The following is an 86,384-nucleotide window of genomic DNA, read 5'->3' on the forward strand; positions in this document are numbered from 1 at the left end:
TCTGCGGTCGGTTGCTTCGGTGTGGGGGTACGCCGCTGGCCGGCACCCGGGGTGTCGGGTGCCGGCCAGCGGTTTTCTGTTCCCCCTGTGGAGGAATGTCTTCGGTTGTTGTCTGACCGTGGTGGGGGTCAGCTGGTCCAGTGCTGGGCGACGAGGTCGGCGGCCTGCTGTTCCCACTGGGCGTAGTGGTCGGGGTAGGCCGACACCTGCACCGTCTGCGCGGCCTCGGTCAGGGCCATGTCCTGCCAGCCGTCGACCTGCTTCAACCCCTTGAGGAAGGCGAGGGTCGAGTATTCGGGGTCGGTGATCTGCTCCACGGTGCCCCAGCCCGACGACGGGCGCTGCTGGAACAGGCCCTGCGAGTCGTGGTCGTTGCGGTCACCGAGGTGACCCAGGTTCTCCAGCTTCGACTCCTGCAGGGCGGTGGCGATCGACACGACCGCGGCCCGCTCGTCCATGCCGGCCTTCTTCGTCGCGGCGATGATCGCCTTGACGTTGGCGATCTGCTCGTCGTTCAACTCGATCGTCGACTGGTTGGCCGGGGCGCCGTGCGGCAGCAGCTTGCCCATGTCCGGCTTGTCGGCCTGGACGGCGGCGATGGGGGTGATCGGGGTGGGCTCGTTGCTGGTGGTGCCGTGGTTGAGGGGGCCGGCGGCGAGTCCGGCGGCGGCGGTGAGGCCGGCGATGCCGAGGATGCTCTTGCGCAGCATGGTGTTCATCGGGGGCTCCTTCGCGTCGGGGGTGGCCCCGCCCGCCGTCGAAAGGGGGGTGGCGGGTGAGGCCGGGCGCGGTCGAGCGCCAGAAGACAGCGGAAAACAATCGGCTCCCGGGGCGGGGCCGGGCGTTCAGGGTTTCCGGGGCTCTGCCGGAGGCGCGGTGCGGGGGCACATCGCGCGCCGGGACCATGTTCAACGACCGGCCGGGGCGGGTCATTCCCGCATCCGCCGGGCCACGCCGGGGTGCCGGGGTGGGTACTACTTGGTCAGCCACCGTATTCAACGCCGGCCGTCGGCCGATGATTCCGCCCGATCACCCGCCACCGACCATCGAAAACCGGACACCGCGCCCATCCGGTACCTTCCGTCACCAGATCTCCGGCCCGGGCATCGCGGGCCGGGTCGGTGGCGAATGTGGTTCCAGGTGATCTGTCGGGGAGTCCCGTACCGCCCCGACGGGTGCGGGGCGAGGGCCTAGGGTTGTGCGGGTGGCGACACTTCTGCTCCTGCGGCATGGACGCACCACCGCAAACGCCGACGGTGGCCTCGCCGGTCGGCAGCCCGTCGAGCTGGACGAGACCGGCCGCGCCCAGGCCACCGCAGTTGGTGAACGCTTACGTCTGGTGCCGTTGACGGCCGTGGTTACCAGCCCGTTGATCCGGTGCCGGCAGACCCTGGACCTGGCGTTGCCCGAGGCGTCGCCGGTGGTGGACGACGGTCTGATCGAGTGCGGGTACGGCAGTTGGGAGGGGCAGCCACTGAAGAAGCTGGCCAAGGAGCCGCTCTGGCCGGTGGTGCAGCAGCACCCCAGCGCGGCCGTCTTCCCCGGTGGCGAGGCGATGGCGCAGATGGCGACCCGAGCGGTTGCGGCGGTACGCGCCTGGGACGCCCGACTGAGTGCCGAACACGGTCCCGAGGCGGTCTGGCTGGCCTGTAGCCACGGCGATGTGATCAAGGCCATCGTCGCCGACGCGCTCGGCGTACACCTGGATCTTTTTCAGCGGATCGTGGTGGACCCAGCGTCGGTGACCGCGATCCGCTACACCCCTTTGCGGCCCTTCCTGGTACGCCTCAACGATGTCGGCGGTGACCTGGCCGGCCTGGTGCCGCCGCCGGGTAAGCGGCGTCGGCGGGCCCGCCGGCCAGCGGACTCGGACGCCGCGGTCGGCGGTGGCGCGGGGTCGTCCCGGTGAGCCGCCCGGCTCCGTGTTCCGTGGCGGCGGGATCTGCTCGCACCGCGGGCGGGATACGCGGCGTCGGCGGCGTCGCTATTCGGGTCGGTGGGGTGCGCGCTGCGCGGGGCCGCCGGATAGGGTCGTGGGTATGACCCACCAGGTGCACGCCTTCGAGCCGCCGGAGCGGTTCGTCGCCGGGACCGTCGGGCCGCCGGGGGAGCGCACGTTCTTCCTTCAGGCGCGCGGCGGTGGCCGGCTGGTCAGCGTCGCGCTGGAGAAGGTCCAGGTCTCCCTGCTTGCCGAGAAGCTGGAGGAACTGCTCACCGAGGCCCAGCGTCGGTTCGGTGTGGAACTGCCCGAGGCTGCTGCCGTTCCGGGCGGTGACAACGACCCGCTGGAGACGCCGGTGGACGAGGAGTTCCGGGTAGGCACGCTGGGCCTGGCCTTCGACGCGGACACCGCGACCGTGGTGATCGAGGCGATCGCGGTCGGCGAGGCGGAGACCGAGATCGAGCTTGGCGAGTCGGAGGAGGAGGACGACCCCGACGATGTCGAGCCCGACGAAGACCTCGACCGGCTCCGGGTCCGGCTGACCCCTGAAGCGACCCGCGCGTTCATCGAGCGGGCCCGGCGTGTGGTCAACGCCGGCCGGCCGCCCTGCCCGCTCTGCGGTCAGCCCCTCGACCCGGCTGGCCATCTCTGCCCTCGGAACAACGGCTACCACCGGTGACCTCGTCCGGCGTGGCTCCCCGGCAGGACGGGGGTGCCGCGCTGCGCCTGTTGCGTGACGGTGAGCTGACCGTCGAAGGGCGGCTCGTCGATGCCTCCAACACCACCCTGCGTGGCGTGCTGACCCTGGACGGGGCGTCGGCGCGGTGCGTGTACAAGCCGGTGCGCGGCGAGCGGCCGCTGTGGGATTTTCCGGACGGCACCCTCGCCGGGCGTGAGGTGGCTGCCTTCCTCGTCTCCGCCGCTACCGGTTGGGATCTGGTGCCGCCGACGGTGCTGCGGGACGGGCCGTTCGGGCCCGGCTCCTGCCAACTGTGGATCGACGAGCCGCCCGACGCCGAGCCGCTCGTGGGTTTCGTGCCGGCCGACTCGGTGCCACCGCGCTGGTTCCCGATCGCGGCCGCCCGCGACGACGACGGCACCCCGTACGCGCTGGCCCACGCGGACGATCCGCGGCTGGCCCGTCTCGCGGTGCTCGACGCGGTGATCAACAATGCCGACCGCAAGGGTGGCCACGTCCTGGTCGGTCCGGACGACCGGATTCACGGGGTCGACCACGGGGTGAGCTTCCACGTGGAGGAGAAGCTGCGCACGGTGCTCTGGGGGTGGGCTGGCCGGTCGTTGCCGGCCGACGCGGTCGACATGCTCGGCCGCCTGTCCCGTCAGCTCGCCGGCCCGCTCGGCGAGGAACTGGCCGAGCACCTCACCCTCGGTGAGATCGCCGAGCTGACCGCCCGGGTCGACCGGCTGTGCGAGAGTGGTCGCTTTCCGCAGCCGTCCCAGGACTGGCCGGCGGTGCCCTGGCCGCCGATTTGAGCCTGTCGCGTTGATCACTCTCGGGCCGGCGTGACGTCGCCCAACGGCTGGCTAGGCTGACGGTCATGGAGTCTTGGGTGGGGCACGAGGTGCCGCGGCTGCCGGGCCGGAGCGAGACGTTGCGGTTGTTCGACTCGGCGCGGGAGGGTGTGCAGCCGAGCGACCCGGAGCGCACCGCCACCATGTACGTCTGCGGCATCACCCCGTACGACGCCACCCACCTCGGGCACGCTGCCACCATGATCACCTTCGACCTGGTGCAGCGGATGTGGCGTGACGCCGGCCACGAGGTTCGGTACGTACAGAACGTCACCGACATCGACGACCCGTTGCTGGAACGGGCCGAACGCGACCGGGAGGACTGGAAGGTCCTGGCGATGCGGGAGACGGCGCTGTTCCGGGAGGACATGGAGGCGTTGCGGATCATCCCGCCGGCCCACTACGTCGGCGCGGTGGAGTCGATCCCGGATATCGCCGAGAAGGTGTTGGTGCTGCTCAAGGACGGTGCCGCGTACCGCCTCGACGACGGCACCGGCGACGTCTACTTCGACATCTCGGCCGCACCGAGCTTCGGCTACGAGTCCAACCTCTCCCGCGCGGAGATGCTGGAGATCTTCCCCGAGCGCGGCGGCGACCCGGACCGCGCCGGCAAGCGCGACCCGCTTGATCCGCTGCTCTGGCGCGGCGCCCGGGACGGCGAGCCGTCCTGGCCGGGCGGAGACCTCGGCCCGGGCCGGCCGGGCTGGCACATCGAGTGCGCGGTGATCGCCCTCGGCCTGCTCGGCTCCACCATCGACGTGCAGGGTGGTGGCAACGACCTGCTCTTTCCGCATCATGAGTGCTCCGCCGCGCACGCCGAGCGGTTGACCGGAGCAGCACCGTTCGCCAACCATTACGTGCACGCCGGCATGATCGGGCTGGACGGCGAGAAGATGTCCAAGTCCCGGGGCAACCTGGTCTTCGTCTCCCGGCTGCGGGCCGACCGGGTGGATCCGATGGCGGTCCGGCTGGCCCTGCTCGCCGGTCACTACCGAGCCGACCGGTCCTGGACCGACGACCTGCTCACCGCCGCCCAGGAGCGGCTGGGCCGTTGGCGGCGGGCCGCCGCCGCGACCGCTGGGCCGTCCGGGTCGGCGTTCCTGGCCGGCGTACGCGAACGACTCGCCGACGATCTCGACACCCCCGGTGCCCTGCGGCTGGCCGACGAGTGGGCCGAGCGGACCCTAGCCGGTGCCAGTGCCAGTGCCGGTGCCGGTGCCGGTGCCGGTGCCAGTGCCAGTGCCGGTGCCGGTGCCGGTGCCGGTGCCAGTGCCGGTGCCGGTGCCGGTGCCGACGCCGGTGCCGACGACGACCCGGCCGCGCCGCGCCTCTTCGCCGACACCGTCGACGCCCTGCTCGGCATCCGCCTCTGACCCGAGCCGGCAACGTCTTCGGTCCCGCGCCGTGCCCCCTCCCGCGCTGGCCCTCCCGCGCTGGCCCTCCTTCCGCGTTGTGCCCCCTCCCACGCTGGGCCCTCCCGCGCTGGCCGTCCTTCCGCGTTGTGCCCCCTCCCGCCCGAGCGGACAACATCCCCGATGTTGCTGTCTCGGACGCCCGTCAGGGGGCAACATCGCCGATGTTGCTGCCTCGGACGCCGCAGGACAGCGTCCCCGATCCTGTTCTTGTGGGCACCCTGCCCGGACGCCTTGAGACAGCAACTTCCCCGACGTTGCTGTGTCGCCTGCCCGTGAGGGGGACTACTTCGCCGATGTTGCTGCTTGCTGTTCCCCGTCGGGGTGAGGTCCCCATGGGAGGCGGACGTGGGGTGGTGGGGGCGGGTCAGCCGAGGACGAGGCCGAGGTCGGGGTCCGGCTCGGCGGTGGGAGCGGGGATCTGGTACTCCTCGGTCAGCGTGGTGACCGGGCCCGGCCAGGTGGCCTGGGCGACCTCGATCGGTTTGCGCTGCGGGTCGTACGCCACGTGCAGCAGATGCAGCACCGGGGTGTCCGGCCGGATCTGGAGGGTCTCCGACTCCTCGCGGCTGGGTTGGCGGGCGGTGATGGTGTCGGTGGCGGTCGCGTACCGGCGGCCGGTGGCCTCCTCGGCCTCCTGGTAGAGCGGGCGGCCGAACGCCTCGGCGCGTTCCAGTGTGGTGCCGGCGGTGTCGGCGGGCAGGAACCAGGAGGCGCCCACCTCCACAGGAGAATCCTCGGTGCGGACGAGGTGGCGGCGGCAGAGCAGCTCGGTGCCGTCGGGTACGCCGAACGCATCGGCCACCTCGGGCGGCGCGGGGGAGCGGCCGACGGAGACGAGCTGCTGGCGATATCGGGCCGCCAGGTCGGTGTGGTAGCCGCGGAAGCCGCCGTAGCGGCCCCGGGAGAGCCGGTTGAGTCGCCGCCGGGTGCCCCGCACGTACGTACCGGAACCGGGTTTGGTGATCAGGATGCCCTCGACCCGCAGCTGGTCGACGGCGCGTTGCACGGTCTGCTTGGCCACCCCGAACATCTCGGCGATGGCCGGGATGGACGGCAGCCGTTCGCCGGGCGCCCAGTCGCCGCGCCGGATCTGGATCTTGAGCTGCGCGGCGATCTGCCGGTGCGGGAACTCGGCCGCCCCCGGGTTGATCTGCATCCCCGCCTCCTCATTTCAGCTAGGTTCCTAGGATGCCGTACAGGGCGTGTGCGCCGCCACCCCGACACACACGACGAGACCCCGGGCCGACGAACGACCCGGGGTCTCGAAAGCGGAACGAGGGGAGCGGGTTACCAGGAACCGGCGGTGGGGCCGGCAGATCCGCCCCGGCGGCGCAGGTACTTCTCGAACTCCTGGGCGATCTCGTCGCCCGTCAACGGGGTGATGCCGGCGTCACCGACGCGTTCCTCCAGCTCGCGGACGTACTCGCCCAGCTCGGCGTCCTGCTCGGCGGCGCTGCGTACCCGCTGCTCCCACTCGGCGGCCTCCTCGGCCAGGTCGGCCATGGGTACCGGCAGGTCCAGCACCTCTTCGACCCGGTGCAGCAGAGCGAGGGTGGCCTTCGGGCAGGGCGGGTTGTTGGCGTAGTGCGGCACGTGGACCCAGAAGGAGACGGCGTCGACCTCGGCCCGGGTGCAGGCGTCGTGCAGCACGCCCACGATGCCGGTCGGCCCGTCGTACCGGGTCGGGGTGAGCTGGTAGCGGCGCGCGGCGTCGGCGTCGGAGGCGCTGCCGCTGATCGGCAGCGGCCGGGTGTACGGCACGTCGGCCAGCAGAGCCCCGAGGAGCACCACCCGCTCGACCTCCAGGCTGTGGCAGATTTCCAGCACCTGCTCACAGAAGGTCCGCCACCGCATGCTCGGCTCGATGCCGCGGATCAGCACCACGTCCCGCTCGGTGCCGGCGGGGCTGGCGACCGTGAACCGGGTGGTCGGCCATTCCACCCGGCGGGTGGCGCCGTCGGACATGGCAATGGTGGGCCGGCTGACCTGGAAGTCGTAGAAGTCCTCCGGGTCCAGCTCGGTGACGGGTCGGGCCTCCCACACCTGCTCCAGGTGCTCGACCGCCGCGGTGGATGCGTCCGCCGCGTCGTTCCACCCCTCGAAGGCGCAGATGGCGACCGGGGACCGCAGCACCGGCAGCCCGTCGAACTCGGTCACGCCGTCACCTCCTGCTCGTCACCGGCGGTCCGGGAGGCGGTCCCGGTCGTCCGCCCACGGTGCGTGGCGGTGTCGCTGTAGTCCTTCACGTCAGTCAGCCTACGTGCCAGGCCCGGACCCGGCCCGTCGGCCGCGCCGGATGGGGCGGGCGTCGACACCGGCGTAGGACCGTGCGGGTACCGGGCTGGCAGGGCACGTCTCGGGCAATGCGTGCCAAAGCGGGCAGGGTGATCCCGATGACACAATGTGGGATCGGACGGCACGCAGGGGTGCGGGCCTGGCCCGCCGCACTAACCTGAGGTCGTGCGGATTTCGTTGCTCGATGCGCTGGCAGACCGGATCCTCGTCACCGATGGGGCGATGGGCACGATGCTGCAGGCTGCGGACCTGACCCTGGACGACTTCGACGGTCTGGAGGGGTGCAACGAGATTCTCAACGTCACCCGCCCGGACGTCGTACGTGGGGTGCACGAGGCGTACCTGGCGGCGGGCGCGGACTGCGTGGAGACGAACACCTTCGGCGCGAACCTGCCCAACCTCGCCGAGTACGACATCGCCGGCCGGATCTGGGAGCTGTCCGAGGTGGGGGCGCGGCTGGCTCGGGAGGCCGCCGACGCGTACTCGACCCCGGAGCGGCCCCGCTGGGTGCTCGGTTCGATCGGTCCGGGTACGAAGCTGCCGACCCTCGGCCACGCCTCGTACGCCAGCCTCCGCGACGCGTACCAGCAGAACGCCGGCGGGCTGATCGCTGGCGGCGCGGACGCGTTGATCGTCGAGACCTGCCAGGACCTGCTCCAGGTCAAGGCGGCGGTGGTCGGGTCCAAGCGGGCGATGGCCGAGGCGGGCCGTACGGTGCCGATCATCTGTCACGTGGCGGTCGAGACCACCGGCACCATGCTGCTGGGCAGCGAGATCGGCGCGGCGCTGACCGCCATCGAGCCGCTCGGGGTGGACCTCATCGGGTTGAACTGCTCGACCGGGCCGGCCGAGATGGGCGAGCACCTGCGCTACCTGGCACAGCATTCCCGCATCCCCGTGTCGGTGATGCCCAACGCGGGTCTGCCGGTGCTCACCCCGGACGGGGCGTACTTCCCGTTGGGCCCGGACGACATGGCCGACGCGCTGGAACGGTTCGTCGCCGACTACGGCGTCGCGCTGGTGGGTGGCTGCTGCGGCACGACTCCCGAGCACATCCGGGTGCTCGCCGAGCGGCTGCGCGACGTGCGGCCGGTGGCCCGCGAGCCGCGTACCGATCCGGGGGTCTCCTCGATCTACCACCACGTGCCGTTCGCGCAGGACGCCAGCGTGCTGATGGTAGGAGAGCGGACCAACGCCAACGGCTCCAAGGCGTTCCGGGAGGCGATGCTCGCCGCCGACTGGCAGTCCTGCGTGGAGATTGCCCGGAGCCAGGCCCGCGACGGCTCGCACCTGCTGGACCTCTGCGTCGACTACGTCGGCCGGGACGGCACCACCGACATGCGCGAGCTGGCCGGCCGGTTCGCCACCGCCTCCACGTTGCCCATCATGCTGGACTCGACCGAGCCGGCGGTGATCGAGGCCGGCCTGGAGAAGCTCGGCGGCCGGTGCGTGGTCAACTCGGTCAACTTCGAGGACGGCGACGGCCCGGAGTCCCGGTACGCGCGGGTGATGCCGGTGGTCGCCGAGCACGGCGCCGCCGTGGTCGCGCTGCTCATCGACGAGGAGGGCCAGGCCCGTACGGCGGAGTGGAAGGTACGGGTTGCCGGGCGGCTGATCGAGGACCTCACCGGTCGGTGGGGGATGCACCGCTCGGACATCCTCATCGACGCGCTGACCTTCCCGATCGCCACCGGTCAGGAAGAGACCCGCCGCGACGGCATCGAGACCATCGAGGCGATCCGGGAGATCGCCCGGCGCTGGCCCGGGGTGAACTTCACACTGGGCGTCTCGAACGTCTCGTTCGGACTCAACCCGGCGGCCCGGCAGGTGCTCAACTCGGTCTTCCTGCACGAATGCGTGCAGGCCGGGCTCACCTCGGCGATCGTGCACGCCAGCAAGATCCTGCCGATGTCGAAGATCCCCGACGAGCAGCGCGAGATCGCCCTCGATCTGGTCTACGACCGGCGGCGCGAGGGCTACGACCCGGTGCAGCGGTTCATCGAGATCTTCGAAGGCGTGGACGCCGCCTCGGCGCGCGCCACCCGGGCCGAGGAGTTGGCGGCCCTGCCGCTCAACGAGCGGCTCAAGCGGCGGATCATCGATGGCGAGCGCAACGGCCTGGAGGCCGATCTCGAGGCGGCGATGGCGGCCGGCACCGCCCCGCTGCTGATCATCAACGACATTCTGCTGGACGGCATGAAGGTCGTCGGTGAGCTGTTCGGCTCCGGTCAGATGCAGCTGCCGTTCGTGTTGCAGTCGGCCGAGGTGATGAAGACCGCGGTGGCGTACCTCGAACCGCACATGGAGAAGGCCGACGACGGCGGCAAGGGCCGCATCGTGCTCGCGACCGTCAAGGGCGACGTGCACGACATCGGCAAGAACCTGGTCGACATCATCCTGTCGAACAACGGCTACGAGGTGGTGAACATCGGCATCAAGCAGCCGATCTCCGCCATCCTCGACGCCGCCGAGCAGCACCGCGCCGACGCCATCGGCATGTCGGGCCTGCTGGTCAAGAGCACCGTCATCATGAAGGAGAACCTGGTCGAGATGGCCTCGCGCGGGGTCGCGGAGCGCTGGCCGGTCCTGCTCGGTGGCGCGGCGTTGACCCGGGCGTACGTCGAGGACGACCTGCGGTCGATGTTCCCCGGCCAGGTGCACTACGCCCGCGACGCCTTCGAGGGGCTGTCCCTGATGGACCGGCTGATGGCCGCCAAGCGCGGCGGCGCCCCGGTGGTGGACGCCGAGCGGGAGGCGGCTCTGGCGGCCCGCCGGGCCCGCCGGGAACGGCAGCGCGCGGTGGTCGCCGAGTCGCTGCCGGAGCTGCACGACACCTCGGTACGCTCCGACGTCGCGGTCGACGTGCCGGTGCCGGTCGCACCGTTCCACGGCACCCGGGTGGTCAAGGGGGTGCCGCTGGCCGACTACGCGGCGCTGCTGGACGAGCGGGCCACCTTCATGGGCCAGTGGGGGCTGCGCGGTGCGCGCGGCGGAAAGGGCCCGTCGTACGAGGAGCTGGTGGAGACCGAGGGCCGGCCGAGGCTGCGCTACTGGCTGGACCGGCTGATCGCCGACCAGGTGTTGGAGGCGGCCGTGGTGTACGGCTACTTCCCGGCGTACTCGGAGGGCAACGACCTGGTCGTCCTGGACGAGAACGGGCACGCCGAGCGGGCCCGGTTCACCTTCCCCCGGCAGCGGCAGGAGCGGCGGCTCTGCCTTGCCGACTTCTTCCGCCCGCGCGGCGAGGACCTGGACGTGGTCGCGTTGCAGCTGGTCACCGTCGGCCAGCCGGCCAGCGAGTACGCGGCGAAGCTGTTCGCCCGCAACGAGTACCGCGACTACCTGGAGGTGCACGGACTGTCGGTGCAGCTCACCGAGGCCCTCGCCGAGTACTGGCACAAGCGGGTCCGGGCCGAGCTGAAGCTGCCCGACGGCCGTACCGTCGCCGACGACGACCCGGGCGACCTGGCCGGCCTGCTGCGCACCGACTACCGGGGCTGCCGGTACGCGTTCGGCTACCCGGCCTGCCCCGACCTGGAGGACCGGGCGAAGATCGTGGAGCTGCTCGGCGCCGAGCGGATCGGCGTGCAGTTGTCGGAGGAGTTCCAGCTGATGCCGGAGCAGGCCACCGACGCCATCGTCGTCCACCACCCCGAGGCCAGCTACTTCAACGCCAAATGACGACCGCAGGCACTCTGACCTGCGGCGGAGCGCCCGGATTGGCCGTGATTCGCATGATCATGCCGTCTCCCGGCCGCCCGGGGTCTCCGGGTCGTCCGCGAAGGCGTGGTCGATCGCGCGGCGGGTGCGGTCCTCGCTGGCCGGCAGCAGGTGGGTGTAGATCCGGAGGGTGAAGCCGGGGGCGGAGTGCCCGAGGTAGGCCGAGAGCACCTTCACGCTTTCGCCGGCGTCGAGCAGGACCGAGGCGTAGGTGTGCAGGAGCACGTGCATGCCGTTGTGTCGGTTGTCGGGAACGCCGGTCGCACGGATGGCGCGCTTCCAGACGCCCGAGTTGAAGGCCGTGCGGCTCAACGCCATTCCGGCCGGGGTCGTGAGGCAGAGCGGCACGGTCCGGGCTCGCCGGTCGAGGTGCCCCATGGGAGGGTGACGTCGACCGGCGGGTACTGCTTCGCGTGCTCTGCGAGCCGGCGCGACACCGACTCAGGCAACGGAACATCCCGGACCTTGCCGCCCTTGGGCGGGGCGAAGATCAGGCGGCCCCGCACGAGCTTCACCTGACGAGTGACGTGCAGGATGGGCCGGGCAGGGTCGACGTCGTCCGGACTGACGCCGAAGATTTCACCCTGCCGGAGGCCGCAGCCGGCGCCCAGGTCGACGGTGATCCGGTAGCGCTCGGCGACGGCGGCCCGGAAGCGGGCGCGTAGGTCGTTCGGCCAGGGAACCACTTTCGGCGCTTGGTACTTCGGTGGCCGAATCGTCTTGACCGCGAACGGGTTGCTGACCTGCCGAGCGCGGACGACGGTCAGGTGACGTCACTTGAGAATATGGTCCGATAACAGATCGGGACATATGTCCGCCAACTGATGTGCGACAAGTTGAAGGCGCTAATCTGTAGCAGAGGTTCCGCCATCCTAGAGGTCGGGAAACTGCATATACTCGAAAGATGGGAGCGACTGATAGTTGCCTTGGTGGTCGTCCGGGTGGTTCCAGGTCGCAACCAAGTCGATAATGTAGAGAAAGGCCGACCGGGTCACCTGTAGCGCGAGGATGGTGGAATCAACCAAGTCAAAGAGTCCGACTCTGCTACGGGAGTCGGGAGTGACGCCGGTTGCATTCATGAAAGCTGCATGTACGATCCTGTGTGTTCCTGCGTTGCGCAGATCCTGCGAGGCGGCGTAGAGACCATCTTTGTCCATGTCGAAAGCCAACTCCGATAGAGCGAATGCAGGAAGGGCTCTCGCCGGACGCTTGATCAGACTCTCCCGCACTGACCCGTCCTTGTTAGTCCAGAACTTCCGAAACGACACGCGGTCAGGGCGGTCGCCGACGTTGAGATACTCATTCACGACCACGGCGGTCTTGTCTAGGACGTCCAGTGCGGATCGCTGGGCTAGCAGGAGTTTGGAGTACTGGGTTCCATACAGGGAGTGGTCCAGCGTTTCGATGTAGTATCCCGAGTCATCGTCTTTCTGCTCGGGGCCCTCTGCGACTTGGACGATCCCGTCGAACGCCAGTCTTCGGGAAACAAGAAAGTCGGATTTCAAGACATTCATTTCGGCCAGAATCGGCGGCATCACATCCGCAGCCGTGTTGCCATATAGGACCTCGATTACCGCCCCGTCCCAGTGCGGATCGTCCGTCCCGAGTCCCTCGACAGCAGGGGACAGGGCCAAGCGATGCACGGCAACCCAATGTCGATAGTCGTCATCGCTATCAGCAAGTCCATGAGATAGGTGACCATCGCTTTCAGTCAGGTTGAGCGCGTCCCACCGGTCAGCTGTACCTTCGCCGGCGAAACTCAGCGTACCCTCACGCAGCGATTTTGCCATCGTGACGTATTTGTCGTAAACGGCAGCCATGTGGCCTAGCTGGCCTGTTCCATTTTTGATCCGGGAGTACAGTAACTGAGCTAGGTTGCCGGCCGCGTTGCCATTTCTTGGATCCTCCTCTAAGGCCCGAAGGTAGAAGTCATAAGCCTCGGCCCAGCGGCCAGAGTGGTCGAGGCTGTTCGCCAGGTTGCAATACGCCGCCGATCGTGTGTGCGGATCCGCTGATGGAGATGATGCGGCCTCGAAGTACAGACTCCGAGCTTCGCGGAGGTGGAGGCGATGCGCCAAGCGGTTCTCGATCAGGCTAGGAACCCAGGCATCATGACTGGCCTGTTTAGGCAGTCCCTCGTCACACTCGGCGACGATTGCATTGGCGGCATTGTAGATGCATTGGAAGCGCAGTGGTTCATCTGGCCCTGTCTCGGCCAGCGCCTGTTCTGCAAGGTCCCTTCCCCGCTTAAGCAGTGTAGCGTCGTGCAGATCGAATGCGGAATTCAGCAGGACCGAGGAGCACATGAAGCGGATTGCTGCCGCTTCCTTGGAAGTTAAATTTGCGGACTCGACTTCCGCTGCAATCGACAGAATGGTGGTCGCTGCTTCGACAGCGGCGACCGAACGGTCGCCTGTCTGGAGGACCAACTCATACAGGCGCAGGTACTCCGCCGAGAATTCCATGCCCTTAGCCTAGAGGGAGGCATCGAACGTAGCGAGCGTTTTTAGCCTCGTTACGGTAACAGCGGCCGTTTCAAGCGGTGACCCAAAGGTCAGGGTGTCCCAGGAGGGAGCGATAGCCGTACACGACAAGCAGGCGCGAAGGCGGCTGAGCGCGTACTGCATTTAGCTATTTCCCAGTGGCTCCGGGGAAACAGTGTGATCCGACAGCTGAGGTGCGACGTAGCTCTGCCAGGTGATGTGCGACGGGTGGTCTAGGAAACTGAGGTAGCGATCCGCGGTCGCTGGCCTTTGATGCTACGGACTGGCTGGGTGGTCGTGCGGCGGATGACCTTGGTGTCGCCGTCGGTGAGTTCGATGGCCAGGGTCGTTTCGGAGACGGTCACGGTGACGGTCTGATGGCGGTGGAGTCGGCCGAGGGCGACTTTCTGGCCGGCGACCATGATGATGCCGCTGTTGGAAGCTCGCCGTTGCACTCGGACGGGTTCGATCGAGGGTCGTGGTGGTGGGCCGGCTGGGCGGGTGCCGCGGAGGCGTTTCATCTGTTCGGGGCGTAGTGGGTTGGGGCGGGTGCGCAGTAGTTCGCGGGTGTCGAGGTCGTAGAACATGAGGGTGGTCGGTTCGATGCGGATGCCGACGCGGCGGCCGGCGAGGATCTCTGCGGCCAGGATGATGTGTTGGCCCAGGGAGACGCCGCCGCCTCGGTTGACGCAGCGTTCGACCTCGATGGCGTCGCCGTCCTCGATCGGGGGCAGAGGCGACGGGCCGGCCGGGACGGCGCCCTGGCGGGTGAGGGTGGCCAGGTCGTTGACGCTCAGGTGAGAGCGGACGGTTTTGATCCGGATGCCGGCGATGAGGACGTGGATCAGGTCGCAGTCGGCCCAGATCCGGGCGACCATGCCGGCCCGGTGGGTGCCCATCCAGAACTGGCGTTGGCAGACCATCAGGTTGCCCGACGCCGGGACGACCCGGTCGAACTCCACCGGCCCGCCCGGCTGCACTGGCGGCTGGACCTGGACTGGCTCAGGGGCGGTCGACGGCTGCTGGACCGGGATGGCGGGGACGGGGTCCAGGGTGGGTGGCAGCCATAGGTCGACCAGTGCCCGCTGCTGGGCTCCGACCGGCTGGAACCGGTCAGCCGGGGTGACCGGCGTTCTCGGGTCGAGGGCCTGGTGGGGTCGGTCGGTGTTGTAGTGCAGGACGTAAGCGTCCACCGCGGCTTGGGCTTCTTGCAGGCTGGTGAACGCGTCTGCGGTGTCGAGGAAGTCGGGGCGAACGGTGCCGTGGAACCGTTCGACCTTGCCGTTCTGGTTCGGTGAGGCGGGTGCGGTGAGCCGATGCGTGATGCCGTTGTGGCGGCAGATCTTGTCGAACAGCACCTCACCCGTGCGGGGCCGGTACTTGCCGAACCGGTCGGTGAACTGCTTGCCGTTGTCGGTGATGATCTCCTCCGGGACCCCGAACCGGGCCAGGGCCTCCGCCAGGGCCAGACACACCGCCCGGCCGGTGGCTCTCTCGACCACCTTGGCGATCACGCAGTACCGGGAGTGGTCGTCGACGGCGGTGACGAGCTTCGCCTCCCGCAACACACCGGTGGCGGGGTTGACCAGCTGCACCCCACCGACGATGTCCATCTGCCACAACTGCATCGCAGCAGGCCGTTCCCACCGCTTATACGAGTCCTTCGGCCGTTTCCGAGGCCGGACCCGCAACAGACCCTGCCGCTGCAGAATCCGATCGATCGTCCGCTCCGACGGCACCGCCAGATCCGCCACCACCCACGGGCCGGCCTTGCGCAGCATCTCCAACCGGATCCGCCGCGATCCCCACCGAGGATGCTCCCGGCGCATCTCCGCCACCGCAACCTCGACCGCCTCCGCCACCTGAGCAGGCGATGAGTGCGGCCGATGCGACCGGTCAGCCAACCCCGCCAACTGCTCGGTCAGATACCGACCCACCCACCGATGCACCGTCGAGCGGTGCACCCCGAAGCCGGCGGCCACCTCCATCACATCCGACCCGGCCAGCACCGCACGAACCGCATCCAGACGTTGCTCAACAACCGACAAGACAACCAGCGCCAATCCCGGCCTCCCGAATCCCGACGCCCCACGGAGACGTCGGCTCAGAGTGCCGAAACGGACCACTGTCGCAGATCACCTGGCGGACGTGTGTCGCACATCAGCCGACGGAGGACAGCTCCGGGGAAACAGAGTTTGTGAGAACTTTCTGTACGGGATCAAGGCGACCCGCTTCGCAGGCCGCGCGCGCCGCCGAACCTGGGCCGGGCCGATGGCCCGCCGCCGCGCCTCTGGCCTTCGGCCGCCAGCGCGTCGGTGATAGCCCGCCGGCGGCGCGACATACGAAGAAGCCCCGGGCCGCCGCCATGATCGATGACGGTTCCGGGGCTTCGCGTTGGTCGAGACATGGGCAGTGCCTCCGGCGGGGCGCTCGGGCACTCTGGGATGGTGGCGCCATCCCGACAACCTCCGTCCGGGCATAGCCGAGCAGGTGGGGCCTGCCCGGTCAAGGTCGTTCAGACAGTGGGGTGCTCCACCTTGACCGGGCAGGCCCCACCCACTCCACAGGGTGCGGACGAAAGCCGACGCCCCGGCCAGGACGCGCAAAAGTAGGGCCAGCGCGAACCGGCTCAGGCAACAGTCCCCGCGGTCACAGGCACCAGGTCACTGAGACGACGGAGTAGTAAGTTGGTCTGTTGCTCCATGAGGCCGGCCCGCTCTGGGCTGAGTGTCTCGAATTGCCCGTGTGCGGCCAGATTTCGAAGCCCGCCGCACTGCTCCAAGTCCTTGACGTCCTGCACCGTGAGGAGCCTTTCTCGGCGGAGAACCTTCGTGAGGACCGACAACGTGGGTCTCTCTTCGACCACAATGCCGCGACTTTCGGCAACGGCGCGAAGAGCCACTTCGAGCGCTGCACCACAGAGGACGATAGCGGCAGCGGGATGCGCTTCTGGGTCTTCATTTAGCCGACGCACCTGGCCCATGACGTCAGTGCTTGCCTGGCCAACCTCTACCCACGACCGAGAACCGACTATCTCGATGACTCCCGCCTCAACCTGGTCTGCCCATGCCCGCAAGAGTTCACCGATCGCACGAGCACCGGATTCAGTTGACTGGTTGTCACCTTTGCTCTGGTACACCGAAATGGCCCGCTCAGTCCAGAAACTCTCCGCTCCGGAGTACTGCCGCAGGAACTCTTGGGCGGCTGCGGCTCGTGCCACAATTTTCGTAAGCATCTGATAATCGGACGAAATCCAATACCCGTGGCTAGGACTGTGCTCGCTCGTAATCCAATGCATGTCCCGCTCAAGCTCGTCAGCCTGCTTCCGAGCGTACGCTAAAATCTCCGCAGCCTTCGCCATAGCCTCAAATCCTTCAGTGAGCAGTGAGTAAGAGCCAACACGGAGGCTCCCAGAGCTTCGAATTGTCAGACGGTCAGAGGTAGACCGAATGCAGCCTTACGCTCACCTCGAACGACTAGCATCTCGTCAGCTCTCCGCTGCGCGAGCGCCTTCATCCCTCACAGCGAAAGACACCAAGGCTGCCCACTTTCTCGGTCGAGCCCGTCCAATAGCTCCGACCGTGAGGTGCGGATCGACGAGGCCGGCACTTGAGTCGCTTGGCATGAGCTCCCTATCGTCCACAGCATCCACAGGCGCTCATGACGGGGCCGGTGTTGACCCTGAGGATTTCACCGGCTTCGCTAAACGCCTTGTTGCTCGTCTTGCGCCCCTGCATGACGTCGTTGATTGTCCTGACAAACTCGTCCTGCTGGAACGAGTTGAGCATGAGGAAGCCTCTGAGGATCTGTGCGGTCTGTACGTCCATAAAGCCTTCGCTCCTCTAAATCTTACGAATCTTGAAATTCCCGCATACATCGCATTTTGTCGGGGCCATGCTCGCAGGAACGTTTCCGCATCCAGCGCACTGGCGACGTCGTTCTCGCAACGCAGCACGCATACCCATGCGCTTTTCGGCTTCGTCTATATCTTGCCCGTAGTCCTGGGCCTGCCGTGCATCATCAGAGGCCTTCAAGATGTTGTAGCGATTCCGTACGCTCTCGACGTCAAGGGCTGAGCTTTCCCCAAGTTCCTTAAAATCGCGTGCCAGCCGTTGATTGTCAACCACGGAGGTGGTGGCGTATCCATAGGACTCGACCCAACCTGAGACCACGGACCATGTTGAAACGACCAACTGCAAGAGTCCGACGGCGGCCCCCACTCCAACGGCGAGTCCAAGTAGCGGAAACCCAGCGCCGTAGCCGAGTGCTAAACCACCCACGATCACAGGAACTACTAATGCCACAAAGTTCAGCCACTTCAGGCGGCGTTTTAACCTGCGTGCCCGCTGCTCGAAGATGAAGGCTGTTGCATAGGCATGGAAAGCTCTGTCCCAAATCTCCTTTTTAAGGGCGTTGGACTCATCCTTACGGACAAGTGCCTCTTCGCCGCCCATGCGCGTCCTGCATCCCTTCGTTTTAGCTGGTTGGCTTGGTTGCCGGGACGATACCTCCGTCCGGTGTCGGCCGCAAAGCCGATCACGCATGTCGTGACCTGCGCTTGTCGATGGCCTGTGGGCCAAGACGGAGGTGAAGAGAATTCGCAATCGTGTTAAGCATCCGAGTCTCGACATGCGCCACCGCGCCGGCGCGCCAGCAGCACGGCAGAGAGGTGCAGCAACCGTGCCGAGCACACCGGGCGGGGACGTGCCTCCGCCGCGCGTGACCTCGCAGAAGCCCCTCAGGCCATCTCGCCGGTACTAACACCAAGGGTCGAACCGCTGTCGACGCGAGCTGAGCCCAAGATCAGGCCGTCTGCAGGCCGTCTGAGGTGAACCACGGGTGACCAACGCTGACCATCCGTGGCAGGCGTCGGTGCAGCTCGCGCGCCATTCCGGCCGATTGGGTTCGGTTAGCCGGCGGCCAGTCACATTGCAACGCCAAGTAGGTGAACAGGACGCCCATGTTGGGCAGGTTGTTGGTGCCGCCTCGCCGACATGGCCCAGTTCGCGGGTCGACCGCTGTCGTGGCGTGCCGCTGCTGAGTAATGTCGACTGTGGCGGCCCGCAGGTGTGGAAACCGGTAGGCCAGCCGTGGTCCTCCACGCGGGAGCAAACCATGCCACCACGCGCACACACCATCGTCGACCCGCGATTCCCAGCTGAGCTGGCCCGGCTACGCCGTGAGCGTGGCCTGTCGCTGCGTCAGTTGGCCGCAGCGGTTTGCCATGGCAAGAGCGTCATCCATCAGCTGGAGACAGGGCAGACCCGGCCAGCCGTCGACGTCGCCGTCCGCCTCGATGACGCGCTCGCCGCCGGTGGTGCGCTCGCCGCCATGGTCGTTGACGTTCCCGACGGCGGCCGGCGGGCGGCCTACGTCGCCGCGCATCCGGGCCGTGTCGATCTGGCCGGGGTTCGCATCTTGGGCGACGTGCTCGCCGGATACCGGCGGCTGGAGGACTCCATCGGCGCCGCAGCCGTCCTACCGCCCGTACGCGTCCAGCTCGACACGATCGTGTCGCTGCTGCGCGAGGCTGGCCACCAGGTGCGGCCGGCGGTGGTCGACATGGCTGCGCAATGGGCGCAGTTCGCCGGTTGGCTCGGTATCGCCAACGGTGACGACCGAACCGCCCGCGTGTGGCTGGACCGCAGTCTGCAGTGGTCCACAGAGGCCAGCAACGCCGACCTGACGGCGACCGTGCTGTCCTTCCAGGGGCACCGGGCGGAGGGTCGCGGTGACCTGCCAGAGATGATCGGGCTATCCCGGGCTGCCCGGGATGATCCGCGAGCCAACACGGCGTTGCGCGCGTACTCCGCCGGCCAGGAGGCGCGTGGGCTGGCCATGGCTGGGGCGTGCCCGACCGACGTGCGGCAGATGCTCGCGCAAGCCGCCGACCTGGCCACCGAGGCGGCAGAGACGCCACTGCCCGCGTGGGGATACTGGTACACCCCGGCCTTCTACGCGGTACAGCAGGGCATCGTGTGGCGGTACTTGGGCGATCGGGACGCGCGGGCCAACGACCGGGCCGTCGAGCTGTTGACCGCAGGCACAACGGGGGTGGACGAGACGGCCGAGAGCGCCGACTGGCACGGCGGGCACCTCGTGCACCTGGCCATCGCCCACGGCCGGGCCGGGGACAGTGGCTCGGCGCAGCGGGTGCTGGGGGAGGCACGGTCCATCGCGGTGTCAACGGCCTCACGACGCCTGGCCGGGCAGGTTGACGCAGCTGTCCGCGACTTGGATCTGTCCGTCAACCCGTAGCGGACACCAAGCCTCTGACCTGGTCACACGCCGTCATCGCACGATGCTTTTGGGTGTCGGTGGTGTTCCCCCGTGCGGCGCCGCCACCCCCATTTACGACCTGGCGGAGGTGGCGGCGGTGGGCGTGTGGCGCAGGTTTCGGCGGTGGCTGCGGCGGCGGTGGTCCGTGCCGCCGGCCGGCACCGGGCAACGTTGGCAGGAAATCGAGCAGGACGCGGCCCGGCGACGCCTGCTCGATCAGGCGCGGCGTAACGCGCGGTGGCCGGCATGACCGGGCGACCCGTGCGCTACCGCGACGCTATGGCCGCTGAAGCGATCCGGATCGGTCGCGCTGTCGACGCCCTGCCCTGCCGCCTCGGCGACCAGCACCTACCGCGCCGGCCGCAGTGGACGTGCGGCACCTGCGACGGCGAACCGGTGTGGCCGTGCGCTCCGGCGCGGGTGAGGCTCGGCGAGGCGTACGGCCGGGACCGGGTGGGCCTGTCGATGTACGCGGGTGCCTTGTTGACGGCGGCGTTGGACGACCTGCCGCGTGAGGATCCCGGCGAGCTGACAACCAGGTTCCTCGCGTGGCTGAGGTGCACCTGCGGGGCGGATAGCCACGCCGGGATGTGACTGACGATCAGCATCCCGTCGCATCCGCCGTCCTTTTCGTACGCCGCCTGCCGGAGACCGGTCAAGCACGGACCGGCCGGACGGCGCAGCCGGATGTGACATCCGTTGCAGGACACGCCGACACACCATCTGGTGTCTTGCGTTCGTGGGCCACCCATATATGGTGTCACCCGTAGCTGGTTCGGGCGCCCATCCGGGGCGGCCGAGGCAAGAGGGAACCCGGTGTGAATCCGGGGCTGCCCCGCAGCGGTGAGTGGGAACGACAGCCGTCACACAGCACTGGGCTCCGGCCTGGGAAGCGACGGCCAGTAGGAGCGCGCGAGCACGCCCACGAGTCCGAAGACCTGCCAGCACGCCGCCCGCACTCGTGGGCGGCGGCCGCAGGCCGCGTGGGACGGCCGACGCCATCAACGGGCCGTGCCGCCTGCGCGGATCCCGTGGCGTCCTCCCGCGTGTCCGAGGCCCGGAGCAGACGGCGCGAGGAGAGAGACGTGACGGTCGTGCGGGAGGCGCCGGCCTCCGACGCAGGTGTGTCGGAGCAGCGCCGGCAGGTGATGCAGGTCCGCAAACGCGACGGCGCCACGGAACCGGTGGACGTCAACAAGATCGTCCGGGCGGTGGAGCGGTGGGTGGCCGACCTCGACGAGGTCGATCCGCTGCGGGTGGCCACCAAGACCATCAGCGGCCTGTACGACGGGGCCACCACCGCCGAGCTGGACAAGCTGTCCATCCAGACGGCCGCCGAGCTGATCGGTACGGAGCCGCAGTACTCGAAGCTGGCGGCTCGGCTGCTGGCCGCGTACGTGGACAAGGAGGTCCGTGGGCAGCAGGTGGCCAGCTTCAGCCAGTCGATCCGCTACGCCCACGGCCTGGGGCTGATCGGGGACGCTACCGCGGAGTTCGTGGCCCGCAACGCCCGCAAGCTGGACGACGCGGTCGACCCGGACGGTGACCTGCGGTTCGAGTACTTCGGGCTGCGCACCGTCGCGGACCGTTACCTGTTGCGGCATCCGCAGACCCGGCTGGTGGTGGAGACGCCGCAGTACTGGCTGCTGCGGGTGGCCTGCGGGCTGTCGCAGACACCGGGCGAGGCGATCGGGTTCTACCGGCTGATGTCGAGCCTGGCGTACCTGCCGAGTTCACCGACGCTGTTCAACTCGGGCACCCGGCACACCCAGATGTCGTCGTGTTTCCTGGTCGACTCCCCGCGCGACGAACTCGACTCGATCTACGAGCGTTACCACCAGGTGGCGAAGCTGTCGAAGTTCTCCGGCGGCATCGGCATCTCCTGGTCGCGGGTGCGGGGCCGGGGCGCGTTGATCCGGGGCACCAACGGCAGGTCCAACGGCATCGTGCCGTTCCTGAAGACGCTCGACGCCGGGGTGGCGGCGGTCAACCAGGGTGGCCGGCGCAAGGGCGCGGCCTGCGTGTACCTGGAGCCGTGGCACCCGGACATCGAGGAGTTCCTGGAACTGCGGGACAACACCGGGGAGGAGTCCCGGCGTACCCACAACCTGAACCTGGCCAACTGGATCCCGGACGAGTTCATGCGCCGGGTCGAGGCCGACGGCGACTGGTCGCTGATCGACCCGTCGGACGCACCCGAGTTGCCGGACCTGTTCGGCGAGGCGTTCGACGAGGCGTACCGGGCGGCGGAGAAGAAGGCCGTCCGGACGGTGAAGGCCCGCGACCTGTACGGCCGGATGATGCGTACGCTCGCGCAGACCGGCAACGGGTGGATGACCTTCAAGGACGCCGCGAACCGACTGTCCAACCAGACCGGTGCGCCCGGCAACACGATCCACCTGTCGAACCTGTGCACGGAGATCCTGGAGGTCAACAGCGACACCGAGACGGCCGTGTGCAACCTCGGTTCGGTCAACCTGGGCGCGCACGTCACCGCAGACGGCGTCGACTGGGAGAAGCTGCGCGCCACGGTACGCACGGCGGTGGTGTTCCTCGACCGGGTGATCGACATCAACTACTACCCGGCCGAGCAGACGGCGGTGTCTAACCCGCGCTGGCGACCGGTCGGGCTTGGCCTGATGGGGCTACAGGACGCCTTGTTCACCCTGCGCCTGCCGTTCGACTCGGCACCGGCACGGGAGCTGTCGACCCGGGTCCAGGAGGAGATCTTCCTGACCGCGCTGGAGACGTCGGTCGGGCTCGCCGAGCGGTTCGGCCCACACCCCGCGTACGCCGAAACCCGCGCCGCGAAGGGTGAGTTGCATCCCGACCTGTGGGGCGCGGAGGTGGCGCAGGCGTCGCGGTGGACCGCGCTGCGGGAGCAGATCGCCCGCCACGGCCTGCGCAACTCGCTGCTGGTGGCGATCGCGCCGACCGCCACGATCGCCTCGATCGCCGGGTGCTACGAGTGCATCGAGCCGCAGGTGTCCAACCTGTTCAAGCGGGAGACGATGTCCGGCGAGTTCCTCCAGATCAACACGTACCTGGTCCGGGAGTTGAAGGCGCGCGGACTGTGGACCGCGCCGATCCGGGAGCAGATCAAGCGGGCCGAGGGGTCGGTGCAGGGCATCGCCGAGCTGCCCGAGGAGGTGCGGGAGCTGTTCCGTACCGCGTGGGAGCTGCCGCAACGGGCGCTTGTCGACCTGGCGGCAGCCCGCGCTCCGTTCATCGACCAGTCGCAGTCGCTGAACCTGTTCCTGAGCGCGCCGACCATCGGCAAGCTCTCCTCGATGTACCTGTACGCCTGGAAGGCCGGGCTGAAAACCACCTACTACCTGCGGTCGCGTCCGGCGACCCGGATCCAGCAGGCCACCGTCGCCGTCACCCCGGCGGTCAAGCCGATCGTCGCGGTCAGCGACGACGAAGCGTTGGCCTGCTCCCTGGAAAACCCCGAGAGCTGCGAGGCCTGCCAGTGACCACTGTTTCCGACCCCGACACCGGCCAGCGGCAGATGCTGCTCGACCCCGGCATGGACCTGACGCTGCGGCCGATGCGCTACCCGCAGTTCTTCGATCGGTTCAAGGACGCCATCAAGAACACCTGGACCGTCGAGGAGGTCGACCTGCACTCCGACCTCGCCGACCTGGCCAAGCTCTCCCCGGCGGAACAGCACCTGGTGTCCCGGCTTGTCGCGTTCTTCGCCACCGGCGACACCATCGTCGCCAACAACCTCGTGCTCAACCTGTACCAGCACGTCAACTCGCCGGAGGGGCGGCTCTACCTGTCGCGGCAACTGTTCGAGGAGGCGGTGCACGTCCAGTTCTACCTGAACCTCCTCGACACGTACGTGCCGGACGAGCGGGAACGGTTCGCGGCGTTCGCCGCCGTGGAGAACATCCCGTCGATCGCCCGTAAGGCCGAGTTCTGCTTCAAGTGGATCGACTCGATCTTCGAGCTGCGGGAGCTGAAGAGCCGCGAGGACCGGCGGTCGTTCCTGCTGAACCTGATCTGCTTCGCCGCCTGCATCGAGGGACTGTTCTTCTACGGCGCCTTCGCCTACGTGTACTTCCTGCGGTCCCGGGGCCTGCTGCACGGCCTGGCCTCCGGCACCAACTGGGTGTTCCGGGACGAGTCGATGCACATGGCCTTCGCCTTCGACGTGGTCGACACCGTACGCGCCGAGGAGCCGGACCTCTTCGACGCCGAGATGGAGCAGCAGGTCCGGGACATGCTCGCCGAGGCCGTCGAGTGCGAGGTGCAGTTCGCCGCCGACCTGCTCGAACAGGGCGTGTCCGGGCTGTCCCTGGCCGACATGCGCGAATATCTCCAGCACGTCGCCGACCGCCGGCTGGCACAGTTGGAGATCGCACCGCTGTACGGGTCGAAGAACCCGTTCGCCTTCATGGAGTTGCAGGACGTGCAGGAGTTGTCCAACTTCTTCGAACGGCGGGTGTCGGCCTACCAGGTCGGGGTGACCGGGACTGTCGCTTTCGACGACGATTTCTGACGGCGGTCCGGCCGCCCCCGCGAACCGGGTCCGGCCCGGCGATGATCCTGCCGATCACCGCCGGGCCGGTTCACCGGCCGCCGCGAGAGCGGCGACGTCGTCGCCGGAGCGCTACCCGCTAGCGGGCCCATCCACGGGCCACGGCGAGCGGGTCGCCGGTGGTGAAGTCGGGCGGATCGTGCATGAGGAAGTCGCGGTGGCTGATGTTCCACGCGTAGGCGCCGGACATCCCGAACACGAGGAGGTCCCCGACGGCCATCGGGCCGCTGTCGGCGTCGCGGGCCAGCACGTCCTTGGGCGTGCAGAGCTGGCCGACGACGGTCACCGGGCCACCGTCGGTACGCGGCCCGGCACCGTCGCGGGACACCACGACGAAGGGTTGGGAGTGCCCCTTGGCCGCCGGAGTCCGCAGGTGGTGGGTGCCGCCGGCCACGATCACGAACCATCGTCCCTGGGACCGCTTCACGTCGATCACCTCGGTCAGGTACGAGCCGCAGTAGACGGCCACGGCGCGGCCGGGCTCGATCCGGAGCCGGACCGTCGGGTATGCCTCCAACACCTCGCCGAGCAGCCGACCGTAGCTCGGCCAGTCGAAGCGGTGCTCCGGGCGGCGGTAATCGACGGCCATGCCGCCGCCGACGTTGACCTCCTCGGCGCGTACCTGCCGCACCGCCCAGTCGGTCACCTCGCGCGCCACCCCGGCGGCGGTCGCCGCGTCGAGCCCGCTGGCCAGGTGGGCGTGCACGCCACGGACCCGGACACCGTCCGGCGGGTCGGCCGCGAGCCGGACCGCCTCCGCCGGTTCCATGCCGAACGGGCTCGCCTGTCCGCCCATCACCAGGACCGCGCCCGGTGTCGCGACCGGCAGGTTCACCCGCAGCAGCACATCGACGGTACGCCCGGCGGCCCGCGCCAGGGCGGCCAGCCGGTGCAGTTCGGCGGCGGACTCGACGTGTACCCGGTGCACGTCGGCGGCCAGCGCCGCCGAGAGATCCGCGTCGGTCTTGCCCGGCCCGGCGAAGGCGGCCACCCGCCGCCCGGGCAGCACGCCCGCGAGGTGCCGCAGTTCGCCCCGGCTGGCCGCCTCGAAACCGTCGACCGTGGCGGCCAAAGTACGCAGCATCCCCGGGTCGGGATTGGCCTTGACCGCGTAGAGCAGCTCGACCCGTTCCGGCAGGGCCGCCCGGACGGCAGCCGCGTGCGTGGCCAGGGCGGCGAGATCGTAGACGTACGTCGGTCGGGTCACCCGGCGCCGCCGAGCGGGTTGGGCACCTCGACGTAGGGTGCCTGCTGGTCGGCGGCCCGGTGCCAGCGGACCAACAGGTTCGCCTTCGCGGTGAGCGGAGCGCCGTTCAGCAGCGGGGTCAGCTCGGCCGGCTCACCCAGCTGCGCGTACGCCGCCTCGACGGCTCGCCGGACCGTCTGCCACAGCCGGGGCTCGGTGCCGGGGTGGCCGTCGGCGAGCGCACCGGCGAGACCGGCGAGATGGTTGACGAAGAGGCAGTAGACGACGCGTCGGGCCGCCTGGGCGGGGGTGTAGGCGGCCTGCCGGGGCACCCGGCTGGGCCAGGCCGCCAACCGGCCGAGATCCAGCTTCAGTCCTTCGAGGTCACGCAGGATCAGGCGGGCAGGGCGGCCGTCCGGATCCAGGACCACCAGCACGTTCTGCAGATGTGCCTCGTGGACCACGCCGTGGCCGAGCCACAGTCGCAGCACGGTGGGTACCAGCAGCTCGACGTAGGCCCGCCACCAGTCGAACGGGTCCGCCACGGTCAGCGGCGCGCTGGCCAGCGCCGCCGCCAGCACCACCCGTTCGCCCGGCCGCAGATGCTCGCGCACCCCGGTCCGCAGGATGGTGCCGTACGCCTCGTCCGCCCCCGGCAGGTCGACGGTCCGGTAGCCGGGCTCCCGCAGCAACCCGACCCGGGCGGGAAGCGGCACGCCGGACAGGAACCGGGTCAACGCCACCGCCCCGGTCAACTCGTAGCGGGCGTTCTTGCGCAGGCAGTTGGTGATGCGTACGTGCAGGCTGGTCTTGAGGAACAGGTCGACCGAGGGGGCGTAGAGCGTACGGACGCTCGCGGTGGGTCGGACCGGTACGCCGGCCGGGCCGAGCCGACGCAACCTCGGATCGTTCGGTGGCATCAGGTTCAGCTGCCACGGGTGCACCGGCAGCAGGTGGTGACCGGGCGGCGCGTCCGGCGGATCCAGCGGCGCGATCAGCTCGTCCACCGGCCCGTCGCCCGCCAGCAGGTCGGCGGGCACGGCGAGCCAGTCGAGCCGGAAGGTGCTGCGCAGCTCCGGGGCGTAGCGACGCCAGCTCGCCGGATCACCGCTGCGCCACTTCGGGCTGGGGTGATGTGGGTGGCCGTGTACCAGGCATTGTTCGGAGTCGACATAGTCGTCGACCACCGGGTCGCCGGTGGGGGTGGGGTCGTTGGACGGGCGTTGCCGCAACAGGGTGGCCAACGCGTCCCGGCTACCGAGCACCTGTTCGACGAACTCGTCGTTGGTCAGCCCGGTGCGGGCGCTCAGCTCGGCGGCGAGCAGCCGGGCGAGCTGCGCGCCGTCGACCGGCGCGTCGGCAGCCGCCACGTCGACGTCCGGCGTGTCGGCGGCGGGTGAATCCGGCACCGCCGGGTGGCGGCGGGTGACCGGTGCCGCCGCCGGCCGGCAGCGGACCGGGCCGACGTAGCGGTGCGCCAGCACGGGGGAGACCCGGGCCAGTCGGCAGGAGAGCGTCAGCCCCAGGTGCGGCAACCGGATCCGGAGCTGCCCGCCCACGGTCTCGGCCGCACCGTCGGGCGCGGCCACCTCCCGCAGGTAGCAGGCGAGCAGGGTGTGCGCGGTGGCCAGATCGGCGGCGCGTTCCGCCGGCCGCGCGGTGGCCTCGGCGGTCTGCGGCGTCACAAGGCGTTCCGTAGGTAGTTTGGTCCGGTGCGGTGGTAGAACTTGTTCACGTCGGTGCAGCCGATCCGCTGCTTGGGCAGCAGCGTGCCGGCGGTCAGCATCGCCTTGACCGGCAACCGGTCGGCAGTCAGGACGCGGTCGACCAGCTCTCGGGCGGCGGGTGTGTCGCCCCACCGGTCGCGGGCGGCGCGCAGCCGGGGCGCGAGGGTCTCGGCCGGGGAGGGCACGGCGACGCCCTGATTCGCCAGGGCCAGCAGGGGCGCCGCCGCCGCCAGGTGCAGTGTGATCGTGACGAACATGTCGGCCAGCTCCCCGGGATGGCGGATCCACATCCGCTGATCGCGCAGCCGAACCGTGCCCGCGTGCCGGGGGTCCAGCCGGGCGCCGTCGTTGTCCTTGTACAACAGCCGGATCGGACCGTCGGACGGTAGGACCAGATGGATGTTCTGCGGATGTGCTTCCAACGCCACTCCGTACCGTAACCACAGGCACACGTGCCAGTCGAGCAGGAGATCCAGATAGGACCCGAGGAGCCGGGTCGGGTCGGCGCCGCCGATCCGCTGGGCGACCGTGCCGGCGGTGGGATCCGGCGCGGCGAGCGCGGCCACCGGCACCACGGTCACCCGCTCCAGTCCGGCGGGTAGTCGACGCAACAGAAAGGACCGCAACTCGTCGTCGTCGCAGTGACCGAAGACGCTCTCGTCGGCGTGCGTGATCCGCTGGGCGAAGCGCGGCTGCTCGGCGGCGATGCGGTCGAGCAGCGTGGCCACCGCCGCGCCGTCGGAGAGCGCGTCGGGCGCGAGGGTACGGCGGTTGCGGGCACCCAGACTCGCGGTCGGCAGCGGCAGTTTCAGGTGCGTCGTCGGATCGCTGTCCAGGGCGACGGTACGCATCGACAGGGTGGGTCGCACGGTGATCTCCGGTACGTCGAGCACCGGCAGGGCCGACCGGTCGGCGGTCAACGGGTGCACCGGCAGCAGCACCTCCCCGTCCTGGCGCGGCGTCGGCCACCAGGCGGGCAGCCGCCCGTTGAGCCGCAGCGTCCGGGCCGGTACGGGCAGCCAACGCAGGGCGAACGTGGGGGCGTGCTCTGGTGCGTACCGGAGCAGGTCGGCATCCTCCAGGCCGTGCCGGCACCGGTCGGTGGGGTAGACGGCGTGGCCGGCGTGGGCGGCGAGCACGTCGTCGAGGAGCGCGCCGCCGAAGCCGGCGGGCGGATCGACCCGGGCGGCGGCGATCCGGGCGTACGTGTCGGGCCGGGTGGTCTCGGCCAGCCGGCGGGCGAGCAGGTCCTGCCGGCATTCGTCGGTGAAGGCGCGCCACCCCTGCTCGGCCTCGACGTCGTCGTAGGGCGCGAGCAACTCCAACAAACCCGCCAGCGTGTCCACCCGGTGTGGCGCCCGACCGGGCGGGTGCACGTACAGTTCGGCGCGGGCGAGGCGGACGGCGTGTTGGAAGCCGTCCGGACGAACAGGAAGACGTAATCGGCCGGCGCGGTGCGGTGCCTGCCACCAGCCGGGGCCGTCGGGGCCGCCGCCGCTGCTCAGGCCGAGATGGTCCTCACGCAGCAGGGTGTCCAGCACCCGGCGGAACAGCTGCTGCTCCACCGGATCGGTCACCTGTCGATCACCCAGTCAAGGCCGGCGCGGAACTCGACGAGCGCGCGGCGTACCACGGCCGGATCCGACCCGATGGCGTGCAGGACGGCCAGGTAGTCGCGGTTGGTGCCGGTGTGCTCGGCGGTGGTCCCGATCGTCCGCAGCGGCCGGCAGCCGAGTCGGACCCCGTCGCGTACCGCGTCGATGGGCCCGGGGGCGGCGACGAGGGTGCCGCCGCGCTCGGCGCAGACGTACTCCACCCGGGCGGTCTGCTCGATCGCGGCCGGGTCGGGCAGACCGAGGTCGGCGACGGACTCGCCGAGGTGCAGCCGGATGACGTACTCGAACAGCGGCACGTCGAGCAGGTCGGCCAGGACGAGATCCATCCGGTCACCGATCAACCGGTCGTTGACCTCGATGAGCCGAGGACGCTCCTGGTGCACGACGAACTCGGTGTGGCAGGGGCCGAACCGTACGCCGAGCGCGTCCAGCTGAGCCCGCAGCCGCTCGGCCGTCGCCGGGGCTGCCGGTGCCCATTCCAGGCACAGCTCGGTGAAGGTGGGCGGCGGTCCGAGCGTGGTACGCCAGCCACCGAGCACCGCCAGCGTCCCGGCGTCTCCGAGGGTGTCGTGGGTGCGTACCTCGCCCGGCAGGTACTCCTCCACCACCAGTGCCACGTCCGGTCGGCGACGGCGGATCTCGGTAACCCGCCGGGCCAGCTCCTCCGCGTCGGTGACCAGATAGGCGTCCTCACTGGCGACGCCGTCACGCGGCTTGACCACAGCGGGGAAGACGTCGAATGCCGGCGGTTGCCCCGGCGCGAGGCGCTGGGCGTGGACCACGTCGAGACCGGCGTCGGCGACGGCCTGCCGGGTGGCGGCTTTGTCCTTGCAGCGTCGCGCCGACTCGGGATCCTTACCGGGCAGGCCGAGACGACGGGCGGCGAGCGCCGTCGCGGCCTGTAGGTGATCGCTGTTGGAGAAGAGTCCCACCGCGGCTGGCCCGTCCCGGACCACCTCGGTGACGGCCTGCGGGTCCCGCACCGGGCAGCCCCGCGTCGGCACCGTCGCGGGCCAGTCGTCGGGCCGGTCGGTCAGCACGGTGACCGGCACGCCGAGCGTGTCGGCGGCCGGTAGCAGGCCGTCCAGCACGGAGTCGGTCGGATTGAGGGCGGTCAGGTACAGCATCAGAAGCCGGCTCGGTGATGAGCCGTCACCGGGCGCGCCAGTAGGCCAGCGCCGCCACCTGCTCCTTGCCGACGCCCAGCCCTCGCCGCAGGTGTTTGACGATGCTGCGGGTGCTGGCCGCCTCGCAGGCCACCCAGTACAGTCCGTCCTCCTGGGCGGCGGTCAGGGCGGTGGTGACGGTGTCCACCAGGTGTTGACCCTCGTCGCGGCGCGGCACCCACACCACCTCGTCGTGTGGCCGGGCACGCAGCGTCAGGTTCCGCTCGCCATCGTGGGCGTACTCGAGCCAGATGCTCGCCGACACCGGCCCGGCGGCGTCGAGCAGGCTGTTGACCGCCGGCAGGGACGCCGCGTCGCCGACCAGGTAGAGCCGGCCGGGCGCCGGTACGGGGAGCGTGAAGGAACTGCCCTGCACGGTCGCCTCGATGGTGTCTCCGGGCAGAGCTGTCGTGGCCCAGCGCGCCGCGCAGCCGTCGTGCAGGGCGAACACGAGCTGGAAGCGCCCGCTGTCCGCGTCCGGGTCGACAAGGGTGTACGCCCGCTGGTGGGGTCGGCCCTCGTTGTCGAACCACAGCCGGATCCACATGGTGGGGTGCACAGCGCAGGTACGCAGCAGGTCGCCCCCGTCGACGAGCAGCCGCTGGTAGCGGTCTCCGACGGGTTCGTTCTCCAGGACGGTCAGCTGGAAGTTCCGGCCCCCGAACGCCTTGAGTACGAGGGCTTCCCAGTTGCGTTTCACACGGTTCTCCACTGTGGATGCGGTTGGGTGGCGAGAAGCCTGCCGACCCTCGATGGCACGTCCCTGGTCGAGGCCGGGCGACTGCCGACGGGCGTGGGTCGTCGGGCTCAGGGCCGGGTGGCCAGGGGCAGTGCCCGCACCAACATCCGGTGCGAGCGCCAGCCGGGGAACGGCACGAGATCGCCGACGTGGTCGAACCCGGTTCGTTGCAGCGCGTGCCACACCCGGGTGTTGGTCTCGGCGACGGCGAGTGACACCCGCTCCTCGCGCCGTCGGGCCAGCAACTCGACAGTCATCCGGAATCCGAGCCGGTGGCGGCGGTACTCGGGCAGCACGAACGCCTCGCAGACCGCGAAGGTACGGCCCGGCCACTCGATCGCGAGGTCGGGATGCTTGGCGGTGGTCAGGTCGCGCCACCAGAGGGTCTCCGGTGGTAGCGGGCAACCCATGACCGTTCCCACGAGCCGGCCGTCGACGTACCCGAGCGCCGCCTCGAAACCGGGTGCCTCGGCGGTCTGCGCCAGGCGTTCCTCCACCGTCGGTTCGGTGTGGTCGACCAGGTGCAGGTCGGCGGCGTGCACCCGGCGGTAGACGTCGGCCAGCGCCGGGATGTCGACCTGGTCGGTGGTGACGACGGTACTGTCCAGACCGTCGATCGCCTCGGCCACAGCGGGCGACGACATGTGAACCCTCCCGAACTTTGGTTAGGCATACCTAACCAGCCCGTCGGCGTTCGGGCAAGTCTCCGTGTTGTGGCGCGGTGCGCGCGCCGGTCACGGCTGTCAGGAGTCGTCTCGTGGCGTCCGTCCCCAGGGGCGGGTGGGTTGCAGCACGGCGTCGCTCAGCGCCTCCCGCCGCAGGTGGGCGATCCGCTGGTACGCGGGATCGGCGATCATCTGACTGAAGGCCCGGCGGGTTGGATAGCGCACCAGCAGGACCGCGTCCCACTGCTGACCCGCCGCGGCGATGAGGGCGTCGTCACCGTCGCCGGCGTAGACGACCTCGACTCCGTAGTGCGGCGCGACGGTCGTGGCGAAAGCCTTCGCGTACTGCTGGTACCGCGCGCGGCCACCGTCGGCGAACCGCAGCAGATTGAGCATGACCACCGGTTCGTCAGGTCCGTCGGCGAGAAATCCGGTGGGAAGGTCGCCGTGTGGGTCCACCGTCATCGTTGCCTCCGATCTCGGGACTGGAAGCAGTATTCCGGCATCGAGGTCAGGCTCGTCAACCAAACGGCAGTGGGATTTTGCACTCACGGTGCACGCTTCTGACTGCGCCCGCCCGGTCGCGCGGCAGGCCTCAGCCGGCCTTCCCCAGGTCGGCCAGCAGCCTCTCGACCCGGGTACGGATCTCGTCACGGATCGGGCGCACCGCCGCCACGCCCTGCCCGGCCGGGTCGTCGAGCTTCCAATCCTCGTACCGCTTGCCGGGAAACACGGGGCAGGCGTCGCCGCAACCCATGGTGACGATGACGTCGGAGGACTCCGCAGTCGCGTACTCAAGGAGCTTGGGGGTCTGGTCGGTGATGTCGATGCCCACCTCGCGCATGGCAGCGACGGCTGCCGGGTTGATCGCCTCGGCGGGCGCCGAGCCGGCGGAGCGGACCTCGACGGTGTCGCCGGCGAGGTGGCGCAGCCAGCCGGCCGCCATCTGGGAACGGCCGGCGTTGTGTACGCAGACGAACAGGACGCTGGGCTTGTCGGTCACGGGGTGCCTTTCTGCGGTGCGGGGGTCGTGGCTGGCGGTCGGCGGTGCGTGGAGGTCATGGGTGTCGGCTCGCGGTCGCCTGGTCGTCGGCCGGCACGACCACCTGGTCGGCGGCGGCCCCGGCGTCCGGGTAGAGGGCCGCCAGTAGGCCGACACCGACGGCGAGACCGACGACCTGTGCCACCACGAAGCCCAGCACGGAGCCGGGAGCGATACCGGCGAAGGTGTCGGTGAACGCCCGGCCGACCGTGACGGCGGGGTTGGCGAACGACGTGGACGAGGTGAACCAGTAGGCGGCTCCGATGTAGGCGCCCACAGCGGCCGGCGCCACGGTGGCGCGGCCGGACCGGGCCAGCGCGAAGATCAGCAGGACCAGGCCGGCGGTGGCGACGACCTCACCGAGCCACAGGTTGCCACCGCTGCGGTCCCGGCCGGAGAAGCTGACCGCGCCCAGGTCGAACATCAGGTTGGCCAGCACCGACCCGGCGATGGCCCCGGTCACCTGTGCCGCGGCGTAGCCGGCGAGCTCCCGGGGGGAGAGCCCGGTGCCCGAGCGGCGGCCGAGCAGCCAGTCGGCGGCGGAGACGACCGGGTTGAAATGAGCGCCGGAGACCGGCCCGAACATCAGGATCAGTACGCCGAGGGCGAAGGCCGTGGCGATCGAGTTCTGCAGCAGTTGCAGGCCGACGTCGTCCGGGGACAGGTCGGTGGCCATGATGCCGGAGCCGACCACGGCGGTGACCAGCAGGGCGGTGCCGGTGAACTCGGCCAGCAGGCGCCGCGGGAGCGCGATGGTCATCGGTTGTGCTTCTCCTCGATGGCTATCGGGTGGGAACGTTCAACTCGTCGAGGAGCCGCCGTACCCGTCGTTCGATCTCGTCGCGGATCGGCCGGACGTCGTCGACGTCGAGGCCGGCAGGGTCGGCAAGGTCCCAGTTCTCGTAGCGGGTACCGGGAAAGACCGGGCAGGCGTCACCGCAGCCCATGGTGACCACCACATCGGCGGCGCGGACCACCTCGTCGGTCCAGGGCTTGGGGAACTCGTCGGAGATGTCGATACCGCGTTCGGCCATGGCCGCCACGGCGGCGGGATTGATCTCGGTGCCCGGTTCGCTGCCACCGGACCAGGCCACGGCCCGATCGCCGGCCAGGTGGGTGAGGAACCCGAGGGCCATCTGCGAGCGGCCGGCGTTGTGGGTGCACAGGAACAGGACGACGGGCCGGCCGTCACGGTGATGGCCTTCGACGCGGGCCAGTGCCTGTAGCCGCTGGCGGGCGAAGCGTTCGGCGAGCAGGGGCAGGTAGTGGGGGATCCGACCGTCGACGGCGAACTGGTCGTAGCTGCTGTGCAGGAAACGTTCGATCGTCTCGGCGCCGTACGTGCCGTGGAACTCGTCGGCGAGGCGGGTTGCAGCCGTACGCAGGGCCAGACGTTGATCGACCGAGAGGTCTGGGCGGGGACTGCGGGTGAGGTGGGTCATCGTGGGTCTCCGGGTAGGACGGCGGGAGCGAGCCGGGCGACCCGGTCGGCGAGGTCGGCGTAGGCGGACTCGAACGCCTCGTCGGTGTCGACTCGGACCGGGTCGGGCACCGACCAGTGCAGCCGGGGGCGTAGCTGGTCGGTCAGTCCCTCGTGGGCGTTGTCGCAGACGGCGATGACGAGGTCGTCGCTGCGCACGACGTCGGCGACGTGGGCGGTGCCGGTGGGGTCGAGGTCGAGCTGGTGGCGGTGGGCCACGGCGACCGCGCGGGGGTGGACCCGGGCCGCCGGTTGGGTGCCGGCCGAGGCGGCGGCACCACGGGTGCGGTGTCGCCACAGCGCGGCGGCCAGCTGCGAGCGGGCCGAGTTGTGGGTGCAGACGAAGACCACCCGGCCGACCCCGGTCAGCCGGGGGGTGGCGAGGGCGGCGAGCGCTTCGGGGCGTAACTGGAGGTAGGTGCGCCGCCGGTCGCCCTCGGAACGGACCTTCACCACCAGGTCGGCCTGGGTGAGGACCTTGACGTGATGGGCGACCAGGTTGGTCGGCATGGCGAGCCGGTCGGCGATCTCGCCGGGCGAGGCGTCACCGAGGGTGAGCGCGTCCACGATCGCCAGGCGCGCCGGGTCGCCGAGTGCCGCGTGGGTACGGGCTCGCGCCGCCAACGAAGAAAGCTCAACCTCCATAGACTCAACTATTACTGACTAACCATCGCCCGTCAAGGCGTCTGCCGTCGACCCGTCGATCAGCCCAACTCGCGGGGAAAGTAGTCGGCCAGCGGCTCGCCCGACCGATGCAGGTCGGTGACCACCTGCCGGCACGCCCGGACCAGGTCCGCGTCGGCGTAGCGGTTCGCGCCGACGAGTACGCCGTGGACGTCGTAGCGCACCTCGTAGAGCGTCTCGTCGGCCACCGCGACGAGTTCCGGCAGCGGCTCGCTGCCTTCCAGTGGTGCGACCTGTGGTGGCCCGACGATCCGGACATCGGTGCCGCACTCCGACCTGATCCGCAGCACGTGCAGGTTCCACCGCACGTACTCGCTCAGCGGTGGCTCCACCACCCGAACCCAGTGCAGCCTGATCGCGTGCCGGGCCATCCGCCGGTGCTCGGCGGCTATCTGCTGCCGGTCCACCTGGAGCAGCCGCATCGACTCCGGCCAGTCGCCCCGGGCGAACGCCTCCCACACCCCGTAGCCCGGCTCCTGGAAGTGCTGCCGTCGTTCCAGCTTCCAGATGTGCGCGCCGTCGACGGCCCAGAACCGCTCCCAGAAGTCCGTCAGGTACTCCTCCCGTGCCAGCCGCCTCCCGGCTGCCCGATCGAGCAGATCCCGCACAGCCTCACCTCTCTGTCTCGATAGCGTCACCTTCCCGGGTGCCGCCGGCTCGGCGCGACCGAGATCGCGTCGAGCCGGCGGTCCGTCGGCATCAGCCGGACGGGTTGCTGCTCAGCGCGGTCGTCTCGATCTTGTCGAGCTTGCGGATTTCGATCTTGTCGAGCTTGCCGGCCTGCGGCTTGTCGGCCTTGCGGCCGTCCGTCTTCTTCATGCGGTTCACCTCCTTCCGGTTTGCCGCCGATGGCGGCTGATCCCCCGTCGGACCCGGTGCCCGTGGCGATGCCACCAGGCACGGGTCCACAGGACGACAAAGACGACGCTGATGGCAGCTACCGCGGCCGCGTCGAACAGCTCGCCGGCCGAGCCGCCGGCCAGCATGGTGCCGATGGCCGAGGTCAGTACGGTGACCGCCACCGGGAGAGTGACCAGAGCCGCCACCGCCAGGCAGGCGACCGTCCCACCGACCAGCACGACGGCGTACGCCCGCACGGCCAGGCGCTCCCGGGCCGTGAGTCGCCGGCTCGGGTCCCCGCCCGGGTCGGCTGCCCGCCGGAACCGGCGCACCGGCCATCCCGCCAGGTGTCGCAGATAGGCCGAGCCGTCGGCGTACAGGTTGGCGCAGCCGGTCACGTCCTGGAGCACGAAGTAGATGTCGGTGCGCATGAACACCAGGAACTGCACCGGGACGAGACCGAGCGAGAGCAGGCCCACCGCGGCGAGCAGGCCATCGGCCGGACCCGCGACACCAGTGGCCCGCACCAGCACCGTTCCGGCGTAGATCACCAGGTTCGTCGCGATACCGGCGAGGTAGACGGCCAGGCGGTCACGGCGGGGTGCCGCCCACACGCCGCTGACATCGGTCTGCGCGACCAGGAACTGCAAACGGGTACCGAAGCTGATCCGACCGGGCGCTCCGGCCGCACGGGCGGTGACCAGGTGCGCCAGCTCGTGCAGACCGATAAGCGTCCAGACGATCCCGAAATTGCCGAGCAGGATCAGCCCGCCGCTGTCGCTCCAGAGCAGGTCCTGGTGGCGTGGCGCCAGCACGGGGTCGCGTCCGATCGCCACCGCGGCGGCGAGCACCACGGCGCCCGCGATCAGCGGGACCACCGGATGCAGCAGCCAGCGGACGTGCCGTGGGCGCAGCCACGGCAGCATCGGTCTGGGTACCGGCGTCGTCGGCAGCGCCCGACCGTCGATCTCCGCGACGAAACCGAGGTCCACCAGGTCGGAGACGAATTCGGCGACGTCAACGTCGGCGCCGTTCTCCTCCCGTAGCGTGGTTCGCACCTCGCCGACGGTGGTGTGCGGGAGCAGTGTGATGGCCCGGTGCCCGATCTGCGGAAGTCGGACGAACGACCCGGTGTCGACCCGGCCGACGATCCAGGAGCTGCCCTCCGGACGCAGGTGGAGCCGGTGCAGCCGGACCCGACTGCGGTCGGCGATCGGCATCGTGTCGGACACCTGCGGCGCGGACGTGTCTGCCCCGGGCGTGGCGCGTCCGCTCACCCCGGGGCCGGTCATGCCGGCGTCCCGCAGGCGGCGCAGTCCGGTCGGCGTGGATCGTCGCGGACGAAGGTCGCGTCGGGGGCCAGGAGGTTGACCGCGTCGACCCGCCCGGCCGGCAGCGCCGGTACGCCAGTGATCAACGCCATGGCGTGGTGTGCCGCCAGGTGACCCGAGATTCCCGCCGTTGGCGCGGCAACCGCGTTCGCGACCGCCGCGTTGCGCCGTACCGCGTCGGCGGGTCGGACGCCGATCGCGCGGTGCTGCTCGGCGTCGGCCCACCGGACGCACTCCCAGCACGGTCCGGTGCCCGGTACGTACCGTCCGACCTGCACCAGCGGGCCGTGGTAGCCGGCGTCCACCCAGGGGGTGCCGGTGGCCAGGCAGGCGCGGTTGGTCCATCGCCGCAGCGCCGGTGGCCGGTCGGCGGCCAGCACCAGGACGTCGCATTCCGTGGCGAGGGCCGCCACCTGCTCGGTGCCGGTGACCCGCTGCCGGAGCCCGCTGACCTCGACCGTCGAGTTCAGCTGCCGAAGCCGGTCCACCGCCGCATCGACCTTCGCCCGACCGATGTCCTGCTCGACGTAGAGCAGCTGGCGGTTCAGGTTCGACAGTTCGACCACGTCCGGGTCGACGCAGCGGAGCCGGCCGACACCGCTGGCCGCCAGCGCCATGGCCGCGATCCCGCCGGTGCCACCGAGCCCGATCACGGTGACGGCCGCGCGGCTCAGGGCGACCTGCGGCTCCCAGGTGCTGTCCCGGGGGACCAGATCCATCCAGCGGAAGTACGCCCGACTGCGGTCGAAACGCTGCCGATCGCGCGCGGTGAGCTCGGGCGGATCGGGTGCGTCGGCCTCCTCGACGTACCCCGAGTCGACGAAGAGTTGCAGGGCGGCGCGAATGTCGGTGCTCGGATGGTCGGGATGCGTCGTCCGCACGCGGCGCACGATCTCCGCCACGCTGCGGCTGCCGTCCATGCTCTCCAGCAGGCACCAGATGACACCGCTGGGATCCGCCACCTCGGCGGCGATGCCGTACGTCGGGCCGCCGATCCGGATCCGGCCTTCGGCGATCCGGTAGGGCGCGTGCTCAGGTTTGACGCGTGGACGCCTCATGGCCTCTCCCCGTGTGCCACGTCGGCTGACAACGTCCTGCCCGCCCAGCCTGTCGAGGGCCGGCACGCCTGTCAATCCGTTTAGGACCGTCCGCCCGCTTCCGTCGACCGGTGGACCGGCCACTGCGGTCGCGGTGGCGCACCCGGGACCGGACGGTCAGCGCAGCCGACCGCGCCGGCCGAACCAGTCCCGCGAGGACCGGGTGTTCAGGGCCACCGCCACCCAGGCGAACAGGCCCAGGCCGACGATCGTGATCGCGCCGAAGAGTCCCAGCGAGGCGGCGGCCAGCAGACCCGCCAGGGCGTACGCGGGGTACGGCGCCCAGCGGCGGCGGGCCGCCAGGCTGACCGCGACCAGGGCGCACGCGGTGGCCATCACGGCGAAGAAGGCGACGGCGCCGAGGGAGCCCTCCGCGGCCAGCGACCGGTGCACCGTCGCGAGCGCGAACAGCAGTGACAGCAGTGCGAACGCGAGCACGGTGACCCGGACCGGGGTCGGCGTCGTGGGGGGCCGGAGCATGCCCCCGTAGCCGTCGCCGGGTGCGCGTACGACCATAGAGACAACGATGGGCGTCGACGCCTGAGGGGGCGTGCCACTGTCGGCAACGCGACAGCGGACGCCGGCGGCCTAAGCTTCGCCCATGGCGAGGTACTTCGACGTGCACCCGGACAACCCGCAACCGCGCACCATCGGTCAGGTGGTCGAGATCGTTCGCGGGGACGGGTTGATCGCCTACCCTACGGATTCCTGCTTCGCCCTGGGCTGCCAGTTGGGCAACAAGGACGGCATGGACCGGATCCGGGAGATCCGCCACCTCGACAGCGGCCACCACTTCACGTTGGTGTGCCGCGACTTCGCTCAGCTCGGGCAGTTCGTGCAGTTGGACAATGCGGTGTTCCGGGCGGTGAAGGCGGCCACCCCCGGCAGCTACACCTTCATCCTGCCCGCCACGAAGGAGGTGCCCCGGCGGCTGTGGCACCCCCGCAAGAAGACCGTCGGAGTACGCATTCCCGCGCATCCGGTCACCCGCGCGCTGCTGGACGCGCTCGGCGAGCCGTTGCTGTCCAGCACCCTGCTGCTGCCCGACGACGAGGAACCGATGACCCAGGGCTGGGAGATCAAGGAGCGCCTCGACCACGCCGTCGACGCGGTGGTCGACGCGGGTGACTGCGGCACCGAACCGACGACGGTGGTGGACTTCTCCGACGGTGAGCCCGAGATCGTCCGGGTGGGCGCCGGCGACCCGGCCCGTTTCGCCTGACGTTCCGGCAGGTCGCCGGGCTGCGTCGGTGGTGGCCTGACGATTTGCCGGCCGCCACGCCCCCGTACCCCGTGGCGGCCGTCACCCCGCCTGATCCCACCACGTCTGTCTCGTCCGTCGGCGAAGTCCAAACGAATCCGTACGGGGTGGCATGGGATCGATTGTTATCGTCGCAACTCGTGGGTGTCATGAAGGCTGCCGTGTCCAACGGGCCACCCGACCCGGGCACGGCCCACAGCCTCGACGAACTGATCGGTTGTCTACGGGCGCTCAAGCTCTGGGCCGGTGATCCCTCGTACGAGACGATCACCCGGCGGGTCAACGAGCGGTGGCGGGCCGGCGGTCGTCCCGTCGACGAGCTGGCTCGCCGAGGCACCGTGGTGGACTGCTTCAAGACCGGGCGGCGGCGGATCAACGCCGATCTGATGCTCGCCGTCGTACAGGCGCTGCACGACGAGACGGGTTACCTCGCGCACTGGCGACAGGCACTGCGGGTCAGCCTCGCCGAGACGAACGCGGCCGCCCAGGTGCGGGTGCTCGACCGGCTGCCCGACGACGCGGGAGCCTTCACGGGGCGTCAGGCGGAGCTGACTCGGCTCCGGGAGCTGGCCGTGCTGACCGCCGAACCCGGCCCGGCTGGGCGCGGCGCGGAGGTCTGCGTGCTCGCCGGCATGGCCGGGGTCGGCAAGACCCACCTCGCGGTACGCGCCGGCCAGTTGCTGATCGACGAGGGGCACTTCGACACGACGCTCTTCGTCGACCTGCGGGGCTACCACCCGGATCCGGGGCAGCCACCGGCCGAACCGGGCGCGGTGCTGGACGGTTTCCTGCGCCTGCTGGGCATGTCCGGCCACGAGATCCCGTTCGGCCTGGCGGAACGCGCGGCGGCGTTCGCCGAGCGGCTCACGGGTCGGCGGGTGCTGGTCGTGCTCGACAACGCGGCCGGGGCGGAGCAGATTGGTCCGCTCCTGGCGCGCTCGGCCGGAACCCTGACACTGATCACCTCCCGGCGCCGGCTCGCCGACCTGGACGAGGCGGTGCATCTCGACCTCGACCTGTTCACGCCGGAGGAGGCGGAGCGGCTGCTGGTCCGGTCGAACCCTGGCGTGGCGGTGGGCAGCGATCCGTCGGCGCATCAGCGCGTCGCCTTGCGTTGTGGGTACCTGCCGTTGGCGCTGAGTGTGGTCGTCGGTCAGATGGCCTCGCGGCCCGGGTGGACGGTCACCGACCACGCCGACCGGCTGGACGAGCGTTACCGACACCGCCGGCTCGACAGCGGGGTGGAGTTGGCGCTGCACCTGTCGTACCAGCACCTGCCGGACCGGCGGCAGACGCTGCTGCGGCGAATGGCCGCGCAGCCCGGCGCGGATCTGGACGAGCACGGTGCCGCGGCCCTGCTGGACACCGACCCGGCCACCGCCGCGGCCGACCTGCGTCATCTCGCCGCCGAATATCTGGTCCAGCAGCCCGTCGTCGGGCGGTACGCGTTGCACGACCTGGTTCGCGCCTACGCGGGGGAGCGCGGCCGGGAGGAGGACCGGCCGGCGGATCGTCGGGCAGCCCTGACCCGTCTGCTCGACCACTACCTGTACAGCGCGGCGGCGGCTATGGAAGCGCTGTATCCGGCCGAGCGTCACCGTCGACCGCCACTGCCCCAGCCGCCTCCGGCCGTCCCGGTGCTCGACAAACCCAGGACCGCGTTGCGCTGGCTGGACGTGGAGCGTGCCACCCTCGTGGCGGTGTGCGTGCACGCGGCCCGCAACGGCTGGCCGCAGCACGCCGTGTGGCTCGCCGGCACCCTGTACGTCTATCTCGACAACGGTGGTTATCCGGCCGATGCGATCACCGTGCACACCGAGGCCGAGCACGCGGCGCGGCTGCTCGGGGACACTGTCGCCGAGGCCACCGCGCTGACGAATCTGGGTGTGGTGTGTTGGCAGTTGGGCCGCTATCCGGAGGGTATCGGGCATCTGGAACGCGCTCTGCCGTTGTTCCGCGCGGCCGGTGACGGTCGTGGGGAGGCCCGGGTGCTGGGCAACCTCGGTGTGGTGCACAGCGCGGCCGGGTACTGGGAGCGCGCCGGTGGGTACCACGAGTTGGCGCTCGACCGCTTCGTCCAGATCGGCGACCGGGTCGGCGAGGCGAACACCTTGACGAACCTGGGTGCCGTCCACGAACGGTTGGGCCGTCCCGGTACCGCGGTCGACCAGAACAGCCGGGCCCTGGCGATCTTCCGTGAGCTGCGGCATCTCGGCGGCGAGGCGACCGCGCTGAACAACCTCGGTGACGCCTACGTCGCGCTGGGCAGGTTCGCGGACGCCGTCGAGTGTTACGAACCGGCCCTCGCCTTCTTTCGCGACATCGGGGAACGGTACGGCGAGGCGTGCGTGCTCAACGGGTTGGGGCGGGCGCTGACCGGGCAGGGCGCACGTGACGAGGCGGTCGCGCGGCATGTCCAGGCGCTGGCCCTGGCAACCGAGATCGACAGACCCGAGGAACAGGCTCGCGCCCGTAGCGCGCTCGCCCGGCTGGGCAGGCCGGCCGAGGGGTAGACCGAGCGGCTTTCGTATGCTCCAGGCGAAAGTTCGGCCGGTGGGTTGGAAACTATCGACGTCGCTTGGGGCGACAGCTACGCTCCCAGGCAACAGCCGTCGATGCGAGGGGTGTCATGTCCCGTCGAACCGGAAGGCCCTCCTACCTGGTCGCTCCGCCCGCGCGGCAGCACCGGAAGAGGACGTGGATCGTCGCTACCGCCGCGGCGGCGGTCCTGGTGGCGGCCCCGGCCGGCGGGCTGGTCGGGCACGCTGTGGGTAGGCCGGACCCGACGGAGGCGAGCGTGGCGAAGATGCGCCAGGCCGACGCCGAGCGGGACGCGCAGCAGGTCGTCGAACTCACCGAGATGGCTCACCGGACGGGCGAGGAACTCGCGCCGATCATCCGCGCCGTCCGACAGGACGCCGAGGCTGGGCGTACGCCCGAGCGGGCCCAGGTCGACCAGTGGCAGCAGACCATGCGGCGGCTGGTCGCCCAGTTCGCCGACCCGCCATCGGGCATGACCGCCACCAACGTCGCCCGTGGCGGGCTGCGTAGCGCCGTCGACCAGGCGGCCGTCGCGGTCGACTCGGTCGCTCTCGCACTCGGCGGTCCGAGCGCCGGGCGCGCGGAGCGGATGCAGTTGGCCGCGCGGCAGGCGACCCTCGCCGTCACCACCTGGTCGGTCGCGGCGACCCAGCTCGACCAGGTGAACATCGACGCCGGGCAGGGTCACCAGCACGTGCACCTCGATGTCGGCGAGGTGGAGGGCGCGCTCGGTCCGGACGGCTCCGCCGAAGGTGCCGGCGGCTGATCGCATTCATCCAGCTGAGTCCGTTTATTGATCGCGGTCCACCGTGGCCGCCGGAACCGCTGTGGTCGACAGCGATCAATCACCATCGGCGGTGCGGCGATACCCGCCCGGTGATCGAGTCGCGTCAACGTCGACACTTGCGAATCGGTATCGCATCCGATGCATAATGGGCAACGGGCTGCGTGCGTCGGGGCAACGACCACAGTGATCTGCCGACTTCAATGGAGGCACCTCCATGGCATTGATTCCGGCGGCTGGTGCAGGTTGTAGTGGGCCGTCGACCTCGCCGCCACGAGTTGAGTCCCCGCGAACGGTCAATTCCGAGGTCGAGTGGGACGGGTTCGACCCGGGCGCCTACGTCCAGCACAACTACTCGGTCCTGCGCGATGATGATCGTGAAATCCTCTGTCGGATAAGAGACTTTTTCGCGGGCGCGAAGATTGCCGGCGCACACTGTGTCGACGTCGGCTCAGGCGCAAACCTCTACCCGACACTGTCGCTTCTGCCATTCGCCCGCAGCGTCGAACTCTGCGAATATTCCACCGCGAATGTGCGTTGGTTGCGTGATCAGATCAGCGGCTATGACGAGTGCTGGGACGCGTACTGGCAGGTGTGTGCGGAACACGCGGCGTACGCGGCGCTGGCCGACCCCCGTGGCCACCTTGCCCGGGTGGGTCGGGTGTCGCAGTTGAGCGTCTTCGACCTGCCCAGGCGGGTCTGGAGCGCGGGCACCATGTTCTTTGTGGCCTGCTCGATCTCGGCTGACCGGGCCGAGGCGGAGCGCGCGATCGGTCGGTTCCTGGGGGCGCTGCGTCCCGGTTCGCCGTTCGCCGCGGCATTCATGCTGGGCTCGAACGGCTACCGCGTCGGGAAGCACTGGTTCCCGGCAGTGCAACTGCACCGGGCGGAGGTGGTGGCGAGCATCGCGGCCGGTGCGTACGACGTGGACATGCACGAGGTGCGCCCCACGCCGTCGTTGCGCGACGGGTATCTGGGCATGTTGCTGGTCACCGGACGTAGCCGCGGCTGACCTCGCATATCGTCGCCCCGCATCCCTCTCACCTGGACACTTGGGCCGGCTGAATTCCCCGGGAGATCGGTACGCACGGCCGTTCAGGTCACGCTCCGGCAGGGATACGATGATGGGTGCACGTCATCGTGGATCATTGTGGATCAGGCAACATCAGCAGCTCCGTTTCGACGACTACAGCAGACGGTGGTGGACCATGCGGATGCAGCCGCGCCAGGAGATTCTCGACATCTGGCGGGCCACGGTGCGTAGCTGTCTTCGCAACGGCGAATGGGACTGGGGCGGCCGGAGCGGGTCCAATTCCATCAGCGACGCGGAGCAACTGCTGACCCTGCTGCTGCCGGCGACCAAGATCCCGGTGCTGTCGCTCGACGATCCGGACCGGATCGACGAGGAGGTCATCGACGCGTTCGGCGCGATCGGTGGCGCGATAGAGATTCCGCGCCGACTGGTCAAGATCATGACCGAGTACTTCGTCCGCTACACCGACGACAGCGGCGCGCCGACCTTTGGTGGTGGCAGCTACCTCACCCCGGTCGAGGGTGGTCCGGACCTCACCGACGAGCAGCGTTCCATGGACGTGGTCGACTCGTTCGCGGTGTCGGTCACGCTCACTCTGGCGACCATCGGTTTCGTCAAGATCTACCGCTCCTCCACCCAGCGAGCCGATCTGCGTGCCCAGCTGAACAAGCTGGAGGAGATGGCCAGCATCCGGCTGACCGCGGCCATGGTCGGGCTGCTGCGTAGCTTCAGCACCTCGGTCTTCGCCGCGACCGACGAGTTCGGTGTCCGACTCTGCGACATGGTCAACCAGGACGAGCTGCCGCGCCGTGAGGTGGTGACCGCGTTGCGGGCGCAGCTGCGGGACACCATGGCGAGCCTGCGCAACGTGGTGGTCGGATCCGGTCAGGTCACCGAGGATCTGGACAACAGCGAGATGCTCTTCGAGTGCGGCTGGTCGTGGGGGACGATCGCCGGCGCCGAGGAGGTGACGACGACCGAGCCGATCGGACCGCAACGCGAGGGCTCGGCCGAGAACGCTCCCTACCTGTACTTCACCGTCATCGCGGTGGACGCCATCGACGACCTCAACTCCGAACGTACCCGCCTGCTCGGCCTGCTCAACGAGGAACAGCAGCGCCTGTTCCGGATCCTGCAACTGCGCTGGGAGTTGACCCGGAGGTACTGGGCGACGGTGGCCACCTTCGGCAACCGGCGACGGTGGCCGATCGAGGACATTCCCTGGCGTACCACCGACGGCGACCGGACCGACTACTACACCCTGCAGGCCACGTCGCTGGCGGTGAAAGGGCTGGTCGCCAGCGGCCGCGGCGGTGACGAGGAGTTCGGGCGGATCGGGAACGTGCTGGTGGAGCTGGCACAGCGAGGCCGGATCACCCGGCGCGCCTCGCCAAACGAGGCCGCGTTGGTCGTGCACGCCCCAGGCAAGCAGGTGACCCTGAACGACGCCACCTCCAAGCCGATCATGACGTGGAACGTCAACGAGTTCTCCACGGTCCTGTTGCAGCGGGCCACCACCGTCGCTGGGCTGTTGAACAATGCCCGGCACCGCAGCGAGCTGCTCGAACTCGCGGACGAGGTGTGGGAGCACCTCCTGTTGCGGCGCATTCCCGATGGTCGGCACCGAGGGCTGTGGGATCACGCCGGTGGTGCGTTCCCCGGGTTGGCTCCGCTGCCCGAGGCGCCCTCCTGGTACCTGACCGAACGGGTCGTGCAGGCCCTGGTCAATGCCGGTCAGCTGCTCTGGGAGCGGCCGTTCCCCCGCGCCGTCAACCTTGCCGCCTACGCCCAGGACCTGATCGACGAAGCCGAGTATGTGTTCGACCGCGAGCTGATGAGCGGCACGTTCGTCGGCGAGGCCATGCAGCGCAGCATGCGCAGCATCCGGGCGACGCTGCGCCGCGCGCAGTCGCTGGTGGACGATCAGCCGGGCACGGCCGCCGCGTTGGCCAGCACCCTGCTGCTACAGCTGAACGACATCACCACCGGCCAACAGAAGGCCAGCGAGGGGATCTGAATGCTGGTCTTTGTCACGTCACACAAGGGTGGCACCGGGCGCTCGGTGACCGCGGCCAACATCGCCTACCGCAGCGCGCTCTCCGGCCGCTCCACCTGCTACCTCGACTACGACTTCGGCTCGCCCACCGCCGGCATCACGTTCCAGATCCCCCAGGCCACCAACGGCATCGAGGGGGCCGGCCCGAACGGCGGCGGCCTGCACCGCTACCTTCGCGGCGAGATCCCGTCGCCGGAGCAGTTGGACGTATGGGGTACCTCGGAGCGGGTCAGCCTGCGCCAACGACCGCCCCGCTCCAGCTCGCTGGTGCTGCTGCCCGGGCAGCGCAACGGCAGCGAGTTCGGCTTCACCGACGACATCGGTCGGCGCTGCGCCAAGCTCTTTCTCCGGCTGGAGGAGGAGTTCGACCTGACCCTGGTGGATCTGAGCGCCGGTCGCTCGTACGCCAGCCAGATCGCGCTGGCCGCCACCGCCAACCGGACCCTGCGCAAGGTGACCGCGCGGTGGCTGGTCTTTCACCGCTGGACACCGCAGCACGTGACGGCGGCGGCGGATCTCGCCTTCGAGGCCGGCGGGATCCTTGCCATGGGCAAGGAGTACGGCCACGAGCCGGACCGGCTACGGGAGTCACTGCGGTTCGTGCGGACCGCGGTGATCGACTCACGCGGGCCGGAGGTCGGCCATCTCGACCTGGCGCAGCAGGCGTTTCTGCGCAAATGCCACGCGGAACTGAAAGAACAGGCCAGCAAGCGGGGCCTCGGTCAGACAACGCTGCTCGGCGCGGTGCCGTTGGACCCACTCCTGCAATGGCGCGAGCAGCTGATCTCGGACAGTGACGTGCAGGCAAAGATCGCCAACGCCGCGACCGTGGACGCCTTCGTGGAGCTGACCAAGAATCTTTTCGACGATACCGCATGGGAGACCGTGTGATGAGCGTGGACGTCAGGTTTCAGGAGGCAGCCGCGGTACGCCGGACGGAGAGCGTGCCGTACTCGCATCTCTCGGTCGAGCTGGGGCACGTCTACGCCGAGGACTTCGGCGACGGATGCCGCGACCTACGGCGCAAGTTCGCCCGGATCGCGGACTGGGCGCAGGCGATTCCGGCACTGGCCCGCCGAGGGCTGCGCCCGCACCGGCAGCCCAGGATCAGCACGTGTTTCCTCGTCGACGACTACTTCCACCGGTTCGCCACGCCGCGCGAGGTGATCCCGCAGGTGCAGCAGGCCGCGGCGGAGCACGGGCTGGTGCTCGACTATGTGGCCCGCGAGTCCAGCTTCGCCCGATACGACGACGTCGAACTGGCCCGGCTGGTGGTGGACACCCTGGTCGTGGAGCCACCACGCAACACCACGGGAAGCCGCCCACCGTTGAGTGAGTCGGGCTGGCTGTCCAACGGCAAGCGTTCGCCGGGGCACGCCGACGCGCCCGCGATGACGCTGCCGATACCGTGGTCACCGCCGCTGCAGTCCGGCGACGCGCCGCACTCCATCTTCGTCGACATCGAACTGTGGTCCGGCGAACCGGACCGCCGGGTCTGGGCCTGTGCGCTGCTGGCCTCGGTGTGGCAGATGACCCGGCTGGGTGTGCTGCGGCACCGGGGGCAGACGATCACCCAGCCGTACCGACTTCCCGCCGACGAGCCGCTGCCGACCGACTGGGACCGCCTCCCCGCCATCGTCCAGCTGAATCCGGACGCCACACCGTTCTGCGGGTACCGCACGGTGACGATGATGGACACCCGGTACCTCCCGGTCGAGCTGGCCGTGCGGACCATCCTCGGGCAGGTGGCGGTGCCACCCGCGGTCGCGCGGCAGGTCGCCAAGCGGGCCGGCAGCGAGGGCCTGGAACTGCCCGACGAACTGGTCGACCGGCTGAGCTACGTGTTCATCGGCGACTGATCAGCCGCGTGGCGCCTGCGCACCGCGACCGACCCTGCGATCCGACGGGCCCCGGTTGGCGCTCGAGAACGGTTCGGTGAGCGTGGCGGGCCCACACGGCTGGCCGACGGCCGCCCGACCGGCCAGGTCGCGCAGGATGGCCATGTTGCCGACGGTGATCTGATCCCGGATCCAGTTGACCGAGGACTGCCACTGCCGGCTGAACCCCGGTACCTGCTCCAGCCGGTCCCAGATCGGCCGCAGCCGTGGGTCGACGCGGGCACCGGGCAGCCACAGATGCAACAGGTGCTCCAACACCGGCCGCAGCCGTTCGATGTGTTCCTGCGTCGAGCCGGCGCGGGTCACCGCGGCTTCCACCAGGGCGGACAGCATGGTGAGCAACCAGTCGTGCAGGGCGAGATCCTCGCAGAGGCCGGCGACCGCCGCCGGCACGTCCTGCGGGCTCACGGTGAGTCGCACGGTACGCAGCGTCGGTGAGTCCACCGCCACGTCCGCCGTGGCGTTCTCACCCGGCTGTTGATGCACCTGGGCGGTCCACCGCAGCCGGGTACGCGCCGCACGTAGTGGTGGACGTCGGTCCAACAGGTCGGACATCTGCACACTGTCGAGCACCCGGCCGGTGATCGCGTCCAGGTTCAGCACGTCGGCGGCGTTGCCGTGCAGGAACCCGCTCGTCAGGTCGTCGGCGTCCAGCTTGCCGACCGTCTCCAGCACACCCGAGTTGGCCAGGTAGTGCGACCACGGCCGGCGGCGCTCCCCGGCGACGACCTGGATGATGGAGGAGGCCTGCACGATCCGACCGCCGGTGATGACGGCCCGGGTGACCACCGCGCCCACTCCGCGCAGTTGGCGGTTCTTCGCGCTCGGCAGCCAGCAGTCCACACCGGTACGGACGTCGGGTGAGACTGCGTACAGCGACGGACGTCGGGAGGTCAGCACCGCCTCGCCCTCGACCAGGCTGAGTACCTCGGCACTCTGGTCCTGCGCCAGCGCCGTGCTGTGCTGTAGCAGGCTGGTGTGCACCTCGCCCACCGTGAGCATGGTTCCTCCGCATCGGCACCACGGGGGACACCGGCGGGCATGGACCTGTGGCCGGTGACCGGATCGAATCCGTCCCGCGGCCATCATAGGCCCATCCGTGGCGGGAAAGCCGATATGTGACCCGGGTGCGGCCTTCACGGGCCGGATGGATGTGACGACGACTGATATTTTGAAGAATGCGGTCGCCAGCCACCCCTGGAGTTTGCCGTCGATGAAGGTCTACATTTCAGCCACCCAAAAGGACCTGCTGGAATACCGTGCGGCCGTACACGCGGTGGCGCGTCGCCTCGAGATCGAGGACGTCGCCATGGAGGCGTACGGGGCCGATGCCCGTCCACCTCTGGAACGCTGTCTGACCGACGTACGCCGATGTGATCTCTACGTCGGGCTCTTCGCCTGGCGCTACGGTTACCGGCCACCGGGTCAGGAGTCCTCGATCACCGAGCTGGAGTACCGTGAGGCACTCGCCGCCGGCAAGCCATGCCTGATCTTCCTGGTCGCCGAGGACACGCCCTGGCCGGTCGACATGATCGACCGCAACGGCGACTGGCAGCAGATCGTGGCGTTGCGCAACGAGTTGAAGGAGCGCCACCTGTGCGCCTTCTTCTCCAGCGTGGACGATCTGTCGGCGAAGGTCACCGTGGCGCTGGCCGACGTGCGCAGCGGCCGGTCACCGGCGCGTGAGCCCGGCGACCCCGACACCCACCTGCCGGAGGCGGTCCGCAGCCAGTACCACAAGCAACTGCGGCTGCGGTATCACACGGTGCCGTTGGACGCCGTCGCGCCCCGGCCCACCATCGGCTACCTCACCGTCGGGTTGTCCAACGTGTTCGTCGAGCCACGGGTGCATGAGGACGCCCGGCCGGAGATGCCGCTGGCCTGGTGGCGTTGGGCGGGCTCCGGGCCGGACGGTGACGCCGGCGCGCTGCCCGGCGTGGTGGACCCGAGGGACGTGGAACGGCTCTGGGAGGAGTACGCGGCCAAGGAGGCTTCGGCGCTGTTCGACGTGGTCTGTGACCCGGCGCGGCGGGCCATCGTGCTGCTCGGCGATCCCGGTTCCGGCAAATCGGCGGCGGCACGTTACCTCGCCCTCGCGCTGGCTGGCGTCTGTGACGAACCCCGGCTGGCGGCGCTGGACCGATACCTTCCCGTCCTGATCGAGCTGCGATCGTATGCCGCCCATCGCGGGGACGGTCGATGTGACGGGTTGTTGGACTACGTCGGCCACCGACACCAGCAGGGGCTGGCCGGGATCGACCGGGACGTGCTGGAGGCGTACCTGCGGCAGGGCGGGCAGGCGCTGTTCCTCTTCGACGGGCTGGACGAAGTGTTCGATCCGGCGCAACGGGAGGAGATGGCCGGGCAGATCGCCACCTTCGCCAACGAGTACCCCGGGGTGCGCACGGTGGTCACCTCCCGGGCGGCCGGCTACCTCCGGCACACCTTCGCCAACGCCGGATTCGACCACTTCACCCTGGAGGATCTCGACGACGAGCGGATCGCGCGGTTCCTCGGCAACTGGTACCAGTACGTGGTGCCGACCCCGTCGGTCGAGGCGGACCGGCAGCGGCGGCAGATCCTCGACGTGGTGCGGCAATCCCGGGCGATGCACGAGATCGCCGGCAATCCGTTGCTGCTGATGCTCATGGCTATCGTCGGTCGGGACCGCCCGCTGCCCCGAAACCGTCGCCGGCTCTACGCGCACGTCACCGACGTGCTGATCTCCGAATGGGACGTGACCAAGCAACTGCGGGAGAGCCACGGCGACGTACCGCCGCTGGATCCGCAGGCGAAGCTGCGGTTGCTGCGCCACCTGGCCTTCTGGATGCAGTGCCGGGAGTCGGGGCCGGCCGGCAACTACATCGAGGCGGATGAACTCTCGCGCATCTTCCGGGACCACCTGGTGGAGTTCTACGGTTTCGAGAACGACCGCGCGCACGCCATGGCGTACTCGATGATTGACAAATTACGCCAGCGCAGCTTCATCCTGGAACGGTACGGGTTGCGCCTGTTCGGGTTCGTGCACCGTACGTTTCTGGAGTTCTTCTGTGCCGAGGAGATCGTGGACAGGTTCGATCATGACCCGGACACCTGGGGGATCGACCAGTTGCGTGCGCTGTTCCGCGATAACTGGGCAGATCCGTCCTGGCGGGAGGTGCTACGGCTGGTCGCCAGCGCGTTGCCCGCCGAGGTTGCCAACGAGCTGGTGACCCTGCTGGCCACCGAGGTCAACCGACCGTGGCCGCCGCTGAACCTGCCCAGCGCACCATGGAACCTGGTCCTGGCCGCGCAGTGCGTGGCGGAGGCACCGCAGCCGGCCGGTCTGGCCGGTGCCGGCGAGGCGGTGCTCCGCCAGGTCGTGCTGCTGATCGAGCACGGCATCTCCGCCGACGATCCGAACCTCGTCGAGGTCACCGAGCAGGAACTGCTCTCCTCGATCCGGGCGCTCGGACCGCACTGGCCCGGCCGGGCCGTCTTTCTGCACTGGTACCGCCGCCGCGGGGTGCGCACCAGCTGGCGTTCCGGTTCGACCTTCGCCACCCGGTCGGCGGCGGTGCTGTCCACCGCCGATGAGCAACTGGAGGAGTTGCTGGTCCGGGAACTCGGCCAGGGACGCGAACGGCAGGCGCGGATCGCGTTGGTCGCCGGTCTAGCGGAGGCCGCCGGACGGTTGGACGACACCGGCCGCAGCCGCCGCCACTGTCAGGACCTGCTGCTCGCACAGGCCCGCGCAGAAGGCTCGACCGCGGTCCGCCAGGCCGCGGTACGCGCGTTGGTCGCCAACTTCGGTGCCGCCGGTGACCTGGTCGCGACGCTGAGCGAACTCGCCGGTTCCGCCGACGCGGCGGTCCGGGCCCTCGCCGTGCAGTCCCTCGGCGGACGGTCCGAGCTGGCCGAGGACATTCGACGGTTGCTGCTGACGCGGGCGACCGAGGACCGGGACACCGGCGTACGGCGGGCCGCCGTGACGGTGCTCGCCGCACGCTGTCTCGACCTGCCCGACGTCACCGAGACGCTGCACCGACTGCTGGCCACCGACACCGACCCCGGCGTGGTGCAGTCCGCGTTGCGTTGCCTGCTCACCCTTCCCGAGCAGAGCGAGACGGCCCGTGGGCGTGCCCTCTCCCGGATCGCCGGTGACTCCCATGACGAGGTGCGGCGTTGCCTGGTGTGCGAGCTGCTGCCGGGGCGGGTCGGCGCGGAGGGCACCGAGCTGCTGCTGAAACTGGCCGGTTCGGACGCCTCGGCCCGGGTCCGTGCCGTCGCCGTACAGCGACTGGTGTTGGTCAACGACCCGGACGGGCGGTGCCGGGACCGGCTGGTGGACCGGATCGAGCAGGACGAGGATGCGTCGGTGCGGGCGGCGGCGGTGGCGGCGTTGACCGACCGGTACCGGGTCGACGACAGTGGCTGGGCGGTCGCCGTGCAGGCGGCGCGGACCGACGACGACGCGACCGTGCGGCTCGCTGCGGTTCGTGCGCTGGCCGAGGCGTACCCGGATCACCGCACCGGCGAGCTGCTGCTGGAACGGGCCCGCCAGGACCCCACCGCCGGTGTCCGGCTCGCCGCCGTCGACCTGCTCACCGGTCGGCCGCTGCTCGGGCCCGCCACGCAGGAACTGCTCATCAGCCGGGCGGCGCGGGAACGGGATCCGATCGTCCGACTCCGCGTCACCCGCAGCCTGGCCCGCCTCGGCGAGCCGCTCGACCCGGCGGTGGTGGAGTGCCTCGCCGAGCAGGTCCGCCGGGACCCCGATCCGAACGTGCTGCGGGCGGCCGCGCAGGCGCTGGCCCGTGCCGGTGGCAGCGACGGGCTGGTGGAGACGCTGTCGCGGCGGGCACGCCGGGACAGTTACGCCGGCATCCGACTCGCCGCCGTGGAGACCCTCAGCGCGTACGGTGGCCCGGACGTGGTGACCGACGTGCTGCTGGAGTGCATCGAGTCCGACACCGATCCGGCGGCCTTCGACGCGGCGGTGTGTTGCCTGATCGCGCGAGGTGAGACCGCCATGGCGGTGACGCTGCGGCTGATGCGCCGGCTGGCCGACCGGGATCCCGCGATCCGGGCCCGCATCGCCGCCGCGCTCGGCGAGCATTTCGGCGACGACCCGGAGGTCCGGGTGCTGCTGGTGGGTCTGGTGCGCGACGATCCGGCGCTGGAGGTACGCCGCCGGGCCGCGGAGCAACTCGCGGCGAATCTGGCCGACCGGACGGGGGTACGGGAGCTGCTGATGCGGCTGGTCGATGACGAGGACTGGGAGATCCGCCGTACCGCGTTGCTCGCGCTCGCCCGGCACTACGGCGAGGACACCCGGACCAGGCCGCTGCTCGTCCGACTGGCCGGCCAGCCCGACCCCACGGTACGGGGGCTCGCCGGTCAACTGCTGGCGACGCTACCCGGCACCAGCCCGGACGATTTTCCGTGATCGGCGGTCCGTTCGCCCATGGTCGATGTCGCTGGTCGGGCCCGCGGAGGGTGTCCCGCGACCGGTCAGGCTACGGCTCGGCGTCGGCGGGTGCCACCGCGGCCGGATAGACGCGGGTTTCGGCCGCCTTGACGGCGGCCCAGAGCGTTCGTCCGGGTGCCAGGTGCAGCTGGGCGGCGGCGGCCGGGGTGATGTCGGCCGCCACGGTGACCGGGCCGTCGAGTTGCACCCGCAGGTTGTCGCCGTGGCGCTGTATGCCATTGATGGTGGCCGGCCAGGTGTTGCGGGGGCTGCCGTCGGGGCGACGGGGATGCAGCGCCACGGCCGACGGCGCGAAGGCGACGAAGACGGCACCCACGTGCTGGTCGCCGGTGACGAGGTGGAACCCGTCGGTGAGCAGGACGTGGTGCCCGTCCGCGTGCCCCCGATAGAGGTTGAGACCGACCAGGCGGGCGACGTAGTCCGTGCGTGGCTGGGCGGTGACGGTGGCGACGTCGCCCTCCTGCACCACCTGCCCGTCCTCGATGATGACCAGCCGGTCGGCGAGGACGACGGCGTCGATCGGGTCGTGGGTGACCAGCAGCGTGGCGCCGCGGTGGTTGGCGAGGTGATGGTGGAGCTGGGCGCGGGTGTCGAGCCGGGTACGGGCGTCGAGGGCGGCGAGTGGCTCGTCGAGCAGCAGCAGGGCCGGTTCGACGGCGAGGGCCCGTGCCAGGGCCACCCGCTGGGCCTGCCCACCGGACAGCTGCCGGGGCTTGCGCCGGGCGTGGTCGGCGAGCCCGACCCGGGCCAGCCAGTCCGCGGCCCGCTGCCGGGCCCGCTGCCGGTCGAGGCCCTGTCGACGTGGCCCGAACGCGATGTTGTCCAGCGCGGTCAGGTGCGGGAAGAGCAGGTAGTCCTGGAAGACGACGCCGATCGGGCGCTGCTCGGGCGGAGTCCAGATCCGCCGGCCGGGATGATCGAGGTGGCGGCCGGCGAGGCTGAGGTGCCCGTCGGTGAGCGGGAGCAGCCCGGCGAAGGCCCGCAGCGCGGTCGTCTTGCCGGCGCCGTTCGGCCCGAGGAGAGCGACGACCTCGCCGGGGCGGATGGTCAGCGGCAGGTCGAGTCGGAAGGTGCCCCGGTCTACGACGAGGTGGGCGTCGAGCACCGCACGGCCGGGTGGTGGATCGCCGGGCGGGCTCGGATCGACGCCGGGGGAGTTCGGATCGGCGGTCATGAGCTGCCGAGCCAGCGGTCGCGGAGGCTGGCGAGGATCACCACCGAGACGGTGAGCAGGACGAGACTGAGCACGATCGCCGCCTCCAGGTCGGTTTCGAGGGCGAGGTACACCGCGAGCGGCATGGTCTGGGTACGGCCGGGGAAGTTGCCGGCGAAGGTGATGGTGGCGCCGAACTCGCCGAGCGCCCGGGCCCAGCACAGCACCGCTCCGGCGGCGATGCCCGGGGCGACCAACGGGAGCGTGACGTGGGTGAAGGTGGTCCACCGGCCCGCGCCGAGGGTCGCCGCCGCCTCCTCGTACCGGACGTCCGCGCCGCGTAGCGCGCCCTCGACGGCGATCACCAGGAACGGCATCGCGACGAAGGCCTCGGCGAGCACCACACCGGCCGTGGTGAACGGCAGGGTGAACCCGAAGGTGCTGTCGAGCCAGCCGCCGAGGATGCCCCGCCGGCCGAAGACGAGCAGCAGAGCCACGCCACCGACCACCGGCGGCAGCACCAGCGGCACGGTGACCAGGGCACGTACCAGCCGGCGGCCCGGGAAGTCGATGCGGGCGAGCAGCCAGGCCAGGGGCACTCCGAGGACGAGGCAGAGCAGCGTGGCGAGGGTGGCGGCCTGCACGGACAGCCGTAGCGCGGTGAGCACCCCCGGCTCGGTCAGGCGCTGGGGGAGGGTGCTCCACGGCGTACGGATCAGCAGACCTGCCAGCGGAAGTACCAGGAAGAGCAGGCCGAGGGCGGCGGGCAGCAGCAACGCGACGGGTACCCGACCGGTGCGCCTGGATCGTGGCGGTGGCGCGGACCGGACGGGCGCGACGGTCACCTGGTCAGGCCGGGGCATCGGCTACGGGGCCTGGAATCCGGCGGCGGCGAGGACGGCCTGGCCCGGCCCGGAGAGCACCTGCTCGACGAACGCCCGGGCGGCCGGCCGGTTCGGGGCGTTCCTCAGCACGACGATCGGATAGTCGTTGATCGCCCCGGCCGATTCGGGGAACTCGATGCCGTCCACGTCCTCGTCGGCGGCCCGTACGTCGGAGCGGTACACCAGTGCCGCGTCGACCTCGCCCAGCCGTACCTTGGACAGGGCCGCCTTGACGTCCTGTTCCAGCGTGACCGGGGTGAGTTCCGTCCCGGCGACGTCCAGGGCCCTTGCCGCCGCCGCGCCGCAGGGGACCTGTTCGGCGCAGAGCGCGACCTTGACGCCCGGCTGGGTCAGGTCGGCCAGGCCGTTCACCCCGCCCGGGTTGCCGTCCGGTACCGCGATCACGAGCTGGTTGCGGACGAAGATGCGCGGGTTGCCGTCGCCGTCGCCGGCGTCGATGACGGTCGTCATGTTCGCGGGGGAGGCGGAGGCGAAGACATCCGCCGGGGCACCCTGGTTGATCTGGTTCGCCAGGGCGGAGCTGCCGGCGAAGCTGAAGGTGACCCGTACGCCGGGATTCGCCGCCTCGAAGTCCTCGCCGATCCGGGTGAACGACTCGGTGAGCGACGCGGCGGCGAACACCGTGACGTCACCGGTCAAGGCACCACCCTGCGGTCGCGGGTCGGTGGTCTCGCCGCTGCCGCAGCCGGCAAGCGCGACCGCCGTCATCGCGGCGACCAGGGCCAGGCGTCGGGCCGTCACGAGCCGCTACTCCGGTCCGCGTTGGTCGGCGGTCGCTCCACGACGACAGTGGTCGACTTGATCACCGCGATCGCCACCGAGCCGACCGACAGTCCCAGGTCGTCGACGGCCTCGCGGCTCATCAGCGACACCACCCGGAACGGGCCGGCCTGAATGTCCACCTGGGCCATCACGGCGTCCTTGAGCACGGCGGTGACGATCCCCCGGAGCCGGTTACGGGCCGAGGACTCGTCGGCCCGGTCGACCGGGTCGTCGGCCTGCGCCCGGACGAAGGCGGCCAGATCGACACCGTGGATCAATCGATGTCCCTGCTCGTCGCGGGTGGCGGCGAGACGACCGGCATCCACCCAGCGCCGCACCGTGTCCGCGCTGACCCCCAGCAGCTCGGCCGCCTCGCCCATGCGAAACATCGTCACGGCGCTCACCCTACGCCATGCAGCTACGAGCCTGGAGAAGAGATCTCCTCGAATCTGCGTGCCTTACGTCGCTTATCGACTCGCAATTGCGGTGTTCAGCCGAGGTTGTCGGTGCTCGTCAGCGGTGGTCGCAGCGGTGGTGGAACAGCACCGAGTGCAGCCGGTCCAGTAGGTCCTGCTGACCGTCGAGCGGCGGGGTGAAGCAGAGCCGGTAACAGGCGGTCTCGTCACCGTCGGGAACGGAGACGAGCAGTCCGTACCGGTCGAGCCGCAGCGGGCACGGGAGGCAGTCGGCGGGCAGGTCGACCCCCGAGGCGACCAGCTGCCGCCGCAGGAACGGGTAGAGCTGCGGGCCGTGATGGTCGACCAGATCGACCAGGAACGGGCGTTCCATCGGTGCCACCGGATCGGGATCGGCGCTGCGATAGTCGGCGAGATCGATCGCGAGTTCGTCGTGCCGGCCAATCCACGAGCCGTCGACAACCGGGCCATCCGGCCCATCGGAGGCCGAGGGCGCAGAGGGTTGGTGGGCTTCGTCCGGCTCGGCCCGACGGGGGAGCAGCGTGACGCGGCTCGGTACGACCTCGACGATGACGGTGTCGTGGCCGACGTCGAGCAGGTCGGGATCGGGCAGGGTGACGGCGATCGAGTCGGCGGCGGCCCGGGCCGCGTTTCCACCGAGCGGGGTTGCCCGACCGCTCACCCGGACCTTGCCCCAAGCGGGCGAGAACGGCAGTGGTGGTTCGTCGGCGATCTGCACGCACACGTCGTGGGGCCTGGTGGCGAGCGGGTCGCCACGGTGACAGAGCAGCAGGACGCGACCGTCATCGTCGGCGCCGTGTCGTACTCCCGCGACGGCGGGCAGGTCTCCCGCCACGACGGTGGCCGGGTTGGTGCTGCTGACCAGAGTGCGGGCGAGTTCTGCTCGGCTGGGTTGCATCGAGGCTCCGTTCGTGGAGGTGGGTCGGGACGGCGGTGCTGCGTTACCGGTGGGCGGTGACGCAGGCCCGGCAGGACGGGTGGGCGCCGATCAGACGGGCCAGGTGCGCCGCCGCGTCCCGGGGTCCGTTGGCCGGGCTGACGAAGCCGATCCGCGCGTCCTGGTGGTGCGCCGGCAACTCCAGGCGCAGTACGATCCCGTGCCGGTCGAGTCGTAGTGGATGGACGGACCGGGCGTCGACGCCGAGGCCGGCGGCGGCCTGTCGGCCCAGGCGTCGCATCGCATCCGGATGCCGGTGCAGGTGGCGCAGCAGTTCGGCCTCGTGCGCGGCGAGTGGGTCGGGCCGCGCGTCGGCCAGTGCGTCCGGATCCACGCTGGCGTCGCCGTCGGGGTCGATGAGGTCGGCGCTGGCCAGGTCGAGCCGGGCGGTCACGTCGCCACCGCGGAGTTCGTCGAGGGTGAGCCAGCCGGTCAGGGTGGCGCGGGCGCGGACCCGATCGCGTACGGGAAACGGCACGAGATCGGTCAGCTCGATCTGTGCGGGTGTCTCGCCCAGGTCGAGCAACTGCCGGGCCACCTCGGTCCGGGCGGGCAGGGCGAGTCGCAGCCGCCCGTCGGCGGCGACGGTGTGCCGACCGACCAGGTTCGCGCGGTGCGTGGGGGTACGCAGGGTCAGTGACCCGGTGCCGGCGAGCAGCGTACGCAGCCGTTCCGCCGGGGTGCTGGTCGTCACCGCCGGGAGTGCCTTGCCCAACGTTCCCACCTCCGTTTAGGTTAGCCTTACCTTACTAGAGAGGTGATGATGAACCAGTCCCGCCCTAAGATCAAGCGCTCCCGCCGGCTCGGCATCCCGCTGACCCCCAAGTGCGTGCGCTACTTCGAGCGACGGCCGTATCCGCCGGGAGTTCACGGTCGCTCGCGCACCAAGGAGAGCGACTACAAGGTCCGCCTGCTGGAGAAGCAGCGCCTGAAGGCCCAGTACGACCTGCGGGAACGTCAGCTCCGGCGGGCGTTCGACCGGGCAGTGCGCCGCCCGGGCAAGACCGGCGAGGAGTTGGTGATCGACCTCGAGAGCCGTCTCGACGCGCTCGTCCTGCGGGCCGGCTTCGCCCGCACCATCTACCAGGCCCGCCAGGCTGTCAGCCATGGGCATGTGAACGTCAACGGCCAGCGGCTCGACCGGCCGTCCGCCCGACTGAGCCCCGGCGACGTGCTCGCGATACGCGAGGGCAGCCGCGCCAAGACGCCCTTCGTCGTCGCCGCGGCCGGCACCCACGCCCCGCAGCGCCCGGCCGCGTACCTTGACGTCGACCTGTCCGGGTTGACCGCGCGGCTGACCCGACTGCCGCACCGCGCCGAGGTGCCGGTCCTCTGCGACGAGCAACTGGTCGTGGAGTACTACTCGCGCTGAACCGTGGCACCGCCGCCCGGCCGGCTCCCCGCCTTCAGTGGAGGCGGCGCCGTCCGGGATCGGTGACCGGTCCCTGTTGGACCTCCTGCGCCGGGTCGGTGGCGGCGCTGTTTCACGAATATTTCGGATCGATCTCGGCCAAGGTCTTGACGATCTATGTTAGCGCTAACAGCATGGAGGCTCCCGTAACACTCGCGTCTGGAGCCTCGCCATGCAGGTGTCTGCCGGCCCTCCTGCCCCACGCCCGCCACGACGGATCCCACTGGTGACGGCCGGCATGCTGCTCTGCGCCGCCGCGATCTCCCCAGGTGGCGTGGCGCACGCCGCAGACGAGTGGGCACCTCCGTCGTCGTACACCTCGACCGACCGAGGGGACGGCACCTACAGCGTGCCGCTGCTGCGCGCCGACGTGCCGGACATCAGCGTGGAACGGGTGCCGGCGACCGAGAATGACGAGGGCCGCGACGTCTACTACATGATCAGCACGACGATGCACCTCAGCCCGGGTGCACCGATCATGAAGTCCTACGACCTCGTGAACTGGGAGATCGTCAACTACGTGTTCAACCGGGCGAGCGTCGGCGACTCGTTCTCGTTACGCAACGGGCAGAACTCGTACGGGCAGGGCCAGTGGGCCTCGTCGCTGCGCTACCACGACGGCGTCTTCTACGTCGCGTTCAACACCAACAACCTCGGCGGCGCGTACATCTACCGCACCGACGACATCGAGAACGGGGCGTGGCAGCGCACGGCACTGGGCCGGGGCCTGCACGATCCCTCGCTCTTCTTCGACCTCGACGGCACGCCGTACATCTTCTACGGCTCCGGCGGGACCAGCGCGGTACGGCTCAACGCCGACCTGACCGCGATCACCGCGGACTACCCCAACATCTTCACCGCGGGCGACTACGCCGGTCAGCCGTTCATCGGCGGGTTGTTCGAGGGAGCCCAGTTCTACCACATCGACGGCTGGTACTACGCGGTCATCATCACCTGGCCCTCCGGCCAGGGCCGGCAGGTCGTCATGTTCCGCTCCCGCGAACTGCTCGGCCGCTACACCGCGGCCGGCGGCGTGAACACCTACGAGGCGCGCGGCGTGCTGAACTCCAACGGATTCGCGCAGGGCAGCCTGGTGCCGATCGCGCGCGATGGCGGGACGACGGACTGGTACGGCATGTTCTTCCGGGACACGTTCCCGATCGGTCGCATCCCGGCACTCATTCCGGCCACCTGGTCCGACGGCTGGCCGACCTTCGGCGCCGACGGGGTGGTGGCGGTGGACGGCACCTTCGCCAAACCGATCCGGCTCAGCCCCGCCGAGGAACTGTTCGCCCGGCAGCAGAGCATCGTGGTCTCCGACGACTTCGCCAACGACGCGCCGCACAAGCCCTATCTGGACGAACAGTGGACGCCGCCGCCGGGAAGCGCGGAGGAGATCGCGCCGAACGGGTCGCGGCTGGACCTGGCGTGGCAGTGGAACCACGCCCCGGACAACCGGTACTGGTCGCTGACCGACCGCGCCGGATGGCTGCGACTCACCGCCGGCAAGGTCGTCACCGGCGACTACGTCTACACCAAACTCGCCAACCGCGCCGAACTGGCCTGGTTCGAGGAGGCCCGCAACACCCTGTCGCAGCGGACGTTCGGACCACGGCAGTCGGTAGAGACCAGAATGGACATCTCCGGGATGAAGGACGGCGACGTCGCCGGTCTGGCCGCCTACAACCGCGGTTTCTCGTACGTCGCGGTCAAGCGGACCGGTGGCGTCAACACCATCGGCGTGGTGAACCGGGGCCAACCGTTCGCGGTCGACCTGGACCAGGCGACGCTGGAGAACTTCCTGCCGAGCAGCACCGCGCCGCTGGGCGAGGCGACCGAGGTGCACCTGAAGGCGGACCTGGACTTCGCCTCGCCCACCGGTCAGCTCTGGACGACCTTCCACTACAGCCTCGACGGGCGTCAGTGGTCGCAACTGGGCAGCCGGGTCGGCCCGCAGACGCTGGACGGCAGTCTCGCCCATTTCATGGGGCACCGGGTCGGCCTGTTCAACTACGCGACCGAGCAGGCCGGCGGGCACGTCGACTTCGACCACTTCCTGCTCAGCGACACGCTGACGGCCCACGGCCGACCACTGGACACCAGCCGGCTGGACGCCGCCATCGCCTACGCCGGGTCGCTGGACGAGGCCGACCATCCCGCCGACGCCTGGGCCGTGATGCGCACCCGGCTGGCCGAGGCGCAGGCGGCGCGGGCCGACGGGTTCGGCACCCAGAACCAGATCGACGCACCCGAGCGGGCGCTGAGCTACCAGCTCGCCCGACTCGGCGTACTCCGGGCCGACCGGGTCGAGGTGCCGGTGACCGTCAACGCGCAGGCGCGCTGCGTCGGTGGCAGCGCGTACGTGGCCGTGCAGGCCCGTAACGACCACGACGCGCCGGTCGACATCGTGTTGGAGACCGCGTACGGCGAGCGGTCGGTGCCGGACGTCGCCCCCGGCGCCCACGCCTACCAGCAGTTCAACACCCGCGCCCCGGCGGTGTCCGCCGGCAGCGTGACGGTCCGGGTCACCGGGTCGGTCGACGGGCGCACGGTGACCACGGTGCGTACCGCGAACCACCCGGCCGCGGACTGCTGAGCCGCCCCTGCCCGACGACCAGGACGGCTGGACCGGCACGGGCCGGCCGTCGGTGCCGAACCCCCGGATCCACCGCAGTGATCAAGGAGGATGTCAGTGACACATCGCGTGCGAAGGGCGGCCCTACGTCGGGCCGCCGCTGTCGTCACGGTCGGGCTGATGCTGGCGACCGGGCTCGTCGCCGGGTCGCCGGCCCAGGCGGACGAGACCGATCTCGTCGTGAACGGCGGATTCGAGGACGGTCTCACCGGCTGGTTCGTCAACAACGGCAACGCGACCGACAGCGCTACTCTGTCGCTCACCGCGGACGCCCACGCGGGCTCGAACGCCGTGCTGGTCACCAACCGGGCGACCACCGGGTCCGGCCCGATGCAGGACCTCAGCGGCCGGGTGCAGGCCGGGCAGAGCTACACCCTGACGGCCCGGATCAAGTACGAGAACCCGAACGGGCCGGCGACCAAGCAGTTCTTCGCCACGATGCACTACGGCGCGGCGACCTACACCAACCTGGTCAGCGTCATCGCCACCAAGGGCCAGTGGGCGGAGTTCAACGGGACCTTCACCATCCCGGCCGGACAGAACGTCTCGACGGCCCGGCTGTTCTTCGAGACGCCGTGGACGAGCACCCCGTCGTCGGACCCCGAGGTGCATCTGATGGACTTCAAGCTGGACGGCGTGTCGGTGGTCGGTGCCGCGCCGCCGCCCGCGCCGTCGAAGACCATCGAGGTCGTCGGCAAGCTACCCGGCGAGCACAACCCCTTGATCGGGCACAAGTTCGGCGCCGACGGCTTCGGGTTCGTGCACGACGGCCGGGTGTACCTGTACCTGACCAATGACACCCAGGGCTACGCGCCTGACCCGGTCACCGGGGTCTCGCCGGGCATCAACTACGGCGACATCAACCAGATCACCGTGATCTCCACGACGGACATGGTCAACTGGACCGACCACGGCGAGATCCAGGTCGCGGGCCCGAACGGGGTGGCACCTTTCACCGCCAACTCCTGGGCCCCCGGCATGGCCAAGAAGGTGGTCGGCGGTGAGGAGAAGTTCTTCCTCTACTACGCCAACAACGGTAGTTCGAGCAACGTGATCACGGGCGCCTCGCCGGTCGGTCCATGGACCAGCGAGCGGACGAGCACGCTGATCGACGGCCGTACCCCCGGCGCCGAGGACGTCGCCTGGAAGTTCGACCCCGCGCCGCTTGTGGACTCCGACGGCGAGGCGTACCTCTACTTCGGTGGTGGGCCGGCGTCGACAAGCATGCCGCCGGCCGAGCGCTTCAACAACCCGAAGAACCTGCGGGTCATCGAGCTCGGCGACGACATGGTGTCGACCGAGGGTACGGCGGCGGTGGTGGACGCCCCGGTGGCCTTCGAGGCGGCCCAGGTGTTCAAGCGCGACGGCAAGTACTACCTGTCGTACTCGTCGCACTTCGGTGGCAACGACTTCGGTGGCAACCAGACCCCACTGCCCGGCTACCCCGGCGGCGGTCAGATCGGCTACATGATCTCCGACGACCCGATGGAATGGCCGAAGGAGACCTATGCGGGCGTGCTGTTCCCGAACCAGTCGCAGTTCTTCGGCGCCGGCACCGGCGGCAACAACCACCAGTCGGTCTTCGAGTACGAGGGCAGGCACTACTTCACGTACCACGCCCCGACGTTGAACAAGCGCATCAACGGCAGCACCACCCAGGGGTACCGCAGCCCGCACATCCAGGAGCTGACCTTCAACCCGGACGGCACCATCCAGCAGGTGGTGGGCACCTACGCCGGTGTCGACCAGGTCCGTGACTTCGACCCGTACCGGGTGTTCGAGGCGGAGACCTTCGGCTGGAGCAAGGGCGTCGCGACCGCCAAGGTCGACGGCGGGTCCGCGCAGTTCGGCGACGCAGCACCGAACCTGGTCGTGCGTGACATCGACGACGGCGACTGGACGGCGTTGTCGTCGGTGGACTTCGGTGACGGCGCCCGCAGCGTGACGGCGAAGGTACGACCGCTCGCCAGCGGCGGATCGATCCAGATCCGACTGGGCGAGGTCACCGCGCCGGTGGTGGCGACCATCCCGGTCGACGCGCCCCTCGGCGAGTGGACGGAACTGACCGCCGAACTCGACGGTGTCGCCGGCGTGCACGACGTGTACTTCACCTACGCCGGGCCGGAGGGTGCCGACCTCTTCGAACTGGACACCTGGGCCTTCGAGGCCGGGGCCGAGGTGCCGGTGACGGTCAGCGCCCAGGCACGGTGCGTGGGTGGTAACGCGTACCTGGCGGTGCAGGCGCGCAACGACCACGACACGCCGGTGGACGTGGTGCTGGAGACGGCGTACGGGCAGCGGTCCGTGACCGGGGTGGCACCCGGCGCCAACGCGTACCAGCAGTTCAACGCGCGGACGTCGGAGGTGCCGGCCGGGGTGGCGACTGTCCGGGTCACCGCCGACGGTGTCGAGGGCACCACCGTACGCACCGCCGAATATCCCGCTGCCGACTGTGGCGCCTGACCTGCACTTCATCCACTGACGACAACGGAGCAACGAATGAGCACATGGAATCGCAAGCGGTTGGTCGCAGCGGGGGCTGCGGGCGTCCTCCTGGTCGGGTCGGCGGTGGTGTCGTCGCCGGCCCAGGCCGAGCCGGGTGACAACGGCGAGGTGGAGGTCACCGTCGACATCGAGGAGATTCAGGAGCCGGGAGTGCTGGCGATGTCGATCGCCGGCGACTCGGTGGCGTTGACCGAGGACGGCTCGACGTTGCTGGTACGCCAGTTCGTCGGTGGATTGCCGACGGTCACCGTCACCGACACCCGCACGGCCGACGAGGCACCCGAGGGTGCGGCGTGGGCGGTGCTGGGCAGCGCTACCGATTTCGTCGGTAGCGCCGGTCAGGCGCCGATCGCCGCCGGGCATCTGGGCTGGAAGCCGCGACTGCTCGACGGTGGCGACACCGGACTGGTCAGCGCGGGCGAAGAGGTCGTCACGGTGTTGGACGAGCCGACGCAGCCGGGGAACAACGTGGGTCTGGTCGACCAGGAGCTGCTGGTCTCGACGTTCGAGTCGGGTGCGGTGGCCGGAGACGCGTACTCGGTCGACGCCGACCTGTTCCTGCGCACCCCGGCGGATGTCGCAGCCGGTTCGTACACCTCGACGTTGACCTTGTCTCTGTTCGAGTGACGGCCGGTGCGGTGGCACGCCACCGCACACCCGGGGGTCGCCGTACGGCGGCCCCCGGTCCGTACTCTCCGACCTCGAAGGACTGTGATGATCCGATTCCTGCCGCGGTGGGGGGCGGTGCTGGTCGCGATGTCGGCCATGGTGCTGCCCGCACCGGTCGCCGCGTCGGCGGAGCCGACCGATGCGACGGTGACCTGGGCGGTGCAGCCGGCGGACGCGCGGGGACCGGACGGCCGTCGGTGGATCGAGCACACGCTGGATCCGGGTACGGTGCTGACCGAGCACCTGGCGGTGCGGAACTTCGGCGACGCACCGGTGGTCTTCGCGTTGCAGGCCGCCGACGGCTACCTGACCGACAAGGGGCGGTTCAACATGCTGACCTCCGGCCAGGAGTCGGTGGACGGTGGAACCTGGATCACGCTGCCCGAGACGGTGACCGTCGGGGCGAAACAGACGACTGTGGTGCCGTTCACCATCACCGTGCCGCCGGACGCGACGCCGGGGGATCATCCGGCCGGTGTCGCGGCCACGGTGACCAGCACCGGGGGCACGGTGGCGGTGCAGAGCAGGGTCGGGTTCCGGGTGATGCTGCGGGCCAGCGGCACGGTCACCGCCACGGTCGCGGTCGAGGATCTCAGCGTCAGGTACGAGAGGTCGTGGAATCCCTTCGCCCCCGGCGATGTCCACCTGACGTTCACGGCGCAGAACAGCGGCAACGTCGCGGTGACCGGTGACGGCGTCGTACGGGTGGGCGAGCTGTTCGGCCTGGCCGGCCGGAGCGTGTCCACCGAGGTGCCGGAACTGTTGCCGGGCGACGGCCGGCAGGTCGAGGCCCACGTCGGTGGGATCTGGGGGCTGGGACGGCTCGCCACCACGGTCGAGGTGACCCCGACGGTCGTCTCCGGTGATCCGGCCGGCGCTGAGGTCCGGCCGACCACCATCACCGTGACCGCGTGGACGCTGCCCTGGCCACAGCTGGTCCTCGGCGTACTGATCGGCACGCTGCTGGTGGGCTGGCGGACCGTCACCCGCCGACGTCGTCGGAAGCTCGCCTGGCTGCTCGAACAGGCCCGTGCCGAGGGCCGCGAGTCCGTGCGCGTCGCCGAGTGATCAGGATGACAGCGGTGGACCACCATTCCGGTATCGGTCGGGACGACCAGAACTTTTCCCATCTGAACAAAAAGATGAGGACCTATTGCAGAAAGCGGCGTCATCGCGAGGATGATTCGATGCGTCATCTCCCTCGGGCTCACGGCCGCGTCGCCGCCGGTCTACTCGCTCTGGCCCTTGCCGCCAGCGCCGTCCTCCTCGGGACCGCCACGCCCGCCGCGGCCCACGGCACCCTGGCGATGTCCACACCGGCCGAGGGTGCCACCGTCGACGAAGCCGTGACGGCCGTGCAGCTCTACTTCACCGAGCGGGTCCGCGAGGACGCGTACTTCACCATCACTGCGCCGGGCGGTGCTCGGGTCGACAACGGCTGGACGCACGGCGAACCCCGCACACTGGACCGTCCGGTGCGGGAGTACTTCCTGGTCGACGGCGTGTTCGAGCCGCGCGAGTACACCACCGGTTTTCCCGCGGTGGTGGCCCTCGCCCACCTGCCCGCCGCCGGCCAGTACTCGGTGAGCTACCTGTCGGTGGCCTCGGACGGTGACCCGGTACGCGGCACGGTCACCTTCCGGTACACCGGTAAGCCGACGGCCGCGCCACCGGACTGGCAACCGCCCACCGGTCAGCCGGATCCGTCGCTGCTCGCCGCCGCCGAGCAGCACGGAGACACCGGATCGCAGCAGCCGGCCGGCGAGACCACCCCCGTCGCCCCGACGGCACCCGTCCCGTCGGTCGCCGCCGCGCCGCCCACCTCGGACGACTCGGACGGCATCGGCCCGTTGAGCTGGGCCGCCGTGGTCGTGGTAGTGGCCGCGGTCGCCGGCTTCTTCGCCTGGCAGCGCCGTCCGGCCCGCGTCGAGCGGAGTCGCAAGGCGGTACGCCGGTCCGCTGCCAACCGACCTCGCGCCAAGCCGACCACAAAGACCAAGGGGCGGCGTGCCACGGGTGGTGGACGCACGGCGGTGGTCCCGGCCGCTCGGCGAGGCGGGAAGGCCGCCACGGTGCCGGCGGCGGCCCCGGCTCAGCGCGCGGTGGCCACCACCACGATGGCGACCGGCGAACCTGCGGAAGCCGCCGCACCGATCGTCCCCGAGACACCGGCAGACAGATCCGCGTCGACGGGCGGGTGGCACCGCTTCGGCGACACGCGTCTCGCGTTGCTGGTCGGAGGACTCGTCCTGACGCTGCTGGCCGGGTTCGCCCTCGGCCGGATCGGCACCGCCGACGAACCCACCACCACCGCGCCACCACCCGGCGCGGCACCGGGCGGTGGCACCAGAGACGCGGCGCAGGCGGTGTCGGCCGGCGACGGACACCAGCACGGGCCGGGAACCGGCCCGCACTCACATCCGGGTGACGGCCAGGACCAGGCCACCGGTACGACGGTCAGCGTCGCCGGGTACACGCTGAAGCCGGTGCTGCGCTCCCAGGCGGCCGGCGCGACCAGCGACTACCGGTTCCGGGTGGTGGGGGTCGACGGGCAGCCGGTGACCCGCTTCGCGGTGGTGCACGACAAGCCGCTGCACATGATCGTGGTCGGCCGTGACCTCGGTGGATACCAGCACCTGCACCCGACGATGGCGGACGACGGCACCTGGAGCGTGCCACTGAAGCTCACCCGACCCGGCGGCTACCGCATCTACGCGGACTTCACCGTGACCACGGCTGACGGCAAGGGGTTGCCGCTGGTGCTCGGCGTCGACCACGAGGTGCCGGGCAACTACCAACCGGCCGGGCTGCCCCCGCCGCAGCCGCAGACGACGACCGGTCCGTACGCGGTGTCCATGGCCGGCACGCCCACCATCGGGATGACCGTTCCGCTGACCCTCCGCGTCGACCACGACGGGGCGACCGAGCCGGTGCAGCTGGAGCGTTACCTGGGCGCGTACGGGCATCTGGTGGTGGTGCGCGAAGGTGACCTGGGTTTCCTGCACGTCCATCCGGAGCCGGAACTGGTCGACGGCGCGGTGAAGTTCTGGCTGACCGCGCCCAGTGCCGGCCGTTACCGGGCGTTCTTCGACTTCCAGGTGGACGGGAAGGTGCACACCGCGGCGTTCACCATCAATCTGGCCTGACGTCCTCGTCCACCCGGACATCCGCCGGCACCGGATCACCGGCCGCCAGGGCAGCGCCACGAGGGGTGTGCCAGTAGAGCACCTCCCGCCCCGAGCGGCGTTTGGTCACCATGCCCGCGTCGAGCAGCACCCGCAGGTGGTCACCGACCGCGCCCAGGGACAGCCCGGTGAGCGCGGCCAGGTGCGAGGTGCTCAGCGGCGTGCCCAACCGGATCAGGATGGCGGCGCGGTTCGGGCCGATCAGCCGGTCCAACCCGTTCGGCGTGGGCGGGGACACCTCGGCGAGGATGCCGCTGGCCGGGTAGACGATGCCGAACCGGTCCTGGTCCCACACCACCCAGCCCTTGGCGCAGTGCGCCGGGACGAACACCAGCTGTGCGGCCCGGTCGAGCGGCAGCGGCGCGGCGGGGTGGTCGTTGACCTGGAGCCAGCCGTCGCCCAACCACCGCATCCCGGGGTTGAGGTCCGCGAACAGGCCCGCCCACCCGTGGGCGCTCAGTCGCGAGGTGCGGGCCACCACGTCGGCCCGCAGCCGGCGTTCCCGCTCCGGCCACTCCGGGCGCACCGTGTGGGTCCAGACCCAGTCGAGCAGGTGCACCACCTGCTCGGTCAGACCGTCATGGCACAGCACCTCGGCGAGCGGTCCCGGCCGGGTCGCCCGCAGGTCGGCGCGGATCCGCTCGTCGGAGCGGGCGGCGACGACGGCCAGTTCCTCCGCGAAGGTCGGCGACGCCGTCGCGGGCGGCAGAGTGAGGAAATCAGCGATCCACCGCGGCGCGAAGGCCGCCGTCAGCAGCGCCGGAAGCACCGGCCGCCGCGCCAGCATCCGCCGGTACGCCCCGAGGTACGGCCGTTGCCAGGAGTGTTGCCACGGGTGCCTGGGGAGGTGCAGCGCCTTCAACGCCGCCACCGTGTCCGTCATCGGCGAGATGACGAAGCGACTGCCCGCCAGCAGATCCACCGGCACCCGCCACAGCGACATGTTTCGCCCCCAGCCGTAACTCTACGCCGCCCGCGTCGACGCCCCGACGATCGTCGGCGTGAGGACGTACTCGGAACTGTTCGCCGTGACCGAATTCCGCAACCTCTTCGTGGCCAACTGCGCCGGCATCGCGGCGCACACCACGTCGGCGCTGGCCCTCGGTTCGCTTACCTACGCCGTGACCGGTTCGGCACTGCTCACCGCGCTGAGCATGTTCGGCGCGCCGCTGGCCAGCGTGTTCGGCAGCCTGACGCTGCTCTCGGCGGCCGACAGCCTGCCGCCGCGCCGGGCGCTGACCCTGGCCGCGCTGGTCGGCCTCGCCGGTGCGGTGCTCCAGGCCGTGCCCGATCTGCCGCTGTCGGTGCGCTTCGTCGTGATCCTGCTCGTGGCGTACGTCGGGTCGGTCACCGGCGGTGCCCGCTGGGCGTTGATCAATGACATTCTGCCGGCCGACGCGTACGTGCTGGGCCGGTCCACGATGAACGTGAGCGTCGGCGTCATGCAGATCGCCGGCTTCGGGGCGGGCGGTCTGCTGCTGGTCTGGTTGAGTCCCTACCAGGTGTTCCTGGCCGCTGCCGCGCTACGCGCGCTGGCCGTGGCGGTCACCTGGTTCGGGTTGCGGGAGCGGCCGGCGCGGGCCGGTGAGCGGACCTCGACCGCCCGCACCATGCGGATCAACCGGGAGCTGTGGTCGGACCCGGGACGCCGGTCGCTGTATCTGAACCTGTGGCTGCCCAACGGACTGGTCGTCGGCTGTGAGGCGCTGTTCCTGCCGTACGCGGGGGACCGGGCCGGTTTCCTCTTCGCCGCCGGTGCCCTGGGCATGCTCGCCGGCGACGTGCTGGTGGGGCGGTTTCTGCCGGTCGCGGCGCGGCAGCGGTACGTGTTGCCGCTGCGGCTGCTGCTTCCCGTGCCCTACCTGGTCTTCCTCATCCGTCCGGAACTGCCGCTGGCGATGCTGCTCGCCCTGGTCGCCTCGGTCGGGTTCGCGGTCTCGTTGCCGTTGCAGGAGCGGCTGATCGCCTGCTCACCGCCGGAGACCCGGGGCCAGGTGCTGGGCCTGCAACAGAACGGAATGCTGGCCGGTCAGGCGGTGTTCGCGGCGCTGGCCGGCTCGGTCGCCGACCTGCTGCCGACCCACCGTGCGGTGGCCGTGATGGCCGGATTGTCGCTGGTCACGACGCTGCTGCTGACCCGGGGCCTGCGGCGGACCGCGCCGCCGCCGGTCGGATGCAACCGACCGGCGCCCGCCGACGTCCGATCGGCATGAGCATTCGTCGAAGCGGGCGACTCGCGGTCGTCCCTCTGCTGTTGCTGACGTCCGCGGCCTGCGGCCAGCAGGCCGGTGGCACCGGGCCGGGAGAGGCGGACTCACCCGAGCGGTCCTACTCCGCGGACGCGGTCGTGTTCCGGATGGAGCACACCGGGGGGTTCGTCACGCCGGCCATGCTGGCCACCCGCCTGCCCACGGTCAGCGTCTACGGTGACGGCCGCGTGATCACCCAGGGGCCGGTGCCGTTGATCTATCCCGGTCCGGCGCTGCCCAACCTTCAGGTGGGCACGATCAGCGCCACCGAGGTGGCGGAACTGCTCAAGGCGGCCCGCGCCGCCGGGGTGGGCGGCCCGGCGGACCTCGGCACGCCGCCGGTCGCCGACGCGCCCACGACGCGCTTCACGATCCTCGGTGACAATGGCGTCGAGGAACTGGAGGTCTATGCCTTGGCCGAGTCCGGCGGGGCGCAGACCGGGCTCACCGCCGACCAGCGGGCGAAGCGGGACACCCTGCGGGAGTTCGCCGACTCGCTGACCGCCGGATCCGGTCCGCTCGCCGCCGCACCGACGGACACGCAGCCGTACGTGCCGACCGCCGTCGCCGCCGTGGCCGAGCCCTGGGTCGCCAACGCCGACGCCGGCGAGCAGCCCGAGGTGGCCTGGCCCGGGCCGGCGCTGCCGGGTGCCGAACTCGGTGAGGGCCTGGGTCTGGGTTGTGTCACGGCGACCGGTGACGAGGCGAAGCAGGTGCTCACCGCTGCGGCGGCGGCGAACGCAGCCACCCCGTGGGTCTCGGACGGCAAGCGGTGGACGGTGGCCCTGCGACCGCTGCTGCCCGACGAGACCGACTGCGGCGACCTGGCCACCAACCGCTGATCCCGGCTCCGGGCGGCCGTCGACCGGCCGCCCGGACTGTCCGGCGGGCTGGTGGCGGCGGCCGGCTAGGCTGCCGCGCGATGAGCAAGCGGCACGCGGGAAACGCAGGAACGCTGTCGCGCATCCTGGTCTACGGCGTCCACGGCTCCGGCAAGTCCACCCTCGCACAGCGGCTGTCAGAGCGGCTCGGGCTGCCCTGGTACCCGGTCGACGACCTGCTCTGGGAGCCCAACTGGGTCGAGGTGCCGGTGGCGCGGCAACGCAGCCGGATCGAGGCGATCTGCGGCCGGGACCGCTGGATTCTCGACGGGGCGTACCACGGCTGGCGGGACGTGCCGTTGGCCCGCGCGGACCTGGTCATCGGTCTGGACTACCCGCGCGGGCTGTCCTTCCGTTGGTTGCTGCGGCGTACGCTGCGCCGGCTGTCGACCGGGGAGGAGATCTGCAACGGCAACCGTGAGTCGCTGGGCAGCGTGCTGTCCACCGAGTCGGTCCTGGTGTGGCACCTCACCGAGTTCGGCCGGGAACGGCGTCGACTACGGGCCTGGCACGCCGACCCGAGCGGGCCGCCGGTGCTGCTGTTCGAAACTCCGGAGGCCCTCGAACGCTGGCTGGACGGCACGCCGTCCCGGTGACGGTCGGCGTACGGCGGCTGCGGTGGCGTCCCAGCCAGGGGATCACCGCCGCGGCGGGACGGACCCGACCGGCGCTACGGTGGGCGGATGGACGAACTCGTGGCGCTCTACCTGGAAGGTGACATCTCGGGAACCGTCACCGGCACCGCGCCACGCAGTGCCGTACGGGCCGGCAACCTGCCGCACGCCGCGACGGCGGTGCTGCTGCGGGACGAGCAGGACCGCGTATACGTCCACCGCCGTACCGACACGAAGGACGTCTATCCGGGCATGCACGACGCCTTCGCCGGAGGTGTCGTGCTGGCCGGCGAGGATCCGTCCGAGGCGGCTGCCCGGGAACTCACCGAGGAACTGGGCGTCACGAACTGCGAGATCCGGCCCTGCCTGCGGTACTGGTACGCCGATACGCGCACCAACTACCTCGCGTACGTCTTCGAGGCCCGCTACCAGCGGCACCGCTGCGGCCCGGTGGTGCATCAACCCAGCGAGGTCGCCGAGGGCTGGTGGCTTGACCTGGCCGAGCTGGTCGCCCGGCTCGCCGACCCGTCCTGGCCGTTCGTCCCCGACGGGCGGGTCACCCTTGATCACTTTCTGCGGCAGGTGCCGCACTAGCCGGGTCGAGCTTGGCCAATCGTCGGGACGACGGCGGTCGCAACGATGAAGATGGGCACATGGGGCGGTTCCTCCGAGGGCGCGTCGAGACGACCACGGAGACGCATCGGACGACGCGGTACGAGATCTTCTTCGATCTGGTGTTCGTCTTCGCGCTGACCCGGATCACCGCCTACATGGCTGATCACCCCTCGCCACTGACCCTGCTCAAGGGCCTGGTCGTCCTGCTGCTGCTGTGGATCTCCTGGCTGATCTACTCCTGGCTGGGCAACCAGGCCCGTGCCGACATCGGGCTGATCCGGGCCGGCACCACCGCCGTCATGGGGCCGATCTTTCTCATCGCCGTGGTCATCCCGAACGTATGGGAACCGAGTTTGGCTTCGCGTCTGATCCTGGTGCTGTCGTACCTCGTGGTGCGGGCGGTCCACCTGGCGCTCTATCGCCGGGCGGCCGAGGGCGACCGGCGGCTGCACCGCACGTTGCGCATCTACACCGTGACCACCGCGCTGTCCTGGATCCCACTGGTCCTCGGTGCCGTCTTCGGCGGTGACGCGCAGTTGCTGCTCTGGACGGCGGCGGTCGCGGTCGACTTCGCCGGCGGACTGGTCGCCTCCATGCTGAGCGGGTGGCCGTTGCACAGTTCGGAGCACTTCGTCGAACGGCACGCCCTCGTGGTGATCATCGCGCTCGGCGAGACGTTGATCTCGGTCGGCGCCGGCATCGGATCCGAAATGATCAACGTGCCGACCGTGCTGGCCACGCTGTTCACGCTCGTCGTCACGGTCTGCCTGTTTCGGCTCTACATGCTGAACTCGGAGGCGGCGGGTGAGGTGCTGATGACCGAGCGCGGGCCGCGACGCGACCGGCTCGCGGCCAACGCCTACAGCGGCGGGCATTTCGCGTTGGTCGCCGGAACGATCTACCTGGCGCTCGGCATCCACGAGGTGATCGCCCCGCTGGCGCGTCATCGGCCCTGGCACGCCGCCGAGGCGGGCCTGGCCTGGATCTCGGCCGTCGCGCTGTTCGGCGGGGTCGCGCTGTATCTCGCGGGCGAGGTGCTGTTCCGTGGGCTCAGCGTCCGATCGGTGTCGCCGGCGCAACTGCTCGCGCCCGTGGTGGCCCTGGCCCTGCTGCCGGCCGGACGGTACCTGCCCGGCCTGGCCGCTCTCGGCCTGCTCGCCACCTTCCTCGTGGTGCTCGTCGGCTACGAACGTGTCTTCGGCGCCGGTCGTGCCGCCCACCCTTTCGTATCAGAAGCCGAGGGCGGTCCTTCCGCCGACCACCGGTAGGTGCAGCTCACTGTGGTGCGGTGCGACTCGTAGCCGCGTGCCGCCCAGCGGAAGCAGGGTGTAATCCTGATCGCTGGAGAAGATCACCAGACCGATCCGGTGGCCCGCCGGGAAGACGTGATCCTTGGGCTCCAGGGTCCACCGCAGGTCGTACAGCTTGCCCTGGCGCAGCGGGTAGGTGCGCGAGACGCTCCGGCGGTTCTGCGGGTCCATCCAGCCGCGGGTCACCACCGTCGCTGCGGCGGTCGAGCCGGCCGGCCCGTAGTCGACCAGGTAGGCGGTGAGGTTCGCGTCCGGCTTGTTGTCGATCGCCAGCCGCAGCCGCAGCTCCGGACGGCCGGACACGCGGACGTCGCGGGGCAGCGTGGGAGACAGGTAGGCCAACCGGTGCGGGCTGGCCGTTTCCGGGTCGGCGACCAGGGTGTCCGGGTGGATGGTGCGCCCCTCGTCGACGAAGCGTTGCTCGACGGCGCGCTTCGGCGCCAGGGCGGAGGTGAGCGTGCCGACCGTGGTGGCCTCGGTGGCGGCCAGCCGCAGCGCGACCTCCCGACTGCCCGGATCGGGCCAGTTGGCGTACGTCGTGTACGCATCGTCCTCGCGCTGCACCACGGCCGTCGGTTCGTCCATGATCCCGTTGGGCACCTGCCACAGCCAGTGGTCGAACCAGCGGTTCTCGGTCTGCTTCCACGTCCAGGTCCGGCCGTCCGGCAGGGTCACCGACGCGGCGTTGCCCGGGCCACCGTGCCCGCCCTGGTGCAGCCAGATCTTGCGCGGTACGCGGTGCCGGGCCAACTCGGCCCACCATCCGGCGAAGTGCTCGGTCTTGACGTTCCAGTCGTTGAGGCCGTGCACGACGAGCACGCTGGCCCGCACCTTCCGCGCGTCAAGGTAATCGCGGTCGCGCCAGAACGCCGAATAGTCACCGGTGACCCGGTCCTGCCGCGCGGTCAGCTCCGCGATCTCATCGGCGCAGCGACCTTCGGCCCGGGTCCGACCGGCCGTGAACCCGGCCAGCACGTCGGTGTCCTCACCCTGGTACGTCCCCGGTGCCACCACCAGGCCGTTGGCGCGGTAGTAGTCGTACCAACTGCTGATGGCGGCCACGGGCACGATGGTCCGCAGCCCCGGGACGCCGGTGGTGGCCACCTGGTTGGGCAGGGTGCCGTTGTAGGAGACACCGGTCATGCCGACGGCCCCGGTGGTCCAGCCGGCGGTGACCGGCGTGCCGGCCGCGTCGTAGCCCTTCGCCCGCCCGTTCAGCCAGTCGATCACCGCCCGGGTGCCGAGCGTCTCGGCCCGGTCGCCGCTGGTCGGGCAGCCGTCGGAATCGCCGGTGCCGACGCTCTGCCCGAGCACCACCGCGTAGCCCCGGGGCACGTAGTAGTCGTCGAGTGAGCCGGGCAGGTTGGCCTTCGTCACCGCCCGCTGCACCGTCAGGTCGGACGTCCGTCGGCCGGACCGGCGCTCGACGCCGTTCTGCGGCAGCTCGTCCACCAGCACGCTGGGGTAGGGCACGTCGTACCAGACGTCCTTGCGGTACGGGCTGTGCTCGAAGATGACCGGCACCTTGAATCCCTCGGTGGCGGTCTCCCGAGGCCGGGATATGTCGATCGCCACCCGGTCGAGGCGGCCGTCGTGGTCGGTGTCCACAGTGGTCTGAACGTAGACCCGCTCCTCGATCGCGTCGGCGAGCGAGAACACCGGTTGGGTCATGCCATCGACGACCACGATGCCCGGTGTGGCGGTGGGTGCGGTCCGCGCCGCCGCCGGAGCCGCGTGCAGCGCCAGCGTGCCGGACAGACCGATGCCGAGCAGTGCCAGCAGGTAGGGGGACCGACGCACGGCGTCTCCCTTCGGAGTTTAGACATTTACACCTTGCGATGTTATCGCTCACTGACTACGTTTCGGAGGCAGGAGCGAAGGGCACGCTCCGACGTCCCCCGCCCGGTCGGAGACCAGGCGAGCCGAGGCGCGTTGCGCCGGCTGACGGGTACTGCGGGCCCCGTGCGGGACGGGTTCACGCCGCCGGTCCAGGGCGGCTGACGGTACGTCGCGGGAGCCGTGGCACACGCCGAGCATCGCCGCTCCGGGCCGCCCACCTGATCTGACAGCCCGAGCCGGTGTCGCACCGTACCCAGGCGCATACCCCGCGGTACGCCGGCCGTCCCCGGCGCCGCCACCAAGGCGATGCGCCGTACCGCCGCGCGTCCACAGCGGGCGCGGAATGGAGTCACGATGTCCAGGCGTAAATCGATTCTCGGACCGGTCGCGCTCGCGGCCCTGATGGTGCTGGCCGCCGCCGGTACGACGCTGAGCGCGAACCCCGGCAGCGTCCCGGCCGCCCAGTCGGGCATTCTGGCCGCGACCGCCGGCTGCGGCAAGGCGCCCACGCTGCGCAGCGGCACGCACACCATCCAGAGCAGCGGCAAGAACCGCAGCTACATCCTGCGGGTGCCGGACAACTACAACAACAACCACCCGTACCGACTGGTGTTCGGGTTCCACTGGCTCAACGGCTCGGCGACCGACGTCGCCACCGGCCAGACCGTGCAGCGCGACACCTGGGCCTACTACGGACTGTTGCCGCTGTCGAACAACAGCACCATCTTCGTCGCGCCGCAGGGCCTCAACAGCGGCTGGGCCAACTCCGGCGGCGAAGACGTCACGTTCGTCGACGACATGCTCCGTCAGATCGAGGGCGACCTCTGCGTCGAGACCACCCAGCGCTTCGCGCTCGGGTTCAGCTACGGCGGCGCCATGAGCTACGCCGTCGCCTGCGCCCGGCCGAACATCTTCCGCGCCGTCGCCGTCTACGGTGGTGCGCAGCTGAGTGGATGCAGCGGCGGCACCCAGCCGGTCGCCTACTTCGGGGCACACGGCATCCGCGACAGCGTGCTGAACATCTCCAACGGGCGGTCACTGCGGGACCGGTTCGTCCGCAACAACGGCTGCACCGCGCAGAATCCGCCGGAACCGTCGCAGGGCAGCCTCACCCACCGCAGCACCACCTACTCCGGCTGCGCATCCGGCTATCCGGTGGTCTGGGCGGCGTTCGACGAGGGACACATCGCCGCACCGCAGGACGGCGCACCCGGTGACAGCGGCTCCCGGACCTGGCTGCCGGGCGAGACCTGGCGCTTCTTCACCCAGTTCGGCAGCGGCACCACCCCACCGCCGAACCCGACCACCCCGCCGCCGAACCCCACCACGCCACCCCCGAGCCCGACGACGCCGCCGCCCGGTGGTGGGGCGTGCCGGGTCGCCGCCGAGGTCAATGCCTGGAACAACGGGCTGACCGAACAGATCACCATCACCAACACCGGCAGCTCCACCATCAACGGTTGGTCGCTGGTCTTCACGCTGCCCGGCGGGCAGACCATCACCGGCGGCTGGAACGCGAGTTACTCACCGACCTCCGGGCAGGTGACCGCGCGGAACATGTCGTACAACGGCACCCTCGCCCCGAACGCGTCGGTCGGCATCGGCTTCCAGGCCACCCACACCGGCAACACCGCCGAGCCGAGTTCGTTCACCCTCAACGGCGCGACCTGCACCGTCAGCTGATCCTGTGGTTGGTTGGTCCGGGCGTGGATCCCACCCGGGGTCCGCGCCCGGCCCCTGCCTGCGCACCCGCGAATCGGCACCCGCCGTCGATCCGTCGTGCCGAGCCGGTCTCGCGCCGAAGATGACCCGGACGACAAAGCCCTATGCTCCGCACCGTGCCGCTGACCTTCCCTTCGCATCTCGCGCCGGTGCTGGCGCTCAAGTGGTGGCGGCCACGGTGGTTCGACGGTGTGGCGTTGAGCACCGGCGCGATGTCGCCGGACGTCGCCTATCTGGCGACCGGCCCGACCGGCCGAAGTTTCGCCGACACCCATTCCTGGCCGGCGCTGCTCTGGTGGTGCCTGCCGGTGGCGCTGGCGTACGCGGCGGTCTTCCGGTCCTGCGCCGACGCCACCCTGGCCCACCTGCCCGGCGAGCGTTGGTTCGGCTGGAGTGGGCACGATTCCCTGGCCCGGTGGTCGCACCGCTGGTGGATCACGATCAGCTCGGCGCTCCTCGGCGCGGCGAGCCACCTCGGCTGGGACTGGCTGACCCACACCGACGGCTGGCTTCGAGTGGTGTTCGGTCTCCAATGGTCGAGCGTTACGGACGTCGCCTGGTGGACGGTCTCGGATCTGACGAGCACCCTTGTCGGTGGTGTGCTCGTCGTCGTACTTGCCGTGCGCCTCGGCCGGCGGGAGGCGGCGAAGGCCGGCGTCGGTCGGGTCGCACCGTCGTTTCGGCGTCCGGCGCTGTTCTGGAGCGTCGCCGCGCTGGTGTCCGCCGCCGGAGTGGCGCTCGTGCCGCTGCTGCCCGGTGCAACCATCCTCGCCGCGACCATCGTCCGGTCGCTGCACGTCGCTGGTCTGGCCCTGCTCGCCGGCGCCATCGCCGTCCGGATCCGGTCCCAGCGCTCGGGTGCGGGTTACCCGGGCGCGCCAGGTGACAGCGGCAGCGCAGGCAGCACCAGCACCAGCCGACCCGCCGCGGTCAGCGGACCGGCTCGATCGGGAAGTGTCCGCGGCGCCACTGCCAGTGGCGGCCAGCCTTCAGATGGTCGATGACGGCGCGTTGCAGCGCGGTGTCGCGCGGCAGTTGGTCCAGCGGTGTGGTCAGGGTACGGAACACGAACCGCACCACTTCGACGTCGGCGTCGAGTCCTTCCGGTTCCTGATAGGGCTCCAGCTCGAAACGTCGCTGGAAGCGGACGATGTTGGATTCCTCGGGCAGGTACTCCCGCAGCTGCGGGTCGAGCAGCCACGAACCGCAGGCGAACGACGTGTAGTGCTCGTCGGGGAAGTGGCGCGGGAAGAACACCCGTGCCTCGTCGAGGGACGCCTCGACCGCTTCCGGGGTCAGCGACCCCGAGTCGGGGATGTGCAGGTCGATGGCGGCGCCGCCGCGATGGTGCTGAAGCCGACCCAACTCGTAGACCGCGCCGCGCGAGTGCAGCGTCAGCCAGCTCTGCATGACCGACCAGCCCTCGCGATTCATCCGCCGGTCGATCGCGAGGTTGCGACCCAGGTCAGCGAGGGTCACCCAGGAGACGGCGTCGGGAACACCGTGGTCACGGTGGTAACCCCTGACCACGTCGACCAGGGCCAGGTACGTGTAGACGTAGAGGTGCCGCCAGGCGGGGCCCCGCTCGCGCGGCAGCGCCGGACCGGGCGGCAGCCATCCGTGACCCCCGAGATCCGCGCGGACCAGGGCGATCGAGCGGTCGAGCAGCCAGCGCAGCTCCGTGGTCCACTGCGTGGAGTCGGGGTCGGGCCAGCCCGCCATGATCTCGGCGGCGTCGTCCGGTCGTACGGCGAGCCGGTCGAGCAGCGCGGGCGCGTCGGCTCTGGCGGGCACCGGAGCCGACGGGTGCTCGCCGGCCAGCCGGTGCACACGGTCGATGTCCTCGACGGGCACGCCGAGCCGGGTGGCGATGTCGTCCAGATTCACGCGGACGACAGTAGCGACCGGTGCGGCCGCCGCAACAGGGCCCGGGCCCCGCGACGACCCGCAGCCCGCTCAGGGGTTGGGTGGCGTGACCGCGATGATCAGGTGGGCCGGCTGGTCACTGGCGTTGCGGTAGAGGTGGGCCAGGCGTGAGTCGAAGGTGACGGCCTCACCGGCGGTGAGGGTGTACGCCTCGCCGCCGATGTCGGCGACCACCTCGCCGCTGATGACGATGGCGCACTCGGTCGAGGGGTGCGCCCACGGCTCGGCCGAGCTGGCGTCGCCCGGGGCGAGATGGGCCTGGAGCACCTCCAGATCGCCGCGCCCCGGGGTGAGGCGCTCGTAGGTTATCTGGCCCGGGGGAGCGGTGAGCAGGCTGCGGCTGCCGGCCCGGCTGATGTGCACCGCCGGTGCCTCCGGCTCGGAGAACAGTTCGGCGATCGAGGTGTCGAACACCTGCGCGAGCTTGCGCAGGGTGGCCAGGCTCGGATCGGTCGCCCCGTTCTCGATCTGACTCAGCAGGGCGGGTGACACGTCGGCGGCTGTGGCGAGCTGCCGCAGCGTGAGGGAGTGCTGCTGGCGCAGGACGCGGAGCCGGTCACCGAGCATGTGAACCTCGATCCGATAACAGTGTGGCTAAAAATGTTTGACCAAGCTACACGGCCGTGTTTAGGGTGGTCAAACACGAGGGCGGCGTTGTTTGGTACTGGTGGACACGCCGCGTCCAGACATGAACCGGACGAATGCTAGTCCGGCTACATCCAACCCTGCGACGACGCACCCCGAGAACCCGACGCACCCCGAGAACCCGGAACACCGGCATTGGCCGTCTGGGCCCGGCCGGTGGTGGTGCCGCCGGACGTCGATGCCCCGCGGTCCCGCGCAGCGGGTCGCGCCATACGAAGGTAGGAACAGCATGTCGGTGTCCCCCCGCCGGCTCCGCGCCGGAGCGCTCGCTCTGGCGACGCTGGCCATCATCTCCACCACCGCCTGCACGGCCGGCGGCAGCGGTGGCAACGCGAACGGCGGCGAGGCCAAGACCCTCACCGTCAACACGTCGTTCGTGCTCAAGACCCTCGACCCTGGTCGCGTCTACGAAGCCACCGGCCTGACCGCCGTGCACGCCCTCTACGACACCTTGCTCACCTTCGAAGGCTCCGACGTCGGTACCCCCGTCCCGGCGCTGGCCGAGTCGTACGAGGCGTCCCCGGACGCGAAAACCTTCACCTTCAAGCTGCGCTCCGGAGTGACCTTCGCCGACGGCAGCCCACTCACCGCCGACGACGTGGTGTTCTCCCTCAACCGGCTGAAGAACATCAAGGGCAGCCCGGCGGTAACCGTGAGCGAGCTGAGCGTCAGCAAGACCGACGACAGCACCGTCGTGGTCACCTCGGCCACGCCGAACCCGAACGTGCCGGTGGTGCTGGCGATGCCGTCCACCGGTGTGCTCAACGCCGAGGTCGCCCGGGACAACGGTGCGAAGGACGGCGCGGACGCCGCGCAGGGCGACACCGCCCAGCAGTACCTCGACACCAACTCGATCGGCAGCGGGCCGTACGTGCTCAAGTCGTACGAGCCGGAGTCGCAGGTGGTGCTGGAGGCCAACCCGAACTACTGGGGCGACAAGCCGCAGTTCGAGCGGGTGGTACTGCGCAACATGGACGTGCAGACCCAGAAGCTGACCATGCAACGCGCCGAGAGCGCCGAGATCTCGCTGGACATCTCCGGCAAGCTGCTCGACGGCCTGCCGGAGAGCCTGCAAACCTCCGGCGTGCAGGACACCGTCTACTTCCTCTTCCTCAACGCCGACCCGGCGGTCTCGGCGGTGACCGCGAATCCGAAGTTCAACCAGGCGCTGCGTGCCGCCATCGACTACCAGGGCATCGCCGCGCTGTACGGCGAGGGTGCCGCTCCCGGCGCCGGCCTGGTCGCGCCGGCCTTCCCCGGCACCCTGCCCGCGAGCGAGGCGTCCACCCGGGACGTGGCGAAGGCCAAGGCGCTGCTCGCCGAGGCCGGGCTGACCAACCCGACGGTCAAGTTCAACTACCCGGCCATCACGTACAAGGGCGTGGACCTGGGCACCGTCGCCACCAAGGTGCAGGGCGACGCCGCCGAGGCCGGCATCACGCTGGAGTTGAACCCGCAGCCGCTGACCACCTTCCTCGACGAGATGCGCGGCGGCAAGTCGCCGCTGGGCTTCACCCCGCAGAGCCTCAACTACCCGGTCGCCGACTCACTGATCAACAACATGGCACCCGGACAGGCCACCGCGCTGCGCTCGGGCTGGACCGTCGAGCGGGCGGACCCGGCGGTCGTCGCCGCCGGCGAGAAGGTCACCGAGACCCTCGACCTCGCGGCCCGGGCCACCGCCATGCAGGAGTGGCAGCGGCTGATGAACCAGTCCTCCCCGTACATCGTGCTGGCCAGCAACTCCTCCACGGTGGTGGCGACCGCCGACCTGACCGGCGCGGACTACTCCGCCGCCGGCTGGCAGGTCGACGTCGCCGCGGTCGGCCGCAGGTAGTCGGAGCACCATGACGACCGTCCACAACGGCGAGCCGGGCGCGGTCACCACGACCGCGCCCCGGCCCCGCCGGTCCCACCCGCTGCTGGCCTTCCTGGCCAAGCGGCTGGCGATCACCGCCGGCCTGCTGCTGGGCGTCACCGTGGTGACGTTCGGGCTGGTCAACGTGGTGCCCGGTGACCCGGTCACCGCCAACCTGTCCGACCAGGCGCTCAACGACCCGGCCACGGTGGCCGCCTTCCGCGAGAAGTGGGGGCTGGACCAGCCGCTCTGGCAGCAGTACCTGCACTACCTGGGCAACCTCTTTCGCGGTGACCTGGGTATCTCCCAGCAGACCGGTCGGGCGGTCCTGGACGACCTGGTCCGGTACGTGCCGGCGACCCTGGAACTGGCCATCCCCACCATGGTGCTGGCGCTGGTGATCGGCACCGGGATCGGCATGCTCGCGGCCGTCCGCAACGGCCGGGTCACCGACCAGCTCGTGCGGGTGGGCGCCCTGCTCGGGCTCTCCACGCCGCCGTTCTGGCTGTCGCTCGTGGTGCTCTACGTCTTCTTCTACCAACTCGGGCTGGCGCCCAGCGGTGGACGGCTCTCCACCGGCTTCAGCCCGCCGCCGACCGTCACCGGCATGTACACCGTCGACGCGGCACTGGCCGGTCAGTGGGACGTGGCGTGGGACGCGGCCCAGCACCTCACCCTGCCGGTGCTGGTGCTGACCTCGCTCACGGTGGCGTTGCTGGTCCGCTTTGTCCGCTCCGCCATGTTGGAGGTGCTTCAGCAGGACTACATCCGGGCCGCGTACGCCAAGGGCCTGCCGGCCCGGGTGGTGCTGCGCCGGCACCTGCTGCGCGCCGGCCTGGTCCCGGTGGTCACCGTCTCCGGCCTGGCGTTCGCCTCGCTGCTGTCCGGGACGGTGCTGGTGGAGAGCATCTTCGGCTGGCCGGGCGTCGGCCAGTACGCCTACCGCAGCGCCACCGCCCTCGACCTGCCCGCGATCCTCGGTGTCAGCCTGTTCGTGGCGCTGGTCTACACGCTTGTCAACCTCACCGTCGACCTGCTGTACGGGCTTATCGACCCGAGGATCCGCCTGTCATGACGATGACCGCACCTGATCCGGTGGCCCCCGACCCGAAGGTGGACCGGGCGCTGACCCGCCGTCGATGGCTCGGTCGGCTGCGTGGCGGCTCGGCCGGCCGGCCGATCTGGCGACAGCCGATCGCCGTGGTGGCGCTGACCATTCTCGGCGGCTGGCTGCTGGTGGCGATCCTCGCCCCGCTCGTCGCCCCCTACGATCCGCTCGCCCAGAGCGCCGACACCTACGCGGCGCCGTCGGCGGCGCACTGGTTCGGCACCGACTCCCTCGGCCGGGACATCTTCAGCCGGGTCGTGCACGGCGCGCGGTTGTCGATCCCGCTGGCCCTGGCCATCGTCTCGCTGGCCCTGCTCGTCGGCGGCCTGCTCGGGCTGGTCGCCGGATACCTGGGACGGTTCGCCGACGAGGCGCTGATGCGGCTCACCGACCTGGTCTTCGCCTTCCCGCAGATCATCCTGGCCATGGCGGTCACCGCCGCCTTCGGCCCGAACACCCGCAACGCGGTGCTGGCCCTGGTCATCGTCTCCTGGCCGGTCTACGCCCGGGTCATCCGCAGCGCCGTGCTCAGCATGCGCGGCGACGACTACCTCAGCGCCGCCCGACTGCTCGGCGTCGGACCGGTCCAGGCGCTGCGCCGCGATGTGCTGCCCAACAGCATCGGCCCGGCGATCGTGCTGGCCACCCTGGAACTCGGCAACGCGGTGCTGCTGCTCGCCGCGCTCTCCTTCCTGGGGCTGGGGCCCCGCCCACCGGCCGCCGAGTGGGGCTCGATGGTCGCGCTCGGCTCCCAGGACCTGTCGATGTGGTGGGTCAGTGTCTTCCCGGGCCTGGCCATCCTCACCGTCGTGATGGCCTTCAACGTGCTCGGTGACGCGTTGCGCGACCGGCTCGACCCCCGCTACGCGAAGGGACGCTGAGATGGCGCCGCTGCTCGACGTCGACTCCCTCGCCGTGACCCTGCCCGGCCCGCGCGGGCCGCTGCCGATCCTGCACGACGTGTCGCTCACCGTCGACGAGGGTGAACTCGTCGGCATCGCCGGGGAGAGCGGCTGCGGCAAGAGCCTCACCGCACAGACCCTGCTCGGCCTGCTGCCGGCGGGGGCCAAGGTCACCGGAACGGCGCGGTTCGCCGGCACCGACCTGCTCGGCCTGGACAACAATGGCTGGCAGCGGATCCGGGGCGCGGGCATCGCCATGGTCTTCCAGGACCCGACCGCCGCCCTGCACCCGATGCTCACCGTCGGCCGTCAGCTCACCGAACACATGCGGGTGCACCTGCGACTGGACCGGCGGTCCGCGACCCGCCGGGCGGTGGAACTGCTCGATCAGGTCAGGATCCCCGACCCGGAGCGGGCCCTGCGCGCCTATCCGCACCAGTTCTCCGGCGGCATGCGGCAACGGGCGGCCATCGCCATCGCCCTGGCCGCCCGGCCCCGACTGCTGATCGCCGACGAGCCGACCACCGCCCTCGACGTCACCGTGCAGGCCGGCATCCTCGCCCTGCTCGACCGGCTGCGCGCCGAGACCGGGCTGGCCGTCGCCTTCATCACCCACGACCTGGGGGTGCTCAGCGCGTTGACCACCCGTGGCTACGTCTTCTACGCCGGTCGCGTGGTGGAGACCGGCCCCACCGGGGCGCTGCTCACCGCACCCACCCACCCGTACACTGCGGCGCTGCTCGGCGCCCGGCCGCACGGCACCCAGGCGGTCGGCACGCTACGACCCATCCCCGGCGCCCCGCCGGCGCCGGGTGAGGCACCGCCCGGCTGCCCGTTCCAACCCCGCTGCGGGTACGCCGAGCCGGCCTGCGGCATCGTGCCACCGCCCCTGGCTCCGGTGGCTGCCGACCGGTCGGTGGCCTGTGTGGTCCGCCCGCACCTGGAGGTGACAGCCCGATGACCGGCCTGCTGGACATCAGCGACGTCGAGGTCGAGTACCGTTCGCGCGGGCGGGGCCGGGTGCTCGCGGTCGCCGGGGTCAGCCTGGACGTGGCGGCCGGGCAGATCGTCGGCCTGGTCGGTGAGTCCGGCTGCGGCAAGTCGTCGCTGGCCCGGGTGGCCGTGGGGTTGACCCCGCCGAGCGCCGGGGTGGTCCGCTTCGCCGGGCAGCCGGTCACGCCGCTGGGCTGGCGGCGCCGGCCGGACACCGAGATCGGCCTCCAGATGGTCTTCCAGAACCCGTACGCCTCGTTGAACCCCCGGCGCACCATCGGCGCGCAACTGCTCGACGGCGTCCCGGCGACGGTGACCGGCGCGGCCCGCCGCGACCGGGTACGCGAGCTGCTGGACCGGGTCGGCATGCCGACCACCGCCGCCGAGCGGTACCCGCACCAGTTCTCCGGCGGCCAGCGGCAACGCCTCGCCATCGCCCGGGCACTCGCCCCGCAACCCCGCATGATCATCGCCGACGAACCGGTCACCGCACTGGACGCCTCGTCCCAGGCACAGGTGGTCAACCTGCTCGTCGGGCTGGTCCGCGATCTCGACATGGGCATGCTGTTCATCTCCCACGACCTCGCCCTGGTACACGAGATCGCCGACATCACCGCCGTGATGTACCTGGGCCGCATCGTGGAGAGCGCGCCCACCCGGGAGCTGTGGCGGAACCCGCGGCACCCCTACACCCGGGCGCTCATCGACGCGGTGCCCCGCATCGGCCCCACCCCGCGGTTGCCCGCCACCCTGGCCGGTGAGGTGCCCGACCCGGCGAACGCCCCCACCGGCTGCCGGTTCCGGCCGCGCTGCCCGCACGCCTTCGCTCCCTGCGGCGACCAGCCACCCACCCTCGACCTCGGCGGACGCAGCGCCGCCTGTTGGCTCAACGACCCCACGGTGGCCGCGGCCACCGTGCCCGCGAACTGAGGACGTCGTCAATGCACACCGCAACCGAACAGGTCCTGGTCAACCTCGCGCTGTACGACGGCGTCGCCGACCACCTCCAGCCCGACCGGGGTGTCTGGGTCGGCGCCGACGGGATGATCAAGGCCGTGGCAGCCGTCGACGACGTGCTCGGCGAGGCCGGCGACGTATCCGTGGTCGACCTCGGCGGCGACGTGGTGATGCCCGGCCTGACCAACATGCACGTGCACCTCTCCCTCGGGCTGCCCGGTCACCTCGCCGACACGGTGCACCGGTCCAACCTGGCCGAACTGGTGCTGCTGATGGCCGACTCGGCCCGACGCACCCTGCACGCCGGGGTCACCACCGCCCGGCTGGTCGGCGAGGGCCGCTACGCCGACTTCGCGCTGCGCCGGGGCATCGAGGCCGGCGCGGTGGACGGCCCCCGGATCTTCACCGCCGGACACGCGCTGTGCTGCACCGGCGGTCACGGCTGGGAGGCCGACGCCCTGGAGGCCGACGGCGCCGACGGCTTCCGGCGGCTCACCCGGGCCCAGATCCGGGCCGGCGCCGATTTGATCAAAGTCTGCATCTCCGGCGGGATCGCCGGTCAGTTCGAGGCGATCGACACACCGCAGCTGCTCGACGACGAGATGGCCGCCGTCATCCGGGTCGCCCACGACTGGGGGCGCAAGGTCACCGCGCACGCCGGCCCGGCCGACACCGTACGCCGGGCGGTCGAACTCGGCCTGGACTGCGTCGAACACGGCTACGAGCTGACCGACGAGGTCACCCGCCTGATGGCCGACCGGGGCGTCTGGTACGTGCCCACCATCGTGGTGAGCCGCTGCGAACAGTTCTTCCGTGACTCCGGAGTGCCCGGCTGGTTGATGGACCGGGCCCTGGCCGCCGGACCCCGGCACTGGGAGAGCCTCCAGCACGCCATCCGCAACGGGGTGCCGATCGCACTGGGCAGTGACATGCCGCCGCACGCGGGCTACGACGAGACCAGCGCGACCGTGCGTGAGCTGGAGTTCATGGTGGACGCCGGGATGCCGGTCGCCGACGCGTTGAAAGCCGCCACCATCCGGCCCGCCGAATGGCTCGACCAGGCCGACACGCTCGGCAGCGTCGAGGCCGGCAAGCACGCCGACCTGCTGGTGTTGCGGGACGACCCGACCCGTTCCGTCTCCGCGTTGCGCACCCTGCACGCGGTCATGAAGGGCGGCGTGGTGTACCGCGACGACCGCCACCGGCTCCGGACCTCCCAATGACGTTGTCAAGCCGCGATAGCGGCAGGCGGTACGGGTTGGTAGCACCGTCTGTCACGCAGGAGTGCCCACAGGACGTTGATTCGGCGGCGGGCGAGTGCGAGTACGGCCTGAGTG

72 protein-coding genes, 1 pseudogene and 1 riboswitch are annotated in these 86,384 nt (G+C 70.4%); of the genes and pseudogenes, 37 read left to right on the top strand and 36 right to left on the bottom strand.

What is annotated here, in order from left to right:
• Positions 1–128: 128 nt before the first annotated feature.
• A complete protein-coding gene (locus KBX50_RS22015) occupies positions 129–719 on the bottom strand; it encodes a hypothetical protein (RefSeq protein ID WP_210939367.1) in 591 nt (196 codons plus the stop codon).
• Positions 720–1,198: 479 nt separating this feature from the next.
• Between KBX50_RS22015 and KBX50_RS22020 the strand changes: the two genes are divergently transcribed.
• The 4 genes and pseudogenes from KBX50_RS22020 to mshC form a co-directional block, all read left to right on the top strand.
• A complete protein-coding gene (locus KBX50_RS22020; RefSeq protein WP_210939369.1) occupies positions 1,199–1,909 on the top strand; it encodes a histidine phosphatase family protein in 711 nt (236 codons plus the stop codon).
• Between the two features lie 130 nt (positions 1,910–2,039).
• On the top strand, positions 2,040–2,621 hold the full coding sequence (locus KBX50_RS22025) for a DUF3090 domain-containing protein (RefSeq protein ID WP_210939371.1): 582 nt from the start codon (positions 2,040–2,042) through the stop codon (positions 2,619–2,621).
• On the top strand, positions 2,618–3,436 hold the full coding sequence (locus KBX50_RS22030; protein ID WP_210939372.1) for an SCO1664 family protein: 819 nt from the start codon (positions 2,618–2,620) through the stop codon (positions 3,434–3,436). Before KBX50_RS22025 ends, KBX50_RS22030 begins: the two co-directional genes overlap by 4 nt.
• Before the next feature lie 65 nt (positions 3,437–3,501).
• Positions 3,502–4,674 (top strand): annotated as a pseudogene (gene mshC / locus KBX50_RS22035) (cysteine--1-D-myo-inosityl 2-amino-2-deoxy-alpha-D-glucopyranoside ligase); the annotation flags it as partial.
• A 580-nt stretch (positions 4,675–5,254) separates the two neighbouring features.
• Here the strand turns inward: mshC and KBX50_RS22040 are convergent.
• Both KBX50_RS22040 and KBX50_RS22045 read right to left on the bottom strand, forming a co-directional pair.
• Positions 5,255–6,046, bottom strand: a complete 792-nt coding sequence (locus tag KBX50_RS22040) for a GntR family transcriptional regulator (protein ID WP_210939373.1) — start codon at positions 6,044–6,046, stop codon at positions 5,255–5,257.
• A gap of 131 nt (positions 6,047–6,177) precedes the next feature.
• The gene (locus KBX50_RS22045; protein ID WP_093402074.1) at positions 6,178–7,047 is read right to left on the bottom strand and encodes a PAC2 family protein; all 870 of its coding nucleotides are present in this window, start codon (positions 7,045–7,047) and stop codon (positions 6,178–6,180) included.
• A gap of 303 nt (positions 7,048–7,350) precedes the next feature.
• On the opposite strand from KBX50_RS22045, the gene metH reads away from it, so the two are divergent.
• Entirely contained in the window at positions 7,351–10,866 is a 3,516-nt protein-coding gene (gene metH, locus KBX50_RS22050) for a methionine synthase (RefSeq protein WP_210939374.1), read from the top strand.
• Between the two features lie 57 nt (positions 10,867–10,923).
• Here the strand turns inward: metH and KBX50_RS22055 are convergent, their stop codons facing one another.
• The 7 genes from KBX50_RS22055 to KBX50_RS22085 all read right to left on the bottom strand — a co-directional run bounded on the left by KBX50_RS22055 (position 10,924) and on the right by KBX50_RS22085 (position 17,842).
• Positions 10,924–11,217 (bottom strand): tyrosine-type recombinase/integrase, encoded by a 294-nt coding sequence (locus KBX50_RS22055; protein WP_247674209.1) that lies wholly within the window; start codon positions 11,215–11,217, stop codon positions 10,924–10,926.
• Positions 11,214–11,591: a hypothetical protein gene (locus KBX50_RS22060; RefSeq protein ID WP_210939376.1), complete on the bottom strand. Its 378-nt coding sequence runs from the start codon at positions 11,589–11,591 to the stop codon at positions 11,214–11,216. The genes KBX50_RS22055 and KBX50_RS22060 overlap by 4 nt, the downstream gene beginning before the upstream one ends.
• 186 nt (positions 11,592–11,777) lie before the next feature.
• The gene (locus KBX50_RS22065) at positions 11,778–13,370 is read right to left on the bottom strand and encodes an LA2681 family HEPN domain-containing protein (protein WP_210939378.1); all 1,593 of its coding nucleotides are present in this window, start codon (positions 13,368–13,370) and stop codon (positions 11,778–11,780) included.
• Positions 13,371–13,621: 251 nt separating this feature from the next.
• Complete coding sequence (locus KBX50_RS22070) at positions 13,622–15,514, bottom strand: IS481 family transposase (protein ID WP_307871036.1); 1,893 nt, start codon at positions 15,512–15,514, stop codon at positions 13,622–13,624.
• Between the two features lie 503 nt (positions 15,515–16,017).
• Positions 16,018–16,749, bottom strand: a complete 732-nt coding sequence (locus tag KBX50_RS22075) for a hypothetical protein (RefSeq protein WP_210939382.1) — start codon at positions 16,747–16,749, stop codon at positions 16,018–16,020.
• 271 nt (positions 16,750–17,020) lie between these two features.
• Entirely contained in the window at positions 17,021–17,215 is a 195-nt protein-coding gene (locus KBX50_RS22080; protein ID WP_210939384.1) for a hypothetical protein, read from the bottom strand.
• Positions 17,216–17,230: 15 nt separating this feature from the next.
• Positions 17,231–17,842, bottom strand: coding sequence for a mobilome CxxCx(11)CxxC protein (locus KBX50_RS22085; RefSeq protein WP_210939385.1), 612 nt, complete (start codon positions 17,840–17,842; stop codon positions 17,231–17,233).
• Between the two features lie 661 nt (positions 17,843–18,503).
• Between KBX50_RS22085 and KBX50_RS22090 the strand changes: the two genes are divergently transcribed.
• From KBX50_RS22090 to KBX50_RS22110, 5 genes are all read left to right on the top strand, one after another.
• Positions 18,504–19,646, top strand: coding sequence for a helix-turn-helix transcriptional regulator (locus tag KBX50_RS22090; protein WP_210939387.1), 1,143 nt, complete (start codon positions 18,504–18,506; stop codon positions 19,644–19,646).
• 43 nt (positions 19,647–19,689) lie between these two features.
• The gene (locus KBX50_RS22095) at positions 19,690–19,917 is read left to right on the top strand and encodes a hypothetical protein (protein WP_210939498.1); all 228 of its coding nucleotides are present in this window, start codon (positions 19,690–19,692) and stop codon (positions 19,915–19,917) included.
• Positions 19,914–20,261 (top strand): hypothetical protein, encoded by a 348-nt coding sequence (locus KBX50_RS22100; RefSeq protein ID WP_247674210.1) that lies wholly within the window; start codon positions 19,914–19,916, stop codon positions 20,259–20,261. The genes KBX50_RS22095 and KBX50_RS22100 overlap by 4 nt, the downstream gene beginning before the upstream one ends.
• A 160-nt stretch (positions 20,262–20,421) precedes the next feature.
• A riboswitch (cobalamin riboswitch) is annotated at positions 20,422–20,628 on the top strand.
• 124 nt (positions 20,629–20,752) lie between these two features.
• A complete protein-coding gene (locus tag KBX50_RS22105; RefSeq protein WP_210939389.1) occupies positions 20,753–23,143 on the top strand; it encodes a ribonucleoside-diphosphate reductase subunit alpha in 2,391 nt (796 codons plus the stop codon).
• 35 nt (positions 23,144–23,178) lie between these two features.
• On the top strand, positions 23,179–24,174 hold the full coding sequence (locus KBX50_RS22110) for a ribonucleotide-diphosphate reductase subunit beta (protein WP_210939487.1): 996 nt from the start codon (positions 23,179–23,181) through the stop codon (positions 24,172–24,174).
• Positions 24,175–24,292: 118 nt separating this feature from the next.
• Here KBX50_RS22110 and KBX50_RS22115 read toward each other — a convergent pair whose 3' ends face one another.
• The 15 genes from KBX50_RS22115 to KBX50_RS22185 all read right to left on the bottom strand — a co-directional run bounded on the left by KBX50_RS22115 (position 24,293) and on the right by KBX50_RS22185 (position 38,302).
• Complete coding sequence (locus KBX50_RS22115) at positions 24,293–25,420, bottom strand: alanine racemase (RefSeq protein ID WP_210939391.1); 1,128 nt, start codon at positions 25,418–25,420, stop codon at positions 24,293–24,295.
• Positions 25,417–27,084 (bottom strand): IucA/IucC family siderophore biosynthesis protein, encoded by a 1,668-nt coding sequence (locus KBX50_RS22120; protein ID WP_210939393.1) that lies wholly within the window; start codon positions 27,082–27,084, stop codon positions 25,417–25,419. Before KBX50_RS22120 ends, KBX50_RS22115 begins: the two co-directional genes overlap by 4 nt.
• Positions 27,081–28,703, bottom strand: coding sequence for an IucA/IucC family protein (locus KBX50_RS22125; RefSeq protein WP_210939395.1), 1,623 nt, complete (start codon positions 28,701–28,703; stop codon positions 27,081–27,083). The genes KBX50_RS22120 and KBX50_RS22125 overlap by 4 nt, the downstream gene beginning before the upstream one ends.
• Positions 28,700–29,869, bottom strand: a complete 1,170-nt coding sequence (locus tag KBX50_RS22130; protein WP_247674211.1) for an acetyl-CoA carboxylase biotin carboxylase subunit family protein — start codon at positions 29,867–29,869, stop codon at positions 28,700–28,702. Before KBX50_RS22130 ends, KBX50_RS22125 begins: the two co-directional genes overlap by 4 nt.
• 25 nt (positions 29,870–29,894) lie before the next feature.
• Complete coding sequence (locus KBX50_RS22135) at positions 29,895–30,608, bottom strand: siderophore-interacting protein (RefSeq protein WP_210939397.1); 714 nt, start codon at positions 30,606–30,608, stop codon at positions 29,895–29,897.
• Between the two features lie 107 nt (positions 30,609–30,715).
• Positions 30,716–31,291 carry a GNAT family N-acetyltransferase gene (locus KBX50_RS22140; RefSeq protein WP_210939399.1) on the bottom strand — a complete coding sequence of 192 codons (576 nt, stop codon included), beginning with the start codon at positions 31,289–31,291 and terminating at the stop codon, positions 30,716–30,718.
• Between the two features lie 99 nt (positions 31,292–31,390).
• The gene (locus KBX50_RS22145) at positions 31,391–31,777 is read right to left on the bottom strand and encodes a DUF1330 domain-containing protein (RefSeq protein ID WP_210939402.1); all 387 of its coding nucleotides are present in this window, start codon (positions 31,775–31,777) and stop codon (positions 31,391–31,393) included.
• Between the two features lie 130 nt (positions 31,778–31,907).
• Positions 31,908–32,315 carry an arsenate reductase ArsC gene (locus tag KBX50_RS22150; RefSeq protein WP_210939404.1) on the bottom strand — a complete coding sequence of 136 codons (408 nt, stop codon included), beginning with the start codon at positions 32,313–32,315 and terminating at the stop codon, positions 31,908–31,910.
• A gap of 55 nt (positions 32,316–32,370) precedes the next feature.
• Positions 32,371–33,114, bottom strand: coding sequence for an MIP/aquaporin family protein (locus KBX50_RS22155; RefSeq protein WP_210939406.1), 744 nt, complete (start codon positions 33,112–33,114; stop codon positions 32,371–32,373).
• Positions 33,115–33,136: 22 nt separating this feature from the next.
• Complete coding sequence (locus tag KBX50_RS32930) at positions 33,137–33,796, bottom strand: arsenate reductase ArsC (protein ID WP_210939408.1); 660 nt, start codon at positions 33,794–33,796, stop codon at positions 33,137–33,139.
• Positions 33,793–34,479 carry a helix-turn-helix domain-containing protein gene (locus KBX50_RS22165; RefSeq protein ID WP_210939410.1) on the bottom strand — a complete coding sequence of 229 codons (687 nt, stop codon included), beginning with the start codon at positions 34,477–34,479 and terminating at the stop codon, positions 33,793–33,795. The genes KBX50_RS32930 and KBX50_RS22165 overlap by 4 nt, the downstream gene beginning before the upstream one ends.
• A 59-nt stretch (positions 34,480–34,538) precedes the next feature.
• On the bottom strand, positions 34,539–35,126 hold the full coding sequence (locus KBX50_RS22170) for a DUF6879 family protein (protein WP_210939412.1): 588 nt from the start codon (positions 35,124–35,126) through the stop codon (positions 34,539–34,541).
• Positions 35,127–35,342: 216 nt separating this feature from the next.
• Positions 35,343–36,578: a hypothetical protein gene (locus KBX50_RS22175; RefSeq protein WP_210939414.1), complete on the bottom strand. Its 1,236-nt coding sequence runs from the start codon at positions 36,576–36,578 to the stop codon at positions 35,343–35,345.
• Positions 36,579–36,646: 68 nt separating this feature from the next.
• Positions 36,647–37,747: a ThiF family adenylyltransferase gene (locus KBX50_RS22180; protein WP_210939417.1), complete on the bottom strand. Its 1,101-nt coding sequence runs from the start codon at positions 37,745–37,747 to the stop codon at positions 36,647–36,649.
• Positions 37,748–37,903: 156 nt separating this feature from the next.
• Positions 37,904–38,302 carry a hypothetical protein gene (locus tag KBX50_RS22185; RefSeq protein ID WP_210939419.1) on the bottom strand — a complete coding sequence of 133 codons (399 nt, stop codon included), beginning with the start codon at positions 38,300–38,302 and terminating at the stop codon, positions 37,904–37,906.
• 85 nt (positions 38,303–38,387) lie between these two features.
• On the opposite strand from KBX50_RS22185, the gene KBX50_RS22190 reads away from it, so the two are divergent.
• The 7 genes from KBX50_RS22190 to KBX50_RS22220 all read left to right on the top strand — a co-directional run bounded on the left by KBX50_RS22190 (position 38,388) and on the right by KBX50_RS22220 (position 47,320).
• Positions 38,388–39,008, top strand: coding sequence for an L-threonylcarbamoyladenylate synthase (locus KBX50_RS22190; RefSeq protein ID WP_210939421.1), 621 nt, complete (start codon positions 38,388–38,390; stop codon positions 39,006–39,008).
• A gap of 188 nt (positions 39,009–39,196) precedes the next feature.
• Complete coding sequence (locus KBX50_RS22195) at positions 39,197–41,560, top strand: tetratricopeptide repeat protein (protein WP_247674225.1); 2,364 nt, start codon at positions 39,197–39,199, stop codon at positions 41,558–41,560.
• A gap of 116 nt (positions 41,561–41,676) precedes the next feature.
• On the top strand, positions 41,677–42,354 hold the full coding sequence (locus KBX50_RS22200) for a hypothetical protein (RefSeq protein WP_210939425.1): 678 nt from the start codon (positions 41,677–41,679) through the stop codon (positions 42,352–42,354).
• A 235-nt stretch (positions 42,355–42,589) separates the two neighbouring features.
• On the top strand, positions 42,590–43,384 hold the full coding sequence (locus KBX50_RS22205) for an SCO2525 family SAM-dependent methyltransferase (protein WP_210939433.1): 795 nt from the start codon (positions 42,590–42,592) through the stop codon (positions 43,382–43,384).
• A 196-nt stretch (positions 43,385–43,580) separates the two neighbouring features.
• Positions 43,581–45,422 carry an SCO2524 family protein gene (locus tag KBX50_RS22210; protein WP_210939435.1) on the top strand — a complete coding sequence of 614 codons (1,842 nt, stop codon included), beginning with the start codon at positions 43,581–43,583 and terminating at the stop codon, positions 45,420–45,422.
• A complete protein-coding gene (locus tag KBX50_RS22215; protein WP_210939437.1) occupies positions 45,423–46,352 on the top strand; it encodes an SCO2523 family variant P-loop protein in 930 nt (309 codons plus the stop codon).
• Positions 46,352–47,320: an SCO2522 family protein gene (locus KBX50_RS22220; protein WP_247674212.1), complete on the top strand. Its 969-nt coding sequence runs from the start codon at positions 46,352–46,354 to the stop codon at positions 47,318–47,320. The genes KBX50_RS22215 and KBX50_RS22220 overlap by 1 nt, the downstream gene beginning before the upstream one ends.
• Here the strand turns inward: KBX50_RS22220 and KBX50_RS22225 are convergent, their stop codons facing one another.
• Positions 47,321–48,361, bottom strand: coding sequence for an SCO2521 family protein (locus KBX50_RS22225; RefSeq protein WP_210939439.1), 1,041 nt, complete (start codon positions 48,359–48,361; stop codon positions 47,321–47,323).
• Positions 48,362–48,572: 211 nt separating this feature from the next.
• On the opposite strand from KBX50_RS22225, the gene KBX50_RS22230 reads away from it, so the two are divergent.
• Complete coding sequence (locus KBX50_RS22230) at positions 48,573–52,787, top strand: HEAT repeat domain-containing protein (protein ID WP_210939441.1); 4,215 nt, start codon at positions 48,573–48,575, stop codon at positions 52,785–52,787.
• Between the two features lie 70 nt (positions 52,788–52,857).
• Here KBX50_RS22230 and KBX50_RS22235 read toward each other — a convergent pair whose 3' ends face one another.
• The 6 genes from KBX50_RS22235 to KBX50_RS22260 all read right to left on the bottom strand — a co-directional run bounded on the left by KBX50_RS22235 (position 52,858) and on the right by KBX50_RS22260 (position 57,738).
• Positions 52,858–54,003, bottom strand: a complete 1,146-nt coding sequence (locus KBX50_RS22235; protein WP_210939443.1) for an ABC transporter ATP-binding protein — start codon at positions 54,001–54,003, stop codon at positions 52,858–52,860.
• Entirely contained in the window at positions 54,000–54,845 is an 846-nt protein-coding gene (locus KBX50_RS22240) for an ABC transporter permease (RefSeq protein WP_210939447.1), read from the bottom strand. The genes KBX50_RS22235 and KBX50_RS22240 overlap by 4 nt, the downstream gene beginning before the upstream one ends.
• A gap of 3 nt (positions 54,846–54,848) precedes the next feature.
• Entirely contained in the window at positions 54,849–55,595 is a 747-nt protein-coding gene (modA, locus tag KBX50_RS22245; protein WP_210939492.1) for a molybdate ABC transporter substrate-binding protein, read from the bottom strand.
• A gap of 29 nt (positions 55,596–55,624) precedes the next feature.
• Positions 55,625–56,044, bottom strand: a complete 420-nt coding sequence (locus KBX50_RS22250; RefSeq protein ID WP_210939448.1) for a helix-turn-helix domain-containing protein — start codon at positions 56,042–56,044, stop codon at positions 55,625–55,627.
• 118 nt (positions 56,045–56,162) lie between these two features.
• Entirely contained in the window at positions 56,163–56,984 is an 822-nt protein-coding gene (locus KBX50_RS22255; RefSeq protein WP_210939450.1) for a hypothetical protein, read from the bottom strand.
• A 43-nt stretch (positions 56,985–57,027) separates the two neighbouring features.
• Positions 57,028–57,738 carry a DUF2470 domain-containing protein gene (locus KBX50_RS22260; protein ID WP_210939452.1) on the bottom strand — a complete coding sequence of 237 codons (711 nt, stop codon included), beginning with the start codon at positions 57,736–57,738 and terminating at the stop codon, positions 57,028–57,030.
• Between the two features lie 48 nt (positions 57,739–57,786).
• Between KBX50_RS22260 and rpsD the strand changes: the two genes are divergently transcribed.
• The 6 genes from rpsD (at position 57,787) to KBX50_RS22290 (ending at position 67,389) form a co-directional block, all read left to right on the top strand.
• A complete protein-coding gene (gene rpsD / locus KBX50_RS22265; RefSeq protein ID WP_247674213.1) occupies positions 57,787–58,395 on the top strand; it encodes a 30S ribosomal protein S4 in 609 nt (202 codons plus the stop codon).
• Positions 58,396–58,660: 265 nt separating this feature from the next.
• Positions 58,661–61,030 (top strand): glycoside hydrolase 43 family protein, encoded by a 2,370-nt coding sequence (locus KBX50_RS22270; protein ID WP_307871038.1) that lies wholly within the window; start codon positions 58,661–58,663, stop codon positions 61,028–61,030.
• 90 nt (positions 61,031–61,120) lie between these two features.
• Positions 61,121–63,532, top strand: coding sequence for a family 43 glycosylhydrolase (locus KBX50_RS22275; RefSeq protein WP_374224696.1), 2,412 nt, complete (start codon positions 61,121–61,123; stop codon positions 63,530–63,532).
• Positions 63,533–63,568: 36 nt separating this feature from the next.
• Positions 63,569–64,201, top strand: coding sequence for a hypothetical protein (locus tag KBX50_RS22280; protein ID WP_210939457.1), 633 nt, complete (start codon positions 63,569–63,571; stop codon positions 64,199–64,201).
• A gap of 87 nt (positions 64,202–64,288) precedes the next feature.
• Positions 64,289–65,311: a hypothetical protein gene (locus KBX50_RS22285; protein ID WP_210939458.1), complete on the top strand. Its 1,023-nt coding sequence runs from the start codon at positions 64,289–64,291 to the stop codon at positions 65,309–65,311.
• Between the two features lie 119 nt (positions 65,312–65,430).
• A complete protein-coding gene (locus tag KBX50_RS22290; RefSeq protein ID WP_210939459.1) occupies positions 65,431–67,389 on the top strand; it encodes a copper resistance CopC family protein in 1,959 nt (652 codons plus the stop codon).
• On the opposite strand, the gene KBX50_RS22295 is transcribed toward KBX50_RS22290, so the two are convergent.
• Positions 67,376–68,371, bottom strand: coding sequence for a helix-turn-helix domain-containing protein (locus tag KBX50_RS22295; protein ID WP_210939460.1), 996 nt, complete (start codon positions 68,369–68,371; stop codon positions 67,376–67,378). The genes KBX50_RS22290 and KBX50_RS22295 overlap by 14 nt on opposite strands.
• 58 nt (positions 68,372–68,429) lie before the next feature.
• Between KBX50_RS22295 and KBX50_RS22300 the strand changes: the two genes are divergently transcribed.
• From KBX50_RS22300 to KBX50_RS22320, 5 genes are all read left to right on the top strand, one after another.
• Entirely contained in the window at positions 68,430–69,641 is a 1,212-nt protein-coding gene (locus tag KBX50_RS22300; protein WP_210939461.1) for an MFS transporter, read from the top strand.
• Entirely contained in the window at positions 69,638–70,519 is an 882-nt protein-coding gene (locus KBX50_RS22305) for a hypothetical protein (RefSeq protein WP_210939462.1), read from the top strand. Before KBX50_RS22300 ends, KBX50_RS22305 begins: the two co-directional genes overlap by 4 nt.
• An 80-nt stretch (positions 70,520–70,599) precedes the next feature.
• Complete coding sequence (locus KBX50_RS22310; RefSeq protein WP_210939463.1) at positions 70,600–71,154, top strand: AAA family ATPase; 555 nt, start codon at positions 70,600–70,602, stop codon at positions 71,152–71,154.
• An 87-nt stretch (positions 71,155–71,241) separates the two neighbouring features.
• A complete protein-coding gene (locus KBX50_RS22315; RefSeq protein WP_210939464.1) occupies positions 71,242–71,766 on the top strand; it encodes an NUDIX hydrolase in 525 nt (174 codons plus the stop codon).
• A 59-nt stretch (positions 71,767–71,825) separates the two neighbouring features.
• The gene (locus tag KBX50_RS22320; protein WP_210939465.1) at positions 71,826–73,055 is read left to right on the top strand and encodes a low temperature requirement protein A; all 1,230 of its coding nucleotides are present in this window, start codon (positions 71,826–71,828) and stop codon (positions 73,053–73,055) included.
• Here the strand turns inward: KBX50_RS22320 and KBX50_RS22325 are convergent.
• On the bottom strand, positions 73,017–74,897 hold the full coding sequence (locus KBX50_RS22325; RefSeq protein WP_307871039.1) for a Xaa-Pro dipeptidyl-peptidase: 1,881 nt from the start codon (positions 74,895–74,897) through the stop codon (positions 73,017–73,019). The two genes, KBX50_RS22320 and KBX50_RS22325, sit on opposite strands and share 39 nt — an antisense overlap.
• A gap of 393 nt (positions 74,898–75,290) precedes the next feature.
• On the opposite strand from KBX50_RS22325, the gene KBX50_RS22330 reads away from it, so the two are divergent.
• Both KBX50_RS22330 and KBX50_RS22335 read left to right on the top strand, forming a co-directional pair.
• The gene (locus tag KBX50_RS22330) at positions 75,291–76,619 is read left to right on the top strand and encodes a cellulose binding domain-containing protein (RefSeq protein WP_210939467.1); all 1,329 of its coding nucleotides are present in this window, start codon (positions 75,291–75,293) and stop codon (positions 76,617–76,619) included.
• 155 nt (positions 76,620–76,774) lie between these two features.
• Positions 76,775–77,662: a DUF4184 family protein gene (locus KBX50_RS22335; RefSeq protein WP_210939469.1), complete on the top strand. Its 888-nt coding sequence runs from the start codon at positions 76,775–76,777 to the stop codon at positions 77,660–77,662.
• Here KBX50_RS22335 and KBX50_RS22340 read toward each other — a convergent pair.
• Together KBX50_RS22340 and KBX50_RS22345 are read right to left on the bottom strand one after the other, a co-directional pair.
• A complete protein-coding gene (locus KBX50_RS22340) occupies positions 77,589–78,545 on the bottom strand; it encodes an acyltransferase domain-containing protein (protein WP_210939471.1) in 957 nt (318 codons plus the stop codon). The genes KBX50_RS22335 and KBX50_RS22340 overlap by 74 nt on opposite strands.
• Positions 78,546–78,614: 69 nt before the next feature.
• On the bottom strand, positions 78,615–79,151 hold the full coding sequence (locus tag KBX50_RS22345; protein WP_093402122.1) for a cupin domain-containing protein: 537 nt from the start codon (positions 79,149–79,151) through the stop codon (positions 78,615–78,617).
• Between the two features lie 307 nt (positions 79,152–79,458).
• Between KBX50_RS22345 and KBX50_RS22350 the strand changes: the two genes are divergently transcribed.
• Genes KBX50_RS22350 through KBX50_RS22375 form a run of 6 tightly spaced genes read left to right on the top strand, consistent with a single transcriptional unit; the run spans position 79,459 to position 86,270 of the window.
• The gene (locus tag KBX50_RS22350) at positions 79,459–81,066 is read left to right on the top strand and encodes an ABC transporter substrate-binding protein (protein ID WP_210939473.1); all 1,608 of its coding nucleotides are present in this window, start codon (positions 79,459–79,461) and stop codon (positions 81,064–81,066) included.
• Between the two features lie 10 nt (positions 81,067–81,076).
• Positions 81,077–82,162: an ABC transporter permease gene (locus KBX50_RS22355; protein ID WP_210939475.1), complete on the top strand. Its 1,086-nt coding sequence runs from the start codon at positions 81,077–81,079 to the stop codon at positions 82,160–82,162.
• A complete protein-coding gene (locus tag KBX50_RS22360) occupies positions 82,159–83,076 on the top strand; it encodes an ABC transporter permease (RefSeq protein WP_210939477.1) in 918 nt (305 codons plus the stop codon). Before KBX50_RS22355 ends, KBX50_RS22360 begins: the two co-directional genes overlap by 4 nt.
• A gap of 1 nt (position 83,077) precedes the next feature.
• Positions 83,078–84,058, top strand: coding sequence for an ABC transporter ATP-binding protein (locus tag KBX50_RS22365; RefSeq protein ID WP_210939479.1), 981 nt, complete (start codon positions 83,078–83,080; stop codon positions 84,056–84,058).
• Complete coding sequence (locus tag KBX50_RS22370; RefSeq protein WP_210939481.1) at positions 84,055–85,020, top strand: ABC transporter ATP-binding protein; 966 nt, start codon at positions 84,055–84,057, stop codon at positions 85,018–85,020. Before KBX50_RS22365 ends, KBX50_RS22370 begins: the two co-directional genes overlap by 4 nt.
• A gap of 11 nt (positions 85,021–85,031) precedes the next feature.
• Positions 85,032–86,270, top strand: a complete 1,239-nt coding sequence (locus KBX50_RS22375) for an amidohydrolase family protein (RefSeq protein WP_210939483.1) — start codon at positions 85,032–85,034, stop codon at positions 86,268–86,270.
• Positions 86,271–86,384: the final 114 nt, after the last annotated feature.

Source organism: Micromonospora sp. C51 (assembly GCF_018070435.1).
GTDB lineage: Bacteria > Actinomycetota > Actinomycetes > Mycobacteriales > Micromonosporaceae > Micromonospora > Micromonospora sediminimaris.

What these genes read in the sequence shown, in the direction of transcription:
- KBX50_RS22015 (WP_210939367.1), bottom strand. Translation starts at nt 719, where the DNA reads ATGAACACCATGCTGCGCAAGAGCATCCTCGGCATCGCCGGCCTCACC.
- KBX50_RS22025 (WP_210939371.1), top strand. Translation starts at nt 2,040, where the DNA reads ATGACCCACCAGGTGCACGCCTTCGAGCCGCCGGAGCGGTTCGTCGCC.
- KBX50_RS22040 (WP_210939373.1), bottom strand. Translation starts at nt 6,046, where the DNA reads ATGCAGATCAACCCGGGGGCGGCCGAGTTCCCGCACCGGCAGATCGCC.
- KBX50_RS22065 (WP_210939378.1), bottom strand. Translation starts at nt 13,370, where the DNA reads ATGGAATTCTCGGCGGAGTACCTGCGCCTGTATGAGTTGGTCCTCCAG.
- KBX50_RS22075 (WP_210939382.1), bottom strand. Translation starts at nt 16,749, where the DNA reads ATGGCGAAGGCTGCGGAGATTTTAGCGTACGCTCGGAAGCAGGCTGAC.
- KBX50_RS22080 (WP_210939384.1), bottom strand. Translation starts at nt 17,215, where the DNA reads ATGGACGTACAGACCGCACAGATCCTCAGAGGCTTCCTCATGCTCAAC.
- KBX50_RS22085 (WP_210939385.1), bottom strand. Translation starts at nt 17,842, where the DNA reads ATGGGCGGCGAAGAGGCACTTGTCCGTAAGGATGAGTCCAACGCCCTT.
- KBX50_RS22090 (WP_210939387.1), top strand. Translation starts at nt 18,504, where the DNA reads ATGCCACCACGCGCACACACCATCGTCGACCCGCGATTCCCAGCTGAG.
- KBX50_RS22095 (WP_210939498.1), top strand. Translation starts at nt 19,690, where the DNA reads ATGCTTTTGGGTGTCGGTGGTGTTCCCCCGTGCGGCGCCGCCACCCCC.
- KBX50_RS22100 (WP_247674210.1), top strand. Translation starts at nt 19,914, where the DNA reads ATGACCGGGCGACCCGTGCGCTACCGCGACGCTATGGCCGCTGAAGCG.
- KBX50_RS22110 (WP_210939487.1), top strand. Translation starts at nt 23,179, where the DNA reads ATGCTGCTCGACCCCGGCATGGACCTGACGCTGCGGCCGATGCGCTAC.
- KBX50_RS22130 (WP_247674211.1), bottom strand. Translation starts at nt 29,869, where the DNA reads ATGCTGTACCTGACCGCCCTCAATCCGACCGACTCCGTGCTGGACGGC.
- KBX50_RS22140 (WP_210939399.1), bottom strand. Translation starts at nt 31,291, where the DNA reads ATGTCGTCGCCCGCTGTGGCCGAGGCGATCGACGGTCTGGACAGTACC.
- KBX50_RS22145 (WP_210939402.1), bottom strand. Translation starts at nt 31,777, where the DNA reads ATGACGGTGGACCCACACGGCGACCTTCCCACCGGATTTCTCGCCGAC.
- KBX50_RS22155 (WP_210939406.1), bottom strand. Translation starts at nt 33,114, where the DNA reads ATGACCATCGCGCTCCCGCGGCGCCTGCTGGCCGAGTTCACCGGCACC.
- KBX50_RS32930 (WP_210939408.1), bottom strand. Translation starts at nt 33,796, where the DNA reads ATGACCCACCTCACCCGCAGTCCCCGCCCAGACCTCTCGGTCGATCAA.
- KBX50_RS22165 (WP_210939410.1), bottom strand. Translation starts at nt 34,479, where the DNA reads ATGGAGGTTGAGCTTTCTTCGTTGGCGGCGCGAGCCCGTACCCACGCG.
- KBX50_RS22175 (WP_210939414.1), bottom strand. Translation starts at nt 36,578, where the DNA reads ATGCCGATCGCCGACCGCAGTCGGGTCCGGCTGCACCGGCTCCACCTG.
- KBX50_RS22180 (WP_210939417.1), bottom strand. Translation starts at nt 37,747, where the DNA reads ATGAGGCGTCCACGCGTCAAACCTGAGCACGCGCCCTACCGGATCGCC.
- KBX50_RS22185 (WP_210939419.1), bottom strand. Translation starts at nt 38,302, where the DNA reads ATGGTCGTACGCGCACCCGGCGACGGCTACGGGGGCATGCTCCGGCCC.
- KBX50_RS22190 (WP_210939421.1), top strand. Translation starts at nt 38,388, where the DNA reads ATGGCGAGGTACTTCGACGTGCACCCGGACAACCCGCAACCGCGCACC.
- KBX50_RS22195 (WP_247674225.1), top strand. Translation starts at nt 39,197, where the DNA reads ATGAAGGCTGCCGTGTCCAACGGGCCACCCGACCCGGGCACGGCCCAC.
- KBX50_RS22200 (WP_210939425.1), top strand. Translation starts at nt 41,677, where the DNA reads ATGTCCCGTCGAACCGGAAGGCCCTCCTACCTGGTCGCTCCGCCCGCG.
- KBX50_RS22205 (WP_210939433.1), top strand. Translation starts at nt 42,590, where the DNA reads ATGGCATTGATTCCGGCGGCTGGTGCAGGTTGTAGTGGGCCGTCGACC.
- KBX50_RS22210 (WP_210939435.1), top strand. Translation starts at nt 43,581, where the DNA reads ATGCGGATGCAGCCGCGCCAGGAGATTCTCGACATCTGGCGGGCCACG.
- KBX50_RS22215 (WP_210939437.1), top strand. Translation starts at nt 45,423, where the DNA reads ATGCTGGTCTTTGTCACGTCACACAAGGGTGGCACCGGGCGCTCGGTG.
- KBX50_RS22220 (WP_247674212.1), top strand. Translation starts at nt 46,352, where the DNA reads ATGAGCGTGGACGTCAGGTTTCAGGAGGCAGCCGCGGTACGCCGGACG.
- KBX50_RS22225 (WP_210939439.1), bottom strand. Translation starts at nt 48,361, where the DNA reads ATGCTCACGGTGGGCGAGGTGCACACCAGCCTGCTACAGCACAGCACG.
- KBX50_RS22230 (WP_210939441.1), top strand. Translation starts at nt 48,573, where the DNA reads ATGAAGGTCTACATTTCAGCCACCCAAAAGGACCTGCTGGAATACCGT.
- KBX50_RS22235 (WP_210939443.1), bottom strand. Translation starts at nt 54,003, where the DNA reads ATGACCGCCGATCCGAACTCCCCCGGCGTCGATCCGAGCCCGCCCGGC.
- KBX50_RS22240 (WP_210939447.1), bottom strand. Translation starts at nt 54,845, where the DNA reads ATGCCCCGGCCTGACCAGGTGACCGTCGCGCCCGTCCGGTCCGCGCCA.
- modA (WP_210939492.1), bottom strand. Translation starts at nt 55,595, where the DNA reads ATGACGGCGGTCGCGCTTGCCGGCTGCGGCAGCGGCGAGACCACCGAC.
- KBX50_RS22255 (WP_210939450.1), bottom strand. Translation starts at nt 56,984, where the DNA reads ATGCAACCCAGCCGAGCAGAACTCGCCCGCACTCTGGTCAGCAGCACC.
- rpsD (WP_247674213.1), top strand. Translation starts at nt 57,787, where the DNA reads ATGAACCAGTCCCGCCCTAAGATCAAGCGCTCCCGCCGGCTCGGCATC.
- KBX50_RS22275 (WP_374224696.1), top strand. Translation starts at nt 61,121, where the DNA reads ATGTCAGTGACACATCGCGTGCGAAGGGCGGCCCTACGTCGGGCCGCC.
- KBX50_RS22280 (WP_210939457.1), top strand. Translation starts at nt 63,569, where the DNA reads ATGAGCACATGGAATCGCAAGCGGTTGGTCGCAGCGGGGGCTGCGGGC.
- KBX50_RS22285 (WP_210939458.1), top strand. Translation starts at nt 64,289, where the DNA reads ATGATCCGATTCCTGCCGCGGTGGGGGGCGGTGCTGGTCGCGATGTCG.
- KBX50_RS22290 (WP_210939459.1), top strand. Translation starts at nt 65,431, where the DNA reads ATGCGTCATCTCCCTCGGGCTCACGGCCGCGTCGCCGCCGGTCTACTC.
- KBX50_RS22295 (WP_210939460.1), bottom strand. Translation starts at nt 68,371, where the DNA reads ATGTCGCTGTGGCGGGTGCCGGTGGATCTGCTGGCGGGCAGTCGCTTC.
- KBX50_RS22305 (WP_210939462.1), top strand. Translation starts at nt 69,638, where the DNA reads ATGAGCATTCGTCGAAGCGGGCGACTCGCGGTCGTCCCTCTGCTGTTG.
- KBX50_RS22310 (WP_210939463.1), top strand. Translation starts at nt 70,600, where the DNA reads ATGAGCAAGCGGCACGCGGGAAACGCAGGAACGCTGTCGCGCATCCTG.
- KBX50_RS22315 (WP_210939464.1), top strand. Translation starts at nt 71,242, where the DNA reads ATGGACGAACTCGTGGCGCTCTACCTGGAAGGTGACATCTCGGGAACC.
- KBX50_RS22320 (WP_210939465.1), top strand. Translation starts at nt 71,826, where the DNA reads ATGGGGCGGTTCCTCCGAGGGCGCGTCGAGACGACCACGGAGACGCAT.
- KBX50_RS22330 (WP_210939467.1), top strand. Translation starts at nt 75,291, where the DNA reads ATGTCCAGGCGTAAATCGATTCTCGGACCGGTCGCGCTCGCGGCCCTG.
- KBX50_RS22345 (WP_093402122.1), bottom strand. Translation starts at nt 79,151, where the DNA reads ATGCTCGGTGACCGGCTCCGCGTCCTGCGCCAGCAGCACTCCCTCACG.
- KBX50_RS22350 (WP_210939473.1), top strand. Translation starts at nt 79,459, where the DNA reads ATGTCGGTGTCCCCCCGCCGGCTCCGCGCCGGAGCGCTCGCTCTGGCG.
- KBX50_RS22355 (WP_210939475.1), top strand. Translation starts at nt 81,077, where the DNA reads ATGACGACCGTCCACAACGGCGAGCCGGGCGCGGTCACCACGACCGCG.
- KBX50_RS22360 (WP_210939477.1), top strand. Translation starts at nt 82,159, where the DNA reads ATGACGATGACCGCACCTGATCCGGTGGCCCCCGACCCGAAGGTGGAC.
- KBX50_RS22365 (WP_210939479.1), top strand. Translation starts at nt 83,078, where the DNA reads ATGGCGCCGCTGCTCGACGTCGACTCCCTCGCCGTGACCCTGCCCGGC.
- KBX50_RS22370 (WP_210939481.1), top strand. Translation starts at nt 84,055, where the DNA reads ATGACCGGCCTGCTGGACATCAGCGACGTCGAGGTCGAGTACCGTTCG.
- KBX50_RS22375 (WP_210939483.1), top strand. Translation starts at nt 85,032, where the DNA reads ATGCACACCGCAACCGAACAGGTCCTGGTCAACCTCGCGCTGTACGAC.